This is a genomic window from Orenia marismortui DSM 5156, assembly GCF_000379025.1.
GTDB lineage: Bacteria > Bacillota > Halanaerobiia > Halobacteroidales > Halobacteroidaceae > Orenia > Orenia marismortui.
The window spans coordinates 46,334-161,676 of record NZ_KB900623.1; the positions used below are offsets into that span (position 1 = coordinate 46,334).

General features: G+C 31.3%; 115 protein-coding genes, 4 tRNA genes and 2 pseudogenes. 112 read left to right on the forward strand and 9 right to left on the reverse strand.

Going from position 1 to position 115,343, the window contains the following annotated elements:
- The 16 genes and pseudogenes from OREMA_RS19075 to OREMA_RS17885 form a co-directional block, all read left to right on the forward strand.
- The coding region (locus OREMA_RS19075) for a hypothetical protein (RefSeq protein ID WP_083900135.1) at positions 1 to 3,154 on the forward strand (3,154 nt) is incomplete at its 5' end.
- Positions 3,151 to 3,909 (forward strand): phage distal tail protein, encoded by a 759-nt coding sequence (locus OREMA_RS0113880; protein ID WP_018249715.1) that lies wholly within the window; start codon positions 3,151 to 3,153, stop codon positions 3,907 to 3,909. The genes OREMA_RS19075 and OREMA_RS0113880, both read left to right, overlap by 4 nt.
- A 10-nt stretch (positions 3,910 to 3,919) precedes the next feature.
- Positions 3,920 to 4,513 carry a hypothetical protein gene (locus OREMA_RS0113885; RefSeq protein WP_018249714.1) on the forward strand — a complete coding sequence of 198 codons (594 nt, stop codon included), beginning with the start codon at positions 3,920 to 3,922 and terminating at the stop codon, positions 4,511 to 4,513.
- Positions 4,514 to 4,516: 3 nt separating this feature from the next.
- Complete coding sequence (locus tag OREMA_RS0113890) at positions 4,517 to 4,756, forward strand: hypothetical protein (RefSeq protein ID WP_018249713.1); 240 nt, start codon at positions 4,517 to 4,519, stop codon at positions 4,754 to 4,756.
- Between the two features lie 141 nt (positions 4,757 to 4,897).
- On the forward strand, positions 4,898 to 8,431 hold the full coding sequence (locus tag OREMA_RS0113895) for a phage tail protein (RefSeq protein WP_018249853.1): 3,534 nt from the start codon (positions 4,898 to 4,900) through the stop codon (positions 8,429 to 8,431).
- A 32-nt stretch (positions 8,432 to 8,463) separates the two neighbouring features.
- Positions 8,464 to 8,787, forward strand: a complete 324-nt coding sequence (locus OREMA_RS0113900; protein ID WP_018249854.1) for a hypothetical protein — start codon at positions 8,464 to 8,466, stop codon at positions 8,785 to 8,787.
- Positions 8,788 to 8,831: 44 nt separating this feature from the next.
- A complete protein-coding gene (locus tag OREMA_RS17870) occupies positions 8,832 to 9,227 on the forward strand; it encodes a DUF5675 family protein (RefSeq protein ID WP_018249855.1) in 396 nt (131 codons plus the stop codon).
- Between the two features lie 23 nt (positions 9,228 to 9,250).
- Positions 9,251 to 9,541, forward strand: a complete 291-nt coding sequence (locus OREMA_RS0113910) for a hypothetical protein (RefSeq protein ID WP_018249856.1) — start codon at positions 9,251 to 9,253, stop codon at positions 9,539 to 9,541.
- Positions 9,542 to 10,001: 460 nt separating this feature from the next.
- Complete coding sequence (locus OREMA_RS19340) at positions 10,002 to 10,124, forward strand: hypothetical protein (protein WP_018249857.1); 123 nt, start codon at positions 10,002 to 10,004, stop codon at positions 10,122 to 10,124.
- A gap of 265 nt (positions 10,125 to 10,389) precedes the next feature.
- Complete coding sequence (locus tag OREMA_RS0113925) at positions 10,390 to 10,572, forward strand: helix-turn-helix domain-containing protein (RefSeq protein WP_018249859.1); 183 nt, start codon at positions 10,390 to 10,392, stop codon at positions 10,570 to 10,572.
- A 271-nt stretch (positions 10,573 to 10,843) separates the two neighbouring features.
- Positions 10,844 to 11,362, forward strand: coding sequence for a Panacea domain-containing protein (locus OREMA_RS0113930; RefSeq protein WP_018249860.1), 519 nt, complete (start codon positions 10,844 to 10,846; stop codon positions 11,360 to 11,362).
- Positions 11,363 to 12,127, forward strand: a complete 765-nt coding sequence (locus OREMA_RS19140; RefSeq protein ID WP_018249861.1) for a glycosyltransferase — start codon at positions 11,363 to 11,365, stop codon at positions 12,125 to 12,127.
- Positions 12,128 to 12,291: 164 nt separating this feature from the next.
- The gene (locus tag OREMA_RS0113940; RefSeq protein WP_018249862.1) at positions 12,292 to 13,191 is read left to right on the forward strand and encodes a HipA domain-containing protein; all 900 of its coding nucleotides are present in this window, start codon (positions 12,292 to 12,294) and stop codon (positions 13,189 to 13,191) included.
- A 40-nt stretch (positions 13,192 to 13,231) separates the two neighbouring features.
- Positions 13,232 to 14,104 (forward strand): HIRAN domain-containing protein, encoded by an 873-nt coding sequence (locus tag OREMA_RS0113945; protein WP_018249863.1) that lies wholly within the window; start codon positions 13,232 to 13,234, stop codon positions 14,102 to 14,104.
- 3 nt (positions 14,105 to 14,107) lie between these two features.
- Positions 14,108 to 14,518, forward strand: a complete 411-nt coding sequence (locus OREMA_RS18495; protein ID WP_018249864.1) for a protein-export chaperone SecB — start codon at positions 14,108 to 14,110, stop codon at positions 14,516 to 14,518.
- A gap of 290 nt (positions 14,519 to 14,808) precedes the next feature.
- Positions 14,809 to 15,291 (forward strand): annotated as a pseudogene (locus OREMA_RS17885) (sigma-70 family RNA polymerase sigma factor); the annotation flags it as partial.
- A 27-nt stretch (positions 15,292 to 15,318) separates the two neighbouring features.
- Here the strand turns inward: OREMA_RS17885 and OREMA_RS0113960 are convergent.
- Positions 15,319 to 16,458: a hypothetical protein gene (locus OREMA_RS0113960; protein ID WP_018249866.1), complete on the reverse strand. Its 1,140-nt coding sequence runs from the start codon at positions 16,456 to 16,458 to the stop codon at positions 15,319 to 15,321.
- Positions 16,459 to 16,939: 481 nt separating this feature from the next.
- Here OREMA_RS0113960 and OREMA_RS0113965 point away from each other — a divergent pair, with 481 nt between their 5' ends.
- The 20 genes from OREMA_RS0113965 (at position 16,940) to OREMA_RS0114060 (ending at position 33,891) form a co-directional block, all read left to right on the forward strand.
- Positions 16,940 to 17,137 (forward strand): hypothetical protein, encoded by a 198-nt coding sequence (locus OREMA_RS0113965; protein WP_018249867.1) that lies wholly within the window; start codon positions 16,940 to 16,942, stop codon positions 17,135 to 17,137.
- A gap of 313 nt (positions 17,138 to 17,450) precedes the next feature.
- Entirely contained in the window at positions 17,451 to 18,641 is a 1,191-nt protein-coding gene (locus OREMA_RS0113970; protein ID WP_018249868.1) for a quaternary amine ABC transporter ATP-binding protein, read from the forward strand.
- A 90-nt stretch (positions 18,642 to 18,731) separates the two neighbouring features.
- A complete protein-coding gene (locus OREMA_RS0113975) occupies positions 18,732 to 19,697 on the forward strand; it encodes an ABC transporter substrate-binding protein (RefSeq protein WP_018249869.1) in 966 nt (321 codons plus the stop codon).
- A gap of 101 nt (positions 19,698 to 19,798) precedes the next feature.
- Entirely contained in the window at positions 19,799 to 20,635 is an 837-nt protein-coding gene (locus tag OREMA_RS0113980; RefSeq protein WP_018249870.1) for an ABC transporter permease, read from the forward strand.
- Between the two features lie 242 nt (positions 20,636 to 20,877).
- Positions 20,878 to 20,953, forward strand: a tRNA-Lys gene (locus OREMA_RS0113985).
- Between the two features lie 113 nt (positions 20,954 to 21,066).
- Positions 21,067 to 21,142 (forward strand) — tRNA-Glu (locus OREMA_RS0113990).
- A gap of 265 nt (positions 21,143 to 21,407) precedes the next feature.
- Positions 21,408 to 21,483, forward strand: a tRNA-Cys gene (locus tag OREMA_RS0113995).
- Between the two features lie 98 nt (positions 21,484 to 21,581).
- Positions 21,582 to 21,670, forward strand: a tRNA-Leu gene (locus tag OREMA_RS0114000).
- Positions 21,671 to 21,966: 296 nt separating this feature from the next.
- The gene (locus OREMA_RS0114005) at positions 21,967 to 22,923 is read left to right on the forward strand and encodes an aminopeptidase (protein ID WP_018249871.1); all 957 of its coding nucleotides are present in this window, start codon (positions 21,967 to 21,969) and stop codon (positions 22,921 to 22,923) included.
- A 69-nt stretch (positions 22,924 to 22,992) separates the two neighbouring features.
- On the forward strand, positions 22,993 to 24,492 hold the full coding sequence (gene glpK, locus OREMA_RS0114010; protein WP_018249872.1) for a glycerol kinase GlpK: 1,500 nt from the start codon (positions 22,993 to 22,995) through the stop codon (positions 24,490 to 24,492).
- Positions 24,493 to 24,811: 319 nt separating this feature from the next.
- Complete coding sequence (locus tag OREMA_RS0114015) at positions 24,812 to 26,287, forward strand: NAD(P)/FAD-dependent oxidoreductase (RefSeq protein WP_026189018.1); 1,476 nt, start codon at positions 24,812 to 24,814, stop codon at positions 26,285 to 26,287.
- The gene (locus OREMA_RS0114020; protein ID WP_018249874.1) at positions 26,280 to 27,554 is read left to right on the forward strand and encodes an NAD(P)/FAD-dependent oxidoreductase; all 1,275 of its coding nucleotides are present in this window, start codon (positions 26,280 to 26,282) and stop codon (positions 27,552 to 27,554) included. The genes OREMA_RS0114015 and OREMA_RS0114020 overlap by 8 nt, the downstream gene beginning before the upstream one ends.
- Positions 27,554 to 27,922 carry a DUF1667 domain-containing protein gene (locus tag OREMA_RS0114025; RefSeq protein ID WP_018249875.1) on the forward strand — a complete coding sequence of 123 codons (369 nt, stop codon included), beginning with the start codon at positions 27,554 to 27,556 and terminating at the stop codon, positions 27,920 to 27,922. Before OREMA_RS0114020 ends, OREMA_RS0114025 begins: the two co-directional genes overlap by 1 nt.
- A gap of 227 nt (positions 27,923 to 28,149) precedes the next feature.
- Complete coding sequence (locus OREMA_RS0114030) at positions 28,150 to 28,503, forward strand: Lin0368 family putative glycerol transporter subunit (RefSeq protein ID WP_018249876.1); 354 nt, start codon at positions 28,150 to 28,152, stop codon at positions 28,501 to 28,503.
- 75 nt (positions 28,504 to 28,578) lie between these two features.
- The gene (locus OREMA_RS0114035) at positions 28,579 to 28,914 is read left to right on the forward strand and encodes a Lin0368 family putative glycerol transporter subunit (protein ID WP_018249877.1); all 336 of its coding nucleotides are present in this window, start codon (positions 28,579 to 28,581) and stop codon (positions 28,912 to 28,914) included.
- 195 nt (positions 28,915 to 29,109) lie between these two features.
- Positions 29,110 to 29,502, forward strand: coding sequence for a dihydroxyacetone kinase phosphoryl donor subunit DhaM (dhaM, locus tag OREMA_RS0114040; protein WP_026189020.1), 393 nt, complete (start codon positions 29,110 to 29,112; stop codon positions 29,500 to 29,502).
- A 333-nt stretch (positions 29,503 to 29,835) separates the two neighbouring features.
- Entirely contained in the window at positions 29,836 to 30,147 is a 312-nt protein-coding gene (locus tag OREMA_RS0114045; RefSeq protein ID WP_018249879.1) for an ArsR/SmtB family transcription factor, read from the forward strand.
- Between the two features lie 35 nt (positions 30,148 to 30,182).
- Positions 30,183 to 30,896, forward strand: a complete 714-nt coding sequence (locus OREMA_RS0114050; protein WP_018249880.1) for a metallophosphoesterase family protein — start codon at positions 30,183 to 30,185, stop codon at positions 30,894 to 30,896.
- A 270-nt stretch (positions 30,897 to 31,166) separates the two neighbouring features.
- Positions 31,167 to 32,231 carry an ACR3 family arsenite efflux transporter gene (arsB, locus tag OREMA_RS0114055; RefSeq protein ID WP_018249881.1) on the forward strand — a complete coding sequence of 355 codons (1,065 nt, stop codon included), beginning with the start codon at positions 31,167 to 31,169 and terminating at the stop codon, positions 32,229 to 32,231.
- Between the two features lie 433 nt (positions 32,232 to 32,664).
- Positions 32,665 to 33,891: a patatin-like phospholipase family protein gene (locus OREMA_RS0114060; protein WP_018249882.1), complete on the forward strand. Its 1,227-nt coding sequence runs from the start codon at positions 32,665 to 32,667 to the stop codon at positions 33,889 to 33,891.
- A 138-nt stretch (positions 33,892 to 34,029) separates the two neighbouring features.
- On the opposite strand, the gene OREMA_RS0114065 is transcribed toward OREMA_RS0114060, so the two are convergent.
- Positions 34,030 to 35,487 carry a protein adenylyltransferase SelO gene (locus OREMA_RS0114065; RefSeq protein WP_018249883.1) on the reverse strand — a complete coding sequence of 486 codons (1,458 nt, stop codon included), beginning with the start codon at positions 35,485 to 35,487 and terminating at the stop codon, positions 34,030 to 34,032.
- A 200-nt stretch (positions 35,488 to 35,687) separates the two neighbouring features.
- On the opposite strand from OREMA_RS0114065, the gene OREMA_RS0114070 reads away from it, so the two are divergent.
- From OREMA_RS0114070 to OREMA_RS0114140, 16 genes and pseudogenes are all read left to right on the forward strand, one after another.
- Positions 35,688 to 36,323 carry an ABC transporter ATP-binding protein gene (locus OREMA_RS0114070; RefSeq protein WP_018249884.1) on the forward strand — a complete coding sequence of 212 codons (636 nt, stop codon included), beginning with the start codon at positions 35,688 to 35,690 and terminating at the stop codon, positions 36,321 to 36,323.
- Positions 36,324 to 37,118, forward strand: coding sequence for an ABC transporter permease (locus OREMA_RS0114075; RefSeq protein WP_018249885.1), 795 nt, complete (start codon positions 36,324 to 36,326; stop codon positions 37,116 to 37,118). It begins immediately after the preceding gene.
- Positions 37,119 to 37,609: 491 nt separating this feature from the next.
- Complete coding sequence (locus tag OREMA_RS0114080; RefSeq protein WP_018249886.1) at positions 37,610 to 39,043, forward strand: glycoside hydrolase family 1 protein; 1,434 nt, start codon at positions 37,610 to 37,612, stop codon at positions 39,041 to 39,043.
- 56 nt (positions 39,044 to 39,099) lie between these two features.
- A pseudogene (locus tag OREMA_RS19440) lies at positions 39,100 to 39,875 on the forward strand (histidinol-phosphatase HisJ family protein).
- A gap of 258 nt (positions 39,876 to 40,133) precedes the next feature.
- Entirely contained in the window at positions 40,134 to 41,009 is an 876-nt protein-coding gene (locus tag OREMA_RS0114090; protein WP_018249888.1) for a Cof-type HAD-IIB family hydrolase, read from the forward strand.
- A gap of 98 nt (positions 41,010 to 41,107) precedes the next feature.
- Positions 41,108 to 41,821, forward strand: a complete 714-nt coding sequence (locus tag OREMA_RS0114095; RefSeq protein WP_018249889.1) for a GntR family transcriptional regulator — start codon at positions 41,108 to 41,110, stop codon at positions 41,819 to 41,821.
- Positions 41,822 to 42,038: 217 nt separating this feature from the next.
- Complete coding sequence (locus OREMA_RS0114100) at positions 42,039 to 42,668, forward strand: class I SAM-dependent methyltransferase (RefSeq protein ID WP_018249890.1); 630 nt, start codon at positions 42,039 to 42,041, stop codon at positions 42,666 to 42,668.
- 78 nt (positions 42,669 to 42,746) lie between these two features.
- Positions 42,747 to 43,061, forward strand: a complete 315-nt coding sequence (locus OREMA_RS0114105; RefSeq protein ID WP_018249891.1) for an ArsR/SmtB family transcription factor — start codon at positions 42,747 to 42,749, stop codon at positions 43,059 to 43,061.
- Positions 43,062 to 43,070: 9 nt separating this feature from the next.
- Complete coding sequence (locus tag OREMA_RS0114110) at positions 43,071 to 44,018, forward strand: permease (RefSeq protein ID WP_018249892.1); 948 nt, start codon at positions 43,071 to 43,073, stop codon at positions 44,016 to 44,018.
- A 178-nt stretch (positions 44,019 to 44,196) separates the two neighbouring features.
- Complete coding sequence (locus OREMA_RS18715; protein WP_083900138.1) at positions 44,197 to 44,445, forward strand: DUF2164 domain-containing protein; 249 nt, start codon at positions 44,197 to 44,199, stop codon at positions 44,443 to 44,445.
- 145 nt (positions 44,446 to 44,590) lie between these two features.
- Positions 44,591 to 44,821, forward strand: coding sequence for a thioredoxin family protein (locus tag OREMA_RS0114115; protein WP_018249893.1), 231 nt, complete (start codon positions 44,591 to 44,593; stop codon positions 44,819 to 44,821).
- A 792-nt stretch (positions 44,822 to 45,613) separates the two neighbouring features.
- Positions 45,614 to 47,179, forward strand: coding sequence for a SulP family inorganic anion transporter (locus OREMA_RS0114120; RefSeq protein WP_018249894.1), 1,566 nt, complete (start codon positions 45,614 to 45,616; stop codon positions 47,177 to 47,179).
- A gap of 589 nt (positions 47,180 to 47,768) precedes the next feature.
- The gene (locus tag OREMA_RS0114125) at positions 47,769 to 48,629 is read left to right on the forward strand and encodes an NAD(P)/FAD-dependent oxidoreductase (protein ID WP_018249895.1); all 861 of its coding nucleotides are present in this window, start codon (positions 47,769 to 47,771) and stop codon (positions 48,627 to 48,629) included.
- 210 nt (positions 48,630 to 48,839) lie between these two features.
- Positions 48,840 to 49,244, forward strand: coding sequence for a hypothetical protein (locus tag OREMA_RS0114130; RefSeq protein ID WP_018249896.1), 405 nt, complete (start codon positions 48,840 to 48,842; stop codon positions 49,242 to 49,244).
- Between the two features lie 86 nt (positions 49,245 to 49,330).
- Positions 49,331 to 49,759, forward strand: coding sequence for a Fur family transcriptional regulator (locus OREMA_RS0114135; RefSeq protein WP_018249897.1), 429 nt, complete (start codon positions 49,331 to 49,333; stop codon positions 49,757 to 49,759).
- 72 nt (positions 49,760 to 49,831) lie between these two features.
- Positions 49,832 to 50,032 (forward strand): hypothetical protein, encoded by a 201-nt coding sequence (locus OREMA_RS0114140; protein ID WP_018249898.1) that lies wholly within the window; start codon positions 49,832 to 49,834, stop codon positions 50,030 to 50,032.
- 280 nt (positions 50,033 to 50,312) lie between these two features.
- On the opposite strand, the gene OREMA_RS0114145 is transcribed toward OREMA_RS0114140, so the two are convergent.
- A complete protein-coding gene (locus tag OREMA_RS0114145) occupies positions 50,313 to 51,437 on the reverse strand; it encodes an amidase domain-containing protein (protein ID WP_018249899.1) in 1,125 nt (374 codons plus the stop codon).
- A 689-nt stretch (positions 51,438 to 52,126) separates the two neighbouring features.
- Between OREMA_RS0114145 and OREMA_RS0114150 the strand changes: the two genes are divergently transcribed.
- From OREMA_RS0114150 to OREMA_RS0114235, 18 genes are all read left to right on the forward strand, one after another.
- Positions 52,127 to 52,408 (forward strand): DUF2325 domain-containing protein, encoded by a 282-nt coding sequence (locus OREMA_RS0114150; protein WP_018249900.1) that lies wholly within the window; start codon positions 52,127 to 52,129, stop codon positions 52,406 to 52,408.
- Between the two features lie 230 nt (positions 52,409 to 52,638).
- A complete protein-coding gene (locus tag OREMA_RS0114155) occupies positions 52,639 to 53,844 on the forward strand; it encodes an FTR1 family iron permease (protein ID WP_018249901.1) in 1,206 nt (401 codons plus the stop codon).
- 35 nt (positions 53,845 to 53,879) lie between these two features.
- Positions 53,880 to 54,422, forward strand: a complete 543-nt coding sequence (locus OREMA_RS0114160; protein WP_018249902.1) for an iron transporter — start codon at positions 53,880 to 53,882, stop codon at positions 54,420 to 54,422.
- A gap of 75 nt (positions 54,423 to 54,497) precedes the next feature.
- Positions 54,498 to 55,781, forward strand: a complete 1,284-nt coding sequence (locus tag OREMA_RS18500; RefSeq protein ID WP_018249903.1) for a DUF2318 domain-containing protein — start codon at positions 54,498 to 54,500, stop codon at positions 55,779 to 55,781.
- A gap of 11 nt (positions 55,782 to 55,792) precedes the next feature.
- Positions 55,793 to 57,085, forward strand: coding sequence for an ABC transporter permease (locus OREMA_RS0114170; RefSeq protein WP_018249904.1), 1,293 nt, complete (start codon positions 55,793 to 55,795; stop codon positions 57,083 to 57,085).
- A gap of 12 nt (positions 57,086 to 57,097) precedes the next feature.
- Positions 57,098 to 58,261: an ABC transporter permease gene (locus OREMA_RS0114175; protein ID WP_018249905.1), complete on the forward strand. Its 1,164-nt coding sequence runs from the start codon at positions 57,098 to 57,100 to the stop codon at positions 58,259 to 58,261.
- Positions 58,262 to 58,436: 175 nt separating this feature from the next.
- The gene (locus OREMA_RS0114180; protein WP_018249906.1) at positions 58,437 to 59,087 is read left to right on the forward strand and encodes an ABC transporter ATP-binding protein; all 651 of its coding nucleotides are present in this window, start codon (positions 58,437 to 58,439) and stop codon (positions 59,085 to 59,087) included.
- 72 nt (positions 59,088 to 59,159) lie between these two features.
- Positions 59,160 to 59,837, forward strand: coding sequence for an FMN-binding protein (locus tag OREMA_RS0114185; protein ID WP_018249907.1), 678 nt, complete (start codon positions 59,160 to 59,162; stop codon positions 59,835 to 59,837).
- 374 nt (positions 59,838 to 60,211) lie between these two features.
- On the forward strand, positions 60,212 to 60,427 hold the full coding sequence (locus OREMA_RS0114190; protein WP_018249908.1) for a FeoA family protein: 216 nt from the start codon (positions 60,212 to 60,214) through the stop codon (positions 60,425 to 60,427).
- 598 nt (positions 60,428 to 61,025) lie between these two features.
- The gene (feoB, locus tag OREMA_RS0114195; RefSeq protein ID WP_018249909.1) at positions 61,026 to 62,876 is read left to right on the forward strand and encodes a ferrous iron transport protein B; all 1,851 of its coding nucleotides are present in this window, start codon (positions 61,026 to 61,028) and stop codon (positions 62,874 to 62,876) included.
- A gap of 215 nt (positions 62,877 to 63,091) precedes the next feature.
- The gene (locus tag OREMA_RS19080; protein ID WP_166667966.1) at positions 63,092 to 63,232 is read left to right on the forward strand and encodes a hypothetical protein; all 141 of its coding nucleotides are present in this window, start codon (positions 63,092 to 63,094) and stop codon (positions 63,230 to 63,232) included.
- 204 nt (positions 63,233 to 63,436) lie between these two features.
- Positions 63,437 to 64,195, forward strand: coding sequence for an outer membrane beta-barrel protein (locus tag OREMA_RS0114200; RefSeq protein WP_018249910.1), 759 nt, complete (start codon positions 63,437 to 63,439; stop codon positions 64,193 to 64,195).
- Between the two features lie 150 nt (positions 64,196 to 64,345).
- Positions 64,346 to 64,759 carry a nucleoside recognition domain-containing protein gene (locus tag OREMA_RS0114205; RefSeq protein ID WP_018249911.1) on the forward strand — a complete coding sequence of 138 codons (414 nt, stop codon included), beginning with the start codon at positions 64,346 to 64,348 and terminating at the stop codon, positions 64,757 to 64,759.
- A 13-nt stretch (positions 64,760 to 64,772) separates the two neighbouring features.
- A complete protein-coding gene (locus tag OREMA_RS0114210; RefSeq protein WP_018249912.1) occupies positions 64,773 to 65,255 on the forward strand; it encodes a nucleoside recognition domain-containing protein in 483 nt (160 codons plus the stop codon).
- Between the two features lie 98 nt (positions 65,256 to 65,353).
- Positions 65,354 to 66,274 carry a DMT family transporter gene (locus OREMA_RS0114215; protein ID WP_018249913.1) on the forward strand — a complete coding sequence of 307 codons (921 nt, stop codon included), beginning with the start codon at positions 65,354 to 65,356 and terminating at the stop codon, positions 66,272 to 66,274.
- Between the two features lie 176 nt (positions 66,275 to 66,450).
- Positions 66,451 to 67,476, forward strand: a complete 1,026-nt coding sequence (locus OREMA_RS0114220; protein WP_018249914.1) for a BamA/TamA family outer membrane protein — start codon at positions 66,451 to 66,453, stop codon at positions 67,474 to 67,476.
- A gap of 80 nt (positions 67,477 to 67,556) precedes the next feature.
- The gene (ltaE, locus tag OREMA_RS0114230) at positions 67,557 to 68,573 is read left to right on the forward strand and encodes a low-specificity L-threonine aldolase (RefSeq protein ID WP_018249916.1); all 1,017 of its coding nucleotides are present in this window, start codon (positions 67,557 to 67,559) and stop codon (positions 68,571 to 68,573) included.
- Between the two features lie 243 nt (positions 68,574 to 68,816).
- The gene (locus OREMA_RS0114235) at positions 68,817 to 69,695 is read left to right on the forward strand and encodes a shikimate dehydrogenase (RefSeq protein ID WP_018249917.1); all 879 of its coding nucleotides are present in this window, start codon (positions 68,817 to 68,819) and stop codon (positions 69,693 to 69,695) included.
- Between the two features lie 31 nt (positions 69,696 to 69,726).
- On the opposite strand, the gene OREMA_RS0114240 is transcribed toward OREMA_RS0114235, so the two are convergent.
- Together OREMA_RS0114240 and OREMA_RS0114245 are read right to left on the reverse strand one after the other, a co-directional pair.
- A complete protein-coding gene (locus tag OREMA_RS0114240; RefSeq protein ID WP_018249918.1) occupies positions 69,727 to 69,960 on the reverse strand; it encodes a hypothetical protein in 234 nt (77 codons plus the stop codon).
- A 67-nt stretch (positions 69,961 to 70,027) separates the two neighbouring features.
- Positions 70,028 to 70,216: a hypothetical protein gene (locus OREMA_RS0114245; RefSeq protein ID WP_018249919.1), complete on the reverse strand. Its 189-nt coding sequence runs from the start codon at positions 70,214 to 70,216 to the stop codon at positions 70,028 to 70,030.
- Positions 70,217 to 70,497: 281 nt separating this feature from the next.
- On the opposite strand from OREMA_RS0114245, the gene OREMA_RS18945 reads away from it, so the two are divergent.
- Positions 70,498 to 71,604 carry a hypothetical protein gene (locus tag OREMA_RS18945; RefSeq protein ID WP_018249920.1) on the forward strand — a complete coding sequence of 369 codons (1,107 nt, stop codon included), beginning with the start codon at positions 70,498 to 70,500 and terminating at the stop codon, positions 71,602 to 71,604.
- Positions 71,605 to 71,683: 79 nt separating this feature from the next.
- Positions 71,684 to 72,790, forward strand: a complete 1,107-nt coding sequence (locus OREMA_RS0114255; protein ID WP_018249921.1) for a ParM/StbA family protein — start codon at positions 71,684 to 71,686, stop codon at positions 72,788 to 72,790.
- A gap of 39 nt (positions 72,791 to 72,829) precedes the next feature.
- Here the strand turns inward: OREMA_RS0114255 and OREMA_RS0114260 are convergent, their stop codons facing one another.
- The gene (locus tag OREMA_RS0114260; RefSeq protein WP_018249922.1) at positions 72,830 to 74,551 is read right to left on the reverse strand and encodes an ABC transporter ATP-binding protein; all 1,722 of its coding nucleotides are present in this window, start codon (positions 74,549 to 74,551) and stop codon (positions 72,830 to 72,832) included.
- A gap of 259 nt (positions 74,552 to 74,810) precedes the next feature.
- Between OREMA_RS0114260 and OREMA_RS0114265 the strand changes: the two genes are divergently transcribed.
- Genes OREMA_RS0114265 through OREMA_RS0114295 form a run of 7 tightly spaced genes read left to right on the forward strand, consistent with a single transcriptional unit; the run spans position 74,811 to position 78,558 of the window.
- Positions 74,811 to 75,272 (forward strand): pilus assembly FimT family protein, encoded by a 462-nt coding sequence (locus tag OREMA_RS0114265; protein WP_018249923.1) that lies wholly within the window; start codon positions 74,811 to 74,813, stop codon positions 75,270 to 75,272.
- A gap of 10 nt (positions 75,273 to 75,282) precedes the next feature.
- The gene (locus OREMA_RS0114270) at positions 75,283 to 75,651 is read left to right on the forward strand and encodes a type IV pilus modification PilV family protein (RefSeq protein ID WP_018249924.1); all 369 of its coding nucleotides are present in this window, start codon (positions 75,283 to 75,285) and stop codon (positions 75,649 to 75,651) included.
- 8 nt (positions 75,652 to 75,659) lie between these two features.
- Positions 75,660 to 76,103 (forward strand): type II secretion system protein, encoded by a 444-nt coding sequence (locus tag OREMA_RS0114275; RefSeq protein WP_018249925.1) that lies wholly within the window; start codon positions 75,660 to 75,662, stop codon positions 76,101 to 76,103.
- 14 nt (positions 76,104 to 76,117) lie between these two features.
- Entirely contained in the window at positions 76,118 to 76,903 is a 786-nt protein-coding gene (locus tag OREMA_RS0114280) for a helix-hairpin-helix domain-containing protein (protein WP_169331537.1), read from the forward strand.
- A gap of 32 nt (positions 76,904 to 76,935) precedes the next feature.
- Positions 76,936 to 77,451 carry a PilN domain-containing protein gene (locus OREMA_RS0114285; RefSeq protein WP_018249927.1) on the forward strand — a complete coding sequence of 172 codons (516 nt, stop codon included), beginning with the start codon at positions 76,936 to 76,938 and terminating at the stop codon, positions 77,449 to 77,451.
- Positions 77,448 to 78,011, forward strand: a complete 564-nt coding sequence (locus tag OREMA_RS0114290; RefSeq protein WP_018249928.1) for a type IV pilus inner membrane component PilO — start codon at positions 77,448 to 77,450, stop codon at positions 78,009 to 78,011. Before OREMA_RS0114285 ends, OREMA_RS0114290 begins: the two co-directional genes overlap by 4 nt.
- Positions 77,995 to 78,558, forward strand: coding sequence for a hypothetical protein (locus OREMA_RS0114295; protein ID WP_018249929.1), 564 nt, complete (start codon positions 77,995 to 77,997; stop codon positions 78,556 to 78,558). The genes OREMA_RS0114290 and OREMA_RS0114295 overlap by 17 nt, the downstream gene beginning before the upstream one ends.
- 61 nt (positions 78,559 to 78,619) lie before the next feature.
- On the opposite strand, the gene OREMA_RS0114300 is transcribed toward OREMA_RS0114295, so the two are convergent.
- On the reverse strand, positions 78,620 to 79,519 hold the full coding sequence (locus tag OREMA_RS0114300) for a TraB/GumN family protein (protein WP_018249930.1): 900 nt from the start codon (positions 79,517 to 79,519) through the stop codon (positions 78,620 to 78,622).
- Positions 79,520 to 79,892: 373 nt separating this feature from the next.
- Between OREMA_RS0114300 and aroC the strand changes: the two genes are divergently transcribed.
- The 25 genes from aroC to OREMA_RS0114425 all read left to right on the forward strand — a co-directional run bounded on the left by aroC (position 79,893) and on the right by OREMA_RS0114425 (position 102,122).
- The gene (gene aroC, locus OREMA_RS0114305) at positions 79,893 to 81,092 is read left to right on the forward strand and encodes a chorismate synthase (protein ID WP_018249931.1); all 1,200 of its coding nucleotides are present in this window, start codon (positions 79,893 to 79,895) and stop codon (positions 81,090 to 81,092) included.
- 4 nt (positions 81,093 to 81,096) lie between these two features.
- Positions 81,097 to 81,600, forward strand: a complete 504-nt coding sequence (locus OREMA_RS0114310) for a shikimate kinase (RefSeq protein ID WP_018249932.1) — start codon at positions 81,097 to 81,099, stop codon at positions 81,598 to 81,600.
- 218 nt (positions 81,601 to 81,818) lie between these two features.
- Complete coding sequence (gene aroB, locus OREMA_RS0114315) at positions 81,819 to 82,910, forward strand: 3-dehydroquinate synthase (protein ID WP_018249933.1); 1,092 nt, start codon at positions 81,819 to 81,821, stop codon at positions 82,908 to 82,910.
- Positions 82,907 to 83,341, forward strand: coding sequence for a type II 3-dehydroquinate dehydratase (gene aroQ, locus OREMA_RS0114320; protein ID WP_018249934.1), 435 nt, complete (start codon positions 82,907 to 82,909; stop codon positions 83,339 to 83,341). The genes aroB and aroQ overlap by 4 nt, the downstream gene beginning before the upstream one ends.
- Positions 83,342 to 83,372: 31 nt before the next feature.
- Positions 83,373 to 84,446, forward strand: a complete 1,074-nt coding sequence (locus tag OREMA_RS0114325) for a M24 family metallopeptidase (protein ID WP_018249935.1) — start codon at positions 83,373 to 83,375, stop codon at positions 84,444 to 84,446.
- A 128-nt stretch (positions 84,447 to 84,574) separates the two neighbouring features.
- The gene (gene efp, locus OREMA_RS0114330; RefSeq protein ID WP_018249936.1) at positions 84,575 to 85,138 is read left to right on the forward strand and encodes an elongation factor P; all 564 of its coding nucleotides are present in this window, start codon (positions 84,575 to 84,577) and stop codon (positions 85,136 to 85,138) included.
- A 255-nt stretch (positions 85,139 to 85,393) separates the two neighbouring features.
- Entirely contained in the window at positions 85,394 to 85,861 is a 468-nt protein-coding gene (locus tag OREMA_RS17905; RefSeq protein WP_018249937.1) for an FUSC family protein, read from the forward strand.
- Between the two features lie 83 nt (positions 85,862 to 85,944).
- Positions 85,945 to 86,553: a TetR/AcrR family transcriptional regulator gene (locus OREMA_RS19345; protein ID WP_018249938.1), complete on the forward strand. Its 609-nt coding sequence runs from the start codon at positions 85,945 to 85,947 to the stop codon at positions 86,551 to 86,553.
- A 52-nt stretch (positions 86,554 to 86,605) separates the two neighbouring features.
- Positions 86,606 to 87,988 (forward strand): MATE family efflux transporter, encoded by a 1,383-nt coding sequence (locus tag OREMA_RS0114345; protein WP_018249939.1) that lies wholly within the window; start codon positions 86,606 to 86,608, stop codon positions 87,986 to 87,988.
- Between the two features lie 56 nt (positions 87,989 to 88,044).
- Positions 88,045 to 89,670 (forward strand): glycoside hydrolase family 13 protein, encoded by a 1,626-nt coding sequence (locus tag OREMA_RS0114350; protein ID WP_018249940.1) that lies wholly within the window; start codon positions 88,045 to 88,047, stop codon positions 89,668 to 89,670.
- A gap of 479 nt (positions 89,671 to 90,149) precedes the next feature.
- Entirely contained in the window at positions 90,150 to 91,106 is a 957-nt protein-coding gene (gene spoIIIAA, locus OREMA_RS0114355; protein WP_018249941.1) for a stage III sporulation protein AA, read from the forward strand.
- Positions 91,107 to 91,119: 13 nt separating this feature from the next.
- Entirely contained in the window at positions 91,120 to 91,629 is a 510-nt protein-coding gene (spoIIIAB, locus tag OREMA_RS0114360; RefSeq protein WP_018249942.1) for a stage III sporulation protein SpoIIIAB, read from the forward strand.
- A gap of 425 nt (positions 91,630 to 92,054) precedes the next feature.
- Positions 92,055 to 92,249, forward strand: coding sequence for a stage III sporulation protein AC (gene spoIIIAC, locus OREMA_RS0114365; RefSeq protein ID WP_018249943.1), 195 nt, complete (start codon positions 92,055 to 92,057; stop codon positions 92,247 to 92,249).
- Positions 92,250 to 92,261: 12 nt separating this feature from the next.
- A complete protein-coding gene (gene spoIIIAD, locus OREMA_RS0114370; RefSeq protein ID WP_018249944.1) occupies positions 92,262 to 92,648 on the forward strand; it encodes a stage III sporulation protein AD in 387 nt (128 codons plus the stop codon).
- 12 nt (positions 92,649 to 92,660) lie between these two features.
- Positions 92,661 to 93,839, forward strand: coding sequence for a stage III sporulation protein AE (gene spoIIIAE / locus OREMA_RS0114375; protein WP_018249945.1), 1,179 nt, complete (start codon positions 92,661 to 92,663; stop codon positions 93,837 to 93,839).
- A gap of 4 nt (positions 93,840 to 93,843) precedes the next feature.
- Positions 93,844 to 94,392 carry a stage III sporulation protein AF gene (spoIIIAF, locus tag OREMA_RS0114380; RefSeq protein WP_018249946.1) on the forward strand — a complete coding sequence of 183 codons (549 nt, stop codon included), beginning with the start codon at positions 93,844 to 93,846 and terminating at the stop codon, positions 94,390 to 94,392.
- A gap of 76 nt (positions 94,393 to 94,468) precedes the next feature.
- Positions 94,469 to 95,056, forward strand: coding sequence for a hypothetical protein (locus tag OREMA_RS0114385; protein WP_018249947.1), 588 nt, complete (start codon positions 94,469 to 94,471; stop codon positions 95,054 to 95,056).
- A gap of 7 nt (positions 95,057 to 95,063) precedes the next feature.
- The gene (locus tag OREMA_RS0114390; RefSeq protein ID WP_018249948.1) at positions 95,064 to 95,699 is read left to right on the forward strand and encodes a SpoIIIAH-like family protein; all 636 of its coding nucleotides are present in this window, start codon (positions 95,064 to 95,066) and stop codon (positions 95,697 to 95,699) included.
- Between the two features lie 187 nt (positions 95,700 to 95,886).
- On the forward strand, positions 95,887 to 97,743 hold the full coding sequence (gene accB / locus OREMA_RS0114395; RefSeq protein ID WP_018249949.1) for an acetyl-CoA carboxylase biotin carboxyl carrier protein: 1,857 nt from the start codon (positions 95,887 to 95,889) through the stop codon (positions 97,741 to 97,743).
- Positions 97,744 to 97,758: 15 nt separating this feature from the next.
- The gene (gene accC, locus OREMA_RS0114400; RefSeq protein ID WP_018249950.1) at positions 97,759 to 99,114 is read left to right on the forward strand and encodes an acetyl-CoA carboxylase biotin carboxylase subunit; all 1,356 of its coding nucleotides are present in this window, start codon (positions 97,759 to 97,761) and stop codon (positions 99,112 to 99,114) included.
- A 92-nt stretch (positions 99,115 to 99,206) separates the two neighbouring features.
- Positions 99,207 to 99,623: an Asp23/Gls24 family envelope stress response protein gene (locus OREMA_RS0114405; protein ID WP_018249951.1), complete on the forward strand. Its 417-nt coding sequence runs from the start codon at positions 99,207 to 99,209 to the stop codon at positions 99,621 to 99,623.
- Between the two features lie 152 nt (positions 99,624 to 99,775).
- A complete protein-coding gene (gene amaP / locus OREMA_RS0114410) occupies positions 99,776 to 100,309 on the forward strand; it encodes an alkaline shock response membrane anchor protein AmaP (protein ID WP_018249952.1) in 534 nt (177 codons plus the stop codon).
- Positions 100,310 to 100,325: 16 nt separating this feature from the next.
- Positions 100,326 to 100,559: a DUF2273 domain-containing protein gene (locus OREMA_RS0114415; protein ID WP_018249953.1), complete on the forward strand. Its 234-nt coding sequence runs from the start codon at positions 100,326 to 100,328 to the stop codon at positions 100,557 to 100,559.
- A gap of 186 nt (positions 100,560 to 100,745) precedes the next feature.
- Entirely contained in the window at positions 100,746 to 101,177 is a 432-nt protein-coding gene (nusB, locus tag OREMA_RS0114420; protein WP_018249954.1) for a transcription antitermination factor NusB, read from the forward strand.
- A gap of 6 nt (positions 101,178 to 101,183) precedes the next feature.
- A complete protein-coding gene (locus OREMA_RS0114425) occupies positions 101,184 to 102,122 on the forward strand; it encodes a Kae1-like domain-containing protein (RefSeq protein ID WP_018249955.1) in 939 nt (312 codons plus the stop codon).
- 249 nt (positions 102,123 to 102,371) lie between these two features.
- Here OREMA_RS0114425 and OREMA_RS0114430 read toward each other — a convergent pair whose 3' ends face one another.
- Positions 102,372 to 103,310: a methyl-accepting chemotaxis protein gene (locus tag OREMA_RS0114430; RefSeq protein ID WP_018249956.1), complete on the reverse strand. Its 939-nt coding sequence runs from the start codon at positions 103,308 to 103,310 to the stop codon at positions 102,372 to 102,374.
- An 18-nt stretch (positions 103,311 to 103,328) separates the two neighbouring features.
- Positions 103,329 to 104,444 carry an FIST signal transduction protein gene (locus OREMA_RS0114435; protein WP_018249957.1) on the reverse strand — a complete coding sequence of 372 codons (1,116 nt, stop codon included), beginning with the start codon at positions 104,442 to 104,444 and terminating at the stop codon, positions 103,329 to 103,331.
- Positions 104,445 to 104,876: 432 nt separating this feature from the next.
- Here OREMA_RS0114435 and OREMA_RS0114440 point away from each other — a divergent pair, with 432 nt between their 5' ends.
- From OREMA_RS0114440 to OREMA_RS0114475, 8 genes are all read left to right on the forward strand, one after another.
- Positions 104,877 to 105,659 carry a TrmB family transcriptional regulator gene (locus OREMA_RS0114440; protein ID WP_276324749.1) on the forward strand — a complete coding sequence of 261 codons (783 nt, stop codon included), beginning with the start codon at positions 104,877 to 104,879 and terminating at the stop codon, positions 105,657 to 105,659.
- A 24-nt stretch (positions 105,660 to 105,683) separates the two neighbouring features.
- Positions 105,684 to 106,565, forward strand: a complete 882-nt coding sequence (locus OREMA_RS0114445) for an aldo/keto reductase (protein ID WP_018249959.1) — start codon at positions 105,684 to 105,686, stop codon at positions 106,563 to 106,565.
- 81 nt (positions 106,566 to 106,646) lie between these two features.
- Complete coding sequence (locus OREMA_RS0114450) at positions 106,647 to 107,549, forward strand: aldo/keto reductase (protein WP_018249960.1); 903 nt, start codon at positions 106,647 to 106,649, stop codon at positions 107,547 to 107,549.
- 235 nt (positions 107,550 to 107,784) lie between these two features.
- Entirely contained in the window at positions 107,785 to 108,927 is a 1,143-nt protein-coding gene (locus OREMA_RS0114455) for an iron-containing alcohol dehydrogenase (protein WP_018249961.1), read from the forward strand.
- Positions 108,928 to 109,288: 361 nt separating this feature from the next.
- The gene (locus tag OREMA_RS0114460; protein WP_018249962.1) at positions 109,289 to 110,137 is read left to right on the forward strand and encodes a sulfide/dihydroorotate dehydrogenase-like FAD/NAD-binding protein; all 849 of its coding nucleotides are present in this window, start codon (positions 109,289 to 109,291) and stop codon (positions 110,135 to 110,137) included.
- Positions 110,121 to 111,509 carry an NADPH-dependent glutamate synthase gene (gltA, locus tag OREMA_RS0114465; RefSeq protein ID WP_018249963.1) on the forward strand — a complete coding sequence of 463 codons (1,389 nt, stop codon included), beginning with the start codon at positions 110,121 to 110,123 and terminating at the stop codon, positions 111,507 to 111,509. The genes OREMA_RS0114460 and gltA overlap by 17 nt, the downstream gene beginning before the upstream one ends.
- Positions 111,510 to 111,801: 292 nt before the next feature.
- Positions 111,802 to 112,563 (forward strand): glycyl-radical enzyme activating protein, encoded by a 762-nt coding sequence (locus OREMA_RS0114470; RefSeq protein WP_018249964.1) that lies wholly within the window; start codon positions 111,802 to 111,804, stop codon positions 112,561 to 112,563.
- Positions 112,564 to 112,585: 22 nt separating this feature from the next.
- Positions 112,586 to 114,997 (forward strand): glycyl radical protein, encoded by a 2,412-nt coding sequence (locus tag OREMA_RS0114475; protein WP_018249965.1) that lies wholly within the window; start codon positions 112,586 to 112,588, stop codon positions 114,995 to 114,997.
- The last annotated feature ends 346 nt before the right edge of the window (positions 114,998 to 115,343 follow it).

The window sequence follows — 115,343 nt, forward strand, 5'->3', positions numbered from 1 at the left end:
TTTGAAGTTTGAAAGTATAGCTGATGGATTGCAGGAAACTCTTGCAACTGGTAATGCAGTTGGACAATTCGGAGAATTACTTGAAAGATCTGGGATTCGATTAGATGTTTTCAATAAAGGGTTACAGGAAGCCATCAAAAACGGGGAAGAGCAAAATTATGTTCTTCAAACACTTGCCAAAACAGGATTAGCAGATGTATATGAAAGCTACAGAAGAAACAATAAAGAGTTAGTAGAAAGCGCAGAAGCTAATTATAGATTGAAGCAATCCTTTGCTGAAATGGGGCAAGAATTAGAACCAATTATGACTAATATCAAAGAAGTCGTAGCAGAAACAGTCGGGGAATTCAATGAGTTAGATGAAAGTACAAAAGAATTGATAATCAAAGGCGCGGGAGTATCTGCAGCATTAGGACCAGTTGCTATTGTCCTTGGAGAGATCACAACGGCAGCTTCTATACTTATTCCTGTTATCGCAGGATTATCTGGTGCTTTTGCTCCTTTAGCGGTTGGTGGCGCTGCACTTGCTGGATTTATAGCCCTATGCGATTGGTTAAAGATCACAGAGGAAGAGACTCAAAAAGCTCTTAAAAAGACTAAAGATTTAGTAGGTGAATATGAGGATTTAACCGAAAAAGAGAAGCTGAATCGAGAAGAGAAAGAAAGATTAAGCGTTATAACAGAGAGATTAGCAATGAAATATCCAGAATTCATCGAGGGAATTGACTCAGAAACTGGGGCTCTTAAAGTTAATGTCAAAGAACTTGCAAAAAAAGTCAACCTGGAATGGATGTTGGCAAAAGTAAAGAAAAAGCAGAATGAACTAAAAGAAAAAGAACAGAGACTTGAAAGAAATGCTCCAGCTTTTGAAAGAAATGCAAAAGAATTAGAAAGAGCAATAGATTCTCAGATTAAATATGTAAGAGAACAATTTTCATTAGCTAGTGAAATGATAGGAGAGGAATTCGATAAGAATATATCTTTTGATGAAATATTAGAGAAAGTTAATAGCAAAGATTTTCAAGATAAATTAAAATTAAAACTTGCCGATCGAGGTCAAGCAGAATCTTTTTCTGTTTTCATGGAGAGTATCCAAGAAGTAATAAAAATGAAAGACCAATTAAATGAAGAAAAGATGTTCGAGAACAAAACTATCAAAAGCATTGATGAAACAAAAGATAAATTAAGCGAATTAGATAAGCTTATGAATAGTATGCAAAATGGTCTAATTTCTCCATCAGAAGCAGTTAATAAAATGAATGAAATCATGAAGAAGTCAAAAAATGTAGAAGAAGGAACTTCTGATAGATCAAGTAATGACAAAAAAGTCAAAAATCAAAAAGAAACTCAAAAAAAGTTATTAGCATTAGAAAAAGAATATCAAGACAAAATACTTCTTGAGAAAAAAGAAGGTCAAACCAAGGAACTAGAACAGATAAAACAATCTAGAGAAAAAGCAATTCAAGATGCCAAAGATCAAGCTAAAGAAGAAAAGGCCACAGAAGAAGAACTAAACCGAACTCTTTTAGCAATAAATGAACTTTACGACCTTAAAGAAAAAGAAGTAAAAGAAAAATACCTAAAGGAAGAATTTAAAACTAGAGTAGAACATGACAATAAATTGAGAAAACAGCGTGAGAAAAAGAATTCAGAAAGAATCAAAGCTGAATCTGAAGCATACCAAGCTGAAATTGAAGTAGGACAAAAGGCAGCAGAAAAGAAGAAAAAACTACTTGATAATCGAATGAAATATGATTACAAGCAAAATAAAATCAGTGCTGAAGATTATAAAAAATATCTTCAATCCAGATTATCAGAGTATAAGGAATATTCTGATGAATGGATAAGCACCAGAGAAAAGATAACAGAAATAGAGAAAGGCGAGATCGAGCAACAACAATCAGCTTGGGATGGATTCTTAGACAGATTAGAAGAAGGTAACTTAAGCAAAGCAGATCTAATTCAATCAACCTGGAAAATGGCTATTGATTCTATCAACGAATCATTGAGCACTACTAACGAAGAATTAGACAAGTTGGCTAATGCTGATATATCAAATTTAGTTGATAATTTCCAAAAATTTGGGAAAAGCACTGAAGGGACATGGAAAGCAATCGGATCAGCGGTTGGGACAATTGTTGGAAGTCCTGAGCTTGGCGAATTTGCTGCGGAAACGAATCTCAAAGTTTGGGATGAAATAAGTAGGCTGGGAGACAGAATTTTCGGAGGGGAAACATCTGCCGCTAATTGGAATAAGCAAGTCGGGCTTCTGAAAGAAGAATATCAAGATTTAGCGGGAGATCTAGTCGGTGATTTTGATTTGAATCTCCCAAGCTTAGCGGATTTGGTAGATGATGACATAGAAACTGTTACAAAGAAAATCAAAGATGGAGGATGGTTTCATTCTGACGATTGGGCCGAAGTGCTAAATTTCCCCGAATTCAAAGAAGCTTTCGACGAGCAGATTAAAAAAATCGAGGAAGAAATAGTTCCTAAATTACAGGATATTTTTTCTAATGTAAGTAATGGACTAAATAGTGCTTTTTCAGCTGATAGCTATACATCTTTCCTTAGTAGCTTTGGGAGTTCTCTTAAAGAGACTATCCTTAGCAATCTCAAAGAAGGATTCTTAGAATCACAAGCTATCCAACCGTTAATGAAAAAGTTGACAGGTACAATTTATGAAGCTACAAAAGACCAAGTCCTTGATGATAGCGAGAGAGAAGCAATCAAAACATTGTACGATCAGATAAGCAATGTGGCTGGGGACTTCTATACTGGATTACAGGAAATTGGTAATGATTTGAGTATAGATTTAGGGGTTGGTGATACAAGTAGTAGTTCTGGAGGTTCTCAAATCTCTGAAATTACAGGGTCTACTAGAGATCTCTTCACAGACTTATTAACCCCACTTGCTAATTTCCCAAGTTTGCTTAATATTAATGAAAGAATCTATAATCAACTTGTAGCAATGAGTCAAAATGGATTAGCTATAGCTGGAGCTGGTGGCTATGATGTGAGTGTTAGAATAGAGAATTTGAATGTAGAATCTCAATCTAACAGTAGTCAATCTATAGCAAGTGCTTCTGTAAGCGATATAGAATCAGCTATAGCAACTGCTATTGGCGATGGAAAGAGAGGCAGAGGTCAATGATTAAGTTGATTAATAGCAAGAATGAAGAAATGATACTCAATAGATACTTCTCCTTGAATGAGATCGAGTCAACAAAATCTATCAAGAGTCAAGAATTAGTCAGCAAAGATGGAGAAGAGTATCAAGGGAGCAAATACAATGCTAGGTCATTTGAGATTAAAGGTGCAATGATTAATACTACTGATTCTGAGCTATTAAGAGCAGAGGTTGATGAGTTGTACAATTTCCTTCAACATGAACCAATTAAGGTATATCGTAATAAAGATATAGATAGGTATATATCGGGATATATCAATTCCAATTCTAAGAATTGGCATCCTCTCGACAAATGGGTCAAGTTAGAATTTGAATTTCTAGCAGTTGACCCATTCTTCTATTCATCGGGAGAAACCAGAGGAGAAGCAATCAATAATATACTACACAATTTTCAAGTGGTTAATGATGGTAATATAGCGATTAATCCTACTCTGACTATTAATTTCAATTCTGCTACTACCACAGACCCTATAATCGCGAATTTAGAGAATGGCAATATAATCATTCTTAATGGTAATTTTGGAGCTGGTGATGAAGTTATAATTGATTGCGAGAGAATGATAGTCACCAAGAATGGCAGTAATGCTTTGAGTATAGTTAATGATGAGTTCTTGCTTGATAGTTTCAAGCTAGAAGCAGGAAGAAATGATATAGAATTTAGATGTGAGAATAGTGTTGATATGAGTTTAGTGCTATCTTACAAAAATAAATGGATATAGAGGTGATATTATGGGACAAAATTTTACTGAGACTCTTAACTTAGATGGCGATGGTAGAAGAATGACTACAATTGCTCAAACCAGAGATGGGAAAGAAGAGTTTCTTGGTATTGTGGCAGGTTACGAATATAACAAAAACTCTGGTCTTTGGTATCCTCCAGGAGTCTTGCCCGATGAAGATGTAGGGAAGCCGAGAATGGAAGTGTCGCAAAATGGTCAGATTGAGTCAACAAAGATGGCTAGTCGGAGTGGTGATTTGGCCACTTCGACAGAAGAAATTGTTGCTTCGATAAAAAAAGAAGTAATAGTTCATGATATAACAGCTTATTTTGAAGAAAGTACAACACCTTTGCGTTTTCGTTTAGAGTTCTGGAATGGTGCCACATGGGAACTGTATACTTTTCCATTATCACCAGATTATTTTGGGAGTGAAATAACACCAGGTACTTGTAGTCATAACGGTATATTTGAGCAAGTAGGGACAACGAATTTTATTAAAATGAAGAAAGAAAAATTACAAATAAAAGGAATAAGAATTGTCGCTGGCAATTATACTACTGCAGCTAAAAGACTTGATATTAGTATGCTATATTCGGAGGTGTAAAAGATGGAACAATGGATAAGAGACAACTTTGAAATCATAGAAAATAGTTGGAAAAACAAAGATGATATCCATGAAGATGCTTTTGAAGTTAACGGAAAAACATTAGCGCCAATTAGTTTTTTTATTGATAATTTTTCAGTAGAATTACCTGTAACTTTAGAAAAATTAAAGGCAAAAGATCCTGATGATAAACTAGGTTGGTATAATCACTTCAAAGATTGGCAAGAAAAAGGAATCATATAATGAAGTGGATAAGATTCTTGCCGCTATCACTATTTTTGTGGTTTCTTATCATTTTACTGATTACAAAACTGATATAGCACAATAGAGTAATATTGCGACACTTCTAAAAGGAGTGTTATTTTTATTTGAGGAGGTGAAATAGTGCAACAACTAAGGTTATTAGATAAGGACAGAAATCTACTAGCTATCTTTGATCGCCATGCAGGTTGGAAATTTGAATCAAAGATTAATGAAGCTAGTTCTATGCAGATTAATATTCCTAAGAATGACACAAAGTTAGAATCAGTCAAATTAGCAGAATTAATTAGAATTATCAAAGGTGACCGAGTGATCACAGGAAAGATCACAAAGAAAGAGCAAGGCGACCAGGTTGTCACTCTGAAAGCTATGACTGAGGAAATATTACTAGAAAGCAATATCTGTCCTGCTCAATATGGCCTAGTTTATCAAAATGTAGATTTAGCTGACTTTGCAAGGAATATTCTCAAAGGATGGGAAACTCTAAGAGTCAAATATCAATCAGAGTGGCAGGATGCTATTGAGACTTATCAAGTTGATTTAGATACTCTGCCAGGTAAGGTTATTTTGCAGAAAGATGAGAATGGCCAGTATTATTCAGATGGTTATATTACTCTTAGGTTTGATTCTAATAATATAGAAAACTTTGAGAAATGGGATAGAGCCAGATGGGTAAGTGATAATTCTGACCCTGTATCCAGTACTATTCAATACCGCACTGGTAATGATACATCTAATATGGGTACTTGGTCAGCAGAAGTTGTGGGAGCATTAACAGACCAATTAGGAGTCGCTCTTTCTGGTATAACTGATAGATATGTAGATATAAGAATTAATCTATATACAGATGATACTACAAGCGCCGATAACCAAGGTCAACCCGTAGGAGTCACCCCAATAGCTTTTGCATTAGAAATTATTGCTAGGACTACAGCAGAAGTACAAGAAGGCATTATCCCTATTAGCACTGGAAAGAAAGTTAAGAATATATCTGCTGATAATAGTAATGCATTAGAGCTGTTGGTACCAGCTTGCAATCAAGCAGGCTGGGAGTTTGAGGTAGTTGATGGAAAACTTAATCTAGCAGAAAAACTAGGAGAAGACAGGACTAACGATTTCGTATTACGGAATGGTACTAACATTAATGTAGAATCTCTTGGTGAAGATGATAGCAAGCTATGTAATTTGCTCCATGCATACGGACCAGGGGATGGAATTAATCGACCTTATGTTAAAAGAAAAGACGATACCAGCATAGGTAGATATGGCCATTATCCTAAGACTCTTGAGTTTGATGCAGTGGATAAGCAAGATCTAGAACAAAAAGCTCAAACTTATATCAATGCTCACAAGACTCCGATATCTGAATTCAAAGTACAAGCTATATTTCCGAAAGAGAATGAACCATACTTTGCTATCGGAGATACAGTTAAGGTAGTAGATCCAGAATCACAAATAGTTACTACTGCTAGAATCATGCAAGAAAAAAGAATTTATAACGACAAAGGAATTGAGATAGAGTTGCATCTCAATAATCCTCGTAAGTCTCTCTATGATGCACTTGTAGGAGATGAAGAGAAGTCAGATAGTGATGAGTTGGAATTGACTGTACCTCAAGGGCTTAGAGTTTTGCCTGCTCAACCAGGTCTATTAGTGTATGTCAATCCTTATACTAATAGCCGAGCTACTGGTGTAGAAATTCACATCGGTACTAGTAGTGGGTTTGAAGCAAGTAGCAAGACTTTGATTAGAAAAGGGCAGGGGACTCAATGGTATCTTAATAAATTGACTACTGGTAATAGATATTATATCAAAGCTAGAAGTTATGATGTTGATAAGAATTATAGCGATTTTACAGAAGAAGTTTCGGCTATAGCTGGATTCATTGAAAAACAGCAACTTAATCCAGAATTATCTCAAGATATAGACTATGCTAAGAGTGAAGCTGATGTAGTCCAGGCTAATAAGGATGCTTGGAATTTGGCCAGAGATGAAGTGTTCCCAGAAGGGATAGAGAATACAAGCTCAATTACAGAAAATGAAGAAGAAATATCTAATATGCTATTAACTCTTAATAGTGATAATGATGATCCTGCTCAATTCAGTTCAATCAAGCAGACTGCCGAATCTATCCTTAATATAGTTAGTGTGTTAGAGAGTGATCCAGAAGATGCCAATCAATATTCAGCTATTAAGCAGATGTTAAATCAGATCCAACTAAGAGTAGTGAAAGATGAATTAATATCTCAAATTAACTTATCTCCTGAAAGCGTGAAGATTCAAGGGAATAGAATTGTGATTACAGGGGACACAGTAGTTGAAGATGGTGCATTGAGTACAGAAAAATTGATAGTAGGTCAGCAGATTCCTATGAGAAAGCCAAATGCAGCCCAGTTATTCCACTTTGATAGAAGTTTTCTAAGCACTGATGGAGTACAAGCTCAATTTTCAGATTCTAGCTATCAGCTTATAGAAGGAAAATTTGGGAAAGCTCTAGATTTGCAGACTAGCTCAATGTCTGTTCCTCTTGGATTCACTAATGATTATACAATTGTATTTTATTTCTGGGATGGTTCAGATTGGGTCTATGTAGCCAAGAGGTCAGATGGCAGAGTGTTTAGCTGGAGAATTATTGAGTTATGGAGTGTCTGGGGTATTCCTGGATATCAACAAGAAATTCTGAATGTTGAAATTGATGTTAGTTGGATTAATATAGATGCAAATGGAGACTTGCAGGTTAATGCAGGATATAAGATTGATGAATTAATGATAGTTCCTGAGGTAGTTGATGAAGATTCAATCTATAGCTGGTACAAGTCAGATGCACCTTTTGTGGATTCTCAGAGTGTAATCGGAGCTGGGAAAGGCGATGTGATAATAAGCGAAGAAGGTATCATTGTAAATAATGGGAAATTACAGCTTAACGGTTCTGTTGCTCCAGATGCAGGAGATGTAAGTCAAGCTGCTAAAACTGCTGATTGGCATAATGTTACAGGGACAGGAAAACCTGCTGATAATGCTGATAAAACCTCAGAAAATTACTCAAAAGACCAGCATAATTTCAACAATAAATCAGGAACAGCCGGTCAAGGCGGGGTTATACTTGACTCTCAAGGATTAAGAAGTAAAAATGATCAATTTAAAATAGATACCGGGGGTAATGCTTATTTTGGAGGTGAATTGCAAGCAGCTACAGGAACATTTGCCGGAAATGTTACAGCTGGAGGGATAATTAGTTATGGCAATCTTAATATTAGTTATGCTGTGGCTAATTCAGTATCATCCGGCACACTTATTGCCACACCTTTTACCCAAGATGGCTATAATGAAGTTGAGGTAGACATAGTTATATATTCTGATGGCGAAGGAGTTATTGATGTTAAATTTCAGCACAATCAATTAAATACTTTAGTGGGCGGTACTTTAGTAGGCATACAAGATGTAAATGGTACTTGGAAAGAAAAATTTGGGGATCTTGGGTCTAGATATTCCATTGCAGTAGAACTTTTTGAAAACGGAGTAATTGTACCCTGTACATTTGGAGCGACTTTGGTTACCGAGAATTCCACAAGAATACGTTTGGAAGTAACTAATGCTCATGATTATGAAGGGACTCATACAATAAAAATGAGAATGAAAAGACAGGCTATTAAATAATTAAAAGTTTGTGCTTAAGGGGAGGGATAAAATTGAAAGAGGATGGCTATAAATCAGGTAGATGTTTGAAACATATGGATCTAATACAAGCAAACAAAGATGCTATAGAGAAACTAACGGCAAATCAGGAAGAGGATAAATCTGATATTCGTAAAATTAAAGAGCAATTAGAAGCCTTGGGGAATGGCGGTTTTAGAAAAATGGTTATGGAGCAAAACAAGAAATTGATCGAAGAATTTCTTAAACGAGATGATAAAGAAAGAGAATATAATATTCAAAAATGGAAGGTTATTGCTGGGGTTTTGGGAGGAAGCTCAGTAGTTGCTTTAATACAATTAATAGCTAAAATGCTTTAGATACCGGAAGGTGTCTTTTTTATTTTTTGAAAGGAGGTGATTAAGTGAATGAGATTAGAGTAATTCGTAAAGAAGAAACAGGTGAAGCTACATTGGGTGAGATTTATGTTGATGGAGAGAAAATTGGCCATACTCTCGAACCGCCGTGGAGACAGAACAAAGCTAATGAGTCTTGTATCCCTCCAGGAGAATATAATGCTTTCATTAGAAAGAGAGGGTCTAGTAGGTGGAATTATGATGTGATCCAGTTAGAGGAAGTATTTAATCGGAGTGCAGTTCAGATCCATATAGGTAATTATCCTAAGAATACTAGAGGTTGTATTTTGGTTGGCAAAGGAAAAGGCAAGAATGCAGTTTGGAGCAGTAGAGATGCTTTTGAGGATCTAATGTCTAGGCTAGGCAAGGAAGAATTGAAAGTTGTTGTAGAATATGACAACTAAAAAAATTGAGAGGATGATTAAACATGAATATTGCTAATGTATTAGGGTTTGTTAATAGCGGGATTGGCCAAGTTATTGTTTATGGTATTTGTTTTGGGGCTATGTGGTTTATAGATAATAAGTATAATAAAAGAAAAGTTTTAAAAGTTGCTTATAATGTTGTAGATAAAGTGGAAGATGTAACAGAAGAGGGAACAACGGTTGATAATTTCTTAGATCAATTTGTTAAGGCCTATGAAGATTTATTTGGTAAGCAACCAAGTGCCGGGGAATTAAAGACAGCAGCTGATATAAAAAAGAAATTAGTGGAGTAATCAAGACTAGATCTTCAGGTGAATTAGTTAATGATCTGGTAAGTGATTTAAGAAAAGATCATGATATAGATAAGCCATTTCAGTTAATTGATAAGAGAGAATAGCAGGAGTATAAAGAAAAATCTAGAATATAATATGACTATATCCTCCTTTGGGGTTGATATAGATTGCCCTTCCTTAATTGGGAGGGCTTTTGTTATTTTTTGTACTTAATTAATTGCTAATAGCTTATATACCAGTGTTTATGGCCATATATTAATTAAATATCTTAATGTAAGTAGATTCAATTTTTGAATTCTAATTAAAATTAATTAATGATAACTGTTAGATACTTATATTACAATGATTATAAGTTGATTAACATATATTAAAAAATGATGGAAAAGATGGCAAAACAGCTTGACAAAATACACGAATTAGTGTATAATGTATATAGAACATGAGGGAAGGAGGTGAGTAGATGGGGTGGTTGAAAGACATTTTGGTGATTGCCGGTTTAGCCTTTACTATCGCTCAAACGATAGATAAAATCCTAGATATCATCAAAAAATTTAAAGAGCTTACCTCTCAAAATGAGAAGTAAGCCACACACTAGGGAGGGTTTTCCCTCCCACCTAAAACCATTCTATCAAAACATTATGAGAAAATCAATAGCGACCTCATTGGTATTTCTATTTATTGCTTTTATTTTTGCATTAGATAAAAATTGGTGGGGGACTGGCATATTTGTCTTTAATGCAGCTTCAGTTGCATTGATAGATTTTTTTAAAAAGTAATAAAGAATATTAAGCAGTTGCCCGCTCTGCTGCATCAAAAGCGGGGTAAATTAAAAAAAGAGGGGGATATAAATGAATATTATTGATGAAGTTTTGACCATATCAGAAGCAGCAGAAAAATATAATAAAAGTACTAGTACTTTAAGACGTAATTTTGATAGAGGTGTAAGCTTTAAACATGGAGTTGATATAAGAAAGAGTGGCAGTACCTGGTTAGTAACTAAAGCAGCAATGGAAAGAGAATATGGAGAATAAAAAAAGAACTCACTCTTTACAAAGAAAGAGTGAGTTATGATATCATTATTGTTTATAAATTAAAATTGTAGGTTTAAAATATGCAGACACAATATGTAGTGTAAAAATATAAATAATCCACTACATATGGGTATTGATAATCATTATTAAAAATGGTAAAATATAATAAAGTAGATAATTATTATTTATAACACTTTTCTTATAATTGTCCTTTTCTTTGGATATTACTAGTATATTATTAGTAGTATAAAACTATTAAGGAGGTGTTATAATGGGAGATATAATCCCACTACATCGAGGGGGAGAAAAAATGGCTAAAATAACTTATTATGATATTGCGGATTATTTTATATCATTTTCTAATGTAACAAATGATTTAATTACAAATTTAAAATTACAAAAATTAGTTTATTATGCACAAGCTTGGCATGTAACGATATTTAAAAATAGATTATTTGAAGGTGATTTTCAAGCATGGGTACATGGTCCTGTACTGCCTTCTTTATATGATGATTATAAAAAATTCAGATGGAAACCAATTGAAAGAGATGATTTAGATGAAAAGTCTTTACAACAAATTAGGAATAAAATAGGTGAAGAAAAGACTGAGTTTATGGAAGAATTGATAGAAGAATATTTTACTCTTAGTGCTTATGAGTTAGAGAGGTTAACTCATGAGGAAGAGCCATGGAGAAAGGCGAGAAAAGGGTTAAGTCCTGATCAACCATCTAGTAGAGAAATTCAGATTAGATGGATGAAAGAATATTATGATAAATTTAGGGAAATCTAAATGAGCAAATTAGGTATTAGCAAAACTCCGATTAAATCTAAAAGCAATCAATATAAACGTTCTAAAGAAGAAGTGCTTGCTAATTTAGAAGAAAATATAGCCTTTTCCTTTAAATATCTTAAATTCAGTAATAAATTTACTATAAGCGAATGTGACACACATTATTTTGATCGACTTTTAAGAAGGCTTCAACTTTTAGGGCGGATGAAAATGGAAGATTTTCTTGATAAAAAGAAGTATATTCAAATCTTAAGAAATCATAGAACCGATTGGGATAAAGAAGGAGTAACAGAGGACGGGTTTGGCCTATCATTAAGGGATGATATATCGGATGAACCTTGGCAATTTTCTGCTACAGGTAATAATAAGCACGGAAGAGTTCATGGTTTTATTATAGGTAATGTATTCTATATAGTTTGGTTAGACTATAATCATAATTTAGATATTGGGAAAGATGGCAAGTGGAAAGTAGATCTCTCTAAAAGAACACCAAGAGCTAAATTGTTGGAAGAAATATTTACACCTGCCAGGGAAGAGGTTTATTTTAGCAATCCTGAAGAAATTAATAAAATAATAGATTATTATGTGGAAAAGTGTGATGAATGTGAAGCTTATATAGATATAGGACAATTTTGGTATCACTGTGTATTTTGTAACGAAAAAACAGATGAAGATTTATTAAAAGTTAATGGTGTACATATTTGTTATGGTTGTTTAGAAAAAATTAAAAAAATAGATGTTAAAGAGTCTGAAGAATCAGCGTAATAATTATACATAGTGTCAAATTCAATTTATTTAATATTTTCAGAAACATACATATGTTACATAAAAAATCAAATAAATTAAAGGAGTTTAAACTTTAATACATAAATAGAGTAAATACATAATGAATAAAAGCATCTTTACTATAATATTATTGGTGGGATCTTATGGAGGAAAGTAGTTATGATATAATAAATTTAAATAAAGAAAAAAAATGGCAAAAAACAGGAGAGGCTTTCACTGGTAAAAGTGACTCTTATTGGATACAAAATGTTGTTAATAGACAGAAAGCTATATTAAAGATTCCTAAAGAACAAGAACGAGAAAATTCAATTGGCTATTCTGGCGAACATTTAGCTGAAAAATTAGCTTCAGAAATAGGTTTAAAATTAGGTTTGAATATGCCTGAAATAGATTTAGCCATTTATGATAATATAGAATGTTGTATAAGTTATTCTTTTTGTCAAGCGGGCGGTGTGGAACTTAAGGAAGGTCGAGAGATTTTAATACAAGATATAACAGAAAATGAAAATAGAGATAAATATACTGTAGAAAATATAGTGAGCCATTTACATGAATATGGATTAGTAGAAGAATTTGTTGAAATGATGCTTTTTGATGCCTTGGTGGGGCAACAAGATAGACATGAAGAAAATTGGGGAATACTCAATTGTCCAGGTGATCCTGTTAATAGGTATCAATTTGCTCCTATTTATGATAATTCTTCATGTTTAACAAGAGAAGTGCATAGATATAAGCATGGTATTAATATAAAACTATATAATTCTGAGCATTTTAAATCTTATTTAAGAAGATCAAAATCATTAATAAGGATAGAATCTAATAATACTCATACTATATCACATTTTGATATGGTAGAATATTTATATGATAAATATCCCGAATTATGTATTTCTTTTAACGACAAGTTAAAAGGTATAACTAAAAAAGAAATAGAAGATATTATATCTAAGATACCTAGTGGTTTTATTTTAAATAATCATAGGAAAGTTATTTTAAAAGTCTTCTGTGCACGAAAAGAAAAAATTATGAATATAATAGAATAAGTTGGGAATGCTAACGTGAAGAAAAGGAGGATTAAATATTATGAGTAAATACGAACATAATGGAGAACTTATTTTAACTTGGAAAAGTCCTTTCTCTAAAGAAAGAATTCCAATCGGAGAACTATGGGAAGAAAGTGGTTTATTCAAATTCAAATATATCCAGGGTTCTGATTGTGAAGAAGGGAATGTTGAATTAGCAATTAAACACGGTTTCATTCCTTTTGGTTCTTTAGAAAATTTAACAAGAGAATATAGTTCTGAAGAGATGTTTACATCTTTTTTAAATAGATTGCCTATTGATTGTCGCGATAATGATCCGCTAAAAGTTTTGCATGAAACAGGAGGAGAGTTAGCTACTGATTCATTGAAGTTTATGAAAAAGTATAACTTAAAAGTAAAAGAAGTTAGTTTAAAGATGAGGGTTTCTGGATTTGAATTCATTGTTAAAGAAGAGGTTTTAAATACTTTGACAAGATATACAGAAATTATTTTAGAATTTGATAAAGACAATTTATATGATACTAGTTCTATCGAAGTGTTAACAAAAGGATCTAAAAATAAGTTGGGCTATATTCCCGATAAATATAAAGAATATATTATCCCGTTGGTGGAAAATCAAAATTATAATATCAAAATTAATAATTTAAATAATAAAGATTTATTAATTGAAGTTTCTGGCAATATGATGGGGATTGACTCAAATAAAAATTCTAGTTTGAATTATGATTATCAAGATATGAAGGATTATTTATGTGATAATCCTGTGGTTGATGAAAGTAAATTTGAAGGAAGAGAAGAGTCAAATTTTAGCTATAATAATATAGAACATAATTTTTTGAGGACAAGAACTGATATCAGTAGTGAATTTGTTGATATTCAAAGTGATGTTGATTTTGGATTGGAGGCTGCTTAAAAGATGACAAATAATGCAAAAAGTCAATTTTATTTTGATGATTATAGAATTGAAAATATTAACTTTGAAATGAATAATGATTTTAAAAATGGAGATGTAGATGTCGATTTTGATGCTGATTTTAATTTAAATATTTATGAGGAAGAAAATAAAGGTTTATTAAATATAGAGGTTAAATTCTGGGAAAATGCTGCTAAAGACAGTTATCCCTTTGAACTAAGCATTAGTATTATAGGTGTATTTTCTTCTGACCCTAGCATGGACAAAGAACAATTTGAGACAATGTGCAAATATAATGGAGCAGCAATTTTATTTCCTTATATAAGATCTGCTATAACAGATATAACTAAAGTAGCTAATCTACCATCATTAATTTTACCTACTATAAACATAAGAAGACTTATAGATCAATAATATATTTTGTTTTTTTATTAAATTTACTGCTAAGTTAAGCCTCCTAAAATAATAGGAGGTTTTTGTGGTTTGGGAATATTACTAATTCTTCAAAGTTGTGTTATGATAGAATTTATTATATCAATATAAATAAAACTAACAACATATTGTCTAGTATTAAGAATAATATTTTTTAAAATTAATCAGCACTTTTTGTAATAAAAGATATAATATAATATAGATAGTTTTATTTTTCTTAACTATAGAGATAAAACCATCTATATTGTAATAATAATACTTTAGTTAATGCTAAAGAAGATAATGAAGATCTTATTTCCATTGGTACTATTGGTTTGATTAAAGCAATTGATAGTTTCAACCCTAATAAGAATACCAGATTAGCCACTTATTCAGCTAGATGTATTGAAAACGAAATTCTGATGCATTTAAGAAAGACTAAGAAGTTGAATAATGAAAAACTAATGCATGAACCAATTGGCTCTGATAAAGAAGGTAATGAAATAAAATTGATGGATATTTTAGGTACTGCAATAGATGTTGTTAGTGATAAGGTTGAGTCTGCTATAAAAAAAGAAAAATTATATGAGAAATTAAAGGAGTTAGATCCTAGAGAGAGAAAGGTATTAGAATTAAGATATGGATTAAGTGATGGAGAAGAAAAGACACAAAGAGAAATTGCAGAAAGGTTAGATATATCACGCTCTTATGTCTCTAGAATTGAAAAAAAAGCTGTTAATAAATTGCATAAGAAGTTTAATATAGAAGGCTACTAGATTATTTCTAGTAGCCTTTTATTACTTTTATTTATTAGTAACTATAATTTTTATAGCTCTAGTTTGAGGTGGGAGACTCATGGTCATTATTTTAGAATGATGTGCTTCTATTTTCATTCCTACTTTTAAATCTTTAAATTTGATTTTAGTGTTAGTTTTTTCATCTAATAATTTAGTATCTTTATTAATAAATAATTTTATTCCTTCAAAATTTTTAGCATTATCCAGTTTATTAACCAGCAAAATATAATTGTTTTCATTATGTTCTCCGATTTTTTTGATATATCCTGTAGCTATTGGATTGGATTTTTGGTCAATAGAATATTTTAAAAGAAAGGTATTATAGCTTACCTCTTTTAAAATCCATTTATTATTATGATAAGACCAAATAGATTCAATTTTAGAGATTTTATCGGAATTGCTACTTCCGACTATTTGCTGTATTCCTTTTAGTTCATATTTGCCATCATGATCATAATCTACTGTTTCTAATTTGCTAAAAGGGTTAGCATAAGGTCGAATTAAAATTCTTTTGATTAAGTTGCCTTTTTTATCATAAATTTTTTGTTTAATATAGTTTTCTTTATTTATACTAATATCGAGAATTGATTCTTTCTGTAAATCTATAAAGTTTAATTTTGCTTTAAAGTTTGGGATAAATTGACCACTAACCTTTACTCCTTGATTATTATCTGCATCAAAAATCACTTTAGCTTTTCCATCTTTGAAGCTAGCAATTAGATGATGATAAATACCACCACTCCCACCGCTATTAGCTGAAACCATAACGTCTGCGACTTTATCTCCTGTAAGTTCTTTAATTGTTAGTTTAGGTTCATAGCCACTAAAATTATCGTATGTTGCTTTAAGATATTTTTGCTTTTTACTTTCTTGTACTATAATTAATAAACTATCTCTAAAAGTACTTTTGTTGTCATCCAATTTAGATCCTAACAAGATAACATTATCTTTATTTCCATCACCAGTTACATCAACTGCTTTGGATTCAATAATTTCTGTCTGTTCACCTAAATTAAGTTGTGCCAATAATGCTTTTTTATCAATACTTAATTTATCACTTGATTTTTCTCCTTGACTACAAGCTGTTAGTGCCATAATTATTAAAATTGATAATATGATGGTTAGTATTTTATTATAGTTTTTCACCTAATCCCTCCTGTATTTTTACGTATACACTAATATTATATCATGAATTATTTGATCTGATTATTGAAATAATAATAAATATTTTAGATTAGGAAGAAGAAAAATTGATAAGACTTAGATTTTAAAGAGAGATGTTAAAATTAAGATATAGATTATGAAATAATATAGACAAACAAATTTAGAATGAAATCCAAATATTTCTCTATAGAAAGATAAAGCGACAGTTTTTATTAGCTGCTAGCTACTGGCTTCTAGCCTTTAGCTTTTAAGGTCTTAGCTAATAGCAGATTTATCACGAAGGGTTTATGATTTTCGAACCCGTAGGAACAGCTAAAAGATAGTAGCAAAAGTGTCTCTTTATCCCCGTTCAATTTCACTTTAGGATTGGATAATCTATATTGTGTATTAAATATCAAGAATTTTGCACACAATTTATATTACTTGCATATTATAATATAATAGGATTTCAAGGAGGAGAAGAATGAATAAAAACTTATTAACAATTAATCGTTATGTAGATTTAGATAACTCCAATTCATTGCATTTAATAGAAGAAATTCGTTCATTTATTAGGAAGGCTAAAGAGATAAATCCTAAATTAAAATCTTATCACTTATATGATGTGGGTTTTATACCTAAGTCTGATTTGATTTTAGTAAAGTTATATTTTTGGAATTAATTATTAGAATGGATTTTATAGAGTAAATAGGATTACTGTAGCATTAATTTTATTTATTTGTAAATTTGATCAATGGCAAGGGGTAATTATTATGAACTTCTTTGTTAGCTTAAATATGGATGTTTGACAAAGTTCCTAAAATGTTATATTATTTATAACTGTTGTGACTAAGCTATTAATAAAATGTTTCTCAAATTTTAATTATAATTATTTAAAGACTTTGGAATAATCTATTATTCCAAAGTCTTTTTATTATGTAAGTATTTTTTAGTTTCAGTTTATATTATCAATCCCAAAATAGGAGGTTGCATAAGTGAGTAAGATAGAGGTTAAAAACTTGTATAAGATATTTGGAAAGAATCCTCAAAAAGGTGTTGAATTGCTAAATAAGGGATATAGCAAAGAGGAGGTATTAAAAGAAACAGGTTTAACTGCAGGAGTTAATAATGTTAGCCTTGAGATTAAATCTAAAGAAATATTTGTTATTATGGGTTTATCTGGAAGTGGAAAATCAACATTATTAAGATGTTTAAACCGACTAATTGAACCTACAGCAGGTGAGGTTAGGGTAGATGGGAGAGACTTAACTACTTTAGATAAGAATGAGTTGCGTCAAATTAGAAGGGAAAAGTTTGGCATGGTCTTTCAAAATTTTGGTTTATTTCCTCATAGAACTATTTTAGAGAATACGGAGTTTGGCTTAGAAGTTCAAAATGTTGATGAGGTTGAACGAAGAGAAAAATCCAAAGAAGCTTTAGCGCAAGTTGGATTAGCTGGCTGGGAAAATAAATATCCTGATGAATTGAGTGGTGGAATGCAGCAAAGGGTAGGATTAGCTAGAGCCTTAGCTGTTGATCCAGATATATTATTAATGGATGAGCCTTTTAGTGCTTTAGATCCTTTGATTAAAAGGGATATGCAAAATAAATTATTAGACTTGTTTGAAGAGATGGATAAGACTATCATTTTTATTACTCATGATTTAGATGAAGCACTAAAATTAGGAGATAGGATTGCTATTATGAAAGATGGTGAAGTTGTTCAAATAGGAACTCATGAAGAAATATTAACTAATGCTAAAAATGCATATGTACGTGAGTTTGTTAAAGATGTAAATCGTTCTCGATTATTGACTGCTGCAGATGTAATGGTTGATCCTTTAGACTTAGTTTATACTAATCATCAAGATGGTCCAAGAGCTGCTATGAGAAAGATGGAGCATAATCAGATATCTAGTATTTTTGCAGTAGGCAATAATAAAGAATTCCAAGGTCTAATTAGAATGGAAGAGACATTAGAAGCTATTGAGGATAAAGAAGAAGATATATTAGAGCTGGTTAATGAAATTCCAACTGCCAGCCCAGAAGATAATATGGATGATTTATTTGCTAAGATTGCTGATTTAGATTGTCCACTACCAGTAGTAGATGAATCTAATAAATTATTAGGTCTGATTGTTAAAAGTACTGTATTAGCTAATTTGGCAGGGGAAGATATAGTTTAAAAAATATATTTTCAAATGACTTTTAGCTATTAAGAAAATTAATATTTATTTAAATTGTAATAATTATAAATTAGGAGGCTAATAAAATATATGTTATTAAAAAAGAAGTTTGTATTGTTTTTAAGTTTAGTATTAATACTTTCGTTGGCATCTGCTTGTACGCAACAAGGAAGTTCTAAAAAGGCAAATAAAGAGTTAGCAGTAAAGCAGAGTAAAGTTAGTTTTGGTTATGTAAACTGGCCAGGAGTAACTGTTAAGACCGAAGTTGCTAAAGAAGTTTTAGAAAGTCTAGGTTATGAGGTAGAGACTAGTAGCTTAGGTGAACAAGTAATCTTTAAAAGTATGGAAAATGATGAGTTAGATGCATTCTTAGGGAATTGGATGCCTTCAATGAAAAATACTTTTGAACCTTATCAGAAGAAAGGTGTTATTGAGAATGTACGTTTGAATTTAGATCAAGCCCTTTATAAAACTGCTGTACCAAAGTATGTTTGGGAAGCAGGAGTTAAATCTATGGCAGATTTGAATAAATATGCTGATAAATTTGATCATCAAATAATCGGATTAGAAGCAGGAAATGCAGGAAATATAATTATTAAAAATGCAATTGATAATAATACTTATCAACTTAAGGATTGGGAGTTAATGTCTGGTAGTACTGCTGCAATGTTAGCTACAGTAGAAAGAGCTACTAAGAAAAAGGAATGGGTTGCTTTTCATGGTTGGAAGCCTCATTGGATGAATATTAAATATGATTTAAAATATTTGGAAGACCCAGAAGGTATTTGGGGTGAAGAAAGTGAAGTATATACAGCTGCTCGTCCAGAGTTAAAAAAAGAAGCACCAAACTTTTATAAGTTCTTAGAGCAGTTTAATGTTAGTTCAGAGATTCAAAGTGGATGGATATTAGAATATCAGAAGAAAGGAAGACCAGCAGAAGAAGTTGCTCAAGAATGGATTAAGAATAATAATGACCTTATTCAAGAATGGGTAGTAGGTATGACTACAGTAGATGGAAAAGATGCTGTAGAGACTATTAAAAATAAGCTTAACTGATATATAGGTGAAATAAATTAGAATAATAACTAATTCTAAACAATAGAATGCAGTTATTATTCTAATTTTTCTTAATTATTAAAAGGAGGTATAAAATAGGAATGTCTATAATTGATATACTGTCTACTAAAATACCTATAGGGAACTGGATAGAAAATATAGTTGATTTTATAATTTTAAATTTTAGTGGACCTTTAGATCTATTTTCAGAAGTAATTGGTTCTATAATTGGTAGTTTTGAAAGTGTTTTATCTTTTGGTCATCCATTATTATTTATTATAATTTTTGGTTTAGCTACTTGGAAGTTTAAAAAAGATATTAAGTTAGCTGCTTTTATTGTGTTAGGATTTATATTGGTATTAAATCTTAGAATGTGGGATCCATTAATAACTACAATGGCTTCAATACTTACTTCAGTATTTGTCTCTCTTGTATTGGGAATTCCAATTGGAATTTTAAAGGCTCATAGTAGGATGGTGGATATTATAACTCGTCCAATATTGGACTTTATGCAAACTATACCACCCTTTGTATATTTAATCCCTGCCTTAATGTTTTTTGGTTTAGGGAATGTATCAGGGGTTATCGCTACAGTAGTCTTTGCTATTGCTCCACCAATTCGTTTAACTAATCTAGGTATTAGACAAGTATCTGATGAGTTAAAAGAAGCAGGTAGATCTTTTGGGTGTACACCACTGCAAATGTTATATAAGGTAGAATTACCTTTGGCTTTACCGTCAATTATGATGGGAGTTAATCAATGTATTATGCTTTCTTTATCTATGGTTGTAATTTCAGCAATGATTGGAGCAGGAGGACTAGGTAAGCCTGTTTTACGTTCATTATCAACAGTTGATATTGGTTTAGGATTTGAAGCGGGATTAGGCGTGGTTATCTTAGCTATGATATTAGATAGATTATTCAGTCGAGATGTGTAATTATAGTAGTATAAAATTATTAAGTAAGAATAGCAAGATTGCTATTCTTACTTAATCCAAATTATTTATAAACAATTTGAATTAATCTCTTGACAAAATATAAGGAATGTATTATTATTTATAAGTGCGTTAGGGAAATATTTAAATTAAATTTTATTTATTTCTTGACATTTTTAAGAAAGTATTATAACATTTATAAATGTTGAAGGAAATTGCAAAACATTTTTTAAACATGAATTTATGGGCCATTAGCTCAGTTGGTAGAGCATCTGACTTTTAATCAGGGTGTCGGAGGTTCAAATCCTCCATGGCTCACCATTTTAAATCAATTAGCAATGTATAATTGATAATTGATAATTGATAATTGATAATTAATAATTAAAGGTCCTTTAATTATAGATTTTAAATTATTAATTATAAATTAATCCTATGCCCCCATCGTCTAGTGGCCTAGGATAACGGGTTTTCATCCCGTCGACAGGGGTTCGAATCCCCTTGGGGGTACCATATAAAATTTATAATCTTACGGAGAGTTTTTAGGTTTTCAAAACTCGTAGGGGTACCAAAATAATTTAAGATTTCACGAAGGGTTTTTGTTTTGAAAAACCCGAAGGGGTACCATATAAAATTTATAATCTTACGAAGGGTTTTTGTTTTGTAAAACCCGAAAGGGTACCAAAATACTTTAAGATTTCACTGAGTGTCTTGACTTGTAACATTTGTTCAAGTAAATGAATAAGATTATAATATAAAGAAATTAAATACTAAATATGGTGGCATAGCCAAGTTGGTAAGGCAGAGGACTGCAAATCCTTTATTCCCCAGTTCGAGTCTGGGTGCCACCTCCATAACTTAATTTATAATGTATAATTAATAATTGATAATTAAAAGCATAAATTATTTTCAATTATACATTTCACATTATAAATTTTAAATTAAATATTATGCCGAGGTGGCGGAATTGGCAGACGCATCGGACTTAAAATCCGGTGGGCTTTTATGCCCGTGTCGGTTCGAACCCGACCCTCGGTACCATCTTATTATACTGATTTTAATCAGTATTTTTTTATTTTTTGCTATTAATAATTTTAATATGTGATTTATTAGTTAATAGTTAGCAACACTTTGCGTAACTATTGGCTTTCAATTTTATAAGCTATTAGCCAATAGCCAGAGGTTATTAGAAGATTTATCAGGATGATTTTTTTATAGAGATAGTTGAATAGACATAGTGTATTAATCTTTATATTGCATAATAAATTATATAAATAGAATTATATGATTTTGTTTATTATAATAAAAGTATATAAAAGACAAAGGGGTTGATAGATGTGGAAGAATTAAAAGAAGCAGCCAGAATAGTAGCCAAAGATTGTTTAGCGATAAAAGAAGGTGAACAAGTACTAATTGTAGTTGATGAACCTAAACGTAAGATTGCTAATGCTATTTTTGAAGCCAGCAAAGAGTTGGGAGCAGAAGTTATGCTAATGGAAATGATTCCAAGAGATAATCATGGGCAAGAACCGCCTAAATTAGTTGCCAAGGCTATGAAGTTTGCTGATGTGGTAATTATGCCTACTTCTAAGTCTTTATCACATACTCAAGCTAGAATAGAAGCTAATCAAGCAGGTGCTAGAGCTGCTACTATGCCTGATATTACAGAAGAGATGATGAAAAGGGCTTTGAATGCAGATTATGAAGTAATAAAAGAAAGAGGAAATAAGATTGCTGAAAAACTAAGTACAGGTAAAGAAGTAAGAGTAACTGCTCCAAATGGAACTGATATTAGAATGTTGATAGAAGGAAGAGAAGGTTATCCTGATACAGGTATTTATAATCAAACTGGGGAATTTGGAAATCTACCTGCTGGAGAATCTTATATAGCACCTCTTGAAGGTAAAAGCCAAGGTAAATTTATAGTAGATGGATCTATGGCAGAAGCTAAGGTACATACCGAAGAGATAGAATTATTGGTAGAGGATGGATATGTAACGGAAATAAAAGGAAAGGCAGCTGCTAGAAATTTGAGCAAGATTATTGAACCTTATGGTAAAGATGCTAAAAATATTGCAGAGCTGGGTATTGGAACAAATGATCAAGCTGAACTAACAGGCAATATTTTAGAAGATGAAAAGGTCTTAGGTACTGTACATATTGCTATTGGTGATAACTCTGCAATGGGGGGCAATATATCAGTAGATAGCCATCTTGATGGTATTATTGAAAATCCAACGGTTGAAATTGATGGTGATTTAATTATGAAAGATGGTAAATTATTAATTGATTAATTAATAAATAGTATAATTATTTTAATATAACAGATATTTATATCATTTTTATCAGATGGAGGATAAATAATGAAAAAATATATTTTATCTATTGATCAAGGAACAACAAGTTCTAGGGCAATGATTTTTAATAAAGATAGTGAGATTGTTAGTATGGCACAAAAGGAATTCAAACAATATTATCCAAAACCAGGTTGGGTAGAGCATGACCCACATGAGATCTGGGTAAGCATAATGGCTGTATTATCTGAGGCTTTAACTAAAGCTGAAATTAAACCTGAGCAGATAGCAGGAATAGGAATTACTAACCAACGTGAAACTACTGTAGTGTGGGATGCGAAAACTGGAAAGCCTATGCATAATGCGATTGTTTGGCAAGATAGACGAACTGCTAGTATTTGTGATGACTTAAAAGATAAAGGATTAGAAGATACAATCAGAGCTAAGACTGGTTTGGTAGTAGATGCATATTTTTCTGGAACTAAGGTAAAGTGGATTTTAGATAATGTTGAAGGGGCTAGGGAGAAGGCAGAAGCTGGAGAGTTAAGATTTGGAACAATAGATAGTTGGGTAATTTGGAAATTAACTGGTGGTGAGGTGCATGTAACAGATTATAGCAATGCATCTAGAACCTTAATTTATAATATATATGATCTTAAATGGGATAAAGAATTATTAGAAATATTGGAGATTCCTGAATCTATGTTGCCAGAAGTTAAATCAAGTAGTGAAGTTTATGGAAAAACAGTTGATTATCACTTCTTTGGTCAAAATGTATCGATAGCTGGTATAGCTGGAGACCAACAAGCAGCTACCTTTGGTCAAGGTTGTTATGAAAAAGGTATGGCCAAGAACACTTATGGTACTGGATGTTTTATGTTAATGAATACTGGTACTGAGGCTGTTCCATCTGAAAATGGATTATTAACTACGATTGCTTGGGGACTTGATGGTGAAGTTAACTATGCGCTAGAGGGGAGTATCTTTATCGCTGGGGCAGCAGTACAATGGCTTAGAGATGAAATGAAATTGATCGAAGAAGCTCCAGACTCTGAATATTTTGCTACTAAGGTTGATAGTACAGATGGAGTTTATGTAGTTCCAGCCTTCGCCGGATTAGGAGCACCATATTGGGATATGTATGCTCGGGGAGCTATTGTAGGTTTAACCAGAGGAAGTAGTAAAGAACATATTATTAGAGCTACTTTGGAATCATTAGCTTATCAGACTAGAGATGTATTAACTGCAATGCAAGCTGATTCTGGATTAGAGCTTAAAGATTTAAAAGTTGATGGTGGAGCAGTAGCAAATAATTTTTTAATGCAATTCCAAGCAGATATATTAGGATGTAATGTGGAGAGACCTGTTGTTGCTGAAACCACTGCTTTAGGTGCTGCATATTTAGCAGGTCTGGCAGTTGGATATTGGAAGAATAAAGAAGAGGTATTAGATAAGAGAAAAGTTGATAGAAGGTTTGAAGCAGAAATAGATGATGATAAGAAAGAAAAGTTATATGTTGGTTGGAAGAAAGCTGTTAAGAGAGCAATGGATTGGGAAGATAAAGAATAAGTTAAATTATTGATGAATATAAATATATTAATTAAATAACTAAGTGGTAGAAAAAAGGAGAAACCACATTTAAGTACCTAGGGATTAGTAGTGCCAATTTTAGGGCTTAGATGTGGTTTTTATTTATTTAATAAGTAATATATATAACAATTACTGAATCTATTAGAATATTTTAGTGATGAGTAAGGAGTAACAATCCTTTTGTTATTGGTCACTAGTTACTTATCATTATCTTAATATCTAAGTATTTATCCTTTAAATATAGGATGTTCATTGAGTATTAGTGATTTATTTCTCGATAAATTTATAGGAGGGATTCATTTTGAAAAAGACAGAAGTATTGATTATTGGAGGTGGAGTGGTCGGGACTTCTATTGCACGTGAATTATCTAAATACAAACTAGATATATTATTAGTTGAAAAGGAAGCAGATGTTTGTACTGGAACTAGTAAAGCAAATACTGCTTTGATACATGCTGGATTTAATGCTGATTCTCACAAGTTAAAAGGCAAGTTAAATGTAAGGGGAAATCAATTGTTTAGGGAGAAGGTTCAAAAGGAATTAGATGTTCCTATAGAGTGGATAGGAGCCTTAGTTGTAGCTCAAAACAAAGAAGATCTTTCTACTTTAAAACTATTACTGAAAAATGCTAAGAAGAATGGAGTGCTAGGTTTAGAAATTATTAAAGGTGATAGGTTATTTGAGATGGAGCCTGAATTAAACAAAGAGTCTATAGCTGCTTTATATGCACCAACAGCAGGAATAGTCAATCCTTTTGAGCTCACTATTGCTCAGGCAAATAATGCAGTGAAAAATGGAGTGGAATTATGGTTAGAAGCAGAGGTCTTAGATATTGAAGATAAGGGAGAAGTCAAGGTTGTAAACACTACTAAAGGAGATATAGAAAGCAAATTAATAATTAATGCTGCTGGTTTATATGCTGATAATGTGGCCAGAATGGTGGGGATTGATGATTTTAAGATAACACCACGGCGTGGAGAATATTATTTATATGATAAGAGTCTAGATATAAAGGTTAATCATACTATATTTCCTGTACCTACTAAGGTTACAAAAGGAGTAGTGGTAACTCCTACTGATGAAAAGAATCTATTAATTGGGCCTACTGCAGATGAAATAGAGGATAAGGATGATCTTATTAATACTCAGCAAGGTTTAGATCAAGTTATGATTGGTGCTCAAAAGACAATTCCTAAATTAAGTAGGAGAGGTGTGATTAAAGAATTCTCTGGACTAAGACCAGCTATCAAAGAGACAGGAGATTTTTTAATTGAAGCTAGCGATAAAGTAAAGGGTTTTATTAATGTATCTGGAATTCAGTCACCTGGTTTAGCTTCATCACCGGCTATCGCTGAGATGGTAGCAGGGATTGTAGAAGAGGAAATGGATCTTCTAACTCTTGATCCTGAATTTGATCCTTATTATTCTGGACCACCAAAATTTAGGCACATGAGCCACGAAGATCAGGCTAAATTAGTTGAGCATAATCCAAACTATGGCCAAATCATCTGTCGCTGTGAATCAGTAAGCAAAGGAGAAATAATTGATGCAATTAGAGAACCTGTTGGTGCTAGAACTGTTAATGCAGTTAAGAGAAGAGTTAGACCAGGGGCTGGAAGATGTCAAGGTGGCTTTTGTGGACCTAAAGTTGTTGAAATTTTATCGGAAGAATTAGGGCTTTCTAAAACTGAAATCAAATTAGAAAAAGATGGTTCAGAAATCTTAGTCGGAAAAGTTAAAGGGCTTTCAAGAGAGGTGAGTGCAAGTGAATAAGCAAAATTATGATTTAGTAGTAGTTGGTGGAGGTCCTGCAGGATTAGCTGCTGCTCAAGAAGCTTATGAGCAAGGGGTTGAAAGCATATTAATTGTTGAGAGGGATTTTGAATTAGGGGGTATTTTGCAGCAGTGTATTCATAATGGTTTTGGTTTGCATTATTTTGGTGAGGAATTAACAGGAACTGAATATGCTCATCGCTTTATGGAGAAGGTTAAAGAACGAGGTATTGATATTAAGCTTGATACAATGGTTTTAGAAGTAACACCAGATAAAAGGGTTTATGCTATTAATTCTGAAGAGGGAATGATGGAGATAAATGCTAAGGTTATTATTTTAGCTATGGGGTGCCGGGAAAGAACTAGAGAAGCGATTGGCATTCCAGGCTCAAGACCAGCTGGTGTCTTTAGTGCAGGAACAGCGCAAAGATATATAAATATGGAGGGCTATATGCCTGGTAAGAGAGTGGTTATTCTTGGGTCTGGAGATATAGGTTTAATTATGGCTAGAAGAATGCATCTAGAGGGTGCTAAAGTTGAAGCTGTATTGGAACTTTTGCCTTTTTCCGGTGGTTTAACTCGTAATATTGTACAGTGTCTAGATGATTTTAATATTCCACTGCGTTTAAAGCAGACTGTAATTGAGATTCATGGCAAAGAAAGGGTAGAGAAAGTTACAGTAGCTAAAGTTGATGACAACTTGCAACCTGTTTCTGGAACAGAATATGAAATTGAATGTGATACATTGCTTCTATCGGTTGGTTTGATTCCAGAAAATGAGTTATCTACTCAAGCAGGAATAGAATTAGATTCTGTAACAGGTGGAGCGATAGTAGATGAAGGTCGTGAGACTAATATTGAAGGGATTTTTGCTTGTGGTAATGTGCTTCATGTTCATGATTTAGTAGATTGGGTTACAGAAGAAAGTAAGCTGGCTGGTCAAACTGCAGCATATTATCTACAAGATAAGATTAAAAGGCGGGAAGAAGAGATTATGGTTGAGCCAGGTGAAAATGTAGGATATATAGTTCCTCAGAAGATAAATAATCTAGTTGAAGGTAGGCGAAGAGTAGACTTGTATATGAGAGCTAAACAACCGATGGATGATGTGAAAATTAGGTTATTAGTTGAAGGAAAAGAGTTATTTAGTAAAAAGCAACGCCGAGTAGAACCAGCAGAGATGATTACTCTAGCTTTTCCTGAGAAGATGATTCAGAAGCTAGAGGTGGATAAGGTTAAAGTAGAAATTGTGAAGGAGGGACAATGATGGCTGAAAGAGTAGAAATTACTTGTATAAGTTGTCCTATGGGATGTGAAGTTGAATTACAGGTTGAGAATGAAGAAATTAAGAGTATGGAAGGTGCAACTTGTTTGGCAGGTGAGAAATATGTTAAGAATGAGTATTATAATCCTACTAGAATTCTGCCAACAACAGTTAGAGTTAAGGGGGGAGTTTTACCATTAGTTCCAGTCAAAACTAATGAGGCTATGCCTAAGAGTTTAATAGAAAAAGCAATGAAGGTAATAGCTGAAGTTGAAGTAGAAGCACCAATTAAATTAGGTCAAGTAATAATAGAAGATATCTTAGATACAGGGGTTGATATTGTAGCTGCTAGGGATTTGGAGAGAATATAATAAAAGTAAATAGGTTAGAGATTAGCCCTAAGTTAAAGTATATTTTTAAACTTAAATAAGAAGATTTTATTTAGTGATTATTTTAGCTAATAAAGTTGTTGAAAAAGATTGACAGAAGTACCCCAATAATGTTATATTTAATTAAAGAAAATGATTATTGTTATCATTTAAGAATTTTACATACAGAATAATTCAATATAAAGCTTATTGAAAAGGGGAATATAATGATGAAAAAATATTTAGGAACAGTTATTGGAGTATCAATTATAAGTGTTTTAGCTTTTGCAGTCTTTGAATTATTAGAAAATGCCTATGGAGTTGGTGCAGGATGGTTTGCTTCAATTTGGATTATTGGTTTAGGATGGTATATAAATCATGCAATAGGAATTGTTCATAAAATAAAAGGTGGAGTCTATGTAAATATGGCCTTAGGGATTGGAATTGCGGGAATTCTAAAAGATGTTTTTGCTGGTAAACCTTTTGCACCATCAGCTCCAACATTATTTTGGGTAATTATAGGTGGTATCTTAGGAGGTTATTTAGCTAATAAAGTAAATGAAAACTTAAGAGATCAAAATTAAGTTCTAGTAATTGAAATGATTTTTGTATATTGATTATAATTTATATAAGTTAATAAGTTAGTGGAGGTAATAAATATGAATATAGATGCAATTGTAACAACTATTTTTGGAGCGATGCTATTTCCTTTTATGATGATAATTGTTTGGGAGAAGGTAGGTAAAGAAATTGGTATTTTTACTGCTATTTTAGTTGAGGGATTTGTTGTAGGAGCAGCATGGTTGGTCAATCATGGTGCTGGATTGATAGTACAAGGTCAAGGGGGAGCACATATTGATATGGCTTTGGCAGCTGGTATTGGAGTGATTGTTAATTCAGTATTGCAAGGTGGGAAGATCAAAAAATCACTTCCATCAATTATAGCTGCTATATTTGGTGGTGTGATTGGAGGTTTTGTTTTAGCGAGTATGTAAGTTATAATATTTTTTCTAAAGGCGTATTAATATACGCCTTACTTTATTGCTAAAAACTCACTTCAGTAATATTCTTTACTTAACTAGAATAATATACTATTACCTTCATTTAAATATTAGATGAAATTTTTACTATAATTTGATAAAATGAAAACAAGTAAAGTTTTTTTAATTAATAAGGGGGGAAAGGTGGGAATGGTTGGAATATTAATAGTTTCACATAGCCATAAAATTGCTCAGGGAATAGAAGAATTAGTTAAAGAACTTGTTCCCAGAAAAATACCTCTAATTTCAATTGGTGGAGATGGATATGGAGGCATAGGAACAGATATTGAAGAAATCGTAGAAGCAGTTGAGGAGCTATATGATGATAATGGAGTTATTATTATTGGAGATGTAGGTAGTTCTTTGATGAATGCAAAGATGGCTTTAGAGGTATTGGAATTAGAAGGGTATACTAACGTTATGGTAAGTAGTGCTCCTTTAGTCGAAGGTGCAATGGTTGCGGCTGTTGAAAGTAACTTAGGTAAGGACTTACTAACCATTAAGAAGAAGATAGAAAGTAAAAGATTAATTGAATTAATATAATACAAAAAGCCCCTGCTTAGCAGGGGCTTTTTCTTATTTATAGGTAAATATTCTATAATTTTAATTATATATTATTTAAGTTTTAAGAATGATAAAACGACAGTTTCGGAGTTAGGCGTTAGGCGATAGGACATAGAAAGATCTTACTAACTCCTATGACCTATCACCTAGCACCTAAAAGTGTCTCTTTATAACCATATTACATTATTTCCAAATCTAATACTTAAAACAAATTTAACAAAAGTTAACTTTACAAAATTAATAATTAGTGCTAATATATAAATAGATATAAATATGTTTATATATTAATGGGATTTTATAGGGGGAGGATCAATGAATAATATTTCAAATATAACAGAAGTATTGAAAGCTTTAGCAGATAATAGTAGATTAGAGATTATCAACTTGCTATCATGTGGAAAGATGTGTGTATGTGATATAGTTGAAGAATTAGATTTGAGTCAACCTAATATCTCTCATCATCTAAAAATACTTAAGAATGCTGATTTAATCATTGCCACTAAACGTGGTAGATGGATGGATTATGAGTTGAATCAAGATAAGTTCAAGGGATTACAAGACGATATACAAGTATTAGTTACTAAGCAAGGAGACTGTTCAATAAAGAGAAGTGAATGTAAATAAAACTAGCTGTTAGATAAACATAAGGAGGAATTAAAATGAGAGTAGCTGTTATTTCAGATGTACATGGTAATATTTTTGCTTTAGAGAGTGTTCTAGAGGATATCGAAGGAAGAAATGTAGATGAGATAGTCTGTACTGGAGATTTAGTAGGTTATGGACCTTTTCCTAATGAAGTCATTGCTAAGATTGAAGAATTAGGAATTAAGACTATCCAAGGTAACTATGATGATGCTATTGCTAATAGAAGAATTGCTTGTGGATGTGACTATAAGACAGAGCGTTCCCAAAAGATTGGAATGTCTTCTATGAACTATACTGCAATGGAAACAAGTGAAGAGAATAAGGAGTTTTTAGCTAACTTGCCTTTTAGCTTAATTTTAGAGATAGAGAATAAGAAAGCTTTATTTGTACATGGTAGTCCAAGAAGGATTAATGAATACTTATATGAAGATAGTAAAGAGCTAGAAGAGGTAGCAGGTGAGCTAAAAGAGGATATTCTAGTTTGTGGACATACACACTTACCTTATCATAAAATAATTAGTGGTAAACATATGATGAATGTGGGGAGCATCGGTAAACCAAAGCATGGTAATCCTAATGCAATTTATACAATTATTGAAGTCATCGAAGCTAAGGTTAAAACAGAGTTTATCGAGGTAATTTATCCAGTGGACAAGCTAACTACTGCTCTTAAAGAGACTGATTTAGCAGAAGAGTTGGTTGAAGTCTTTACAACTGGGATTAGTTAAGGGCAGTGTATAGTGTAAAGTTGATAGTTGATAGTTAAGTTCAAAAGTATTAAAGCCATAGATGAAAAGTGAGATATAAGATAGATAAAGCGACAGTTTCGGAGTTAGGCGTTAGGAGCTAGGACATAGAAAGATCTTACTAACTCCTATGACCTATCACCTAGCACCTAAAAGTGTCTCTTTATACCCATTAAGCAATATTTTATTGAGATCATAGTAACTATAAATAATTATCAATTCATCAATATTGAATTGGAGGAGGATATTATAATGAATCAAGCAGAAGTGAAAGAAAAGAAAGAAGGATTAGGCTTTTTTGAAAGATATTTAACAGTTTGGGTAGCCTTGTGTATTATTATTGGAATTGCAGTTGGGCGCTTTTTACCGATTATTCCTGAAACCTTAAGTCAATTTGAATATGCTCAAGTATCTATTCCAGTAGCTATCTTAATCTGGTTTATGATCTATCCAATGATGGTGCAGATTGATTTTAGTAGTATTTTAAAAGCAGGAAGAAAACCTAAAGGATTAGCATTGACCTTAGTAGTTAATTGGTTAATTAAGCCTTTTACTATGGCTTTCTTTGCCTGGTTATTCTTTAAGAATATCTTTGGAGCATTTATCAATCCAGAGTTAGCAGAGCAGTATATAGCAGGAGCAATTTTATTAGGAGCTGCACCTTGTACAGCGATGGTTTTTGTTTGGAGTTATTTAACTGATGGAGATGCGAGTTATACTTTAGTACAGGTAGCAGTCAATGATTTAGTATTGGTCTTTGCCTTTGCACCCATTGTTATCTTCTTATTAGGGGTAACAGATTTTACAGTTCCTTATAACACTATACTTTTATCTGTAGTATTATATATTCTCGTACCTTTAGTGGCAGGATATTTGTCACGTAAATACTTAATTAAGAATAAGGGGATTGATTGGTTTGAGAATGTTTATCTTGAAAAAGTGAGTAATTTTACGATTACAGGATTATTATTAACCTTGATTATTCTATTCTCTTTCCAAGGAGATATTATCTTAAATAATCCATTAGATATCCTACTGATTGCAATACCTTTAACGATTCAAACCTTCTTTATCTTTATTACCGCTTATGGTGGAGCAAAGTTGCTTAAGTTAGACCATTCAGTAGCAGCACCAGCAAGTATGATTGGAGCTAGTAACTTCTTTGAATTAGCAGTAGCTACAGCTATCTCATTATTTGGACTTAAATCAGGAGCGGCATTGGCTACAGTAGTGGGAGTTTTAGTAGAAGTTCCTGTAATGTTAGCTTTAGTTGGGATTGCTAATCGTACCCGACATTGGTTTAGTAGTAAGAAATAAGTTTTATTTTTAGCGTTTTAATTTTTATAAGGCTCGGCTCATTAACGAACTTTATGATTAATATTAATTTTAGTTTTAAATTAAAGTTCAAAAATAAAATCTAAAAAAATAAAATACAATTATTTAACCACGTGCCCTGAGAGAAACCACAAAAATTAAAATCTTACGAAGGGTTATGTTTCTAAACCCGGAGGAAACCACAAAAATTAAAATCTTACGAAGGGTTATCTTTTCAAACCCGAAGGTGTTTTTCTCGAGTAAGTACTCCTGGGATGAATGTAGACTAATGTTCAAGAATTAAAAGCATTTTTAAATTTTATAAATTATTTGATTAGTGTTCATTCGTGGTTACAAAAAGGTTTTGAATTATATTTTCTATGAAAATAATTAGTTCAACTTATATAAGAATAAATTTAAAAAGAGGGTGATTTTTATGTATGGCTTAGTATTAGCTGGAGGAGGTAGTAAGGGTAGTTATCAAATAGGTGTCTGGAAAGCTTTAAAAGAACTTGATATTGAGATTAGTGTAGTTACAGGTACTTCAGTAGGCTCTATTAATGGTGCTTTAATTGCTCAAGGTGCTTTTGAAAAGGCACTTGATATCTGGTCTAATATAAGTGTTGATCAAATTATTAATATTGATAGTCAACTCTTTAATGAAATATTGAATTTCAATATAGATATTAGAGATAAAAAGAATATGACTCAATTACTTAGCCATATAGACAGTTTTTTTAAGAAAAAAGGTCTAGATATAACTCCACTTCAAGAACTCATAGATAAAAATATTGATGAAAAGAGAATTCGACAATCAAATATTGATTTTGGACTAGTTACTGTTTCCTTAACAGACAAAGAAGCTATAGAAGTATTTATTGAAGATATTCCTAAAGGTAAGTTAAATGATTATATCTTAGCCTCCTCGTATTTACCTGGATTTATGCCTATGAAATTAGATGGGAAGAGATTTATTGATGGAGGTTTATATGATAATTTACCTATTAACTTAATGATTGAAAAGAAGATTGATAGGATTATAGCTGTAGATTTAAAGGCTATTGGTAAAAAGCAACCTGTTAAAGATAAAGAGATCGATATATTATATATAAGCCCTTCAGATGATTTAGGCAATATTTTAGATTTTAATGCAGAAAGAGCTAATAAGAATATTCAGTTAGGTTATCTTGATACTTTAAAAGCTTTTGAGAAGCTATCAGGTGTTAAATATTATTTAAAAGATATTCCTAGTTTAGAAGAACTATTTAAGTATATCAATAGACTAAAAAGAGAAGAGATTGAAGGAGTATTAAAACTTCTTAATATGGAGCCAGCCAAAACCAATCGTATTTTGTACGAAAAGCTGATCCCCAAAATAGCACAATTATATGATGCTAAAGATGAGGATGACTATGATATAGTCTTCATAAAAATAGTAGAATACTTAGCTCAACATTATGAGATAGAACGATTAGAAATATATGAATTTGATGATTTAGTGAATATGATTATAAGTAGAATTAATCAAGAAAGATCAGAATCATTATCTGATTCTAAAACTCCGTTAGAAGTGATAAAGGAGAAGTTTACTATTAATATTCCAAAAGATGAAGTAGCCAAACTTATTCTCAAACTATATGAAGAAAAAGTCCTCTCAAACTAGATCTTTAAGAGGACTAAGGTGTATTAATGTTTGTTGATTATACTACTATAGTCATCCAATTTTAGATTGATAACGAATAAAATTGATATCTACTTCTCCAAAAGAACGAGTGGCTAAATATCTTTAGCAACTTAATAATCAGGTACCACAGAAGGTTTGATAAGGAATATCTGATGGTTCAGGAGGAGTAGAGTACCCAACTTGTTCAGGAGAGTGGGCATAGGGATTTGAAAGTACATTGAGGAGTTGCTTCATTATACTATAGTCTCCTTTTTGTACTGCGGCGTCTAATGCTTCTTCTACCCGATGGTTACGGGGGATTAGTGCAGGATTATTCTTTTTCATCAGTTGATGAGAGTATTCTTTTGATTCTTGCTGTCTCTCTAGTCTTTGTTGCCATCTTTTGTACCATTGATTAAATTCTTTGCTGTTATATAGCTCTTCATCTTCAAAATTATCAAAGGTCAATGCCAAAAAAGTATTAGTATAGTCTAACTTATACTTCTCCATCATGTTAAGAAGATCTTCAATAAGGGATTCATCCTCTATCTCTTCATTGAATATACCTAATTTTGATCTCATCCCTTTAAGCCAATTATAGCGATATAATTTAGCAAAACTTGAAACAGTATCTTTGGCTAACTTTACTGCTTTTTCTTGTTTATCATCTAACAAAGGTAGAAGGGTTTCAGCAAATCTTGCAAGATTCCATTCGCCAATTGGCGGTTGATTTTTATAAGCATAGCGACCTCTACGATCAATAGAACTGAAGACTGTTTTAGGGTTATAGATATTCAGGAAGGCACAAGGACCATAATCGATAGTTTCTCCACTAATTGTCATATTATCTGTATTCATCACTCCATGAATAAAGCCAAGCAATTGCCATTTAGCAATTAATAGAGCCTGCTTCTTAATAACTTCTTGAAGTAGGGATAAATATGGATTATCATTATCTTCAATTTGTGGGAAGTGGCGTTTTATTGTATAGTCAGCTAGAATCTTAAGTTCCTCATCTGTACCCCAATTTGCAGCATATTGAAATGTACCAATTCGTAGATGACTAGCAGCCACTCTGCTTAGGATTGCACAAGGTAGATTGTTCTCACGAGTTTGACCTGTTCTTACTACTGCTAAACTGCGGGTGGTAGGAATACCAAGACCATACATTGCTTCACTGATAATATATTCTCTTAGCATTGGTCCAAGGGTAGCTAGACCATCCCCACCCCGGGAATATGGTGTTTTGCCTGAACCTTTTAGTTGGACATCAAATCTTTTGCCTAAAGGGGTTATCTGTTCGCCAAGTAGGAGGGCTCGACCATCGCCTAACATTGTAAAATGGCCAAACTGATGTCCAGCATAAGCCTGAGCAAGGGGTATAGAATTTTCAGGAATTGAGTTACCAGCTAGAATCTCTATCCCCTCTTTATTTTCTAGTGCTTCGATATTTAAGCCTAGTGATTGTGCTAATGAGTTATTTAAAATAATTAATTCAGGTGAAGGTGCATTAGTTGGCTTGAGGGTGGAAAAAAATAATTTTGGTAGAGTGGCATAAGTGTTTTCTAAGTTCCATCCTGTTTTTATTTTTGTCACCTTATTTTTCCTCCTTATTATCTTTTGTTTTATTATATCAACAAACTACTTTTAGTATCTACTTTTAGCAATTTGTTATCCTCTTTCTATCTAAAAATAGCTAAGGGCAGTTTATTTATATACAGAATAAGTCACATTGTCATTAAAGTCAACTAATATTAGTTGTAGAATAAACATAAATAAAAGTTGGAGGTGATTATGTGTTTAGCCTAGAGAAAGTTAAGTTTAAGGATATATTAGATATTGATAAATTAGAGATAGATAATAAGATAACTGTAATTATTGGTCCTAGTGGGGCAGGTAAATCAACTTTGCTTAAATTATTAAATAATATGATCAGTGTAGATTCAGGGACTATTTTGTATAATGGAAAAGATTTAAATCAGATTAATCCAATAGGCTTAAGAAGAGAAGTAATTATGTTGGCTCAAACACCTATTATATTTGAAGGAACAGTCAAAGATAACTTGGAGGCAGCTTTTAAATTAAGAGAAGAAGTAGTAGCTAACGAAGAGAAATTGAAAGAGGTATTAAAGGTCGTTCATTTAGATAAAGAGTTAACTGATAATGCAGAGAAGTTATCTGGTGGAGAGAAACAGAGATTATCCTTAGCAAGGATCTTATTATTAAGTCCTAAAGTTCTACTATTAGATGAACCATCTTCAGCTTTAGATCAAGAGACTGAGCGATTGCTAATTGAGACAGTAGTAGATTATGTAAAGGATAGAGATAAGACTTTAGTTATGATTACCCATTCTAAAGATATAGCTTTAGAATATGGAGATAAGGTTATTACTCTTAAAGAGGGTAGAGTTGTTAGAGAGGAGGAAAGTTAGATGGAAGAGACTAGTATTATAGATTTGCAATTATGGCAGTTAGCTGCTGCTTATATTTTTGTGGTTATTCTATCACTATTTTTAAAGATTAGAAAGATTGAGAAGAATAAGGAGCTATTATTAGCTACTACTAGGATGACTTTACAATTAGTTATAGTAGGATATCTTTTGGGATATATTTTTGAACAGAATAACTATTTATTTACTGTAATTATTATTACTATAATGGAGTTCTTTGCTATTCATAATATCTACCAGCGGGTAAATAATAAAATTAATAATGGTTTAAAAAAGATCATCGCTTTATCCATGATTGTTGGAACTTTGACTAGTATAATTTATTTTATCTTAGTTGTGATTGGATTAAGACCTTGGTATGATCCTAGATATTTTATTCCTCTAGCAGGAATGTTAATCGGTAATTCGATGACAGGTATATCATTAGGGGTAGAAAGATTGATTTCAGGGATGAAAGAGAATCAAGCAAAAGTTGAAACTGCTTTAATGTTAGGAGCAACACCTAAGAAAGCCACTCAGCAGATAGTTAATAATGCTTTTAATTCAGCTATCCTACCGACTATTAACTCAATGATGGGGATGGGAATTATCTTTTTACCAGGAATGATGACTGGGCAGATTCTTTCTGGGGTTTCACCACTGACGGCTATTGAGTATCAGATAGCAATTATGTTAGGGATATTAGGGAGTGTAGCTTTAACCTTAATTATCCTTGTTTATTTAGGATATAAGACTTTCTTCAATGAAAGAGCGAAGATTACACTTGATAAACTGTAATTAGTTAAGAAAGTTTGATTATATTAATGGGAATAGATGAATAGGATTATTATTTACTAACAGTAGTGGGCAAGTATTTCTTAATGGGAATGCTAACTTGTTTGCTGCTGACTATTATTTTTTGTTTAAATAGTTTTTAAAGGGCAAATTAATTAATATAGTAATTATCAAGTCAATTCAATTTATTTAAGAGAGAGCTTGACAATAAAAATTAATTTTTTTATAATTAAAGCATAATGATCTGGTATATACCAAAAACATTATAATTAGGCTATGATTTAGTTTTAGAGGTTATAAATTATAAAATAAGATAGAGATAATTTTTTTATCCACTCTGGTATAGACCAAGAAATTTTATTATATTAGAAATTCGATAAAGTTTTTAACTGGATTACTTATAAATTATTTTATAGTTAAAAATAATATTAATTATCTAACTTCACTTATGTTTAAAAATATAAATTTCAAATTAAATTACAAGGAGGGGTATTATGAGTAACTTAAAAAGTAAATTTCCACCAGGATTTTTGTGGGGGGGAGCAACTGCTGCCAATCAATTTGAAGGAGCATATAATGAAGATGGAAAAGGATTATCAATCCAAGACATATATCCTAAAGGAATAAAGGGAGGAAGAACAGAAAGGCCAACAGAAGATAATATGAAGCTTCTTGGTGTAGATTTTTATCATAGATATAAAGAGGATATAGCATTATTTGCAGAGATGGGCTTTAAAACTTTTAGAATGTCAATTGCTTGGTCAAGAATCTTTCCTAATGGAGATGACAGTGAGCCTAATGAAAAAGGTTTAGAGTTTTATGATAAAGTATTTGATGAGCTAGCAAAATACGATATCGAGCCCTTGGTTACCCTTTCACATTATGAAACTCCCCTTGCTTTATCTAAAAATTATGATGGATGGAAGAATAGAAAGCTAATAGATTTTTTTGAACGGTATGTAAGAACTGTGTTTACAAGGTATAAAGATAAAGTTAAATATTGGCTTACTTTTAATGAAATAAACTCTACCTTACATTATCCATATATGGGGGCAGGAGTATGGACCCCAAAAGAAAGGTTGAGTACAGAGGATTTATACCAGACTATACATCATAAGTTAGTAGCAAGTGCTCTTGCAGTAAAAGTTGGTCATGAAATAGATCCTGAATTTAAGATAGGCTGCATGATTCTAGGAATTCCTAACTATCCATTAACTCCAAAGCCAAGTGATGTAATACAAGCTATGCAGGATGATAGACAGAACCTTTTCTTTGCTGATGTTCATGCTAGAGGAGAATATCCAAAATATATGAACAGATTATTTAAAGAGAATAATATAGAACTCGATATTACTAATGAGGATAAAGAGCTATTAAAGCATACTGTGGATTTTATTTCTTTTAGTTATTATATGAGTTCTTGTTCAACATCTGATCCTGAAAAAGATATTCAAGGTGAAGGGAACTTTTTAGGAGGAGTAGCGAACCCACATTTAGAAGCTTCAGATTGGGGCTGGCAAATAGATCCTGAGGGGTTAAGATATATTCTAAATCAATTGTATTATAGATATCAAAAACCTTTATTCATAGTTGAAAATGGATTAGGAGCTAATGATGAGTTAATAACAGATGAAAATGGAAATAAGACTGTAAATGATGATTATCGAATCAAATATTTAAATGATCATTTAGTACAAGTAGCAGAAGCTATAGAGGATGGAGTAGAACTAATGGGATATACAACCTGGGGATGTATCGATCTTGTAAGTAATTCTACTGCAGAACTTAGAAAACGTTATGGATTTATATATGTAGACCGTTATGATGATGGATCAGGGACATTAGAAAGATATAAAAAGAAAAGTTTTTATTGGTATAAAGATGTGATAGCAAGTAATGGTCAAATATTATTTGAAGAGCCAAAGTAATCTAAAGGGTTTAGCTTTATTAATTGTTTAATGGTGGCTAAAGGGAGGGAGAACATATGTTAGCGGATTATCATATGCATACTAGCTTCAGTGATGATTCTACTTATAAGATGGAGGAGCTAATTAGAAGAGCAATTACTTTAGAAATTGATGAAATCTGTTTTACAGAACATGTGGATTATGGAGTTAAGACAGAAGATTTAAATTGTGATTATTCTGCTTATATTGAGGAGTTTCAAAGGTGTAAGGAAGAGTATAAGAAGCAAATTAATATTAAATTTGGAATTGAGTTTGGAATGCAAGTTCATACTATCGATCAATTTCAAAGGGATTTTGATCAATATGATTTTGATTTTATTATTCTTTCTTGCCACCAGGTAGATAATAAAGCATTTTGGACAGGAGATTTCCAAAAAGGAAATACACAGCAGGAATATAACGAAAGATATTATAAAGAAATCTTAGAGGTAATCAAACAATATGATAATTATAGTGTATTAGGTCATTTAGATATGATGAGTTAGGTGAGTATCCACTTGCAAAGGTAAAGGATATTATTAGCGAAATTTTAAAACAGGTAATTAGACAGGGTAAAGGAATTGAAGTTAATACCTCAAGCTTTAGATATGGTTTAGAAGATTTAACTCCCTCTAGGGATATATTAAAGTTATATAAAGAGTTGGGTGGTAATATTATCACAATCGGATCAGATACTCACCAAGAAGAACATGTAGGTTATAATATATTTCATGTAAAAGAAGAACTTAAAAAGATAGGTTATAAACAATTTTGTACCTTTGAAAAGATGCAACCTATTTTTCATAACTTATAAGCATGCTATATTATAGATGTCCAATCCTAAGATGAAACTTTATAGCTATAGTGTGACATTTTTAGGTGATAGGAGTTAGGTTATAGGGGATAGTAAGGTCTTCCTACCTCCCATTTCCTAACTCCGAAAGTGTCTCTTTATCATTCTAGTGTATAACTTTTGTACTATCACAAGAGATAATATTAGAAATTTAATAAAATTTTTAGAGGATACATTTGTTAGCTGGGGATTAATCTTTTTACATAGGAGATGATGGAATTGTTTAATAATAAAATAGAGATGATATTATTGGATATGGATGGGACTTTATTAAATTCACAATCTAAGGTTTCCTCAAGGAATAAAAAGGTATTAAAGCGATTGATTTCAGAAGGTTATAGAGTTGCTATTGCTACTGGTAGAAATTATCATGAAGCTAGAAAAGCAGTAGAAGATATTGCAGGATTAGCTTATATTACTAATAATGGTGGCTATGTTGTTGATTTTAATGGTGATGTTATCTTTGATAAGAATATTAGCAGAGAAGATGTTATCTCTTTGCTTAGAACAATAGAAGAATATCCATCACTTAATTATGCTCTGGCTGCTCCAGAAGAGATCTATATGAAGAGTAAATTACAGTTTATTAAGATGTTCTTATCTAATAAGAGGGTATTTAAGGGTAAATTAAATATCTTCCAAAGATTTGCATTAATAAAGCGATTAATTAGATTATTTAATTCGAGAAAGGAATCAGATAATATTTATGAGTTGATAGAAAATGATTCTTTAGCTGTACAGAAGATAGATGTGATGGGGAGAATAGAAGAAATGAAAGCTTTGAAAAACAGGATTATAGAGGAATTTGGAGATAAGATTAAGCTGAGTAGTTCTTCTAAAGAGAATTTAGAGATAAATCCTCTTAATATATCAAAAGGAAGCGGACTAAGATATTTGGCAGATGAATTAGGTATTTCTGTTAAAAACTCTATTGCTTTTGGAGATGGAGGAAATGATTTGGAACTCTTTGAGATTGTAGGAACCTCGGTAGCAATGTCAAACTCTGAATTTAGTAAGCTAAAAGATAAAGCAGATATTATAGCAGAAAGCAATGATGATGATGGAGTGGCGAAGGTGTTGATTGAGTTATTATAAATTTTTACTTATATAAGATTTAATTGTAATCAGGTAAAGGAAATGTTAGACTTTAGTTACAATCATAGAGGTAGAGATTAATAGGAGGAAGGTGAAAGATGAAATTAGAAAATAATGATATACCAATATATTATCAAATAGAGAATCTAATTAGGGATAAGATTGAAAATAGTGAGTATGCTACAGGTGAGAAGATTCCATCTGAGAGGGAGTTAGGTGAAATATGTGGAGTAAGTAGGATGACAGTTAGGAAGGCCTTGGATAATTTAGTTAATGAAGGCATCTTAGAAAGAAGGGAGAGGCAAGGAACCTTTGTTGCTAGAGATAATTTAAATGAATTTACTACTTTAGTTGGAGTGAGTGAATATATTGAATCTGAAGGAATGAAACCTAATATTAAAGTTATTAATAAAGAGTTGATTAAACCGGATAAGAGTATTACTAAAAATTTAAATCTAAACTCAGATGAAAAAGTTATTTTAGTCGAAAGGTTAATTTTAGCTGATAAAAGACCCTGTGGATTTGAACAATCCTATATTCCTTATCCCATCTGTCCAGAGTTATTAGAAGTTGAAATTGATCAGAAATCTATTTATGCTATGTTAAGAAGAAATGGCCATAAACCTACTAAAGCTAAAGATCAGACTAGTGCAATATTATCTAATGATAAATTGAGCAAATTATTGCAGATAGATAGCAAAGAAGCTATTTTAAAGAATATTAGAACCAGCTTTTCTAAAGATAGACCGATAGTGTATAGCTATAACTATTATAGTGGAGAAGATTTTGTTATGACTAGAATAGTTTTTTAAAATTTATTAGGAAGTTATTTTAGTCAATATGCTTTAATATTCTCTTGACACTAAAAAGATAAATTTATATAATTATATTAACAAATTCTAATATACTCATATATGATCAATATTTTTTAATAACTATATTATGATATCATAATATAGTTATTTATCTAGAGTTATTTTATTATAGGTGTGACAAGATTATTTTTATGAGCAGAGAGGAGTCTAGAGGATGGAAAGTAAAAAATATTTTGATAAAGTTGCTAAGGATTGGGATATTATGAGAAGTGAATTTTTTCCTGAAAGAGTAAGAGAAAGGGCTTATTCTGTGGCAGAGATTGAAGCAGGAAAGAAAGCTGCTGATATTGGAGCAGGTACTGGATTTGTAACTGAAGGTTTAATCAAGAGAGGGTTAAAAGTGGTTGCAGTAGATCAATCTCTAGAGATGATTAATGAGATTAAGGAGAAGTTTGGTGATAAAGGTGAGATTAAATGTCGTCAAGGTATTGCAGAAGAATTGCCTTTAGAAGATGAAGAAGTAGATTATGTCTTTGCTAATATGTTTTTACATCATGTAGAGAATCCAGCTAAGGTTATTAACGAGATGGTTAGAGTACTAAAAATCGATGGGAAGTTAGTAATAACAGATTTAGACGAACATAATTTTGAAATTTTAAGGAAAGAACAATATGATAGATGGATGGGATTTGATAGAAAGGATATAGCTAAGTGGTTTATTGAAGCTGGTTTAAATGAGGTTAAGGTAGACAGTGTAGAGTCAAATTGTTGTACAGCAACAGATTGTAATTCAGAAAATATAAGTATTAGTATATTTGTTGCTTCAGGAATGAAGTCAAGGTGAACAGTTGGAATTTTATAAAAAGCTACAGTAACATCTATTATAAAATTAACATAAAATAATTAAGATAGGGGGAAGACTATGCCATTATTATCTAAGTTAAAAAGCGAATTATTTAAAGCATTAGCACATCCAATTAGAATAGAAATTTTGGAGTTATTAACAGAAGGGGAGTTATGTGTCTGCCATATTTATGAGGATTTAGAACAGAGTCAGTCCAATGTTTCTCAGCATCTAAGTAAGTTAAAGAATGCCCAATTAGTTGAAGCTAGAAAGGATGGGCTACAAGTTTATTATAGCTTAAAAGATGAGAAGGTTATAGAAATTATAGGATTATCTAAGGAGATATTATTGTCACAAATAGATGAGGCAAGAGAATCTTTAACTAAGGAGTAGTGATAAAAGATGATAGAGTGGTTTGCAGATTTAGTGATTTATAATTGGCTTAATTTTAGTGAAGGGACTCGCTTAGGTGAGTCAGTACACTTCTTCTTTTATGATACAATTAAGATTATAATTTTATTAAGTATAATGATATTTTTCATCTCAATTTTAAGAAGTTTCTTTCCACCTGAGAAGACTAAGAAGTTATTAAGTAATCGAGGTAAGTTTGTAGGTAACTTTTTGGCATCAACTTTAGGGGTAGTAACTCCTTTTTGCTCCTGCTCTTCAGTCCCAATTTTTATAGGATTTATTGAATCTGGTGTACCTTTGGGTATTACTTTCTCATTCTTAATTACTTCACCAATCGTTAATGAGGTGGCTTTAGTAATGTTATATTCATTATTTGGTTGGAAGATAGGAACACTATATTTAATCAGTGGAATAGTTGTTGGAGTAGCTGGTGGAATGATTATAGGAAGTATGGGCTTAGAGTCTGAAGTAGAAGAGTATGTATATCAAATTCAAATTGAAGATGATGAAATAGAGGAATTAACCTGGGAGCAGAGAATTGACTATGCCAGGGGAGAAGTAAAGGATATTGTAGGTCGAGTGTGGAAGTATGTTCTAGTTGGAATTGGAATTGGAGCTTTAATTCATGGTTATGCACCAGCAGAGGTATTGGCCAAATATGCAGGACAAGGAAATCCCTTAGCGGTAATAGTAGCGGTATTAGTAGGTATTCCTCTTTATTCTAATGCTATGGGAACAATTCCAATTGCTCAAGCACTTTTAGATAAAGGTGTAGCTTTAGGAACTGCATTGAGCTTTATGATGGCTACTACAGCATTATCATTGCCAGAGATGATTATCTTACGTAAAGTCATCAAGCCTAAGTTAATAGCAATCTTTATTACTGTAGTAGGGATAGCTATTATAGGGGTAGGATATATGTTTAATTGGGTTATGTAAGCTTTTCTGCTGGTGAAGAAGTGATATAATAGATAAAGGGACACTTCAGTAACTAGTAACCAGTAAATAACTTAACTTGTCACCTGTTACTGTTTCTTTAGCCCCATAATCTGATACTAGATAGATTAAAATTGAATATATCTAACTGCCAACTGTATTTGAGAGGAGTTGAGCTTTTATTTTAGAATTATCAAGAGAAGAAAAGAATAGATTAATTAATGAGATTCAAGGTTTTTTCTATGATGAAAGAGGAGAAGAGATTGGAATTATTGCTGGTGAAAGTGTACTAGATTTTTTCTTAGAAGAATTAGGTTCTTTAATTTACAATAAGGCTTTGGATGATTCAAAGCTTTGGTTTAGCAATAAGTTAGAGAATATAGAGATAGATTATGATTTGTTATATCAAAATATTAATTCAAAAAGATAAATATAGTCATCCAACTCAAGAATGAAATTTAAATTAGGGTTAAGTTGGATGACAGTGACGAGTAACTAGTTAAAATCAAAAATATAAAAATAATATAAGTTTAACATTGAAGTTTGCTTATTTATAAAATTAGGAGGGATTTTTAATGAAGGTTACTGTTTATGGTGGTGGATGTAAGAACTGTATTACTTTAGCTGATAATGCTAAGGCTGCAGCTAAAGAGTTAGGAATTGATATTGAGTTAGAGAAGGTTACTGATATGGCTGAAATCGCAATGGCTGGGATTATGAAGACACCTGGGTTAGCGATTGATGGAAGGGTTAAGGTGAAAGGCAGAGTAGCTACTAAAGATGAAATTAAAAAGTTACTTAGATAATAACCTTTGGTCTAATTATAGATAATGCGATAGTTTCGGCGATAGGCTATAGGTATTAGAAAAACTAACTCCCAACTCCTAGCACCTAAAGCCAAAAAGTGTCACACTATATCCATTAATTTTTATCTTGAAAGTATAACTGAATAAATAATATAAGGAATCAGTATTACTGGTTCCTTATTTTTTTATAGAAAGTAACTTTTTATAAAGAGATAAACTCTACTGCTTACAATAGTATGTAAATATATTAATAATTTCTTCTAATTATAAAGTCTATATCATTAATTTTCTAATAAATAAAAATTTATTTAATCTTTTACTATAACCATAATCTATGTTATAATTACCTTCGTGTCTATAAGGTTGAGCTATTCTTACAAGTACTTGCTTTGGTATTAAATTTAAAGTGAGTTTAACTAATTGCAACAATGATGGAGAAGAAGAAAAAATAAAAAGGTTGTAAATTTAGTTTTGGTATTTTTCTATCTAATAACACTAATTTAAATAAACTTTACATAATAACTTTATATATACTTATCCAACTTTAGAATGAAATCTAAATATGTATCTATAGAAAGGTGATACTTCAGTAACTAGTGACAAGTGACGAGTAAGCAGTAAATAAATTAACTTGTCACTTGTTACTGTCACTTTATAACTACTTATAACTACTAAATTTCACTTTAGGCTTGGATATCTATAATTAGTTTCTCAGTTTAAATTAACAACTCTATAAGAGATTATATAAGACATTTATATAAATGTATAAGAATATAAGAAGGAGATGTGTTTATGGTAAAAAGAATGAAAGAGAGTTTTAATCGACAGATGGTTAAAGATGATGTTTTATCTGGATTGACAGTAGCTTTAGCGTTGATTCCAGAGTCAGTAGCTTTTGCATTTGTGGCAGGGGTGAGTCCGATTATCAGTTTGCAAACTGCTGTTATTATTGGGCTGATAGCAGCTACCTTTACTGGAAGACCAGGGATGATCAGTTCATCTACAGCTGCACTTTCAGTTGTATTTGCTTCATTAATTGCTCAACATGGTTTAGAGTATCTTTTTGCTACAGTAGTTTTAATGGGAATTATTCAAATAGTAATAGGGGTTTTTAAGTTAGGAAAATATGCACGAATGATACCTTATCCAGTAATGCTTGGCTTTTTGAATGGATTATCGATAGTGATGTTTTTGGCTCAATGGGAACAGTTTAAAGTAAAGAAGATAGTGATGGTAGATGGTGTTGAGATGATACAGAAGGTTTGGCTACCTAGATCAGATATGCTAATAATGCTTTTGTTTGTAGCCTTTACTATGGCAATTATTCATTTTGTTCCTAAATTGACTAAAGCAGTTCCTTCAAGCTTAGTAGCTATTGTTATAATGACAATTATTGCAGTTCTTTTAGATAAAAATGGTTACCATCTAAGAAATGTACAAGACTTTGCAGGGATGGAGTTGAAAGGTGGATTACCTAAGTTTCATATACCACAAGTTAAGATAAGCTTGGATATGTTAAAGATTATCTTTCCTTATGCTTTAATTGGGGGCCTGGCAGGATTGACAGAGGCAGTACTTACCCTTAGAGTAATTGATGAAATGACAGATACTAGAGGTCATACTAATAAAGAATGTATCGCTCAAGGTATAGCAAATACTATTAATGGATTTTTTGGAGGAATGGGTGGAGATGCTATGATAGGTCAGTCCATTATCAATATTAAATCTGGTGGTCGAACAAGGTTATCAGGCTTAGTAGCAGCCTCAGGCTTAATGATGTTTATTATGTTTGGTTCAAGCTTTGTAAATGTTATTCCTCTGGCAAGTTTAGTAGGAGTTATGTTTATGGTTGTAGTAGGAACCTTTAAGTGGGAAAGCTTAAAGTATGGTAAGAAGATACCTAAAGAAGATATTATAGTAGTAGTAGCAGTTACTTTAATTACAGTGTTGGTAGATTTAGCTACAGCAGTAATTATAGGAGTAATCTTATCAGCTTTAATATTTGCTTGGCAAAAGGGAAAAGCTATACAAGTAAATAAAAGAAATAGCCACTGTGGCTCTAAAGTATATGAAGTAGATGGACCACTATTTTTTGGTTCTGTACTAGAGTTTAAAGATTTATTTGATATTAAAGAAGATCCTGATAATATTATAATTGATTTTAAAAATTCTAGAGTAATGGATCATTCAGCTATTGAAGCTATTAATTCTATAACAGAAAAGTATTTTAATCAAGGTAAAAAAATTATTTTACGCCATCTTAGTGAAGATTGTCAATTACTTTTAAAAAATGCTGAAAGTATTATCGAAGTTAATATAGAAGATCCGCACTATCATGTAGCTGATGATTTATTATAAGTTGAAATTTGAGTGTTAATGATTAACCTATTCGAGAAAATAAATTTATTTAAAAAGCCATTCCTAGTGAGTGGTTTTTTATTTATATTAATTGCTATAAAGGATTAAAAGTATTTGCATTAATTTACAAAAAATAATTATAACTACCCAAACCTAAATCGAAAGAAAAATTAGGAACCACGAATGAACACGAATAGTAATTAGCTAGCGGCTATTGGTTAGTAGCAAATTTATTGCGAAAGGTCTTTTTTTAAGACCTAGAGAATTAGCCAGTGATTGATTCACCCCAAGAGTACTTGATCGATAAGTAAAAAACAACTTATCTCACAGCGCGTGGTTAAAATAATCTGTTGAATTTTATTTTAGAGTTGTTTATTTATTATTAAGGATAGGGCAATAATTACATTAATTGGGTTCAAATTTACTCATTTATAGTTAATTATCTGATTTTATTTATAGATATAATAATAAAGTTATATAATAGTAAGAAGTAATAGGTAGGATTAATAACTAATGTATGAAGGGTAAAGAGATGAAATAAATTTAATTATTTGATATAATGGATAAAATAAACTAAGAGGTGATAGTTATGCAAATGGAAGAGTATGATATCATTATTGTTGGAGCAGGGCCAGCAGGAATGTCAGCAGCTATTAATGCTAAAGCTCGCAATAAGAGTGTTGCTATCTTTGAAGGTGGACAGATAGCTAAGAAGATTGACTGGGCGCCTCATGTAAACAATTACTTAGGTTTTAGTAATGTTACTGGACCTGAATTGGCAGAAGCTTATATTAAACATGTTGAGGATTTGGAAATTCCTATTATTAAGCAGAAAGTAGTCAAAGCTTTCCCAATGGGTGAAAAGTTTATGGTAACTACTAATGGAGAGAATTATCAAGCTAAGAAATTAATTTTAGCTTTAGGAGTAATACAACAAGCTAGATTAAAGGGTGAAGAAGAGTACATAGGTAAGGGTATCAGTTATTGTGCTACTTGTGATGGAATGTTATATAAGGGTAAAGATGTTATGGTGATTAGTGATAGTGCTCACCATGAAGAAGAGGCTAATTTCTTAGCAGATATCTGTGAAAATGTTTATTATGTAGCCCAATATAAAGAGATTGAAGATTTAGATGAAAGAATTCAGGTTGTAGAGGGCAAGGTTGAAGAGATAGCTGGAGAAGATATGGCTAATCAGGTCAAATTAACTACAGGTACTTACGATGTTTCTTGTGTATTCATCTTAAGAGAGACAGTACCACCTACTGAGATAGTTGATGGATTGGAATTAGCGAGTAAGAAATATATCAAAGTTAATAGAAAGTTTGAAACAAATATTTCGGGAGTATATGCAGCAGGTGATTGTACTGGTGAGCCATTACAGATCAGTAAGGCTACAGGAGAAGGTCAAGTTGCAGCATTAAATGCGGTTAAAGAGATAGGGAAGTAAACTTAAAAGAGGTGATATCAGTACTGATATCACCTCTTTTATTATGGAGTGATAGATAATGTGATAGTTTTTGAGTTAGATAAACCCTAATCCCTATTCCCTAGTCTTTAAAATTATTATCAGAAAAACTATTTAATGTTAATTGAGAAATGAATAAAATTATAATAATCTGAAAATAATTATAGTTAAGGAAGAAGGGTAGGTGAAAAAATGTCCTCTAAATTAGCGGTAATAGGTTTAGGAGATGTTCGTAAACAGGATAAAGGGCTTACTATTTATCTACTGGACAAATTAAAGAATATTTTTTCGGAGACTTTAGATATATTATTCATTGAAGGTGGTTTTGATGGAGAAGATTTATTTGAAACTTTACAAGATATAGATGCTGAGAAGATTGTAGTATTAGATACAATGAGAGAAATAGTTAAACCGGGTGAATTAGATTATTTGATAATTAAGCCAAGAGAAGCAAAGTCTTTAAAAGAGTTACTTATGGTGACAATAGGAATATTAAGTGATGATTGGGGAAAAAAATTATCAAATTCCTTATGTGAAAAATTCTATGATATATTAGATAAAGTATCAAATATTATAAATAATTTATTAAATAAATAGATGGAATAAAATGGAATGGGTTGACAGCAGAGGAGGTGATGGTATATAATTAAAAATGATAATCATTAAGTTAGTAGGTGAACTCTATGGAAAAAACATTGAAGAATTTAAAAAGCATATTGGCTGCAAATAATTATAAGCTTACTTCACAGAGAAAATTAATTTTAGATATTCTATTAAATAATGAAGGTGAGCATTTAAGTGCAGAAGAAGTTTATAATATTGTAAAAAAAGAAGATCCTGGAATTGGGTTAGCAACAGTCTATAGAACTTTAGAGTTGTTTTGTGAATTGGGAATTACACAACAGTTAAATTTTGATGATAATTGCCGTCGCTATGAGTTAGATACAGGTGAAGATCACCATCATCATTTAGTCTGTTCTAAATGTGGTAAAGTGACAGAGTTTAATGATAAAATATTAGAAGAATTTGAAAAAGATCTACAAATTAAACATAAGTTTAAAGTAACAGATCATAGAATCAAATTTTATGGCTATTGTGAAGAGTGTCAATAAGCAATAGCTTTTTTTACGAAAATAACTGAGAATGAAAGTCAATACAAAGGTATATAGAAGGGAGTAGAGAGTATGTCATTTTTTATTTTAAATATATTATTAAATTTATTCAGTGATAATAGAGAAATGCTTAGTGTAGATGAAGTTTATGCAACAGTAAAAAAAGAAGAACCTAAAGTTAAGTTTGAAAAGATTAAAGAAACTTTAGAAGAAATGTCTAAATTGAATTTTATAACTAATTTGGATAAAAGGACTATTAGGATTTATAAATAAGTTAATATAAAAGCAGAAATTATAATTAAATAATAGTGTTTAAAAAGCTCATGACTATAGTCATGAGCTTTTTTTGTTGAATTTAAATACAATTGTAATTATTTACTAGTCACTGTCATCTAACTTTATATTAATTTGGATTTTATTATGATTATATAATATCCAATTATAAAGTGAAATTTAATAAGTATATTGTAACATTTTTTAGGTGCTAGAAATTATATTATAGTTTTTGGGGTTTACTACCATCTAAAACCTAGTGCCCAATACCTAAAGTGTCTTAATAATGTACACGAACTAGCCAAAATTTTATTCCTCTATCACTCCATCCTAAGTCCCAAGGAACTCTATAGCGGTCTGCATTATGACAATTTACCAAGGCATATCCTTTAGAGTCAAATCCAGAGATAACGGAGATATGAACAACTTTTCCCTTTTTTTCATAGCCTATGTAATCTCCAGGTAATAATTTATAAGAATATTTTAATATTTGTTCATAATTTCCATGAGCAATCTTGGATGCTCTATTGCTATAGATCATATAGCGATTAAAGGAATGAGCATTGACCCATGCTTTACTACCAGAGCCTTGAGAATAATTCCATATGCTATTTTTCTTAAACTTTCCGCCTTCATATAGTACTTGGGAAGCAAAATTGGCACAATCGCCCCCTTGGTAATTATAATTTCTATACTTATTATTGTATTTGAAACCTTTGTCAGGGGGATTAGCAGCACCACAATATTGATTGAGGTATTCTAAAGCTTTTAATCTTCTTGGGTTTAGCTTTGATAAATCTTTAGCTTTTTCTGAAAGGATTTTTTCTTTTACTCTATTATTTTTAGATTTATTCAAGTGTAAAGAGTCTGCAAAAGGATCTCTATACCATTCTTTTGCTATAACTAATCTATCTTCTTGAGGAATTAAATCTAAAACATGGTATGTTCCAATTCTAAAAGTATTATATTTTTTTGGTGAATCGATATAGGTGTATTGGTATTTTGTGGAGACTAGAAGAGTTACTGAAAATCTGTCTTGCTTCTTTTTAATTCGTCTTAGAATGATTTGAGAATCTATATTTTTAAATTCAACCCCTTGTTTATTGGACCATTGATGCAAGTATTTCATCTTCTTAAATGCATGCTCATAAGCCCAAATTCCAGTTTTATTTTCTCTATTATATAGTTTTTTAAGAATATTATTATTTTGATTTAACAGAGATTTATTACGTGTGTCAAAGATCTCTTGTATCTTTAGTTTTAAAAATTCAGTCAAATTTTCACCTGTAACTACAGTAGATGTTTTAGTATAAAAAATTTTTGAATATGCTCCTAGCCCACAAATTAGAAAAAAGAGTATAAACAATATTAATAACCTTTTTTTAATGCTTATTAAGATAAACATATTCTCCTCCTAAGATCTACTTATAGGATTATATGTTTAAAATCAAATGACTATTCCCAGGTTTTAATATAAGAATTTATATTAAGTTGTTTATATACTAGATATAGATTTTCAACTATAGAACGGAATTAAAATATAGAGCTATAGATAATGCGGCAGTTTTAGGATTTAGGATTTAGGACATAGGAGATAGCTATTAGGAAAAAGCAACTACCTAAGCCCCAAACCCTAGCCCTAAAAGTGTTTTTTATAACTATATTTTAAAAGATGGGTAAAAAGATATTTTAGTAATTAGTTAGAAGTAACCAGTAATCAATACATAACTTAACTTGTCACCTCTTACTCGTAACTTGTTATTATCTCTTTATATCCATATTCTATTGTTGATTTTTGGTCAAATCTCAGTAAAAAAGATAATAACTTAGATTAACTAAAGAATTAACTGGATAAAGATTTGACAATCTAATATTAATTCACTATAATGTTAAATAATGATAATCAATCTCATCTAAGTCATAAAAATGTCTTTAAATTAAAAGTAATATTGATTTAATAGAAAGGGGGATAATATATTTTAAATTTAAATTTTTTCTTAAATTTGTGAGATATATCACAACATAGAGTTAAAGATTAATATATAATAAGTTTAATGATAATCAATATCATTTGAGAGGTGGAGGAGAAAAACTATGTCGATTGTGATTGTAGGAGGGGATAAATTGGGAAATATCCCTACTGAACTCAATAAACTGGGTTTTGATAAGATAGAACATATTAGTGGTAGAAAATCTTATAAGATTCAGTTGACTACAAATGCAGATATGGTATTGGTTCTAACCGACTATATTAGCCACAATTTATGCAAGAATGTAAAGTGTAAGGCTAAGGAGTGTGATGTTCCAGTTTTATTCTGTCGTCGTTCATGGTCTTGTATCTATAAAAAGTTAAATATTTGTGGTTTTTTGAATTAAAACCAAGTATCTATATCTGAAAACTTTAGTTTTTAAATTTAGTCAAATAAACTAATTGGACTAAATTCTTGACAAAATGAAATAAATTTCTTATAATGTTTAATGTTGATAACGATTTTCATTATATACATATCAAATTGCTTTAAATAAGGGCTAGAAATATTTTTTTGATCAAAACTGATAATGATTTTCAAAATTAAAATAAAATATCAAAGAAAGGGGGATGCAAATTGAAAAATAAATTTAATAAGTTATTACTAACTTTTTGCATGTTAGCTATATTAGTATTAAGTTTTAATACTAATACTTATGCAGCTTCTTGGCATGAGGTTAGAGAAGACATTAAAATTAGAATCAATAAAGGTCTAGACCTTTATGAAGAAGGTAATTTAGAGAAGGCAAAAAAGAGTATTACTGATGCTTACTTTATTCCTTTTGAAGGTAAAGAGATGGAACAGGCTATTCAGCGTTATATAGGTGGTCAGAATGCTTTTAAAGTTGAGTATATGTTCAGCCAAATTAAGAAATTAATGGACAAAGGAGCTGACAAACATAAAGTTAAAGCATTATCAGATAGGTTACTTAAAGAATTAGACGCTTATGCTACTAAGCTAGATGAATTAGCTCCAAGGGAGGATGACAGTCCTTTTGCTAAGTTTCTATATTCTTTTATGATTATCTTAAGAGAAGGGTTTGAAGCTATCTTAGTCATCGGTGCTATACTTGCTTATTTAATCAAATCTGGCAACGAAGATAAGGCTAAGACAGTATATAACAGTAGCTTTGTAGCTATTATAGCAAGTATTCTAACTGCTTTTCTATTCAAGTATGTATTCCATATTAGTGGTTTAGGTCAAGAGTTACTTGAAGGGATTACAATGTTATTGGCAATGGTGGTATTATTCTCAGTTAGCTTCTGGTTGATTAGCAAGGTAGAGGCTAAAAAATGGGATGAGTATATTAAAGGTAAGGTCAAAGATTCTTTGGCTACTGGAAATAGCTGGGCTTTATGGTCAGCCGTATTTTTGGCAGTTTATCGTGAGGGGGCAGAGACAGTACTTTTTTACCAAGCTTTATTCGCTAAGACTGACAAGAGTGCTTATGGTATGATTGGTTTAGGTTTTTTAGTTGGCTGTGTGGCTTTGGCGATTATTTACATGATAGTCAAGAAGGGAAGTATGAAGTTGCCACTTAAACCATTCTTTGTAGTAACTAGTGGGTTGCTTTATTATCTTGCTTTCGTATTTGCAGGACAAGGAATTAGAGAATTGCAAGAAGCATCTGTTATTGGAGTAACTAAGATTGAAGGATTTCCAACTATAAGTTGGTTAGGAGTTTATCCTACATGGCAGACATTAAGCTTACAAATAGTCTTAGTTATAATAGCTGTGATTGCGTTAGTGTATTCTTTTAATGGAAGTAAGCAAAAAGTTTAAAGAAAAAATATAAATAAAATTTTGGAGGGGTTAAGATGAAATTAAGAAAATCTATGATAACTTTAGTGATGTTAATGGCTATATTAGTAAGTATAGGAGTCAATACATATGCATTTACAGAATATCCAATTGGAGAAGCAAAGGAAGTTAATTACATGCAGATTGCAGCAGTATACTTCCAATCAGTACCAATGGAACCAAATGATAAGGCTGGCTTAGCTGTAAATGAATCTGATCTTCATATTGAAGCAGATATTGCTGCATTATTAGATAATCCATATGGTATTCCTTTTGGAGCTTGGGTTCCATATTTAACAGTAGACTATAAATTAGAAAATGTAGATACTGGTGAAGTACAAGAAGGCACTTTCATGCCAATGGTAGCTAGTGATGGACCTCATTATGGTGCAAACGTTAAGATGATGGGAATTGGTAATTACAGGCTTACTTACATTATACACTCACCAGCTAAACAAGATTTTCTACAACATGTTGATAAGACAACTGGTGTAGATAAGAGATTCTGGAAGAAGCCTATCAAAGTTGAGTGGGACTTCACTTATACAGGAAATATTTAATCAACTACTATAGACTACCCCAGGTTTTAATAATTAAACCTGGGGATTTAGTCTTTTTCGAGGGGAGTGTTATTTATGTTAGAAACCTTAGCTTTAACCTTAGGTGATAGTTTAGAATTAGCAATTTTAAGTGGGTTATTATTCGGATTTATATATAAAATTCAAAGGAAGAAATTAAATAACTATGGTTATAGTGGATTAGCTATGGCGTTTTTATTTAGTGCTTTATTAGTTTATTCATTGAATCATTTAAGAATTGCAAAGGAGATCGAAATTTTCTTATCCTTTAGTGGATTTATCTTGACTATAGTCATGATTGGATGGATTTATTATCAAAGTGCTAAATATAGAAAAGAATCTAATAACCAGAATTTGATTAATCGGGAGAGCTCTTTATTCTCAGATATTAATATCTTCTTATTTACTTTATACTTAGGAGTAAAGTTTGAAACTAGAATCTTTTTATTTCCAAAAGAGATGACCAAAAGTGACATGCTGACAACTGGCTTTAATACTGATCTATTATTACAGTACTCTGGTGGTGTTTTAGGAGTGCTTCTAGGATTAGTTTTCGCCTTTACTTTAGTTAAAGCTCATAAGAAGTTGACAGCAGTAGCTAGTCGGAACCTGATTATTTTAGTTTATCTTATTAATTTAGTACGATTAGGTATTTTAAGTTTTTATGGATTTATAGTTAAAGGCTTTATTACAGCAACTCCAAAGCTTATCTCTAAATTAGCTCCACTTTATAATAATATTGATCATTTCTTTTATATTTTAATAGTAATAATAGTTATTTCTTTATTTATCAATCTATTCAAGAAAGAAAGCTTAGTGGACCTGACAGAGTTAAATCCTGCTGAAGGCAGAAAGATTAAAGCAGAATTTAAGAATAAAATTTTCTGGTCTAAGGCAGGGATAGTAGTACTATTATTCTGTATATCATTATTAGGAATAAATTATATCTATGCTAATCAGGAGGTAGAGTTGGTTCCTGCTATAGCTACAGAGCCAGTCGATGGTCAATTTATTATTTCTAAGGCAGATTTAGAAGATGAGGAGATACATCGTTACTCTTATGAAACAGAATCAGGAACAATAATCAAATTTTTCTTAATTAAGAAGACCGAAGATGCTTATGGTGTTGTGTATGATGCTTGTGAAATCTGTGGAGTAGCAGGCTATTATCAACGTGAAGATGAGATAGTATGTAAGCGGTGTGATGTAGTGATGAATAAGATGACCATCAACTTCCCTGGAGGATGTAATCCAATTCCTTTACCTTATGGAGTTGATAAAGATAATATCAGAATTAATCTTAAGGAATTATTACAGAGAGAGGAATTCTTTGCGAAGTAGGAGGTGGAATCATGTTTGTTAGAATGTTAAAAAGTGCTTTTACAAGAGGACTTAAATCGAAATTTTTGGCTATTTTAGCTATAACTTTTGGAGCATCTTTAGCTACAGCAATGTTAAGTGTATCTTTAGATGTTGGAGATAAGATGAACCAGGAGTTGAAATCTTATGGTTCTAATATAGTTGTAGTTCCTGAATCAGAATCATTACCAGTAGAAATTGATGGTGTTGATTTAGATATACAAGGAGCTGATAAAGATTATATTTCAGAAGAGGATGTATCAATGATTAAGGTAATCTTCTGGCGACATAATATAGTCAATTTAGCTCCTTATTTGAAGGTCAATGCAAGTGTTGAGGGAGAGCAGATACCTGTAATAGGTACTTGGTTTGATGATAAAATTAAGATTCCAACAGGAGAAAGATTCAGGTTTGGTATTAAGGAGCTTAAATCTTGGTGGAAGATAGATGGAAACTGGATTAAGGATGGTAAAGATAAGAATCAAGTCATGGTCGGCGAGAAGTTAGCCCATAAGTTTGATTTAAAGGTTGGTGACACTATTAGTTTAGATTTTGCTAAAGGAGAAGGTGTAGTTGCTAAAGAGGTGAAGGTAGTTGGACTTATCAATAGTGGGGATAAGGCAGAGAATCAGATTTATCTACCACTTGATTTCTTACAGAGGTCAGTAGATTTAGAGGATAAAGTTGATAAAATAGAGGTAAGTGCTTTAACTACACCAGTCAATGAGTTGGCAAGAAAGGCTCAAGCAGATCCTGAAGCATTGACTGATGAAGAATTTGAAACTTGGTACTGTACAGCATATGTTAGCTCAATAACTTTTCAGATAGAAGAGGCTATTCCTGGAGTTGTAGCAAAACAGGTTCGCCAAATTTCAGAATCAGAAGGAAAAGTTCTAGGTAAGATTCAATTATTGATGTTCCTAGTAACTATAGCTTCATTGATCAGCTCTGGATTAGGAATTTCAAGTATTATGACTACTAAAGTATTAGAACGGAAGAAAGAGATTGGATTATTAAAGGCTATTGGGGCTAGTGATTTCGCAGTTATATCATTATTTGTAATTGAAATTATATTGGTTGGAGTTATTGGTGGAGGATTAGGATATTACTTAGGCATTGGTTTTGCAAGCTTGATTGGACAGCAGGTATTTGGGATGGCTATTGCTGTTAAGTTGATAGTAATGCCATTTATCTTATTATTATCAGTGCTAGTTGCTTTGCTTGGTAGTTACTCTCCATTAAGGATTGCACTAAAATTGGAACCTGCTGAAGTATTACATGGTTAAGGATGTGATGTTATGAAAAAGTGGAAGATGTTCTTTAGAATGATATCTCAGGCACTAAAGGAGAGAAAATCAAGGGTAGCGATTGTATTTTTTGCTATAGTAGTTGGAATTGGAGTGATCTCTGCTCTATTTAGTGTTTATTATGATATTAATATTAAGATGAGTAAGGAATTAAGAACTTATGGGGCAAATTTAGCTTTAAAACCTAGTGTTGATACTTCTCAAGAGATTCTCCTTGAAGATTTAGAGCAGGTAGTTGCAGAATTTAGCCAAGAAGAGTTAATTGGTTATAGACCTAACCTTTATGGGATAGCAGAGGTAGAGTCTAAGAAGTCGGTATTTAAAAGTACTAAACCTGTGGTTTTAGTAGGTACTTGGTTTGAGCAAATTGCTAAGATTAATCCTTACTGGCAGGTTGAAGGTGAATTACCTATAAATCATGATATTAAGGATGAAGTAGTTATTGGACAAGATGTTGCTGAAAAATTAGGATATGATATAGGTGATGAATTGAAGCTTGCTACCAAGAATACTTGGGGTAGTGAGAAGTTTATGGTTACTGCTATAGTAGAGACTGGAGATGATGCTGATAGCCGTATCTTTGTCAATCTGTCAGTAGCTGAAAGATTATTGGATACAGAAGGTAAGATTAATACAGCTTACTTGAGTGTAATTAGTAAGGGAGAAGATTTAAGGACTAAAGTAACTGAGATAAATGAAAAGTTATCATCAGTAGGTTTAGAGACTATTCAAAAGATTGCCAAATCTGAAGCAAAGGTTTTAGATAAGATTAAATCATTAATGTACTTAGTTGTAATGGTAATTTTGTTATCTACTATTCTTTGTGTATCAACGACCATGATGACAATAGTTGCTGAACGTAAAGAGGAGATTGCCCTCAAGAAGGCTTTGGGTGCTGATAGTAAAGATGTAATAATTGAATTCTTAATGGAAGCAATTATCTTAGGTGGAGTCGGTGGTTTGATCGGTTATGGTTTAGGATTCTTAGGAGCACAGTTAATTGGAAAGAGTGTCTTTGCTTCAGCTATCTCCTTTAGAAGTATGGTGCTGTTCTCTTCCTTTATCTTATCAATTGTGGTCTCCTGTATAGCATCTACTTTACCAGTAAGTAGAGTAGTGGATATCGACCCAGCAGTTACGTTGAAGGGAGAATGATTAACGTACAATGTACAGTTTACAATTGACAATTAAAATCTTTAAAGCCAATTCATAATAAGAAATTAATGCAATATTTGATTACCTATAGTTTAATTAATTTTCTGAAGAATTTAATCTTTTAATTGTAAATTATACATTGACAATTGTAAATTATAAAGGCGAGGTGTTAAAGATGGGTTTAATTACATTAGAGAGTGTATCAAAGATTTATGAGGGTGATGTAAGAGCCTTAGATGATGTGAGTTTAGAGATCAAGCATGGTGAATGGATCTCTGTTATGGGACCTTCAGGTTCTGGTAAGAGTACAATGTTGAATTTGATTGGCTGTATGGATACCCCAAGTTTAGGTGCAGTTAAGATAGATGGAATTGATATATCTCAATTGAATAAAAAAGAACTAACAAAAGTACGACGTGAAAAGATAGGATTAGTCTTTCAACAGTTTCATTTGGTACCTTATCTTACAGCTGTAGAGAATGTAATGGTAGCTCAATATTATCATAGTATGGCTGATGAAGAAGAAGCATTAAAAGCTTTAGAAAGAGTTGGCCTAGATCATCGTGCTAATCATCTACCTAAAGAATTATCTGGTGGGGAGCAGCAAAGGGTATGTATTGCTAGGGCATTAATTAATTATCCTAAATTAATCTTGGCTGATGAACCGACAGGTAATTTGGATAAAGAGAATGAACGAATAGTACTGGATTTATTTGAAGAGTTACATGAACAAGGTCATAGTATTATGATGGTAACCCATGATCCTAAAGTTGGTCAGTTGGCTGAAAGACAGATTAATTTAGAGTATGGGAAATTGGCAAAGTAGGAAGTTGTTAATCTTTGTACTACTAACCTTTCACTGCTTACTAATCACTGATTTATAAAGGAGGTTATAAAAATGAAGAGGTTATCTAGTATATTATTAAGTTTAGTCTTATTTTTTGGAGGAATGGTTCCGACAGCATCTGCAAATAGTAAATATCGTGATGGTAAATATATTGCTTATGTAGCAGATGAGCATGGGGATATAGTGATTGAGCTAACTATAAATCGAGCTAAAATTGATAAGGTTGAGATTATTAGCCCGATAAAAAATGATAATTATCCGAATAAAGCAGCAATAGAATTTTATAATAAATTTCCTCAAGAGGTAGTTGATAAGCAATCTAATGAAGTTGATTTAATCTCAGGTGCAACAAAAAGTTATAATCAATATAGAAAGGCTACTGATATTGCTTTAGCTATAGCTTCAGGAAGATATGAGGGTAATGTATACTATGGAATTGCTAAAGATTATAAGGATCATGGTTATGTTTTATTAGAAGTAACAATTGAAGAAGATTTAATTAAAGATGTAGAGATTATTCCTGCTAGAGATGAAAAGATAGAAGAATTAGCAGGAAATAAAGGATTAAGATATCCATACTATCCTGCTAAGAAACTTTATAAAGATTTTCCTAAAACAGTTGTGAAAGAGCAATCCACAGATATAGATATAGTCTCTGGTGCTACTGTTAGTACTAAGGCATATAATGATGCTTTGAAGCGGGCTTTAGAACAAGCCGGATTAAATTAGTAAAACTTTTAAGTAACCCGATTCATCGGGTTACTTTTTTGTTTAGGGAAATTAGGCTTTTTTAGAGGTTGTGGATAACTTTTGATTTTATTTATTTAAAACATCAGAACGCTTTCTAATCCCCTTTTCATCTCAAGAGGGGGAAGAGTTTGACTTTTTAATTATCTAGGAAATTGTTTGATTTATAACTTAGCAAATATTAAAACATAGTAAATCTACAGATTTACTATGTTTTAATATGGAACTATAGCCATTATTTTATTTATGTATTGACTTCTAAAAAAGTATCCTTTATAATAATGGTAGAATAAATGAGAATGATTTTTATTTTGGTTATCATTGGAAACCGTTATCAATATATAGGAGGGACTAGTATGACTTTAGCAGATGTGAAAAGAGGAGATAAATTTCAGATTGAATTTATTCCTGATGACAAGATAAGAGCGCAGGCTATGAGGTTTGGAATTTCAGAAGGTTCTAAAGTTATTTGTCAAGAGAAAATACCAGGTGGACCAGTAATTTTAAAGAGAAACTTACAGGAAATTGCAATTGGAAGGAAATTAGCAGAAAAGATTAAGGTTGGAAAGTGATAAAATAGAAAAGTAAGCAACTAGATATAAAATAAGAGATAAGTAATAGGAGGAAGAAATGTAATGGACTGTTGTAGGGAATAAAAATGATATTTTTTTAGGTCATTTTTAGACCACGAAGTGTTCAAAGAACACGGAGGAAATAAGTAAGCGACTAGATATAAAATAAGAGATAAGCAATAGGAGGAAGAAATGTAATGGACTGTTGTAGGGAATAAAAATGATATTTTTTTAGGTCATTTTTAGACCACGAAGTGTTCAAAGAACACGGAGGAAATAAGTAAGCAACTAGATATAAAATAAGAGATAAGTAATAGGAGGAAGAAATGTAATGGACTGTTGTAGGGAATAAAAATGATATTTTTTTAGGTCATTTTTAGACCACGAAGTGTTCAAAGAACACGGAGGAAATAAGTAAGCGACTAGATATAAAATAAGAGATAAGCAATAGGAGGAAGAAATGTAATGGACTGTTGTAGGGAATAAAAATGATATTTTTTAGGTCATTTTTAGACCACGAAGTGTTCAAAGAACACGGAGGCAAATAGAAGGCAATAAATCTAAAAATAATTAGTAAACTATGGGAGGCGGAGATATAATGGATTGCTGTAATATAAGTCATCAGATTGATATACCAGAAGGTAGTAAAAAGATTGTATTAGCAGGTAACCCTAATGTAGGGAAGTCTATATTTTTTAACTCTTTTACAGGAATTTATGTAGATGTATCTAACTATCCAGGAACAACTTTGGATATTAGTTCAGGAAAGTATGAAGATGATGTTGTTATTGATACGCCGGGAGTTTATGGAGTATCATCATTTAATGATGAAGAGATTGTAGCAAGAGATGTTATTGCTTCAGCTGATGTAGTAGTAAATATCGTTGATGCAGTACATTTAGAAAGAGATTTGTTCTTAACTCAACAGGTTATTGATATGGGGATTCCAGTAGTAGTAGCTTTAAATATGATGGATGAAGCTCAAAAACATGGCTTAGAAATAGATGTTGATGCTTTGAGTAAAGAGTTAGGAGTACCGGTTATTCCAACAACGGCTACCAAGGGAGAAGGACTATCAAAAGTAAAAGAGGCTGTTTGGACTGCTAGTACTGGTAATAGTAGTTTAGAGTTAGAAGATGAACTAGAAGATGTAAAGTTCAAAGGTGTTAATCGTGCAGAGGCTTTATTAATTTTAGAAGGCGATCCTCATGTAGCTGAGAAATATAGTATAGAAGTTTTAGAACATAGAGAAGAAATATATCGTGCCAGAAGAGAAAGAGTAAATAATATTGTTGATAAGGTAGTTACTGAGACTAATGAAGGAACAAGTTTAAGAACAACTATAGGTCGATTGATGCTGAGGCCATTAACAGGTATACCAATGCTATTATTAGCTTTATATGGATTATATCAGTTTGTTGGGGTATTTATAGCTCAGACAGTGGTAGGGATTACAGAAGAGACCATCTTTATTGAGACCTATGAGCCTTTCATTAGAGGGATTGTAGCTAATATAGTTGATCCAGCTTCATTGATTGGTCAATTATTAATAGGAGAGTTTGGAATATTTACAATGGCTATCACTTATACTTTTGGCTTACTACTTCCATTGGTTATTGGCTTTTATCTCTTCTTAGCGATTTTAGAGGATTCAGGTTACTTACCAAGAATTGCGGCTTTAGTTGATAGAATGCTGACATCTTTAGGATTGAATGGTAGAGCTATTATTCCAATGTTATTAGGGTTTGGTTGTGTAACTATGGCTACAATTACAACTAGATTACTAGGTTCTAAACGTGAACGGATTATTGCAGTATTCTTATTAGGATTAGCGATTCCTTGTTCAGCCCAATTAGGGGTTATTGCAGGATTGATTGCTCCTTTAGGTGCTAAATTCTTTATGATTTATGTTGCTGCTATTTTTGTTGTTTATGTTTTAGCAGGAACTTTCTTAAATAAGATATTACCTGGTGAGTCTACAGATTTATTAATTGATTTACCACCACTTCGCTTGCCAAGAATTACTAATGTTATGCAAAAGACCTTTATCAAGTCTAAATCTTTTATTAAAGAAGCAGGTCCAATCTTTGCATTTGGTGCAGTAGCAATTACTTTAATGCAAGAGTTTGGAATCTTAGAGGCTATTCAAAATGCAGTAGCACCAATAACTGTAGGGTGGCTAGAACTGCCTAAAGAAGCTGCTACAGCATTTATCATGGGAATTGTTCGTCGTGACTTTGGGGCAGCAGGTTTAACAGATTTGGCTATGACATCAGCACAGACTACAGTAGCTTTAATTACAATTACATTATTTGTTCCATGTATCGCAGCAATGCTAATTATGATCAAAGAGAGAAGCTGGAAAGAAAGCATTTATATCTGGTTTGGAAGCTGGATTACAGCCTTTGTGACAGGTGGTATTGTAGCTAAGTTGTTGGCCTTATTTTAATAGAAGTAAATGAAAGTGTGGGTGTGAGTAGTTTCTAAAACTAGCTTATTACTCACACTTTTTTAATTTTTAAGTTAGATTTAATAGGTATAGTGCGATATTTTGGCCGCTAGCCTCTAGCTATTAATATTATAAGCCAACGGCTAGTAGCCAAAAGCTAGCAGCTAAAAATCTATAGTGTCAAATTCATATAAAATTATGAGGAGGTTAAACATATGAAATGTAACACCAACAAAAAAACAAGAATCTGCTCAGAATGCGGTTATGAGGTTAAAGATCAATCAGCAATTAGGTGTCCGCGTTGTTTTAAGATATTATTGAAGAAATGTTCGGAATGTGATGGTTGTGGGATATAAAAAATTCGAAAGTACAAATAGTTTTCTTCTGAGGAAGTAGTCTTAGCTTGGAAAAAAGTAACTTGCCTTTTAGGTGAAAAAGTAATTCTATTTCTAATATTTACTTCTTTCATTTTCTATCTCTCTGCGTTACAATAAATAAAGTAAGATAATTTGAATCACTGGTCAATTATAAAATGAAAATTACATAGAAAGGGTGTAATCATGAAAAAAATTGCAGTAATATTTGCAGCTTTAGTCATACTATTAAATACTGCAACAGTTTTTGCTAATGATCGAGTTGGTATGGGCTTTGATTATATGAAATTAAATTATAAGTTTAATAATAGTATTGATCAAGATATGGAATTGAAACAGGTTCGTGGAGCTATTAAATTCAGTGAAGACTTATCATTAGAAGCAGGGTATGCTTTTGGTGGCTATGATAGTTATACTTCTTCTGACTTGAAAGTATTTAATTTAGATCTAAAAAAAGACTTTAATCTAACTCCAAGCAGTGAAATTTATTTAGGAGTTGGAGGTAATTATTCTAAGTATGATACTAACTTCTTTGGAAGTGAGTTATTTAATATTAAAAGTAAGGATTTAGACCTATTGTTTGGTTTAGAATATAAATTAAATAATAGATTAAGTCTCTTTGCTGACGGAAGATATGGAATAGCAGGAGATTATCAAATTTATTCACAATATTTAAAGGAGCAAGAGTATACTCAAGACGGAAAGATCACAGATTATGAGTTAGCTGAGAGTTATGGTTTAGAAACTGGCTTAAACTTTGCTATAACAGAAGATTTAAAGGCAAAGTTAGGTTATACTATTAAGCATGATACTATTAATAATAAGTCTTATAGTGTAGCTGGAATTCAAGCAATTGATGGAAATGATGTAATTAGTAATTATAATTTCTTAAATGTTGATCGTTTCACTCAAGGAATTTTCTTTGGAGTAGAGACTAACTTTTAAAAGTAGTAGCTTATAAGCTACTACTTTTTTTATTAAAATCTATATAACTATTGATTATTATATATAATTAATTATAAAATAAAGAAAGTGGCTATTAATCTAATTAGTAGCAACATATCAATTTATTAAGTTAGATAGGGGGAAAAGAGAGTGGTAGAGACTATCAAAAGAGGAGTAAAGAAATCTTGGAATACTTATTTGTCATTGATTAAGATTATTATTCCTGTTTATATTTTGGTTACTTTTTTAAAACATACAGGAATTATTAGCTATATAGCAAATTTCTTTAGTCCATTGATGAAATTAGTAGGTTTACCTGGTGAAGCTGTAGTAGCTTTATTAACTGGCTATCTACTGAATATTTATGGTGGTATTGCAGTAATTGCTAGTTTAGACTTAGGTGCACGAGAGATAACTATTTTAGGTACTATGTTAGGATTAGCACATAGTTTGATTATTGAAGCAGCTATTATTAAAAAGATTAAAGTTAAATTGTTTCCCCTAGTAAGCTTAAGAGTGGGGTTATCATTATTAGCTGGAATAATCTTAAATATTATTTTATAAAGAGGTGAGAGTTATGGATTGGTCAGCATTCTTCTCTGAAGCTTTATGGGGAAGTCTGGATATGTTAAAGACGGTAGCAATGATTTTGTTTCCATTATTAATTGGAGTAGAGATAGTTGATAAACTAGGTTTTTTAGATAAGTTTTCTAGTCTATTTAATCCAGTTCTAAAATACTTTAAGTTATCCAAATATGCTAGTTTGCCACTAATTGTAGCCCAAGTTTTTGGTATTACATATGGTGCTGGTGTCATTATTAGAAGTGTAGAAGAAGATAAATTATCTGCTGATGAGTTGATGACTTTAGCAGTATTTTTGGTCATCTGTCATGCAGTAGTGGAAGATACCTTATTATTTGTTGCTATTGGTGGTAATGGATTAGTTATGTTAGGTAGTAGAGTAGCTTTAGCAATAGTAATAACTTATTTTTATACTAAGTATTTTGTAAAAAATTCTGAAATAGATGTTGAAGGGTTATCAGAAGTAGATTGTTGTTGACAAGAAAAATTTAGTCGGTTATTTTCAAGAGCTCTAAGAAATTATAAGAGAGAACTTAATTTCAATTATCTATAAGAAGAAGGGAGTAGAGATAAGATATGGAGCAGTTATTATCCAGAAGATTAAAGGCAGATTTAGCTTTATTATTTGTAGTAGTTATTTGGGGGAGCACTTTCGCAATAATGAAAGGGGTATTTGAGGTTATTACACCTTTTTACTTTTTAACCTTAAGATTTACTTTTGCAACCTTGGTATTATCTTTTGTTTTTCTTAATAGAACTAAAAAATTAAATTTAGATACATTAAAAAAAGGAGTTTGGACCGGTATTTTTCTCTTTGGGGGATATGCCTTACAGGTGACAGCTTTAAAATTGACCGAAGCCTCTAAGGTTGGATTTATCACTGGCTTAGCAGTAGTGTTAGTACCTATTTTATCAGCTTTAGTCTTTAAGAAGATACCAGAGCTAATGACAGTATTTGGAGTAGGTTTAGCCACTATAGGGCTTGTTTTAATGACTTTTAATGGGGAGATATTATTTAAGCTAGGTGACCTTTTAGTTTTAATATCTACTATTTCTTTGGCTATACATATCTTATTAGTTGATAAATATGTAAAGGATCAAGATCCTATTTTATTTGCTATTATTCAGATAGGTACTGTAGCTCTTTTAAGTTCTATTGTTTCAGCTTTTGAAGGAAGTTATGTATTAGTATCAGATATGAGTATTTGGATTAGTGTGATCTTTATGGGTGTTTTTGCAACTGCATTAGCTTTTATAATTCAAAATAAAGCTCAACAATTTACAACTCCAACTAGGACAGCTATTATTTTTATTATGGAGCCAGTTTTTGGAGCATTATTTGCTTATCTTTATTTAGGAGAGGTAATAAGTGTTAGAGGATATTGGGGAGGATTACTTATAGTATTAGGTATGTTATTTTCTGAGCTCAATTTTGCTAATCTTAAAAGAAGTTTAGCAAATAAGATAAATAAAAAAGAGATAAATGAGTTGAATTAAAAGGAAGAGACCTCAAGGAGGTTTTCTTTTTTATTTATCAATTAATTTTGTAGAATGTAGTATTGATATTTATTAGGAATTATAGTAAGTTTTAATTAAGATAAGTAATTATTATTGAGCTGTGTTGTGCTAATTAAAGATGAATTTAAAACTATAAAATAATAAAGGAGAATAAAATGCTCAAAAAAATTATTTTATTAATGATTTTAATTATTTTAACTACAACTAATATTTTAGCAGCAGAGCCAGAAACTAAGATTATTCGAGTTCCTATAATAGCTAGAAGTCCAGAGACAGGGGTTATTTTAGGAGGAATGGCTATCTATTTGAAGGAGGAAGAAGAGAAAAATTTAAAGGTAGATTTAGCGGCAATGTATACTCAAGAGAATCAAGCTAATCTATTTTTAAAGAGTTATAAAGGCTATGATGACAAAAAGTTAGAATTAGGCATTAGCTACCAAGATTGGATATCGAAATTTTATGGAATAGGAAATAATACAGATATTGATAATGAAGAAAAATATGATTCTAAAGGTTTTAAAGTAGAAGGGAGTATTAGCAAAGAAATAATTAACGATGGTTTTTTAGGCTTTATTACAAGTTATGAAGATTATAGGTTGAGCTTGAATAAAGAGATAGCAGGTATTGAAGAAAGTAAAGGCATTGATTTATTAAGCTTAGGGCTTAAGTATTCTTATGATACTAGAGATAGAAGAATGAATACAAGAAGTGGGCAATATTTTAACTATGAAGCAAAAACCTATTATCATGGCATGGATGATTATAAATTTTTCAAACATGATATAGACTATAGATTTTTTAAATCTATATCTAATGAATATACAATAGGTTTTCAAACTAAATTAGAGATTAATAGAGGAGAGATACCCTTTCAAAGTTTATCTTCTTTAGGTAATAGTAATATTATGAGAGGAGTTATAAATGGAAGGTACATAGATAAAAATAAGTTTGCTGCCCAGATTGAATACAGATATCCAATTCATAAAAAGTTTAGTGGAGTTGTTTTTGCTTCAATAGGAGAAGTATATGAAAAAGATTTTAAGACAGATCAATTAAAGGAGAGTTATGGTTTAGGATTTAGGTATAATCTAGACAAAGAATCAGGAATTAATATGAGACTTGATTTGGCTTTTGGCCAAGAGGAAAGCCAGTTTTATGTTAATATTGGAGAGTCTTTTTAATCTGAATATAAAAAAGGACAATCTAATAATAATCTTGAAAGAAGAAAGTGTTATCCACTTTGAAACGGAGGAAATTAGTGATGAATTTTATTGATTTAAGAAGTGATACTGTAACTCAGCCAACAGAGAATATGAGAACGGCTATGGTGACTAGTAAAGTAGGTGATGATGTTTATAAAGAAGATCCTACTATAAATAAATTAGAAAGAATAGCTGCTGAATTAGTTGGAAAAGAAGCAGCTTTATTTGTACCAAGTGGAACTATGGGGAATTTACTAGCAGTAATGACCCATACTCAACCGGGAAATGAAATTATCTTAGGGGCTAATGCTCATATCTTTCAATATGAAGTAGGAGGATTAGCTAAGATAGCTGGGGTACAGGCTAGAACTTTAGATGATAGTAAAGGAATTTTTTCTGCTAAAGATTTAAAGAAGTCTATTAGAGAAGAAGATATTCATTATCCTAAAACAGGATTAATCTGCTTAGAGAATACTCATAATAAGGCAGGTGGAGTAGCAGTTCCAAAAACAAAGATAGATGAAATTACTCAAATAGCTAAAGCTGAGAATATTCCAGTTCATTTAGATGGAGCAAGAATATTTAATGCAGCTACAGAATTAGATATAGCTATTGAAGAATTGCTTGCAGAGGTCGATACAGTTATGTTCTGTTTATCCAAAGGGTTATCAGCACCAGTTGGTTCTATCTTAGCAGGAAAATCAGATTTTATTGAAAGGGCTAGGAAGAATCGAAAGATGTTAGGTGGTGGAATGAGGCAAGCAGGATTTTTAGCAGCAGCAGGTTTAGTAGCTATTGAAGAGATGATAGAGAGATTAAAAAATGACCATCAATTAGCTAAAAAATTGGCTAGAGGTATAAATTCTAAAGTTGTTAGTCTTGAGTCTGTTAATAGTAATTTTGTAATCTTGAAGGTTAATGAAGAGTTATATGATACTAAAGAGTTAATAGAAGAGTTGGCTCAGCAGGGGATTAAGATTAGTTATTTTGGTCCAGGATTACTTAGAGCAGTTATCCATAATGATATTAGTAACGAGGATATTGATACTGTTATTGATTCCTTTTCTAAATTATAAAAATTTATCATTTAAAGTTAGACTTAAGGGAGAGTATGCGATATTTCAGTAACAAGTAATTAGTGGCGAGTAAGCAGTAAATAAATTAACTTGTCATCTGTTACTAGTTATTGTCATTTTATACTAATATAAAGTAATATTATAATGGTTAAAAGAACTGTTAACTGTAGCGAAGTATGAATGGGGGAATTGTTTTCCTCCTGAATATTGTAAATGGAAGACTTAATTAGAGGAGGAGTTAGTATGGAGAAGCTTATATTAGAAGGGAATTTAGCAGAGATGAAAGTAACAGGGTTGTTTGGTTATCCTGTTGAGCACTCTTTATCACCTGCTATGCACAATAATGCCTTTAAAGAATTAAATTTAAACTATCTATATTTACCTTTTGCTGTAAAAAAAGAGAATCTAGAAGAAGCGGTAAATGGAATGAGGGGAATGAATCTTAGAGGAGTTAATGTAACGATTCCTCATAAGCAAGAAGTTATTCCTTATTTAGATGAATTATCAGAAGAGGCAAAGTTGATAGGAGCAGTAAATACAATTGAGAATAGAGATGGGAAGTTAATTGGATATAATACCGATGGACGGGGTTTTATCAGGTCATTACGAGAAGAGGGTAACTTTGACCCTAAGTCCAAAAAGGCTTTATTAATTGGAGCTGGTGGAGCAGCAAGAGCTGTTGCTTTTCAATTGGCTTTAGAAGGGATTAGTGAATTGTATATCTCTGATTTAAATTTCGAGCTTGCTCAGAATTTAGCAAAGGATATTTCTAATAAATTAAATATTGCTAAGGTAGAAATTATTGATGCTATAGATTTAAATCAAACTGTTAGCAAAGTAGATTTATTAATAGATGCAACACCGGTAGGGATGTATCCAAAGGTTGATGTAAAGCCAGTAGTAAGTACTGGTTCATTGCATAAAGATCTTCTTGTTTATGATTTAGTATACAACCCACTAGATACAGTCTTATTAAAGGCTGCTAAAAGATCAGGAGCTAAAGCTGTTAGTGGATTAGGGATGTTACTTTATCAAGGAGCAATAGCTTTTGAGATTTGGACTGGAAAAGATGCCCCTATAGCAGTAATGAGAGAGGCGTTAGAGAAAGGATTAAAATATTAGAAAAACTCCCAGGTTTAAACCTGGGAGTTTTTTAATATCCATAGTATTTTTCTAGTATGCCAAAAATTTTATTTTTGATAGCAGAAGGAGCATTTTGGAAAGATATTTTTTTATTTTTAGGAGGTACTATAGAGCTGTCCCCCAAATAAGTACAACTTCCAATTGCATTAATTTTATATACTTTCTTTTCAACAACCACTGTATAATCTCGCTTATTTTCTATTATTTGAAAGAATGGTTCTTTAGAATAAAGCTGTTCTGACATTATACCACCTCTACAAATTATTTTACTAAGATTAGAAAAAATTAATGAATCAAACTTATTTTTTAGCTTAGATACAGCCTAGAGTCTTTTTAATATAAGATTTATTTGGATTTTTTAACATAATACATCCTTCTTTTTTATTATCAAACCAAATACATTCTTTTTGGCAGGAACTAGCACATATAATATCATCGGAATTTCTCTGTTTTTTTATTAAACTTTTATTAGCGATAAATAATATTGGACAGGCATACATTATCAGATCCTCCCTTAGTAATTATGTAATATAATTAATACTATTTTATATGTCTGCTAATATTATTATGTTATTTATTTGTAGAATAGAAGATAAATTTTATTAGTCCAACTTAGATCAAAAATGATTCTTTTATATTGCATAAATGATATTTTTTAACTATTATTGATATTTATTTTTAATTTTAGAAGGAAAAAATATCATATTTGAAGAATAAAATATCTAAAAGAGTTTAAATTTTCATTTTTATAAATTCAATAACATAATAGGAGGAATCAAGTATGGCAAAGAATAAACCTAAAATAACTTCTAAAATATTTGCTGCTTTAAAAATGTTTATGGTAAATATATCATTTTTTGTAAAAAGTATGGTTGGGATCTTTATAACATTGATATTAACATTATTCCTTTGGAATAATAACCCAATCCCCATCGTTGATGATTTTATAATTGGATTTTTAATCTTAATTTTCTCCTTATTAATCTATTATGTAGTCAGATATTCTTTAGATATATATAATAAGAAGAAGGAGAAGATCAAATTTTCAGATATCTTTTCCAATGAGACAATTGGACAAATATTTTCATTGCTGGTAGTAATCTTAGCTGGAGGAATATTTGCATATTTTCCAAAGTTCTTTTTGAATAAAATAAATCTGCTGATATCTAATTTAATTGTAGCGGTTATTGGAATCTATATATTTAGTAGATTAATATTTACACTTCATTTCATGGTAGATGAAAAGGCTGGAGCTTTGGATGGAATTGAAAGAAGTCATATTTTAACTAAAGAAAATATATTGGAATCGACTATATTATTACTAATTTTATTGACACTTAATTTACCTCCTATTGTAGTATTATTTACTTTGGCAAAGACAAATCTATTAGCGAATTTATTATCAATTGCTTATCTTTCTATTTCTATTCCTTGGAGTATATTTATTTCTGTAGTTATTTATTGTAATTTGGTAAAAGAGAAGTTTAGTCAAGGACTTAAAATGGTAATTAATGAAGAGAAGTTCAAAATGGATATGCTTAATAATAAAGAAGAATTAAGAAAAGATATAATTGCTAAAGAGGAGATGGCCTCTAGTGAAGAAGTAGAAGAAGTAGAAGAAGTAGAAGAAGTAGAAGAAGTAGAAGAAGTAGAAGAAGTAGAAGAAGTAGAAGAAGTAGAAGAAGTAGAAGAAGTAGAAGAAGCAGAAGAAGCAGAAGAAGCAGAAGAAGCAGAAGAAGCAGAAAAAGCATTATTGGAAGAATTAGCTAAAGAGTTAGTAGAGGAAGAATCAAATAAAAGTTTGGAAGATAAAAATTCAGAAGATGATGACATATTGAATTTTGATATTGGAATTGGAGAGTATTATTTTAATAATGATGAAAATTAATGAAATTATATTAATTTATAAAGATTTTTAATTTGATTAGATTACTTAGTTATTAAAATATTCTTAAGGGGGAAAATAAATGAAGGTTTTTGATGTAGTAGGTTTTGACAATGGCTATGATTGTGTAAAGATTGTTGTTGGTCCTGGTGAGGAGGATAAAGTATTATTTCCTTCAGTAACCCATCAACCGGATCCAGTATCCAATTTCTCTATTTTTAGTATTAGCAAAATTTCTAATAATGTAACATTTAATAAAGAAAAGATGATTATTGAATACCAAGGAAAGGAATATTATGTAGGAGATTATGCAGTAAGCCAAGATGCACGAGGTGGTACCAAAAATTTCTCTGATGAAAAATTTCAAGAACCATCTGAAATTGTTAAATTTTTAGCTGGAATCTCTCTATTTACTGACGATGATAAGGTTAAAATAAACAATCTGGTTTTAGGACTAAATGTAGAGAAATATAACCAATATAGAGATAAGATGATAAAAGTTTTTAAAGATAAAAGCTTTGAATATAAATTATCTAAAAGTGATAAAATTACCCAAATAGAAATTAAGAATGTTATTTGTGTACCTCAAGGAATTGGAGCTTATTATGATCAAGCATTAACATTGGAAGGAAGCCCTTCTAATGATGAATTGGCAAATTCTAGATTTGGTTTAATTGATATTGGTGGTAAAACAGTAGATGCATTTATTTCTGAAGGGATGGAGCCAATAGTTGGTACAGATATAGGAATTCAATATGGAATGTCTAATTCTTTTAAAAATGTAGCAGAAAATTTAGGAGATGACATACCATATAATTTAATTGCTCAAAATTATCTTAAAGGAGAAGAAAATATCTTTTGGAAAGGTAAGGAATATAATGTAATTGAGAATTGTAAAAAAGGGTTTAATCAATTTGCTCAGAAGGTTTATGATGAAATCACTAAAACCTGGGATCAACAACTATATAGAACAAGATCTGTCTTGTTATGTGGTGGTGGTGCTAGAATAGTTGGAGATAAATTAAGTGAGATGTTGCCTGTTGAGGTTAATGTACTTAACAATCCTCAGTTTAGTAATGCAAATGGATATTATAAATTGGGTGTATATAATTCACGTAAGAGTAGAGCTGCTAAATCATTAAAATCTAAGCAAGTAAAAGATAAAAGAGATAAGAAAAATCATGCTTAATAAACAATCCCTTGGCCTAAAAAGCCAAGGGATTGTTTATTATACTAAACTAAATTGTTTGGTATATAACTTTCTATATACCCCATCTGTTTTATCTAATAATTCTTCATGTTTTCCTATCTCAACTATACCTTTATCAGTTAAAACTATAATCTTATCTGCGTTTCTAACAGTAGATAAACGATGAGCTATTACTAAAGTAGTTCTATCTTTTGATAATCTAGCTAAAGATTTTTGAATGATTCTTTCACTTTCGTTATCTAAAGAAGAAGTAGCTTCATCTAAAATTAAGATAGGTGGATTTTTCAAGAATGAGCGGGCAATAGAAATCCTCTGTTTCTGTCCACCAGATAATTTGACACCACGCGCACCTATGTTAGTATCATATCCATTTTCTAGATTTATAATAAATTCATGTGCGTTAGCTTCTTTTGCTGCTTCTATAATCTCTTCTTGAGTAGCATCTAAGCTTCCATAGAGAATATTTTCTTTGATTGTGCCATTAAAGAGAAACACATCTTGTTGTACAATCCCAATATTCTTTCTTAATGAATCTAAGCTAAGATTTTGAATATTTAGATTATCAATCAAAATTTCGCCTTTATCAATATCATAGAATCTAGGTAGTAACTTACATAAAGTAGATTTACCTGCCCCCGAAGGACCAACAAAGGCAACGGTCTCTCCTGCATTAATACTAATATTAATACCTGTTAACACCTTGTTATGATGATTATATCCAAAGGAGACATTAGAATATTTTATATTCCCTTTAATATTTTCTAATTTTTTAGCATCTTCATTCACTTTAATCTCTGTTTTGATAGCCATTAATTCAGTAAATCTTTGAAATCCTGCCATTCCTTTTTGGAATTGTTCATTAAAGCTTACTAGCCTTTTGATAGGCTCCATAAACATCTTAACATAAAAGATAAAAGCAACTAATTGCCCTGTTGTTAGCTCACCTTTTTTGATGAAATAGGCACCAGCAGCTAAGGTTATTAAGACGATCATATTACTAAAGAAATTCATGCTAGCATAAAAATCAGCCATTGTTTTCATAGTAGTTTCTCTTGAGTTACAGTAATTATTATTAACTCTGTTAAATTTCTTCTTAACTACTTCTTCATTAGTAAAAGATTTAACTACTCTGATCCCACTTAAGCTATCTTCGATCTCTGAGTTTAAGATTCCTAACCTTTCTTTATTAGTTTTAAAGTGTTGATGCATTCTTTTTCCTAATTTGAAAGAGAATAGAATCATAATCGGAATCATAATAAAGGTTAATAATGCTAATTTTAAATTGATATTTATTAAGATAATAAAAGATCCTAAGATCATAACAGTAGATATAAATAAGTCTTCAGGACCATGGTGAGCCAATTCCGATATATTAAGCAGGTCATTAGTAATTCGAGACATCAAATACCCAACTTTATTATCATCATAGAATTTGAAATCTAAAGTTTGTAAATGAGAGAATAAATCTCTTCTCATATCTGTTTCCATTCTAATACCGACAACATGTCCCCAATGATGGACAATATGTTGTAGTACAAATCTTAAAATATAGAGTCCTAATAAGATTAAGATAATATTAAAGACCATTGAAAAATTCTGTCTAGGAAAGTGTTTATCAATCATTTCTTTAATAAAGAAAGGAAAGATTAAGTCAATTCCTGACATAATGAAGGCACTACTTATATCCAAAATAAATAATTTGAAATGTTTCTTATAATAACTTATAAACTTTTTTAACATTTTTATCCTCCTTAGAATAAATTAAAGCTTGATGAAGAGTTTTAGGGTAGGTTTGGGTTTAGAGTTTATAAAAATAATAGCGATTAGCCAGAATCTTATATCTTTTATATTTTAGCATATTATAATTTTTAGCGCAATCAAGCAATTATAACAGATGTTATTTGGGATAATAAGGATTTCTAGTTATATTTTTATCGATGATGGGTATTATACAATCATAGTTCTTAATTTAAATCTGTTATTTAGAAAGGGTAAATAAATGTTAACTAAAATAAATGGATTTACTTTAATAGAAGTAATGATTGTAATTGCTATTATATCTATCTTAGTTTCAATTTCTTATCCTAAAATTAATAATTATGTAAACTATTTTACTTTGACAACTGAGCTTAATCAATTGATAAGTGATTTACAATGGGCTAGACAACAGTCTATAGTAAGTAAAATTAAACATGGGATTATATTTTATCCAATAGAAAGTAAATATCAGATAGTTAAAGATAAAATTAATTGCAAAGTTATTAAAGAAGTAAGTTTAAGTGAGGATAAGATTAGATTTGGTGATATTACATTTCCAAGTTATAAAGGAGGAAAGGCGATATTCTTTAAAACTTTAGGAAATTTAGACAATCATAACGGAAGTATAGAATTAATTAAGGTAGGTTATGGCAGTAAAAAAATAGTTTACTCTTCCAATGCAGGAGTAATAAATATAAATTAGGGGTTGAGAAATGCTAACTAGTTCTAATAATCAAGCAGGATTTACTTTAATTGAACTATTAGTCACAATATCAATTTTAGGTATTTTCTTAATACCGATGATAGGATATTTATCTACTACAAATCAACAGATAGAAGAATTACATAAAAGGACAATAGCAATCAATCTAGCTAGACTAAAGTTAGAAGAAGAGATAAATGAAGATTTTGATAATGTGATTAGTAGTAGTTTGATCAACTTTAATGGTGAATTTATAGCTTATAAATATCAGTTTAATGTTATTAGAATCAATGAGAGAATTAAAAAAGTTCAAATTAAGGTTTATTGTCATAAAAGAGAAGTAGTTGATTTGATAACTTTTATAACTGCTTCTATCTAGGAGGATAAATGATTAATCCAAACAATGAAAATGCTTATACAATGATAGAAATAATTGTAGTTTTAGCTATCTTCTCTATTATAATATCTCAATTGGCTTTAATTAATCAGCTTTTATTGGATAGTTGGAATTTCAATAAGAGAAAGTCTAGTCTAGAAGATGAATTACGAATAAGTATGAGTACAATAAATAATAATATTCAATCTTCCTTGTATATAAAGGAGATAGATCCTTCTAAAGTTATTTATCTAAATAAAGAAGGAGAATATAAAGAAATCTATTATAAGAAAGGCTTAGGATTATGTATGGACTCTGATCAAAATATTATCAGTAATAAAGTTAGAAATTTAGATTTCAAATTTTTAAATAATATTTTATATATTCAGATTGGGGCTGGAGAAAAAGAGGAAGAGTTTAAACTTAAAACAGCAATTAAAGTTAATTATAATTAGGTGATTAGATGGTAATGCTCAAGAAAGAAGATGGGTATGCATTAATTTTTGTAATGATAATCCTGTCTATGTTTAGTATTATTTTTCCTGTACTTTTAAATTTATCTTATAATCAGTTTTGTATAAGTAGAAATTACGAAGCTGCTATAAAAGATCATTTCTTAATAAATGGAGTAGTTAATATATTATTACAAGATATTTATGAAACTTTAAAAGAAAAGGTTAATAAACAAGGATATATTAGAAAAAAGGATTTATCTTTATTGTCTAAGAAGAAGACTTTGCGAATAGATGGTGTAACAATTAAATATGAAATTAAAGATATTGTCGATGAAAGTAGTAAGATTAATATAAATAAGGCTGATAAGAAGATCTTAAAATCATTACAAGGGGTAGGTGATTTATTAGCGCAAGAAATCATTAGTAATAGAAATTTCAAAGCAATAGAAGAAATTACAAAGGTCAAAGGTATAGGTGAAGTAAATAGCCCGAGTTATCAGAAAATAAAAAGATATATTACTATTCATTCTGATAAAAGGATAAATATTAATACTGCAGAGAAATTAGTCTTGGAATCTTTAACTGGAATTAGCTCTTCTTTGGCCCAAAGAATTATTAATCATCGTCCTTTTGATAGAATTGAAGAGTTAACTGAGATAAATGGAATTGGTGAGAAGACTTATAGTAGTCTTTCAGATTATATTAAAGCTTCATCTAAAAATTTTACGGTATCCTTCTTGATTCATATAAAAGAGGAAAATATTAAATATGAGTCAAGTAGAATATTGACTATTGATTAAGAAGGTTATTTTCTAAAGAGGAGTGATTTTTAATGAATTTAATACCAAAAGAATATCGATTGAGAATTAAATATAAGGAGTATAGAAAAAGAAGTATTATAGTATCATTATTTTTGTCTTTATTATTAATTGGAGTAGTAATTTACTATCAGTACTCTATTTTAGATTATCAAAGGAGTGTTATCACTCTTAATACTAAATTAGAAGCTCTAAGCCAAGAGATGGCTAAAGAAGAGTTTTTAAAAGATCAAAAAAGAGATATAGATAGAAAGAGAAGTATAATTTCCAAGCTATCTAATAGGGTTAGTTACCTACAGATTTTAGAGGATCTTAATCTTTTAGTACCAAAAAATACTTCTTTAGAGCAATTTGTTATTAATAGAGATCAAAGTTTAGAGATTATAGCTAAAACTACCAATGATCATAAAGCAATTAACATACTTAAGCGATTAGAGAAATATCCATATTTTAAAAACTTGAAGATGAATTTTACTGATAGTCAGGTAAATGAACTAATCTTTGGTATAAAGGGGAGTGTAGGGCTATGATTGAACTAAACCAGACTAAATTGTCTGTAATAATTCCTTTAATTATTTTTTTCTTATTATCTTTTAGTCTATATTTTTTTAATATTAGTCCGACAAGAAATAAGGTAGAAAGTTTAAAAGAAGAGATTACAAATAGAAAGCTTAAGATTAACAAAGTTAACGATTTTATACTTAAGTCTAAAGATAATGATTTAGTAAACAAGGTTATTGAAGAAAATAAGAAAATTAATAGCCAAATACCACTAAAATCAAATACTAATCAATTTTTGCGAGAAATTGAGAAAAAGATTATGAAGAATAATATCAATTTAGATAATTTTTATACCCAGGGAAGTGTTAAAAAAGATGAATATATTCAAATTTCAATCAGATTATTATTTTCAGGAAGTTATAAAGATATTATCAATTTTTTCAAGGATTTAGAATCATTAGAACGATTATATAATATAGCTAGTTTGGCTATAACTAAGAATGATAAGCAAGAATTAGAGATAGAAACTTTATTACATATCTATTCATTTAATCAAGGTGGTGGATCTAGTAGTGAGCATATCAAATAATAAATATAAATTATCACCGCTAGTAATTAAGTTTAAGTTATTTATAGCAGTATTCTTGTTTATTGTTGCTGTTATTTTGTGGGGGAAATTATTGATCTTTGATAGTAATATGACTAATTCTAAAGTAGCTAGAGGAGAAAAGGATAAAATTGAATTTACTAATAATCTAAGAAAAGATAATAAAGAAGAACAATATACTAAGTTAGAAGATTGGAAGGACTACATTGGTAAAAGTATTATGCGCAACTCTCCTTTTTCAAATAAGTCTCAAAATGGTGTAGAATTTAGTTATAAATCACATTCTGATTCTTATAGTAGTAAAGTTGAGGTAGAATTAAGAAGTAGGTTTAAAATATCTGGTTTAATTAAGGATGGTCAAGATAAATTAGTTATTTTAAGAGATGGTAACAAACTCTATTTTCTTAAACAAGGGGATAAATTTAATGGTTTTATTATCAAAGGAATAAAGGATAAAGAGGTTTTATTCTCAGATAGTAGAGCAGAATATAGTTTAAGATTAATTAAATATAATCAGTTAAAGATATAATTAAGGTTATTTTAGATTTTTGGATTAAAATAAAAAAAGCAGATGATCTGCTTTTTTTATTTTAAAGTTCTGTTATCTTATAATTTTTATTTTTAAGTAGGTTTAAGATTCCTTTAGCTCCTAAAAGATGTCCTGTTTCTACAAGTATAAAATAGTTTTTATTAGAATTTAAATAACCTTCTATTTTACTAGCCATAGCTTGATTTCTTTTATCCCAGAATTGGGTATATAATTTTTCGAACTCAGGATGTTCTTGACGGGTATTCAGAAAATATTGCTGTAAATTTTCAAAATCACCTTTTTCCCAAAAATTAAGGTTTTGCTCCATAAAGTTTTTAATGCTTCCTTCCTGCGCTAATGTAGAAGATAAAAATAACTTTTGAGTTTTAGGATCTAGATTACTTAAAAGCTTAACTAGGTAAGGTAAGGGTTCAAGTTCTAATATTTTTTTATTGCTTGCTTTTTTTATAAAGTACTTATCTAATCTATTTTTTGCTAAAAGGTTTTCTTGTTCCATTTGTAGACTTGTTAGGGTTAATGCTGCTAACCATGGTTTCATCATATATATTTGTATAGGATTTAAATTATAGTTAGATAATGAATTGTTTAATTTTCTGTAGGTCTGATTAGATATGTGATCCTTTAAAGTAGTTCCATCAATATAGATACCTTTTAACATCAGTGATCTTTGAATTTGAGTTTGGTTAAAGTTATTTGTCCTAGCTTGTACTACTAAATAATCTGATTTATCAAAGACTTGCTTAATTTTATTATATGAAGGAATTAATCTCTTATCAGCAAAATGAATTCCTCCCATAATATATACGTTATTACTTCCTGATGATACCTTCCATAAGAAGTTGTTTCCTTTTTCAGAAGCTAAAAGGTAATTATTTGAGGAAATTAAGAGAAGTACAAGAAATACTAATGTTAGTATCATAATATTTTTTTTAATGGACATAGTAATCTCTCCCTTTATAACTTTTTTTATATTATACCTCAGTTAACTATTATTGTAAAAGGTTTTGATAATAATATACTTTCTTTGGTGTTAGGCTCTAGGGGTTAGGTATTAGGGTTTACCTAGCTCCAAAAACCTATCTCCTATTGCCGAAACTGCTGTTTTATCTATTATATAAGTATGTTTGCAATCAAGAATAGCAGAAATTATAAGTATAGATATAGCTATTAGTAAATATTAAATAATAAAAAGAGTGTAGTTTTCAATGAAATCTAAAAATATTGAGATTTAAACAGGAATTAAGCTGTGGAGTCAAGAATTTAAAGAAAAAGCTATGGAAAAGAAGTCGAGTAGTAATAAGGAGGAGAAAAAGATGCGTTATTTAACTGCAGGAGAATCACATGGAAAAGCAATTACAGCTATATTGGAAGGAATACCTGCTAATTTGAAGATTAGTAAGGAAGATATTGATCGAGATTTAGCGAGAAGGCAAGGAGGATATGGTCGTGGAGGTCGAATGAAGATTGAGACAGACCAGATTAATATTTTATCAGGGATAAGAGGTGGAAAAACTCTAGGAAGTCCAATAACTTTACAAATAGAGAATAATGACTGGGAGAATTGGCAAGATGTTATGGCGGCTTTTGGAAATAGTGGATATGATCAAGAAGAGATTACTATCAAAAAAGAAACAAAAATTAAGCATGTTAAGCCAAAAGTTACAAAGCCAAGACCAGGTCATGCTGATTTAGCAGGAAGTTTAAAATATAATCAAGAAGATATTCGGAATATATTAGAACGGGCTAGTGCTAGGGAAACTGCAATGAGAGTAGCAGTGGGTGCTATTGCTAAGACTTTTTTAAGAAACTTTGGTATTGAAGTTGCAGGTCATGTCTTACAAGTAGGAAGAGTTGCTTTAGATAAAGAGTTGGATATTGATTTAGATGAAATTAGGGAAAGAAGTGAAGATTCTCCTTTAAGATGTGTTGATAAGGAAGTTACTCAACAGATGATTGAGGAGATTGATCAATGTAAAACAGAAGGTAACTCTTTAGGAGGGATTTTTGAAATTAGGACCACTGCTTTACCTATAGGATTAGGTAGTCACGTCCAATGGGATCGTAAATTAGATGCTCGCTTAACGGCTGCTTTAATGAGTATCCAAGCAATTAAAGGAGTAGAGGTTGGTTTAGGTTTTGAGGCAGGAAAACGTTGGGGATCTAAGGTGCATGATGAAATTTTCTATGAAGATAGATTCTATCGAAAATCTAATAATGCTGGTGGAATTGAAGGTGGAATGAGTAATGGTGAACCACTTGTATTACGGGCTGCTATGAAACCAATTCCAACCTTATATAAACCATTGTCATCAATAGATTTAGAAAGTAAAGAAGAGTTTAAAGCTAGTGTAGAACGTTCTGATGTAACTGCTGTACCAGCAGCTAGTGTAGTTGGTGAAGCGGTAGTAGCTATTGAATTGGCTAAAGTATTTTTAGAGAAGTTTGGTGGCGATAGTATAGAAGAGATTAGAACAAATTATGAAAATTACCTTGCTATGGTAAGGGAGAGATAGTAGCATGAATATATCATTGATTGGTTTTATGGGAACAGGAAAAAGTACTATAGGACACAGGTTAGCAGAAAGGCTTAATTATAAATTTGTAGATTTGGATGAAGAGATCGTTAAGATTGATGGTAGGCCAATTCCTACTATCTTTGCTGAAAATGGTGAAAAATATTTTAGGGATTTAGAAAGTAAAGCCACAGCAGAGGTCTCTAAAGATAATAATCAAGTTATTGCTACTGGTGGAGGGGTAGTTTTATGCCCTAAAAATATTGAGTATTTAAAGAAAAATGGTATAGTCATTTTATTGAAGGCTAGCGCAGAGGTAATATTGGAGCGAACTCAACATGATAATAATCGTCCTTTATTAGAGGTAGCAGATCCCTTAGCGAAAATTAAGACTATGATGGAAGAAAGAGCAGATAAATATAGTTGTACAGAACATCAGATAGATACAAATGATTTATCGGTAGATGAAGTGGTGGAAGAGATAATGAAGATAATGGATAATGAATAATTTACAATTAATGATTAAAAGTACTTTTAATTATCCTAAGTCTTTTCTTCAATAAGAGCATAGAGGGTAGGGATAAATAATTATATTTTTGAGGTTTGTTTTTAAGATTGAATTAAAATATAAAATTATTATTATTAACTAGAAATTTTATTATAAAACTAATATTTTTTTAATTCTACATTATAAATTATCAATTCTACATTAAAGAGGAGGTTAGTATGGAGCAGCTTAAGGTTGAATTGGGAGAGAGAAGTTATAAAATTAAGATAGGTTATGATATATTATCTAAAGTTGGTCAATATTTAAAAGAACTAAATTTGGGTTCTAAGGTTATGATTATTACTAATGAATTGGTTGATAGTTTATATGGAAGAGAAGTTGAGCAAGCTATTAAAGAAGCTGGATTTGAAGTAAATATTGCCAAAATAGGTGATGGTGAAGAGTATAAGTCTTTAGATACTGCTAAAGACTTATATGATCAGGCTGTAGATATTAACTTAGACAGAAGCTCTACTATATTAGCTTTAGGTGGTGGAGTTGTTGGTGATATAGCAGGATTTATTGCTGCTACTTATATGAGAGGGGTCAATTTTGTACAGATTCCTACCACAGTCTTAGCCCAAGTTGATAGTAGTGTAGGAGGAAAGGTAGCTGTTAATCATCCTCAGGGTAAGAATCTAATTGGTGCTTTTTATCAGCCTAAACTAGTAGTAGCTGATATTAAAGTCTTATCAACTCTTGAGCAGAGGCAACTTAAGGCTGGTTTAGCTGAGGTTATAAAATATGGTGTTATCTGGGATGAAGGATTTTTTCATTTTCTGGAAGATAAGAGAGAAGAAATTTTAGAGTTAGATATTGAGACGATGGAGTATCTACTTAAACGGTGTTGTGAGATTAAAGCGGAAGTGGTTGCTCAAGATGAGAGGGAGATGGATATTAGAGCTATCTTGAATTACGGACATACTATTGGTCATGCTTTAGAGGCTGTAACTGATTATCAGAGATTTGTACATGGTGAAGGTGTAGCAATTGGTATGGTAGCAGCAGCTAAGTTGGCTAATAAGCTAGGGATCTTAGATTTAGCTGATGTAGAGAAGCAAGAGCAGCTTGTTAAAGACTTTGGTTTAGCAGTATCTTTTGATGCTTTAAAGATTAATAAAATTATCAAAGCCTTGGCTAAGGATAAGAAGGTAAAGGATGGTATGCTTAGATTTATTTTAGCAGAAGAGATAGGTAAAGTAGTAATTAAGTCAGATTTACCCCATAATATTATTAGAGAAGTTTTAGAGGAGTTAGGAGGAGAAAGATGATTTTAGTAATTCATGGGCCAAATTTGAATTTGTTAGGAGTCAGAGAGCCTGATGTTTATGGTGCTAAGACCCTAGATGATATCAATAATGATTTACAGCAACTAGCAGATCAAGAAGGAATAGAATTGGGGATATTTCAATCAAATAGTGAAGGTCAGATTGTAGATAAGATTCACGATGCCTTTCAAAAAGAATTAGAAGCAATTGTTATAAATCCAGCTGCCTATACTCATTATAGTATAGCTATTCGTGATGCTTTAGCTATGCTTAATATTCCTATTATTGAAGTACATTTGAGTAATATTTATAAGCGGGAAGGATTTAGGCATAAGTCTGTTATTTCTCCTGTAGTAACAGGGCAGATAGCAGGTTTGGGGGTAGATGGTTATCTATTAGCTTTAAAGCAAGTAATAAAGATAATTAATAATTAATAATGTACAATTTATAATTAGGGGTGATAGGATGAAGAAAAGAATCTCTAAATTACAAGCAGAATTAAAGGAAAAAGAATTGGATGCACTATTAATCAATACACCTGAAAATCGCAGATATATGACTGGCTTTACTGGAACTGCTGGGACTGTTCTAGTTAGTCAAGAGGAAGCAATTTTAATTACAGATTTTCGTTATACTCAGCAAGCCAAAAAGCAGGCTCCAGATTATAGAGTGGTTGAGTTTAAGGGCTCTAAACTTGATAAAATCAATGAGTTGCTTAAGGAAGTAAAGATAGATACTTTGGGTTTTGAAGCTACTTATGAAAATTACAATACATATTTAAATTATAAAGAAAAGTTAGATGTAAGTTTGAAGGCAACTGAGAATATAGTTAAGAAAATTAGAATGATAAAAAATTCTGATGAAATAGAGAAGATAAAAAAGGCTGTAGAGCTTGCTGATGATGCCTTTACTATGATTAGAGATTTTCTAAAGGTTGGTGTTGTTGAAAGAGAGGTAGCTTTAGAGTTAGAATTCTTTATGAAAAAAGCAGGGGCTACAGACAACGCCTTCGATTTTATTGTTGCTTCTGGAGAACGTTCAGCATTACCTCATGGAGTAGCTAGTGATAAGCAGATAGCAGTAGGGGATTTTGTAACGATGGACTTTGGTTGTGTTTATGATGGCTATCACTCTGATATGACTAGAACAGTAGTAGTTGGAGAAGAAGCTACACCTAAGCAGAAGGAGATTTATGAAATAGTTTTAAGAGCTCAATTAGAAGCTATTAAAGGAATTAAGGCAGGGATAAAGGGATCTGAAGTAGATAAGATAGCGCGTGATATTATTGCTCAGGCAGGTTATAAAGATTATTTTGGACATGGTTTAGGCCATTGTGTAGGCTTAGAAATACATGAAGGACCTAGGTTATCGCCCAAAGATGATACTGTTTTAGAGGCAGGGATGGTTGTGACTGTTGAGCCAGGTATTTATCTTCCTAACTGGGGTGGAGTAAGAATTGAGGATATAGTAGTAGTAACAGAGGATGGGTGTCAGATTTTAACAGAATCCTCAAAGGAACTTTTGATAATTGACAATTAACAATTGAGAATGTACAATAATAAAGCAGTGAAAAGTTAGGGGTGAGAAGTAAAAAGTAAAAGATTTTATTAATTACTGCTCACTGCTTACTCCTCACTACTCACCGAACTTAAAAGGGGGATTACATAATGATTTCTACAAGTGAATTTAAGCCAGGAATGACTATTGAAATGGATGGTAAGTTATACTCTATCATGAGTTATGATCATGTTAAACCAGGTAAAGGTGGTGCTTTCTTACAGACTAAACTTAGAGAGATAGAGTCTGGAAGAATCATTAATAAACGTTTTAGAGCTGGAGAAAAGGTTAATCAAGCTTATGTTGATACAAGAGAATATCAATATCTATATCGTAGTGGCGATGATTTTATTTTTATGGATAAAGAGAGTTATGTACAATTAACTTTAACAGTAGACCAAATTGGTGAATCATATAAATATATTAAAGAAAATACTGATATTCAGGTACAGATGTATCAAAATAATCCAATTGGTGTAGAGGTTCCAGATACGGTAGAGCTAGAAGTAGTTCAATCTCCTCCTGCTGTAAAAGGTAATACAGTTTCTGGTGGAACAAAAGATGTAACTGTAGAGACTGGAGTAGAGGTTACTGTTCCTTTATTTGTTAATAAAGGTGATATTCTAAAGATTGATACTAAGACTGGTGAATATATGGAAAGAGTTAATAAGTAAGATTGAATATAATTATGAGTTAAGTTTAAATTTAACTCTATTAGGAAGGGCGCAGAAGTTGCGTCCTTTTTCTTTTTGATAGAGGTAATTATATGGTAGAAGTTCTAGAGAATAATTTGAAATATAATCATCATAAATAAGAGAAGCAGTCTTTTTATTGTCGAATAAGATTACTTATAAGCTAATAAATAACAATAAACTCTTTCAAATTTTAAAATTTTGTATTATAATGTTTATTTAAAAGGAGGCTTTGTTTTGATTAGTAGCAATTTTGAAAAGGCATTTAAGACAGGGATAGCAGTATTTCTATCAATTGTAATTGGAGGTTTCTTTCATATAAATTCTCTTTTTTATGCAGCTATTGCGGCTGTAATTACTCTCCAAACAAAAGTTGTAGATACTATTAAAGCAGGACAGAATAGAGTATTTGGAACAATAGTTGGGGCTATCATTGGTATGTGCTTTGCTATTATTGGACAAGGAAATGCTGTTTTATGTGGGCTAGGAATATTCTTAACAGTATTAAGTTGTCAAAAATTTGGTTATGACAAATCTATTAATATTGCTTGTATAGTATTTATTGCTATAATGATAAATTTATATGATGATATAACTCCATTTTATTATAGTATTTATAGATTAAAAGATACTTTAGTAGGAATTATAACAGCGATAATTGTAGATTATTTAATTCTTCCTAAAAAAGAGCAAAAATTTAATTGAAATATTTTTAATAGACTTGATTTTTCTATCACTTTAGTTATAATTTATATAGAAAGTAATTATAGTATTTATCTGAAAGGGGAGTGAACAAAATCGATAGCAAAGAGAAGATACTACAGACTGCTTCTAGATTGTTTATAAAAAAAGGTTATAAGGGGACATCACTTAATACAATTGCTAAAGAATCCGGATTAACTAAAGGTGGTATATATCATTATTTTGATAGTAAAGAGGACTTATATTATCAAGTATTAAAAGATTTTTTTGCTTTTAATGGTATACCTAAATGGTTAAAGAATATAGATTTAGATATAAAGAGTCTGATCTGGAAGGGTTTTAAATCTATTAAGGATAAGAAAAAGTACATTCAAGAACTTGTTGACTCGAATAAGGATGATGCAATTCTACATTATTATAATTTTTTATATGAAGCGACGCGTAAGTATCCAGAGTTTCAAAAAAGAATTGATGAGCAGGACCGTCAAAAAATAGGAGTTTTAACTGAAGCATTTAAAAAGGCTCAAAATAGAGGGGAGCTTCGTCATGATTTAGATCCAGAAGTATTAGCCTTTGAATTGGATGCACTTTTACAGCAGTTACAATATCTTAGTTTTGTAAATCCTAGTATCAAAAAAGATGGAAGTATGTTCAAAAGATTGTTTGATAATTATTGTTTAAGATTAGAAGTTTAATTTTTTAATATCAAAAACATACCAACCGGTAGGTATGAATGGAGGTTTAATAATGAATAATAAGACTAGTAGATTTAAAATGATTTTAACCATAGCTTTGCCAATTATAATTCAGAATATAGTAATGCATTTTCAAATAATGATTGATAGAGCATTTTTAGGAAATCTGGACTCTCGATACCTTGCTGCTATTGGTAATGTCTTAATTCCTTATAATGCTTTGAATTTTTTCTTCTTTTCTGCAGCAACTGGTTTAACAGTGTTAGTTGCCCAGAATTTTGGAAGGAAGGATTATTCTAAAGTACAACGATTAGGAGAATCATCTTTCTTTTATTCAACAGTATTCTCAATTGGATTATTTCTAGTATGGGAGTTTGGAGCTAAAGGAATATTCTCTCTATTTGGAGCTCAAGGAGATATTCTTTTAGACTCTGTAACCTATGTTCAGATTATAGCTATTTCATTAATATTTCTTGGAATTGAGATTTCAGCAGGATCTATCTTCCAAGGAGTAGGTACTACTAGACCAATTATGGTATTTGGAGTTATAAAAAGCTTAAGTAATATTTTTCTTGATTGGGTGTTGATCTATGGTAAATTTTCTTTGCCTGCTATGGGATTAAAAGGTGCTGCTTTGGCTACAATGCTTTCTAATATTATTGCTGCAATAGGTCTTTTTGTAGCTGTGTTACTTTATAGTGACCTACCTTTTAAATTCTCCAAAAGGGCTCTATTAAAACCAGATTGGAATCTATATAAGGAAACTTTAAGTATTGGAATTCCTAGTGGTTTAGAATCATTATTATGGAATGTAGGGCAATTAGTAATAGTTAGATTTTTAAATCAAATCGATGGGATGACTATAGGAATTTACTCATTAGTAGCTGGTATTCAATCCCTAGCACTTTATATTTATCTTGGTTTTGCCAAGGCAGCGATGACTAAAGTAGGTCATCACTGGGGGAATAAGGAGTTTGATAAATCCCGGGATATAGGTTTTTATTGTCAGAAGTTATCTGTAGCGGTGACCATAATCTTTGCAGTTATATTTATGTTATTCCCTAAATTTCTTGCGGGAATATTTACTTCAGACCCAGAAGTGATTGCTAGAGCAGTACCATTACTTAGATTATCTGGGTTACATATTAATTTACAGGTCTTTAATGTAGTAATGGGGCATGCTATTCGGGGTACTGGAGATACAAAATGGATGCTATACTCACAGATTTTTGGCACTATTTTTGTAGTTGGGTTATCACCAGTTATGATATTTGGATTTTCTTTAGGATTACTTGGTATGTATATAACTCTAATTTTGGATGAAGGAATTAGAGGTGGAATCAATTTGATGAGGTTCTACTATGGGGATAATCCATTTAAAGTTTTAATTTCCACTTTGAAAAAAGATAAAGAGGTAGCTGGAGTTAATGAATAATTAGTGATTTTAGATTTGTCACTGTTGACTAATAATAATTTATTGAGGTGCTAATAATGAAAAATACAGATTGGTTTAAGGATGTAGTTGTTTATCAGATATATACTAGGAGCTTTTTCGATTCTAATGGTGATGGAGTAGGGGATATAAGAGGGGTAACTGCGAAACTAGACTATATAGATGAACTTGGTGTAGATGTAATCTGGCTAAGTCCTTTTTGTTCATCACCTAATTATGATAATGGTTATGATGTTTCTGATTATAGAGGTATTATGAAAGAATTTGGAGATATGAGTGATATTGAAAGCTTGATAACAGAATGCCATAAGCGCAATATTAAAGTAATGATGGATTTAGTTTTAAATCATAGTTCAGATGAACATCCTTGGTTTATTGAGTCCCGTTCTTCAAAAGATAATCCTAAAAGAGATTATTATATCTGGTCTAAGGATCCTAATAATTGGGAATCTTATTTTGAAGATTCAGCCTGGACCTTTGATGAAAAAACTGGCGAGTATTATTTACATCATTTTTATTATAAACAACCTGATTTAAATTGGAGTAATCCCCAAGTTAGAGAAGAAATATATGAAATTGTTCAGTGGTGGATAGATAAGGGGATAGATGCTTTTCGTCTAGATGCAATTCATCATATTGGGAAGCCAGAAGGATTACCAGATGCTCCTGAACCTGAGAAGGAATGGGGTAAGAAGAATTATCGTAATCTTGAAGAGACTCATCTTTATTTGCAAGAACTCTATCAGAAGGTATTAAGCAATTCTAATATAATGACTGTTGGTGAGACAGGTGGCACTACTCCTGAATCTTCAAGACTTTATGTAGATGAGGATAGAAATGAACTTGATATGGTATTCCATTTTGGCCATGTTCATATGGAGCAATTGGATGCACTAGCTTTAAGGAAGTATTTTAAATTATGGTATGATTCACTAAGTCATAATGGTTGGGATACAGTATTTTTTAGTAATCATGATCTACCTCGTCACTTATCAGTTTTTGGTGACGATAAAGATTATTGGAAAGAATCAGCTAAATTATTTGCTACCTTAGAATTAACTATGTGGGGAACACCATATATCTATCAAGGTGAAGAGATAGGAATGACAAATGTTAAATTTGATAATATAGATGATTATAAAGACCAAGCGAGTAAAAAGAGGTATGAATGGGCCCTTCAGTCTGGTATTGATGAAGATAAAGCTTGGGAATACTTTTTAGAACGAAATAGAGATAATAGTAGAACTCCAATGCAATGGAATAATCAGGAGCATGGAGGTTTTACTAGTGGAGATCCATGGATTAAAGTAAATCCAAATTATAAAAGTATTAATGTAGAAGAAGAGAAAAAAGATAATGATTCTATCTTAAATTATTATAAAGAGATGATAAATTTACGTAAATCATATTCTACATTAAGAAGAGGAAGTTTCGAACTATATGGTAAAGAGGATGATAATATATTAGCTTATACTAGAGCAGATGAAGAAAATAAATTTTTAATTCTATTAAATATTTCAAGTGATTTAGTAGAATATAAATTGGAAAAGGTTAATCATAAATGGATGTTAATTAAGAGTAACTATGCTAATGAAGAAGAAATCTTTGCTAAAGAAAATCAATTTAAGCCTTGGGAAGCTAGGGTATATATAATGGAAAGCTAAGAAAACTTCTTAAGTTTTCAACCAAAGACTACAGACTACTTTTTTCGATTCGAACAGATAACCTTACCTGGGATTTTAAATTTGATAGTTATCTTCAGGGAGTGTGGGAAAATATGTTGTTATAGATAGATAATGCGATAGTTTCGGAGTTAGGCGTTAGGAGCTAGGACATAGAAAGATCTTACTAACTCCTATGACCTATCACCTAGCACCTAAAAGTGTCTCTTTATACCCATTAAATTTCATTCTAGACTTGCAATCTATATTTTAAAATAATAAATATAGGAATCTATTTAAGTAAAACCTTGTAGTATTAAAATGCTACAAGGTTTTTTATGTTTAAGATTAGATTTATGATTAAATAGCGAATTGCTTATAGAATTCAATTCTATTAAATATAATAAATTTTTTTAGAGTCTTGAGTATCTTGCATATTTTTACCATAAAGATAATATGATTAATTAATAGAGGTGGTATCTATGAAAAGAAAGATGAATAGACTTCTACAAGAGAATATTTTACCTGTACTAGCTTCTAATTTGAGAAATATTATTAATAATATAAACCCTAAAAAAATAGATGATCTAATAGAGATTAGATTAAGGGCAAATAAACCAATTATCTTAGAAAGAGTCAGGGGGGAATTAATCTTAAGTAAGACAGGTACAATTATTAATGATACTTCAGAAGCATATATTACTAAAGGAAAGGATATTAAGGATACATTAAATTTAATGACTGATAGCTCTTTATTTACATTGCAAGGAGAAATAAGGTCTGGTTATTTTACATTAACTGGTGGTCACCGAGTTGGATTAGTGGGGCAAGTAATTTCTGATAATAATGAAATAAAGAGAATTAAGCATATATCCGGACTTAACATTAGAATTTGTCAAGAGGTTATTGGGGCAGCAGATAGTGTGATTAAGGATGTAATTAGAGGCAGAAGTGATATTTATAATACTTTAATAATATCCCCACCTCGTTGTGGTAAAACTACTTTGATTAGGGACTTAACTAGGCAGTTAAGTTGTGGGGTGTCAAAACTCCAATTTAAGGGTATAAAGGTTGGAGTAGTAGATGAGCGTTCAGAGATTGGTGGAGCATATCAAGGTGTTGCACAGAATGATTTAGGAATAAGAACAGATTTGTTAGATAGATGTCCTAAGGCTAAAGGTATGATGCTATTGATTAGGTCTATGTCCCCAGATGTAATCATTACAGATGAAATAGGATCACAAGAAGATGCTAAAGCTTTACAAGAAGCAATTAATGCTGGAGTAAGAATAATTACTACTGTTCATGGAAGTAACTTAGATGAGATTAGATCTAGACCTAGTTTAAAAGAAGTTATCAATTCTCATTTTTTTCAAAGGGTTATTATTTTAAGCTGTAGGAAAGGACCTGGAACAGTAGAGAATATTATTAAAATATAAAGGAAGATGATAGATGAAGCTATTAGGTGCTTTGATTATAATTATCAGTAGTAGTATGATGGGATTTTTAATGGCTCAACAATATATCTTAAGGCCAAAGCAATTAAGAGAGTTACAAACTGCTTTACAGATGTTGGAGACTGAAGTTAGTTATGGAGTTACTCCCTTACCTGAAGCCTTTACTAAGTTAGCGAAGAATTTTTCTGAGCCTATTTCTAATATATTTATGGCGACTAGAGATAATTTGAATTCTGGAATTATAGCAGAAGATGCATGGCAGAATGCTATTAATAATGTTAGTAACAAGACAGCTTTAGTTGATGAAGATATTGAAATATTATTAGATTTTGGTTATAACTTAGGGCAAACAAGTATAGATGAACAGGTTAAATACTTAAATTTAACTCAACATAAATTGGATAATTTGTATCAGCAAGCTTTTGATGAGAAAGAGATCAAGGTTAAGCTATGGAGATATTTAGGGGTTTTAGGGGGGCTTTTTTTAGCGATATTAATCTTTTGATAATATAAATTTTCAAGTTTAGAGTAGTTTCTTATAGATATAAAGTCACAGTAAAGACTGACTAGTAATAGGTGACAAGTTAATTTATCCGATATTTAAGCGGCTCTAGTACTACTTCTTTAATCTTAATTACGAAATGTTGAAGCAGTATGAAGGACGTTCTTTAGGTCATACTTGGGGCATCGAATCTTCCTAACTCTCAGTGGCTTTTAGGAGATCCCTTGGGTCATGCGTTGGTACTAAGTTTCAAGGGGAGATAAATTCTTTTATCTTATACGCAATGTTGATCGTGGTACTACCGAATCGACTTGGCATAACCCCCCTTTACAACTAAGAAGTCACTTTATTTACTGGTTGCTCGTCATTTATTACTAGTTATGGAAGTGTTACATTCTCTTTTTATTATGAAGATGGGAGGTAATAAGTTGAATATAGATTTAGTATTCAAGATTGCAGGTGTAGGTATTTTAATTTCTGTATTTAATATGGTACTTAAACAGGCTGAAAAGGAGGAGCAGGCACAAATGTTGACTTTGGTAGGAGTTATTATTGTATTAATGGTTATTATTCAGCTGATTAATCAATTGTTTACTAATGTACGCAGTATCTTTGGATTTTAGGGGGGAGTTAGAGTGGAGATAATCCAAATTGTCGGATTGGGAATAATAGGAGCTATTTTAGCTGTGGTTATTCATCAGACAAAGGGTGAATTTGCTCTCTTATCAAGTATAGTCGTTAGTTTAATAATCTTACTTCTGATAATTGGAAAGATTGCTGTTATCATTGATGTAATGGAGAATTTAGCCACTAAAGCAAATATAGACCTGATCTATTTTAGAACTATTTTAAAAGTAATAGCTATTTCGTATATAACTGAATTTGGATATAAAATTTGTGAAGATACAGGTCAGCATAATATAGCTATGAAAATTCAGCTTGCAGGCAGAGTATTTATTATGATTTTAGGTATTCCTATTATGTTAGCTATTTTAGAGTCAGTAATGCAACTTTTACCATAAAGGCGTGATGAGATGAAGAAATTATTACTCTCTATTCTGATAATATGTGTTATTAGTTCATTTGTTTATGCTCAAGATTCTGAAACTGATTTAACTCTTAAGCCTGGAGATGTTATAGAAAGAAAATTAGAAAAGTTAAATCTCTCGGAATTAGAGGAAGAAGTTAATAAATTAAATAAAGAAGTAGATGGATATCTACCAAATATAAGTGTGAAAGATATTATTAGTTTATTTAGTAGAGATGGATTTAGGGTAAAAATGATAGAGATAGTTAGAGGTATATTGAGATATCTTCTAGATGAAATATGGTCTAATAGTAAATTATTAGGTCAATTGATAGTGCTGTCAATAATAGTAGCTGTATTAAAGACCTTTCAAACAGAGGATTCTTACGAAGTAAATAACCTAGCGAATGGAGTTGTTTACTTAGTACTAGTTATTTTAGCACTTAATTCTTTTAAAGTTGCAGCAGGGATTGGGAGAGATACAATTAGATATATGGTTGATATAATGCATGCAATTTTACCAGTCTTATTATCTTTGCTTGTTAGTATGGGGAATTTAACCTCAGCAGCTTTATTTCATCCAATTAGTTTTTTAATTGTAAATAGTTTGAGTACATTAGTTATAAATGTAGTATTTCCTCTGATTTTTTTATCGACTGTCTTAGATATAGTAAATAATATCTCTGATAATTTTAAAGTAACAGGACTAGCTAGTTTGTTTAAACAGGTTTTAGGAGGAGTTTTGGGATTTGTAACTACTATTTTTTTAGCTACTATTGTAACTCAAGGAACAGTTGCTACCGTGAGTGATGGTGTTACTATTAGAACAGCCAAATATTTAACTGGGAGCTTTATACCAGTAGTAGGTGGTTTTTTATCTAGTACTTTAGATATGGTCGTTGGTGGATCACTTTTGATTAAGAATGCCCTAGGGTTATTTAGTGTGTTGATTATTCTTGTCTTCTGTTCTTTTTCAGTAATAAAGATTTTAGCTTTGGTCTTTATTTATAGATTAGCTGGAGCAATTATTCAACCAATAACTGATAGTAAGATTGTAGATTGTCTTAATAGGTTATCTGGAAATTTATTATGGATTTTTGGTTCAGTTACTGTAGTTGGTGTAATGTTCTTTATGGTTATTATTATAATGGTAGGAACAGCCAACTTTACAGTAATGATGAGGTGATAAGATGAATTTATTAATCAATTGGGTTAGAAATATAGTATTAGTGATTTTGTTTGCTAATTTTATAGAGATGTTATTACCTAATAATAAAACTAAAAAAGATGTTGATATGATTATTGGTTTATTTGTTATTTTAGTAATCTTAAACCCAATAATTAATTTATTTAGATTTCAGGAAAGTTCATTGAGTTTATTTAATATATTTAGTTATAGTAAGCCCCCTTTTGAAGAAATAGTAGCTCAAGGAGAGGTATTAAGAGAAGAGAATAAGAAGGTTCAAGAGGATTATGAAGTAAGGATTTCCAATCAAATAGCAGCATTAATAAAATTAAACTCTGATTTAGAGAATATTAATATAAATATAGATTTAGCTGATGGTAAATTAAAAAAAGTAATTATTAAAGCTAAAGATAATAGAGTAGAAAGAGTTACAGTAGATTTGTCCCAAGAGAATTTATCTGATAAATCAGATAAATTAACAAACAATTTAAAAGAGTTGATATCTAGTTTTTATGGCTTAGATAGAAATCAAGTGTTAGTAAATTTAAATTAATAAACTTTGTAATAAAAACTAATATATATGAGTATTTTCAAGTTCAATTTAAATCAGCAGTGAAGGGAGGATTAAGATGAATAATCTCTTTGGGAAAGATGGATTATTAAACAAATCACAATTTAAATTTATTCGATATTTATTGGTGTTAATATTAGCAGGTGTATTTTTAATGTTATTAGGTGACTTTGGAAATGATATTTCAGGATCAAACTCTAAAAAAAAATTAACTACTAAGCAATCTGGAATTTATGCTTCTGCTGATCTTAGTTTAGAAGAGATAATTGAAGATAAATTAACTGCTATATTATCTGAAATAGATGGTGTGGGAGATGTATCTGTTGATATCACTTTAGATTCAGCTACAGAGTATACTTATGCTAAAAATCATCAAGATTCTAGACAAGAGACTATAGAAGAAGATAATGCTGGTGGGAATCGTAAAACAATACAGTACGAAAATAGGAGCGATATAGTATTACTTAATAAAGGTGGTGAACAAATACCACTGATAAAAAAAGAGGTTAAGCCTAAAATTAGAGGTGTATTAGTGGTTGCTGAAGGTGCCCAAGACTCATATATAAAATCTAATCTATTCAGAGCAATTAAAGTTGGGTTGGGGGTGCCAAGTTATAAGATAGTTATATTATCAAAAGAAAGGTAGGGTTAAAATGAAAATAATTAGTATAATAACTAATCAAGAGTTGAAAAGAAGGGCAGGATGGTTTCTAGTATTAATGATCTGGGTTGGAATGGTTAGCGCTGTAGTTATTCATCGTACTCCAGCAGACACAGATCATATAGCTGAAGTTTCATCAGTAGAAGGATATGTAGAAATAGAAGATGAAACAGAAGACAACTCCCAAGTTATAAGTGAAAATCAAGCTTTAAATGAGGTGGAAGAAGAGGCAATTAGTGTTGCGAAAACAGATAAAGATAACAAGAATAAAGGAAAGGATTTTTTTATAGAATATAGGATGGATAGAGATCAAGCACGTAGTGAACAGATAAATTTATTAAGAGAAATGATCAACAATCCCAATTCTGATAAGAGTCTAAAATCTAAAGCTCAAGAACGTTTATTAACGTTAACGAATAATATAGAAAAAGAGATGGAAATAGAGAGCTTAATTCGAGCTAGAGGATATGAAGATGGAATTGCTTTTATTCATGATAATTCGATAGAATTAATTATAGCAACTACAGCTTTAAAGAAGCAAGATGTAGCTAAATTGGGTGATATTATTAAAAATAGTACCAAGATTAGCTTAGAGAATATTACTATCATTGAGAAAAAACCTGAATGAATTGACAAAATATATAAAAGAAGATATAATAATTAAATAAGATTAACAGTGCTCAGGTTAAGTTTGTTCGTTAACCTGAGCTTTCTGTAATAAAAAACTATGAAATAAAAAATAGAAAATAGCTAGTTAAAAAGGAATTTAGATAATTAATATAGAATAACAAACTGAGTACTTAGGAGGGAGAAGGATGAAGAAGAAAGTAAGAATTACTGATACTACTTTAAGAGATGCACATCAATCTTTATGGGCGACTAGAATGCGCACAGAAGATATGCTACCTATTATTGGTAAGATGGATAAAGTAGGATATAATGCAATGGAAGTTTGGGGTGGAGCAACATTTGACGTATGTATGCGTTATTTGAATGAAGACCCTTGGGAAAGATTACGGCTATTAAATAGTTATGTTAGAAATACTCCTTTACAGATGTTATTAAGAGGGCAAAATGTAGTAGGATATAAACATTATCCAGATGATGTAGTAAGAAGATTTGTGGATAAAGCAGCAGAGAATGGAATAGACAATTTTAGAATCTTTGATGCTCTTAATGATGTAAGGAATATGGAAGTAGCTATGAAATCTGTGAAAGAAACTGCTAAACATGCACAAGCTACAATAGCGTACACGATTAGTCCTGTTCATACAATTGAACATTATTTAGAGACTGCTATTACTCTAAAAGATATGGGGGCAGACTCTTTATGTATTAAAGATATGGCTGGACTATTAACGCCTTATCGTGCTTATGATTTAGTTTCTGCAATTAAAAAGAAGATAGACCTTCCAATTGAATTGCACAGTCATTATATTGGAGGGATGGCAATACCAACTTATTTAAAAGGTATTGAAGCTGGTGTAGATATTGTTGATACTGCTACGGCTTCTTTGGCTTTTGGATCTTCACAGCCACCAGTAGAGACAATGGCTGCTATTTTAAGGAATACTGATTATGATGCTGATTTGAATTTGGATCTATTATTTGAAATAGATAGTTATTGGGAAAGAGTGAGAAGAAAGAGAGGCTTCCCACGTGGAGTTACTCGAATTACTGATATGCAGACATTCTCACATCAAGTTCCAGGTGGAATGATATCTAACTTAGTATCACAATTAGAAAAACAAGAGGCTTTAGATAGAATTCATGATGTATTGGAAGAAATACCAAGAGTTAGAGAAGATTTAGGATATCCGCCCTTAGTTACTCCAACAAGTCAAATTGTTGGTACTCAGGCAGTATTTAATATCTTATTAGGGGAAAGATATAAGGTAATACCAGATGAAGTTAAATCATATATTAAAGGATATTATGGTAGACCTCCAGCTGAGATTAATCCAGAATTACAGAAAAAAGCAATTGGTGATGAAGAGCCAATTACTTGTCGTCCAGCTGATTTATTAGAGCCAATGTTGGATAATATAAAAGATGAAGTTGAAAGATATGTAGAAAAAGAAGAAGACTACTTATCATACTCATTATTCCCACAAGTGGGGTTAAAATTCTTAAAAGAGAGAAAGAAAGAAAAAGATATTTTTGGAGAAACTGAACCAGAAATTACTAGGGAGGAAGAAGATATGGAATTAAAAGATATTAAAGAATTGGTACAAATGTTAGATGAGACTGATATTTCTGAAATTAATTTAGAAAGTGATGGAACAAAGATTAATATCAGAAAGGGAGGAAAAGTAGTAGCTCAAGAATCTACTGTAGCAGCTGCTCCAGCTCCAATAGTAGAAGAAGTGAAAGAAACTCCAAATACTCAAGATAAAGCACAAGCAAATGTTGAGGAAAAAGAGGTTGTAGATGGTGAAAAAATAGAGGCTCCAATGGTTGGAACATTCTATCGATCTCCTGCACCAGATGCAGATCCATTTGTTAAAGTTGGTGACGTTATTAATGCTGGAGATACACTATGTATTATTGAAGCTATGAAACTAATGAACGAGATTGAAGCAGAGTTTAAATGCAAGATTGTTGACATCTTATTAGAAGATGGAGAAGCAATTGAATATGGTCAACCTCTGTTTGTAGTTGAGCGAGTATAAGGGAGCTGTGATATAATGTTTAATAAGATACTTATAGCTAATCGTGGAGAAATTGCTTTAAGAATTATTAGAGCTTGTAGAGATTTAGGAATAAAATCTGTAGCAGTTTATTCAGAAGCTGATAAAGATTCATTACATGTTAAATACGCAGATGAGGCCTATTGTATTGGGCCTGCTGCATCTAATAAAAGTTACTTAGATATACCAAGTTTAATTAGTGTTGCAGAAATAGCTCATGCTGATGCTATTCATCCAGGATATGGATTCTTATCTGAGAATGCACATTTTGCTGAAGTGTGTGAAGAGTGTGGTTTTAAATTTATAGGTCCATCTCCAGAACATATTAATAAAATGGGTGATAAATCTATAGCTCGTGAGACTATGATTAATGCAGGAGTACCGGTTGTTCCAGGTACTGAGGGTGCTATTGAAAGTCAAGAGCAAGCAGTTGAAATTGCTGAAGAGATAGGTTACCCTGTGATTGTTAAGGCTTCCTTTGGTGGAGGAGGTCGTGGAATGAGAGTAGCGAATAATAAAGGTGAATTAGTAAAAGCTATTCAAACAGCTAGTTCTGAGGCTGAAGCAGCTTTTGGAAATGCTGAAGTTTATTTAGAAAAATATGTTCAGAATCCACGACACATAGAATTCCAAATCTTAGCTGATGAGCATGGAAATGTAGTTCATTTAGGTGAACGTGATTGTTCTATTCAGCGCCGTCATCAAAAGGTAATTGAAGAGGCTCCATCACCAGCTATAGACCCTAAATTACGTGAAAAGATGGGAGAGGCTGCAATTAAAGCTGCAAAGGCTGTTGATTACTACAATGCTGGTACAGTTGAGATGTTATTAGATAAAAATGGGGACTTTTATTTTATTGAAATGAATACTCGTATTCAGGTAGAGCACCCAGTGACTGAATTAGTAACAGGTATAGATATTGTAAAAGAACAGATCAGAATTGCTCAAGGAGAAGAATTAGGATACTCTCAAGAGGATATTATAATAGAGGGAGCTTCAATTGAGTGTCGGATCAACGCTGAAGACCCTAGTAAGAACTTTAGACCATCTCCGGGTAAAATAAATAATTATTTAGTTCCTGGGGGAATTGGAGTAAGAGTTGACAGTTGTGCTTATCCTAATTATATGATACCTCCATTCTATGATTCTATGGTTGCCAAGTTGATTACTTTTGGTAAAGATCGAGAAGAAGCTCGGAAAAGAATGTTAAGAGCTTTAGCAGAGTATGATATTGATGGAATTGAGACTACTATTCCATTCCACAAAGAGGTTTTAAATAATCAACAATTTATTAAAGGTGAGTTTGATACTAGTTTTATAGCTAAATATATTATGGATCCGAAAGAAGATTAATTATATTTAGTAAATAATTTTTTAGGCTATATCTTTATAACTTAGGAGTATATTAATTGATCCCATATATAAATTAAAAAGGAGGGATAGATATGAGCCAAGTTGAAAATGGTGTAGGCACTATTAAGATTGCTAATGAAGTTGTCGGTATCATTGCTGGATTAGCTGCTACTGAGGTTGAAGGAGTAGCAGGTATGAGTGGAGATTTAGTTGGTGGAATTGCTGAAATGTTAGGTAGAAAGAATTTATCTAAAGGTGTGAAAGTAGAGGTTGGAGAAACAGAAGCTGCAATTGATTTATATACAGTGATGAAATATGGTGTTAAGATCCCTGAGGTTTCTAGAGAGATTCAGGAGAATGTAAAAAAATCAATTGAGAGTATGACTGGATTAGATGTAGTAGAGGTTAATGTCCATATTCAAGGTGTTAGCTTCGCAGATGAAGAAGAAGAGGTAGAAGCTGATGATGAAGTAGAAGTAGAGGAAACAGAAATTCCTCGAGTTAGATAAATGATTTTTGAAAGCTAGCTCTTATTAAAGGGTTAGCTTATCTTATTATTTTGTATATTTTATCTTTATTGTTTAATTTATGTTAATATTTAGTTAGATGATAACTTTTATAGTTGTTTATGAAGCAATCCTTTTATGAAAGGGGTTTTAAAATGACTGTTATAGATAAATTCTTTATATTGTTTATGGATTTAATTATAATGATTTTTTCTATATTATTAGTTGGGATTTATTCAGGATTATTAGACCTTACTTATTTAACAGACCTAGTTCAAGGCTATTCTCAAGGTATAGAGGGAATAGTTGTTGGAGTTGTTCTATTTTTGATTTCTGTTAGGGTTTTGCAACTGTTTTTTAGAAGAAAGAAGGTTAAGCAAACAGTAATTACTACAAATCAATTGGGGAATATTAATATTACATTAGAAGCAATTAATGATTTAGTACAAGATATAGTAAGAAAAGAGACAAGTGTTAAAGATGTAAACTCTCGTATTAAGGTAAGAGAAGATGGGGTACATATCTACTTGAATTTAATAGTTGGAATAAAGAGTAGTATTCCTGAATTATCAGAAAGAATACAGAAATTATTAAAAGTAAAGGTAACTGAAGCTACAGGTGTTGATATTTCTAAAGTAGAGATCATGATTAAAGAGATCAACAAAGAAGCAAGAATGAGAGTAGAATAAAGAGAGGTGTTTAATTGTGAATAAATTTGATGATTTAATTCAAACTTTTAGCCTCTTAAGTAAATATAAAGGCAGATTTTTAGGAGCTATAATTGGGTTCTTAGTTTCTCTGTTAATTATTAATTTTGGGATTATTCTAGCTATTTTTATTAGTATTTGTATTGGAATTGGTTATTATATTGGTTTTCGATATGATAATAAGCAAGATTTTAAAGATATAATTAATGATATATTTCCTCATAATGAGTAGCTTCTTTGTTAAAAAGTAGTAGGAATTTTCTAGAGGGATTTATTACATAATAAGTTTAATACGGTATTTTTATAAACTAGTTGAATTACCACCTACTTGGCAAGGGGTGGTTTTTTAATTGATTTTGGTCTATTTAATAAAGATATTAATTACTAACTATAGGATAATAATAAGGGGGAATAAACAATGAGCTTTGAATTAAACAGACATCAGGCTAGAGAAGTTGCAGTACAAGTATTATATCAGATGGATATTAATGAAGAAAATTTTGATAAGAATTTAGAAATATTAAAATCTGAGCAACCAGAAATAGAGATAGAGGGAAGTTTTTTACTGGATATTTTAAAAGGTACATATGAAAAAATTGAAGAAATTGATAATTTGATAAATGAGAATACAGTAGATTGGAAAGTAGATAGAATGGCTAAGGTTGATAGAAATATTATTAGATTAGCAATGTATGAGATTCTATTTAAAGGTGATATTCCTATAGCAGTATCTATTAATGAAGCAGTAGAATTAGCTAAAGGTTTTAGCGATGATAAATCATCTAAATTCATTAATGGAATCTTAGGAAAATTGGTTGATCATTTAGGGTTAGAAGCAAAGGAGGAATAAATAAAATTGATTCTGGGTATTGATACTAGTAATTATACTACCTCAGTAGCTTTGATGACTTTAGATGGAGAGTTAATAAAACAGAGACGCCAAAGGTTGAAAGTAGATTTAGGTGAAAGAGGGCTAAGACAGTCAGAAGCATTATTTCAACATATCAATCAATTGCCTGATTTAATTGCTGATGTTGCTAAGGGTAGAAAGGATCAACTGACTAAAATAATAGTAAGTAATAAGCCACGTCCAAAAGAAGCTTCTTACATGCCTGTATTTAAAGCTGGAGTTGGACAGGCTAAAGCTTTGGCAAGTATATTAGATATACCATTAGTTAAAGTTTCTCATCAAGAAGGCCATTTAATGGCAGGATTATGGTCTGCTGATATAAGTTTTGATCAATTTTTAGCTGTTCATATATCTGGTGGAACCTCAGAGATATTAAAGGTAGAGAAGAAAAAGAGCAATAATAGCTTTAAAATAGAAGAGCTAGGGTCTTCACAAGACTTACATGCTGGCCAATTTATAGATCGGGTTGGTGTAGCATTAGGTTTATCTTTTCCAGCTGGACCACACTTAGAAAAATTAGCTAAGGGTGGGGAGTTAGGCAAGTTAAGTATTCCTTCTTCAGTACAAGATTACCAGATTAGCTTTTCTGGTCCAAGTAGTGCTGCTATGAGAATGATTCAGAGTGAGAAAAAAGCTGAAGATATTGCTTTGGCAGTACAACAATGTATTGCTAATTCATTAGAGAAGGTTCTAAAGAAAGCAATTGAGAAAGAAAAGTATAAAGATATCTTAATTGTTGGTGGTGTAGCAGCAAATCAATACATAAGAGCTAGGTTAAGAAAACGCTTAGAGCATCGAGCAGTAGGAGCAAAGCTATATTTTGCAGATCCTAAGTGGAGTAGTGATAACGCAGTGGGCGTTGCTGCAATGGGATTGGAGTATTGAAGTTAACAGTTATTATGAAGGTTGTTAACAAGAATAATAACTTTATTTTCTACGAAGAGTTTTTTTGAACTTTAAAAACTCCTAGATTTCTGAAAAGGATTTAAATTCACTCTAAATAATTAATAATAGATTTTAAATTCATACAAAAAGACTGTATCTTGATTTTCAAGATACAGTCTTTTTGTATTTTGATAGTAACATTTAATTAGAAAATTAAATGTTTGATTTTAGGTGAGGTTATTTATAATTTTATTTTATCATGCTTTTAACTAACTCATCTAATTGATGTATAATTGAGGTTTTACTATTTGTTTTGCTGAATTTATCATTATTTCGAGCCAAAACCTTTTCAAAATTTTCTTGATTATTTTTAAGTTCTGCTACAAGTTCAAGTAGTGTTTGATTTATTTCTTCTGAATTTGAATTAGTAGTTTGAATTGATGCCAATATTTCAGAGATATTCTTATTAATTAATTTGTTTTCTTCTAAAATATCAGTATATATTTTTTTGGAAAGGTTTAAATCATTATTATTTTCTTTTATTAGCTGGTAATTTTCTTCGCTCATTTTTTTAGTTGTTGAAACTTTATCTAATAAATTATTACTACTCTGATTAATTTTATCTAATGTTTCTTTGGTTTCATCGGATAATTTTCTGATTTCATTGGCTACAACTGCAAAGCCTTTACCAGCTTCACCAGCTCTTGAAGCTTCAATAGAAGCATTAAGTGCAAGTAAGTTTGTCTGTTCTGCTATTTTTTCTATTTTGACTGTTTGTTCTATAGTTTTATTTGTTATATCAATTAAGTTATTAAATTCTTTCTTGAAAGAGTCTATCATTTCAAGATTTTTATTACTACTTGATAATGTCCTTTCAATAGTTATAAAGCCCTCTTCTACGGATTTAGAGTTCTTATCAACTTTTGTAGAAGTAGATTCAATCTCTTTTGAAATAAATTCAATATTTGCTTGGATATCTTTTGAGTTTAGTACTGTCTCATTTAAGGTTGTAATTTCATCATTTAATAAGTTATTAACTTTATGAAAAGATATATTATTGTTAGAGTCAATAGATGTGATATCTTGGTCTAAACTCTTTAAAAAATTACTAATTTCTTTCAAAGTTAATAAATGTTTATTTCTTTTAGAATTATCAAATAAATTTTTTATTTTTTTAATAATATTCATTTTGATTTTCCTCCTATATTATTTCTTTAAAGTTCCTGTTACAAGAAGGGCTAAGGTTTGGTTTAAATGGAGATTAGCTATTTGTTCTCCATAGCTTGTAAAGCCACCAAAATTTTTAGTAAGTTCGCCTAAACTTTGGGTATATGTATTGGTGATTTTTTCTTCTTTAAACTGTAGTGTTCTAAGAATACAATTAATACAGATCATTCCATCTATCTTTTTAAAATCTTGATTAATTTGAGCTTTGCTTTTGTCGAGAATAGTTAGAGGGTTTGCAGCTTTTAGTATACTAACATGAATTTTATTATAAATTCTAGAATAGAAGGAGATACTACCATCATTATTTATAGCTTTAGGAGAGGAAATAAAGAGGTCATTTCCAATGATTCTTCCTAAAGGGTTTAAGAACATCTTTTTTTCTAATTCAGCTTCTTTTATTCCTAGAAGATCTGCATATCTTTTAGTAGCTGCTATACCATCAAATTCATAAACTACTCTTTTTTCCACATCAACTTTTGTTACTTGCATTATATTGTTGCTATCTTCAAATATATTCTCTTTATAAATTTTAAAGTTATTATTATTTATAAAAGCAAATACAGCTGCATCATCATAAACTTTGCCATTTCTACTGACATAGGTAGTTTCAAAAGCTAAGTCATCACCGGCAGATCCCCCTATTAAATTTGGAGGATTTTCAAACCTACTTTCAACTACACTTAGTGCCTTTTCTTCTCCAGCATTATGTCCTGTGATTAATTGAATTATAAAACCTTTTTCCCCAGTTCTACTCATTTCAGATTCAGTGATTGCTTTCTCAATTTTATCATAATGTAAAATGGGGGTTTTGCTAACGTTTGGAATTACTGTAGTAGAAAAGTTTTCTATACTATTAAAAACTAATGCAACCAAAGAATTATTAGTGAAACCAGTATAAGATATTTCTCCACTAGTAGTACAACCTAATAATTGAGTTGTAGGAAATCCCTTAGATAGCTCTTTATTTAACAAGTTAAAATCAAAAGCTTTTGAAGATGCAAAGAATATGATTAGGTCAGGATTAATAATTGATTCATCTTTTAATTTTTTTATTATGCTTTGCTCATTTCCCTTTAGTTGATAAATTTTAAACATTAAATTTCCTCCTTAAGTAATTAATTTAATAGTTTAATATCATATTAGAACTTAAAATAGTTGAAATACCAAAAACTTTGTTAATAAAATAACATTTCTTGTTAAATTATGTTATTCTACATATAATGACACATTCCTGTAATAAATATGATTAAGTTATACTTATGAAATAGTTTTCTGTGAAATGGAAAATAATTTTATTATCTTTATAAAGTAAACAATTCAAAATATCCAATTTGATAATTTTTTATTAATGATAAAAATAAGGTAATTTACTATAATATTTTAAGATATTAATAACTATATATCTTTTTTCCTATCTTAAGTAGGTGAATATTCTTCTATTTGTCAGATGGAAATATCTTTCTTGCTAGTACCTTATAAATGTTGTATAATATATACAACAAAAGAAGGGAGGCATAGGCAATTATAATAACGGAGTTACAGAAATTTAATTTTACTGAGATAGAAGCTAGAGTTTATGTGGAATTAGTTAAAAGCCCTAATTGCAATGGTTCACAGATAGCTAAAGAATTAAATTTACCTAGAACCTCGGTATATTCTGCTTTAGATAAACTCTATCAGCAAGGGGCAATCTTTTTATTACCTAATCGGACTACTAAAGTTTATGTAGCTAGAGCACCTAAAGAACTATTAAAAAGTTTAAAGGAAGATATGCTAGAAGCAATTGATTATCTAGATATAGAATTTCAAAAAATAGATCTAAAAGAAGAGAATAATAATTACTTAAATATTCAAGGAAAAGATAACTTTATTGAAGAGGCAAAGAAGATGTTGCTCTCAGCAGAAGAAGAAGTTTATATAAATACTGATTATGATTTGAGTTTATTTAAAAGTGAATTTAAGTCTTTGGAAGATGAAGGAGTTAGAGTGGTTCTTTTTTCCTTTACAAAGCTTAATCTTGATGGTTTAGATGTAGAATTTTATCATCATCAAGGAGAGGTCGATTGCTGTAGTGGGAAAAGGTTAATGTTGGTTATTGATCAAAATCAGGTTTTGATCGGCAATGAAGATAACAATGGAGAAGTACTAGGAACCTTTACCAAAAATAGTTTAATGGTCTCTATTATTGCTGAACATATTCATCATGATATCTATTTATTAAAGTTAAAAGATAAATATGGTAGAGATTTAATTGATGAAGAGGTCAAATTAAATAGTCTTTTTGAACTTAACTCTAAGATATGTAATTGAAGCTAATAAGGGGGAAATTAAGATATGTTAAAAAGGAAGTTTGGGAATACAGAAATTGAAACATCTATTTTAGGTTTTGGAGCTGGACATATTGGTTCACCAGAGCAATCGGAAAAAGATGTAGAAAGAATTTTGAATACTGTAGTAGATGAAGGGATTACTTTAATAGATACAGCAAGGGGCTATAATCTATCAGAAGAGAGAATAGGTAAATACTTATCTTATCGAAGAAGAGATTATATCTTATCAACTAAGGTAGGCTATGGAATTGAAGGATATGAAGATTGGACTTATGACTGTGTAATTGAAGGAATTAATGAAGCTCTAAGAAGATTAAATACTGATTATATTGATATTGTTCATTTACATTCTTGCTCTTTGGATATACTAAAAAGAGGAGATGTAATTGAAGCTTTACATAAAGCTAAGAAAGATGGAAAGATCAGAGTAGCTGCTTATTCTGGAGAAAATGAAGCATTAGAGTATGCTGCAAAATCTAATCTTTTTGACAGTTTACAATGTTCTATTAATATTTGTGATCAGCGGGTAATTGATAATCAACTTAAGATAGCTAAAGAAAATAATATAGGGGTTATAGCTAAAAGACCAATTGCTAATGCACCCTGGAGATTTTCTACAAGACCTGAAGGGCACTATTGTGAACCATATTGGGAAAGATTAAATAAGATGAAACTCAATACAGAGGGATTTTCTTTGCATCAATTAGCATTAAGATTTACTGCATATCTTGAGGGAGTACATAGTTGTATTGTAGGAACATCTAATATTAAGCATTTAAAAGAAAATATCGAGATTATTAATCAAGGTCTTCTGCCAACAAAATTAGTTAAAGAGGTTAGAGAGAAATTTAGAGCAAATGATGATAATTGGATAGGTCAAGTCTAAATAACTTTAGGATCAATGATAAAAACAAGGAATATTATGTTTACTTTGTACAGGCCATTGAATTTAAAAGGAGGAATAGATATGGATAGAGTACAATTAAGTGATAATTTAGATATGTCTAGAATTGTTCATGGACACTGGAGATTAGCAGATTGGGATATGTCAAAGCAAGAGATATTAGAACTTGTAGAAAGGTGTATAGAATTAGGTATTACAACCTTTGATCATGCTGATATTTATGGTGATTATAAATGTGAGTCTTTATTTGGAGAAGTTTTATCATTAAAACCTGAGTTAAGAGCAAATATTGAGCTAGTAACTAAATGTGGTATTAAGTTAATTTCTAAAAATAGGCCAGAACATAAGGTTAAATATTATGATACAAGCAAAGAACATATTATTAAATCGGTAGAAAATTCTTTGAGAAATTTTAATACAGACTATATAGATTTATTATTAATTCATAGACCTGATACTTTTATGGATGCTGATGAAGTTGCAGAAGCTTTTGATCAACTAAAATGCCAAGGGAAGGTATTAAATTTTGGAGTTTCTAATTTTAAAGCTCATCAATTTGATTTATTGAATTCTAGATTAGATTTTCCATTGGTAACTAATCAAATTGAATTATCAGTATTAGCATTGGAGAATTTTGATGATGGGACTTTAGATTATTGTCAAGAGCATAGGATTTCTCCGATGGCATGGTCTCCAATGGCAGGAGGAAGGGTCTTTACTTCAGAAGAGAAGCAAGCTATAAGAGTAAGAGAAACCTTGGAAAGGATAAAAAGTGAAGTGAATGCCAAATCTATCTCCCAAGTTATGTATGCTTGGTTGTTAAGCCATCCAGCAGAAATAATTCCGATTGTAGGTAGTGGTAAGATTAAGAGAATAGAGAGTGCTGTTGAAGCTATGGAGATAGAATTAACAAGAGAGCAATGGTTCGAAATTTTGCAGAGTTCTATGGGACATGAGGTTGCTTAAATAAATTTAATTCCCTATTAATTTAAATTAATAGGGAATTTTTTATTATACAAATAATAAAGATAAATTGATTTATATTTAACAATATCAAAATAAATATTTATTAATTAATTTATTTGTTGTCTTAAATTAGATATAAAATCATAGAAAAGTATAATAATTTTCATTATATTGCAACATATTACCTCTTATGTTATAATATAATTGTTAAAATATTAACATAAGGAGTGATAGGATGAGTACATTTTTAATTCCAAGAAATATTGAATTTGGTGAGAATGCTTTAGAAACTTTAAAGGGATTACAAGGAGAGCGAGCGGTTTTAGTTACAGGTGGTAGTTCAATGAAGAGATTTGGATTTTTAGATCAGGCAGTAGATTATTTAAAGGAAGCTGGTATTGAGTCAAAAATAGTTGATGGAGTAGAGCCTAATCCATCAGTTAAGACTGTAATTAAAGGAAAAGAAGCAATGTTAGAATTTAATCCTGATTGGATTATTGCTATCGGAGGAGGTTCAGCATTAGATGCTGCTAAGATTATGTGGGCATTTTATGAACATCCTGACTTAGAGTTTGAGGATATTATAGAAGTAGCTTCTATGCCTAAGCTAAGAAATAAGGCTAAGTTTATAGCAATTCCTTCTACTAGTGGAACAGCATCTGAGATTACAGCCTTTTCAGTTATTACAGATACAGAAAATAAGATTAAATATCCAATTGTATCGCCAGAGATTGTACCAGATATAGCAATCGTTGATCCTAAGATTCCTGCTACAATGCCATCACATATTACAGCTAATACTGGAATGGATGTTTTAGCACATGCAGTTGAAGCTTTTGTATCCACTGCCGCTAATGATTATAGTGATTCTTTAGCACTAAAAGCAATTGAGATGGTATTTGAGTACTTACCTAAGGCTGTTAGTAATGGTGATGATATGGTAGCCAGAGAGAAGATGCATAATGCTTCTACAATGGCAGGAATGGCTTTTTCTAATGTTTCTTTAGGAATTGTACATAGTTTGGCTCATAAAATTGGTGGGGAATTACATGTCACTCATGGTTTAGCCAATGCTATCTTACTTCCATATGTTATAGAATTTAACTATGAAGCTGCTAAAGAGAAGTTTGCTATTGTTGAGAAGTCATTAGGTATAGATAGCTTAGCAGATGCGATTAGAAATTTAAATAGAAAATTAGATATAGTCTCTTCATTTAAAGCAATAGACTGGTTAGACTATACTGAAGGTGATTTTGAGAGTATAGTAGATAGGATGGCTAAAAATGCTCATCAAGATCCATGTACATTAACTAATCCACAAGAGCCTACTGTTGCAGATATGAAGAAGATTTATATTGATTCTTTTTATGGAAATTAATAGATTGAAGCTTAGAAAGATATAACTCTTAAAAAGAAGAAAATGAGATACTTTATTTGAATTAATCTAAAGCTACGGGATTTTCTCCCGTAGCTTTAATATTAAATGAGTCGATGAAAATTATTCCTGTAAATTAAAGGTATCTTTCTGGATAGAGATTACGACAGTTTCGGAGTTAGGTGTTAGGAAGAACTTACTAATTCCTATAACCTATCACCTAAATTTTATGGGATAGTTGCTAAGATTCATTCAAGAAAAGTTGATTTTAACCTTTAACTTGATATAATTATAATAATTGCTCTTATAGTTAGATTAATATTATTAAATAAGTAAGTAAATATAGATTAGGAGGAGAGTAGGAATGTATAAGATAATAGCCAAAGAAGAATTGGCTCCTAAAATAGTTAAATTTAAGGTCTTAGCACCTAAAGTAGCTATTAAAGCTAAGCCAGGTCATTTCTTGATTGTTAGAGTAGATGAACAGGCAGAAAGAATACCTTTAACAATTGCTGATTATAATCGTAAAGAGGGTAGTGTTACAATTATTGTACAAGAAGTAGGTTATAGCAGTAAAGAGATTTGTGCTCTAGAAGAAGGAGATAGTTTCTTGGATTTAGTAGGTCCTTTAGGAGAACATATTGAAACGGAGAATTATAATAAGGTTGTCTGTGTTGCAGGTGGTTTAGGAGCTGCCCCCTTATATCCTAAAGCAAAATCTCTAGTTGGAGAAGGTACAGATATTATCAGTATATTAGGGGCTAGAACTGAAGAATTAGTGATTTTAGAAGATGATTTTGATGAAATAAGTAATCAATTATATATAAGCACAGATGATGGTTCTAAAGGTCATCAAGGATTTGTGACTGATGTTTTAAAGGATATCTTAGAGGATAATGATAATATAGATTTAGTAATAGCTATTGGTCCAATGATCATGATGAAATTTGTTTCAGAATTAACTAAAGAATATGGAGTTAATACCATGGTCAGTTTAAATTCATTAATGGTTGATGGTACTGGTATGTGTGGTGGGTGCCGGGTAACTGTTGGTGGAGAGACTAAATTTGCTTGTGTTGATGGTCCAGCTTTTGATGGACATTTGGTAGATTTTGATGAACAATTAAGAAGACAGAAATTCTATAATGAACACGAAAAGTTAGCACATGGTCATAGCATAGGAGGTGAAGGTTGTCGTGTCAAAAGAAACTAAAAAGACAAAGATGCCAGAACAGAATCCTAAGGAGCGGATTAGTAATTTTGATGAAGTAACTTTAGGTTATTCAGCTAAAGATGCGATAAATGAAGCCAAACGTTGTTTGCAATGTAAGAATCCTCTTTGTATGCAGGGGTGTCCAGTAGAGATTGATATTCCAGATTTTATTGCTTTGGTAGCAGAAGGTAAGTTTGCAGAAGCTGCTCAAAAGATTAAGGAGAAGAATAATTTACCTGCAATCTGTGGACGAGTCTGCCCTCAAGAGGAGCAATGTGAGCAGAAATGTATAGTAGGAATTAAGAATGAGCCAGTGGCAATTGGACGTTTAGAGAGGTTTGTGGCTGATTATGTTAGAGATACAGAGGTTATAGAAGGGGTTATGAAGCAAGAAAAGGGTAAAGTAGCTATAGTAGGTGCTGGTCCAGCTGGGCTTACAGCGGCAGCAGATTTGGCTAAGGTCGGTTACCAAGTAACTATCTTTGAAGCCTTTCATGAAGCAGGAGGAGTACTAACATATGGTATTCCAGAATTTAGATTACCTAAAGAAATTGTTAAAGATGAGGTAGATAAGATTAAGCAGTTAGGGGTAGAAATAAAACTAAACCATGTTATTGGTAAGATTAAGGGAGTAGATGAGTTATTTAAAGATGGTTATGATGCGGTGTTTGTAGGGACTGGAGCTGGACTTCCTCGCTTTTTAGGTCTTGAAGGTGAGAACTTGAATGGAGTTTATTCAGCTAACGAATTCTTAACTAGAGTTAATTTAATGAAGGCTTATCGTTTTCCAGAATATAAGACTCCTGTTTATGTAGGTAAACGGGTAGCGGTTATAGGTGCAGGAAATGTAGCTATGGATGCTGCCAGAACTGCGTTAAGGTTAGGCGCTGAAGAGTCTATGATTGTTTATCGACGAGCTAGAGAACAGATGCCTGCTAGAGCCGAAGAAATTCATCATGCAGAAGCGGAGGGTATTAAGTTTAAATTACTTAATAACCCAACTAAAATTTTGGGGGATGAGAATGGTTTTGTAACAGGTATGGAATGTATTAAGATGGAATTAGGTGAACCTGATGATTCAGGTAGAAGAAGACCGGTTCCAATTGAAGATTCAGAATGGGTGATGGATGTAGACACTGTAATTATGGCTATTGGACAGAGTCCAAATCCAATTTTATTAAAAGATAGTCCAGAAATAGAAACTACAGATTGGGGTACAATTGTAGCTGATGATAGGACAGGAAAGACTAGTAAAGAAGGTGTCTTTGCTGGTGGAGATACAGTTACAGGAGCAGCTACAGTAATTCAAGCTATGGGCGCTGGTAAGAGAGCTGCCAGAGCAATTGATGAGTATATTCAAGGTAGTAAGTAGTGATGAGTGACAAGTAACAAAGTAAATATGTTTCGGATAATAGGGTAGCTTAAGATTAGAATCTTAAGTTGCCCTATTTTTATTTTATTGTGGGTGGTATGCTGTGATATTTTAGCCGCTGCTTTCTTACTAGCTTAATAAGAGGAAATCAATCTAATTTTATACTTAGATGTTCCCTTGACAGATAAAAATTGCTATGGTACTATATGAGTGTAAGAACAAATATACAACAAAGAACAAATGTTCACAAGATAAATTTTTGAAGGTGAGTTTATAAAGGGGGTGACAAGTTATGTCTGAAGGTTTAGTTACTAGAATAGAAAGGTATGCAGCTTATGATGGGCCAGGTATTAGAACAGTAGTCTTTCTTAAAGGGTGTCCACTTAGATGTCAATGGTGTAGTAGTCCTGAAACCCAACATAAAGAACAGGAACTCTATTATGATGGAGAGTTAGTAGGTAAATATATGAATGTTGAGGAAGTATTTTTAGAGATTAAAGAGGATATAACTTTTTATAATCAATCTGGGGGAGGGGTTACACTATCGGGGGGAGAGGTTTTATTACAGCCTAGATTTACTGCAGATATTTTAAAAAGATGTCAAGAAGAATATATTCATACTGCTATTGAAACCTCTGGATATGGAAGTTGGGATAATTTCGAGGAAATTTTAGAATTTACAGATTTAGTATTATTTGATCTTAAGCATTTAGACACTAAGGAACACTTAGAAGTAACAGGAGTTGAAAATACTTGGATAATAGATAATTTAAATAGAGCTGCTAAATTAGATAAAGAGATTATTATCAGGATTCCTATAATTCCAGGAATTAATGATAGTAAAAATAATATAATTAAAACTGCTGATTTGGCAGAAAAGCTGGGAATAAAAGAGATTCACCTTCTTCCTTATCATAGTTTGGGGAGGGAAAAGTATAATAAATTGGGACGTAGATACTTGTTAGGAGATTTAGAAAGTCCTAGTGATGAGCGAATGAATTATTTGAAGGAGTTAGTAGAGAATAAAGGATTAATGGTTCAAATTGGAGGCTAATTATAAAAAAGGAGGGGTAAAGATGAAAGATAAAGTTTATGAAATTCAGAGTTCTAGGGTAGAAAGATTAAGGGAAAGTGTTCTCTCTAAAACTCCAGGAGTTTGTATTGAAAGAGCTAGATATATCACAGAAGCTTATGAAGAAAATGAAGCTGCACCTATTTATTTAAAGCGAGCTAAAGCAGTAGAGAAAACTTTAGAGAGTATGAGTATTTATATTAAAGATGGGGAATTAGTAGTTGGGAATCAGGCTTCTGATGAGAGAACAGCTCCTATCTTTCCAGAGTATGCTGTAGAGTGGATGGAGAATGAAATAGAGGCAGAGGGTAATTTCGATAAAAGAGCAGGTGACAACTTCCATTTGCCCAAGGAGCATATTGATGAGTTATTAGAACTTGTTCAATACTGGAAAGGTAAGACTTTACATGCTAAATGTTATGAGTTGTTACCAGAAGAGGTTAAAAAGGCTTCTAAAGCAAAAGTTATTCATGGTGAAGGAAACATGACTTCTGGTGATGGTCATATTGTTCCAGACTTTGAGAAGGTTTTAAATAGAGGTCTTGAAGGTGTAATTGAAGAGGCTAAAATAGAACTTGAAAATCTTAATCTAGGTGAGCTTGATGCTATTAGAAAGAAAGCTTTCTGGGAAGGTGTTATTTTAACTAATGAAAGTATTATAAAGTTTGCAAAAAGATATTCCCAATTAGCTAAAAAGCAGGCAGAAGAAGTGGATGACTTGACAAGAAAAGAAGAACTAATAAAGATTGCTGAGATTTGTGATCGAGTTCCAGCTAAAGCTCCTCGCAATTTCTATGAAGCAGTGCAGGCGATTTGGTTTATACACTTGGTTATTCAGATTGAAAGTAATGGTCATTCAGCTTCTTTAGGTAGAGTAGATCAATATTTATATCCTTTTTATAAAAAGGATATTGAACAAGGAGCTATTACTAAAGATTTCGCAAAAGAGTTACTAGAATGTCTATGGGTAAAACTATTTTCTATTATTAAGCTAAGACCTACTTCACATGCAGGTTATGGAGCAGGTTATCCGACCTATCAAAATGTAACTATTGGTGGACAGAATGCACAAGGAAAAGATGAAACAAATGAATTGACTTATTTGATTTTAGAGAGTGTTGCTGAGATGAAGCTTACTCAACCTAACCTATCTGTTAGAGTGCATGCTAATAGTCCAGAAAGATTATTGCGTGAGGCTGCACAAGTTATTAAGACTGGTTATGGAATGCCGGCTTTGCATAATGACGAGATTATCATTCCTTCTTTGCTGGATAAGGGAGTAAGCTATGAAGATGCATATGGTTATACAATGGTAGGATGTGTAGAAGTAGCTGTACCTGGTAAGTGGGGCTATAGATGTACTGGTATGACTTTTACTAATTTGATCAAAGCTTTAGAGTTAACCTTAAATGATGGAGTTGACCCAAGAACAGGTTATGAATTATTTAGAGGTCAAGGAAGATTGCAAGATTTCCAAAGTTTTGAGGACTTTTGGAAGGCTTGGGAGGCTCATATCGCTTATTATACAAAATTATCGGTAGTTGTTGACCATATAGCAGATGCTCAGCTTGAAGAGTTTCCAGATATGCTATGTTCTTCATTAGTAAATGATTGTATTAAGCGAGGTAAGACTGCTAAAGAAGGTGGAGCAGTTTATGATATGGTCAGTGGCTTACAGGTAGGTATTGCTAATGTAGCTAATTCCATGGCAGCTATTAAGAAGTATATCTTTGAAGAAAAGTCTTTAAAAGCCGAAGAGTTAATGGAGGCTTTAGCTAATAATTTTGCAGGGGATAAAGGTAAATTTATTCAAAAAATCCTACTTGATGCTCCTAAATATGGTAATGGTCATGATTATGTAGATCAGCTAGCAGTAGATGCTTATAAGACTTATATGAATGAGATTAATAACTATAAAAATACTAGGTATGGTCGAGGCCCTATCGGTGGTAATTATTATATGTCGACCTCTGGAATCTCTTCTAATGTACCAATGGGAACAGTAACTGGTGCTACTCCTGATGGTCGTGAAGCTGAAAAGCCTACTGCAGAAGGTGCTTCCCCTACCCAAGGAACAGATATGAAAGGGCCAACTGGAGTTTTGAATTCTGTGACTAAATTCCCTACAATAATGATGACTGGTGGTCAATTGCTTAATCAAAAGTTTCCTCCTGAATTATTAGAAGGCGAAGATAGGTTTGATAGATTTGTATCTTTTATCAAAGCTTTTATCAATTTGAAAGCTTGGCATGTACAATTTAATATTGTATCTGGAGAGACACTTAGAGCAGCTCAACAGAATCCAGAAGAATATAGAGATTTAATAGTTAGAGTAGCAGGTTATTGTGCTCAATTTGTAACTTTAGATAAGAAGACACAAGATGATATTATCTCTAGAACAGAGCAGAAGTTTTAATTAAAGTAATCGGAGATAGGGGATAGGAGATAGGAGATAGGAGATAGGAGATAAGGAGATAAGGAGATAAGGAGATAAGGAGATAAGGAGATAAGGAGATAAGGAGATATAGGATCTTAGTAGGCATCAATCCTTAAAAAATTTATTACAATAAAGCACTATAAAACAGCATAGTTCTTAGATTATTTAATTATACAGATGACCAACCTTATAAGAATTGATCATTTTTTTGTAGGGAATGGTCCGACCATTCCCTAGATATATTAATTTTTCATTTTGAATTAGGCTTTGATGAGCGTAATTGTAGCGAAGCATGAATAGGACTTGACCTCTAAATCTTATCAAT

Excerpts from the sequence above, each read along its gene's own strand:
- OREMA_RS0113880 (WP_018249715.1), top strand. The coding sequence starts at position 3,151 with ATGATTAAGTTGATTAATAGCAAGAATGAAGAAATGATACTCAATAGA.
- aroB (WP_018249933.1), top strand. The coding sequence starts at position 81,819 with ATGGAGCAGCTTAAGGTTGAATTGGGAGAGAGAAGTTATAAAATTAAG.
- OREMA_RS18945 (WP_018249920.1), top strand. The coding sequence starts at position 70,498 with ATGGCAAAGAATAAACCTAAAATAACTTCTAAAATATTTGCTGCTTTA.
- OREMA_RS0114255 (WP_018249921.1), top strand. The coding sequence starts at position 71,684 with ATGAAGGTTTTTGATGTAGTAGGTTTTGACAATGGCTATGATTGTGTA.
- OREMA_RS0114145 (WP_018249899.1), bottom strand. The coding sequence starts at position 51,437 with ATGTTTATCTTAATAAGCATTAAAAAAAGGTTATTAATATTGTTTATA.
- dhaM (WP_026189020.1), top strand. The coding sequence starts at position 29,110 with ATGGTTGGAATATTAATAGTTTCACATAGCCATAAAATTGCTCAGGGA.
- OREMA_RS0113965 (WP_018249867.1), top strand. The coding sequence starts at position 16,940 with ATGAATAAAAACTTATTAACAATTAATCGTTATGTAGATTTAGATAAC.
- OREMA_RS0114405 (WP_018249951.1), top strand. The coding sequence starts at position 99,207 with ATGAGCCAAGTTGAAAATGGTGTAGGCACTATTAAGATTGCTAATGAA.
- OREMA_RS0114310 (WP_018249932.1), top strand. The coding sequence starts at position 81,097 with ATGAATATATCATTGATTGGTTTTATGGGAACAGGAAAAAGTACTATA.
- OREMA_RS0114240 (WP_018249918.1), bottom strand. The coding sequence starts at position 69,960 with ATGTCAGAACAGCTTTATTCTAAAGAACCATTCTTTCAAATAATAGAA.
- OREMA_RS0114435 (WP_018249957.1), bottom strand. The coding sequence starts at position 104,444 with ATGTTTAAAATTTATCAACTAAAGGGAAATGAGCAAAGCATAATAAAA.
- OREMA_RS0114430 (WP_018249956.1), bottom strand. The coding sequence starts at position 103,310 with ATGAATATTATTAAAAAAATAAAAAATTTATTTGATAATTCTAAAAGA.
- OREMA_RS0114080 (WP_018249886.1), top strand. The coding sequence starts at position 37,610 with ATGAGTAACTTAAAAAGTAAATTTCCACCAGGATTTTTGTGGGGGGGA.
- OREMA_RS0114170 (WP_018249904.1), top strand. The coding sequence starts at position 55,793 with ATGTTTGTTAGAATGTTAAAAAGTGCTTTTACAAGAGGACTTAAATCG.
- OREMA_RS0114175 (WP_018249905.1), top strand. The coding sequence starts at position 57,098 with ATGAAAAAGTGGAAGATGTTCTTTAGAATGATATCTCAGGCACTAAAG.
- spoIIIAB (WP_018249942.1), top strand. The coding sequence starts at position 91,120 with ATGAAGCTATTAGGTGCTTTGATTATAATTATCAGTAGTAGTATGATG.
- OREMA_RS0114210 (WP_018249912.1), top strand. The coding sequence starts at position 64,773 with ATGGATTGGTCAGCATTCTTCTCTGAAGCTTTATGGGGAAGTCTGGAT.
- OREMA_RS0113910 (WP_018249856.1), top strand. The coding sequence starts at position 9,251 with ATGAATATTGCTAATGTATTAGGGTTTGTTAATAGCGGGATTGGCCAA.
- aroQ (WP_018249934.1), top strand. The coding sequence starts at position 82,907 with ATGATTTTAGTAATTCATGGGCCAAATTTGAATTTGTTAGGAGTCAGA.
- OREMA_RS0114050 (WP_018249880.1), top strand. The coding sequence starts at position 30,183 with ATGAGAGTAGCTGTTATTTCAGATGTACATGGTAATATTTTTGCTTTA.
- OREMA_RS0114235 (WP_018249917.1), top strand. The coding sequence starts at position 68,817 with ATGGAGAAGCTTATATTAGAAGGGAATTTAGCAGAGATGAAAGTAACA.
- spoIIIAA (WP_018249941.1), top strand. The coding sequence starts at position 90,150 with ATGAAAAGAAAGATGAATAGACTTCTACAAGAGAATATTTTACCTGTA.
- OREMA_RS0113940 (WP_018249862.1), top strand. The coding sequence starts at position 12,292 with ATGGAGGAAAGTAGTTATGATATAATAAATTTAAATAAAGAAAAAAAA.
- OREMA_RS0114130 (WP_018249896.1), top strand. The coding sequence starts at position 48,840 with ATGTCCTCTAAATTAGCGGTAATAGGTTTAGGAGATGTTCGTAAACAG.
- OREMA_RS0114470 (WP_018249964.1), top strand. The coding sequence starts at position 111,802 with ATGTCTGAAGGTTTAGTTACTAGAATAGAAAGGTATGCAGCTTATGAT.
- OREMA_RS0114460 (WP_018249962.1), top strand. The coding sequence starts at position 109,289 with ATGTATAAGATAATAGCCAAAGAAGAATTGGCTCCTAAAATAGTTAAA.
- OREMA_RS0114300 (WP_018249930.1), bottom strand. The coding sequence starts at position 79,519 with ATGTCCATTAAAAAAAATATTATGATACTAACATTAGTATTTCTTGTA.
- OREMA_RS0114185 (WP_018249907.1), top strand. The coding sequence starts at position 59,160 with ATGAAGAGGTTATCTAGTATATTATTAAGTTTAGTCTTATTTTTTGGA.
- OREMA_RS0114245 (WP_018249919.1), bottom strand. The coding sequence starts at position 70,216 with ATGTATGCCTGTCCAATATTATTTATCGCTAATAAAAGTTTAATAAAA.
- OREMA_RS0114215 (WP_018249913.1), top strand. The coding sequence starts at position 65,354 with ATGGAGCAGTTATTATCCAGAAGATTAAAGGCAGATTTAGCTTTATTA.
- OREMA_RS0114035 (WP_018249877.1), top strand. The coding sequence starts at position 28,579 with ATGAATATAGATGCAATTGTAACAACTATTTTTGGAGCGATGCTATTT.
- OREMA_RS0114265 (WP_018249923.1), top strand. The coding sequence starts at position 74,811 with ATGTTAACTAAAATAAATGGATTTACTTTAATAGAAGTAATGATTGTA.
- amaP (WP_018249952.1), top strand. The coding sequence starts at position 99,776 with ATGACTGTTATAGATAAATTCTTTATATTGTTTATGGATTTAATTATA.
- feoB (WP_018249909.1), top strand. The coding sequence starts at position 61,026 with ATGGATTGCTGTAATATAAGTCATCAGATTGATATACCAGAAGGTAGT.
- OREMA_RS0114075 (WP_018249885.1), top strand. The coding sequence starts at position 36,324 with ATGGAAGAGACTAGTATTATAGATTTGCAATTATGGCAGTTAGCTGCT.
- OREMA_RS0114030 (WP_018249876.1), top strand. The coding sequence starts at position 28,150 with ATGAAAAAATATTTAGGAACAGTTATTGGAGTATCAATTATAAGTGTT.
- OREMA_RS0114260 (WP_018249922.1), bottom strand. The coding sequence starts at position 74,551 with ATGTTAAAAAAGTTTATAAGTTATTATAAGAAACATTTCAAATTATTT.
- OREMA_RS0114450 (WP_018249960.1), top strand. The coding sequence starts at position 106,647 with ATGGATAGAGTACAATTAAGTGATAATTTAGATATGTCTAGAATTGTT.
- glpK (WP_018249872.1), top strand. The coding sequence starts at position 22,993 with ATGAAAAAATATATTTTATCTATTGATCAAGGAACAACAAGTTCTAGG.
- spoIIIAF (WP_018249946.1), top strand. The coding sequence starts at position 93,844 with ATGAATTTATTAATCAATTGGGTTAGAAATATAGTATTAGTGATTTTG.
- accC (WP_018249950.1), top strand. The coding sequence starts at position 97,759 with ATGTTTAATAAGATACTTATAGCTAATCGTGGAGAAATTGCTTTAAGA.
- OREMA_RS0113925 (WP_018249859.1), top strand. The coding sequence starts at position 10,390 with ATGAATATTATTGATGAAGTTTTGACCATATCAGAAGCAGCAGAAAAA.
- OREMA_RS0113945 (WP_018249863.1), top strand. The coding sequence starts at position 13,232 with ATGAGTAAATACGAACATAATGGAGAACTTATTTTAACTTGGAAAAGT.
- efp (WP_018249936.1), top strand. The coding sequence starts at position 84,575 with ATGATTTCTACAAGTGAATTTAAGCCAGGAATGACTATTGAAATGGAT.
- ltaE (WP_018249916.1), top strand. The coding sequence starts at position 67,557 with ATGAATTTTATTGATTTAAGAAGTGATACTGTAACTCAGCCAACAGAG.
- OREMA_RS0114290 (WP_018249928.1), top strand. The coding sequence starts at position 77,448 with ATGATTGAACTAAACCAGACTAAATTGTCTGTAATAATTCCTTTAATT.
- OREMA_RS0114160 (WP_018249902.1), top strand. The coding sequence starts at position 53,880 with ATGAAATTAAGAAAATCTATGATAACTTTAGTGATGTTAATGGCTATA.
- OREMA_RS19140 (WP_018249861.1), top strand. The coding sequence starts at position 11,363 with ATGAGCAAATTAGGTATTAGCAAAACTCCGATTAAATCTAAAAGCAAT.
- OREMA_RS0114350 (WP_018249940.1), top strand. The coding sequence starts at position 88,045 with ATGAAAAATACAGATTGGTTTAAGGATGTAGTTGTTTATCAGATATAT.
- nusB (WP_018249954.1), top strand. The coding sequence starts at position 100,746 with ATGAGCTTTGAATTAAACAGACATCAGGCTAGAGAAGTTGCAGTACAA.
- OREMA_RS18500 (WP_018249903.1), top strand. The coding sequence starts at position 54,498 with ATGTTAGAAACCTTAGCTTTAACCTTAGGTGATAGTTTAGAATTAGCA.
- OREMA_RS0114045 (WP_018249879.1), top strand. The coding sequence starts at position 29,836 with ATGAATAATATTTCAAATATAACAGAAGTATTGAAAGCTTTAGCAGAT.
- accB (WP_018249949.1), top strand. The coding sequence starts at position 95,887 with ATGAAGAAGAAAGTAAGAATTACTGATACTACTTTAAGAGATGCACAT.
- OREMA_RS0114345 (WP_018249939.1), top strand. The coding sequence starts at position 86,606 with ATGAATAATAAGACTAGTAGATTTAAAATGATTTTAACCATAGCTTTG.
- OREMA_RS0114475 (WP_018249965.1), top strand. The coding sequence starts at position 112,586 with ATGAAAGATAAAGTTTATGAAATTCAGAGTTCTAGGGTAGAAAGATTA.
- OREMA_RS0114060 (WP_018249882.1), top strand. The coding sequence starts at position 32,665 with ATGTATGGCTTAGTATTAGCTGGAGGAGGTAGTAAGGGTAGTTATCAA.
- OREMA_RS0114095 (WP_018249889.1), top strand. The coding sequence starts at position 41,108 with ATGAAATTAGAAAATAATGATATACCAATATATTATCAAATAGAGAAT.
- OREMA_RS0113885 (WP_018249714.1), top strand. The coding sequence starts at position 3,920 with ATGGGACAAAATTTTACTGAGACTCTTAACTTAGATGGCGATGGTAGA.
- OREMA_RS0113980 (WP_018249870.1), top strand. The coding sequence starts at position 19,799 with ATGTCTATAATTGATATACTGTCTACTAAAATACCTATAGGGAACTGG.
- OREMA_RS0114445 (WP_018249959.1), top strand. The coding sequence starts at position 105,684 with ATGTTAAAAAGGAAGTTTGGGAATACAGAAATTGAAACATCTATTTTA.
- OREMA_RS0113975 (WP_018249869.1), top strand. The coding sequence starts at position 18,732 with ATGTTATTAAAAAAGAAGTTTGTATTGTTTTTAAGTTTAGTATTAATA.
- OREMA_RS0114280 (WP_169331537.1), top strand. The coding sequence starts at position 76,118 with ATGCTCAAGAAAGAAGATGGGTATGCATTAATTTTTGTAATGATAATC.
- OREMA_RS0114270 (WP_018249924.1), top strand. The coding sequence starts at position 75,283 with ATGCTAACTAGTTCTAATAATCAAGCAGGATTTACTTTAATTGAACTA.
- OREMA_RS0114385 (WP_018249947.1), top strand. The coding sequence starts at position 94,469 with ATGAATAATCTCTTTGGGAAAGATGGATTATTAAACAAATCACAATTT.
- OREMA_RS0114200 (WP_018249910.1), top strand. The coding sequence starts at position 63,437 with ATGAAAAAAATTGCAGTAATATTTGCAGCTTTAGTCATACTATTAAAT.
- OREMA_RS0113890 (WP_018249713.1), top strand. The coding sequence starts at position 4,517 with ATGGAACAATGGATAAGAGACAACTTTGAAATCATAGAAAATAGTTGG.
- OREMA_RS0114120 (WP_018249894.1), top strand. The coding sequence starts at position 45,614 with ATGGTAAAAAGAATGAAAGAGAGTTTTAATCGACAGATGGTTAAAGAT.
- OREMA_RS0114190 (WP_018249908.1), top strand. The coding sequence starts at position 60,212 with ATGACTTTAGCAGATGTGAAAAGAGGAGATAAATTTCAGATTGAATTT.
- OREMA_RS0114110 (WP_018249892.1), top strand. The coding sequence starts at position 43,071 with ATGATAGAGTGGTTTGCAGATTTAGTGATTTATAATTGGCTTAATTTT.
- OREMA_RS19080 (WP_166667966.1), top strand. The coding sequence starts at position 63,092 with ATGAAATGTAACACCAACAAAAAAACAAGAATCTGCTCAGAATGCGGT.
- OREMA_RS0114220 (WP_018249914.1), top strand. The coding sequence starts at position 66,451 with ATGCTCAAAAAAATTATTTTATTAATGATTTTAATTATTTTAACTACA.
- OREMA_RS0114025 (WP_018249875.1), top strand. The coding sequence starts at position 27,554 with ATGGCTGAAAGAGTAGAAATTACTTGTATAAGTTGTCCTATGGGATGT.
- spoIIIAE (WP_018249945.1), top strand. The coding sequence starts at position 92,661 with ATGAAGAAATTATTACTCTCTATTCTGATAATATGTGTTATTAGTTCA.
- OREMA_RS0114390 (WP_018249948.1), top strand. The coding sequence starts at position 95,064 with ATGAAAATAATTAGTATAATAACTAATCAAGAGTTGAAAAGAAGGGCA.
- OREMA_RS0114150 (WP_018249900.1), top strand. The coding sequence starts at position 52,127 with ATGTCGATTGTGATTGTAGGAGGGGATAAATTGGGAAATATCCCTACT.
- OREMA_RS0114180 (WP_018249906.1), top strand. The coding sequence starts at position 58,437 with ATGGGTTTAATTACATTAGAGAGTGTATCAAAGATTTATGAGGGTGAT.
- OREMA_RS0114140 (WP_018249898.1), top strand. The coding sequence starts at position 49,832 with ATGTCATTTTTTATTTTAAATATATTATTAAATTTATTCAGTGATAAT.
- aroC (WP_018249931.1), top strand. The coding sequence starts at position 79,893 with ATGCGTTATTTAACTGCAGGAGAATCACATGGAAAAGCAATTACAGCT.
- OREMA_RS0114275 (WP_018249925.1), top strand. The coding sequence starts at position 75,660 with ATGATTAATCCAAACAATGAAAATGCTTATACAATGATAGAAATAATT.
- OREMA_RS0114125 (WP_018249895.1), top strand. The coding sequence starts at position 47,769 with ATGCAAATGGAAGAGTATGATATCATTATTGTTGGAGCAGGGCCAGCA.
- OREMA_RS0114285 (WP_018249927.1), top strand. The coding sequence starts at position 76,936 with ATGAATTTAATACCAAAAGAATATCGATTGAGAATTAAATATAAGGAG.
- OREMA_RS0114135 (WP_018249897.1), top strand. The coding sequence starts at position 49,331 with ATGGAAAAAACATTGAAGAATTTAAAAAGCATATTGGCTGCAAATAAT.
- OREMA_RS0114455 (WP_018249961.1), top strand. The coding sequence starts at position 107,785 with ATGAGTACATTTTTAATTCCAAGAAATATTGAATTTGGTGAGAATGCT.
- OREMA_RS0113930 (WP_018249860.1), top strand. The coding sequence starts at position 10,844 with ATGGGAGATATAATCCCACTACATCGAGGGGGAGAAAAAATGGCTAAA.
- OREMA_RS18495 (WP_018249864.1), top strand. The coding sequence starts at position 14,108 with ATGACAAATAATGCAAAAAGTCAATTTTATTTTGATGATTATAGAATT.
- OREMA_RS0114325 (WP_018249935.1), top strand. The coding sequence starts at position 83,373 with ATGAAGAAAAGAATCTCTAAATTACAAGCAGAATTAAAGGAAAAAGAA.
- arsB (WP_018249881.1), top strand. The coding sequence starts at position 31,167 with ATGAATCAAGCAGAAGTGAAAGAAAAGAAAGAAGGATTAGGCTTTTTT.
- OREMA_RS0114105 (WP_018249891.1), top strand. The coding sequence starts at position 42,747 with ATGCCATTATTATCTAAGTTAAAAAGCGAATTATTTAAAGCATTAGCA.
- OREMA_RS19340 (WP_018249857.1), top strand. The coding sequence starts at position 10,002 with ATGGGGTGGTTGAAAGACATTTTGGTGATTGCCGGTTTAGCCTTTACT.
- OREMA_RS0114100 (WP_018249890.1), top strand. The coding sequence starts at position 42,039 with ATGGAAAGTAAAAAATATTTTGATAAAGTTGCTAAGGATTGGGATATT.
- OREMA_RS0114115 (WP_018249893.1), top strand. The coding sequence starts at position 44,591 with ATGAAGGTTACTGTTTATGGTGGTGGATGTAAGAACTGTATTACTTTA.